Annotated in this window: 104 protein-coding genes and 2 pseudogenes (2 of these 106 cut by a window edge); 47 read left to right on the top strand and 59 right to left on the bottom strand. The window is 67.4% G+C overall.

Features of this window, described 5'->3' with window-relative positions:
• The 3 genes from ACQUSM_RS07215 to ACQUSM_RS07205 all read right to left on the bottom strand — a co-directional run.
• Positions 1–318, bottom strand: partial view of a hypothetical protein gene (locus tag ACQUSM_RS07215; protein ID WP_435117193.1) — the 5' end (the start) only. The gene continues 1,320 nt to the left of window position 1, outside the view; only the first 318 of its 1,638 coding nucleotides appear in the window; the start codon lies at positions 316–318; the stop codon falls past the left edge of the window.
• Positions 319–357: 39 nt separating this feature from the next.
• Positions 358–945 carry a DUF2150 family protein gene (locus tag ACQUSM_RS07210; RefSeq protein WP_435117191.1) on the bottom strand — a complete coding sequence of 196 codons (588 nt, stop codon included), beginning with the start codon at positions 943–945 and terminating at the stop codon, positions 358–360.
• 82 nt (positions 946–1,027) lie between these two features.
• Complete coding sequence (locus ACQUSM_RS07205; protein WP_435117189.1) at positions 1,028–1,879, bottom strand: TatD family hydrolase; 852 nt, start codon at positions 1,877–1,879, stop codon at positions 1,028–1,030.
• A gap of 112 nt (positions 1,880–1,991) precedes the next feature.
• On the opposite strand from ACQUSM_RS07205, the gene ACQUSM_RS07200 reads away from it, so the two are divergent.
• Entirely contained in the window at positions 1,992–2,630 is a 639-nt protein-coding gene (locus ACQUSM_RS07200) for a metal-dependent hydrolase (RefSeq protein ID WP_435117187.1), read from the top strand.
• Between the two features lie 62 nt (positions 2,631–2,692).
• Positions 2,693–3,178 carry a GNAT family N-acetyltransferase gene (locus ACQUSM_RS07195; RefSeq protein WP_435117185.1) on the top strand — a complete coding sequence of 162 codons (486 nt, stop codon included), beginning with the start codon at positions 2,693–2,695 and terminating at the stop codon, positions 3,176–3,178.
• A gap of 6 nt (positions 3,179–3,184) precedes the next feature.
• On the opposite strand, the gene ACQUSM_RS07190 is transcribed toward ACQUSM_RS07195, so the two are convergent.
• Together ACQUSM_RS07190 and ACQUSM_RS07185 are read right to left on the bottom strand one after the other, a co-directional pair.
• A complete protein-coding gene (locus ACQUSM_RS07190) occupies positions 3,185–3,805 on the bottom strand; it encodes a GNAT family N-acetyltransferase (protein ID WP_435118304.1) in 621 nt (206 codons plus the stop codon).
• A 5-nt stretch (positions 3,806–3,810) separates the two neighbouring features.
• Positions 3,811–4,449, bottom strand: a complete 639-nt coding sequence (locus ACQUSM_RS07185) for a GNAT family N-acetyltransferase (protein WP_435117182.1) — start codon at positions 4,447–4,449, stop codon at positions 3,811–3,813.
• A 138-nt stretch (positions 4,450–4,587) separates the two neighbouring features.
• Here ACQUSM_RS07185 and ACQUSM_RS07180 point away from each other — a divergent pair, with 138 nt between their 5' ends.
• Positions 4,588–6,036: a replication factor C large subunit gene (locus ACQUSM_RS07180; protein WP_435117180.1), complete on the top strand. Its 1,449-nt coding sequence runs from the start codon at positions 4,588–4,590 to the stop codon at positions 6,034–6,036.
• Here ACQUSM_RS07180 and ACQUSM_RS07175 read toward each other — a convergent pair.
• Both ACQUSM_RS07175 and ACQUSM_RS07170 read right to left on the bottom strand, forming a co-directional pair.
• Positions 6,033–6,515 carry a hypothetical protein gene (locus ACQUSM_RS07175; protein ID WP_435117178.1) on the bottom strand — a complete coding sequence of 161 codons (483 nt, stop codon included), beginning with the start codon at positions 6,513–6,515 and terminating at the stop codon, positions 6,033–6,035. The two genes, ACQUSM_RS07180 and ACQUSM_RS07175, sit on opposite strands and share 4 nt — an antisense overlap.
• Positions 6,516–6,635: 120 nt before the next feature.
• A complete protein-coding gene (locus ACQUSM_RS07170; RefSeq protein WP_435117176.1) occupies positions 6,636–7,478 on the bottom strand; it encodes a COX15/CtaA family protein in 843 nt (280 codons plus the stop codon).
• Positions 7,479–7,584: 106 nt separating this feature from the next.
• On the opposite strand from ACQUSM_RS07170, the gene ACQUSM_RS07165 reads away from it, so the two are divergent.
• From ACQUSM_RS07165 to ACQUSM_RS07120, 10 genes are all read left to right on the top strand, one after another.
• Positions 7,585–8,682 carry a M24 family metallopeptidase gene (locus tag ACQUSM_RS07165; protein WP_435117174.1) on the top strand — a complete coding sequence of 366 codons (1,098 nt, stop codon included), beginning with the start codon at positions 7,585–7,587 and terminating at the stop codon, positions 8,680–8,682.
• A gap of 89 nt (positions 8,683–8,771) precedes the next feature.
• Entirely contained in the window at positions 8,772–11,027 is a 2,256-nt protein-coding gene (locus ACQUSM_RS07160; RefSeq protein WP_435117172.1) for an NADP-dependent malic enzyme, read from the top strand.
• A 180-nt stretch (positions 11,028–11,207) separates the two neighbouring features.
• A complete protein-coding gene (locus ACQUSM_RS07155; protein WP_435117170.1) occupies positions 11,208–12,866 on the top strand; it encodes an ABC transporter substrate-binding protein in 1,659 nt (552 codons plus the stop codon).
• 6 nt (positions 12,867–12,872) lie between these two features.
• The gene (locus tag ACQUSM_RS07150; protein ID WP_435117168.1) at positions 12,873–13,865 is read left to right on the top strand and encodes an ABC transporter permease; all 993 of its coding nucleotides are present in this window, start codon (positions 12,873–12,875) and stop codon (positions 13,863–13,865) included.
• A complete protein-coding gene (locus ACQUSM_RS07145) occupies positions 13,862–14,935 on the top strand; it encodes an ABC transporter permease (protein WP_435117166.1) in 1,074 nt (357 codons plus the stop codon). The genes ACQUSM_RS07150 and ACQUSM_RS07145 overlap by 4 nt, the downstream gene beginning before the upstream one ends.
• Before the next feature lies 1 nt (position 14,936).
• On the top strand, positions 14,937–16,127 hold the full coding sequence (locus ACQUSM_RS07140) for an ABC transporter ATP-binding protein (RefSeq protein ID WP_435117164.1): 1,191 nt from the start codon (positions 14,937–14,939) through the stop codon (positions 16,125–16,127).
• The gene (locus ACQUSM_RS07135; protein ID WP_435117162.1) at positions 16,120–17,601 is read left to right on the top strand and encodes an ABC transporter ATP-binding protein; all 1,482 of its coding nucleotides are present in this window, start codon (positions 16,120–16,122) and stop codon (positions 17,599–17,601) included. The genes ACQUSM_RS07140 and ACQUSM_RS07135 overlap by 8 nt, the downstream gene beginning before the upstream one ends.
• A 78-nt stretch (positions 17,602–17,679) precedes the next feature.
• Positions 17,680–18,177 carry a CBS domain-containing protein gene (locus ACQUSM_RS07130; protein WP_435117160.1) on the top strand — a complete coding sequence of 166 codons (498 nt, stop codon included), beginning with the start codon at positions 17,680–17,682 and terminating at the stop codon, positions 18,175–18,177.
• 72 nt (positions 18,178–18,249) lie between these two features.
• Positions 18,250–19,170, top strand: a complete 921-nt coding sequence (locus ACQUSM_RS07125) for a DMT family transporter (protein ID WP_435117158.1) — start codon at positions 18,250–18,252, stop codon at positions 19,168–19,170.
• Between the two features lie 87 nt (positions 19,171–19,257).
• Positions 19,258–19,824 carry a DUF1684 domain-containing protein gene (locus ACQUSM_RS07120; RefSeq protein ID WP_435117156.1) on the top strand — a complete coding sequence of 189 codons (567 nt, stop codon included), beginning with the start codon at positions 19,258–19,260 and terminating at the stop codon, positions 19,822–19,824.
• Between the two features lie 4 nt (positions 19,825–19,828).
• Here ACQUSM_RS07120 and ACQUSM_RS07115 read toward each other — a convergent pair whose 3' ends face one another.
• The 3 genes from ACQUSM_RS07115 to ACQUSM_RS07105 form a co-directional block, all read right to left on the bottom strand.
• Complete coding sequence (locus ACQUSM_RS07115; RefSeq protein WP_435117154.1) at positions 19,829–21,310, bottom strand: small ribosomal subunit Rsm22 family protein; 1,482 nt, start codon at positions 21,308–21,310, stop codon at positions 19,829–19,831.
• Positions 21,307–22,092 (bottom strand): prephenate dehydrogenase, encoded by a 786-nt coding sequence (locus tag ACQUSM_RS07110; protein ID WP_435117152.1) that lies wholly within the window; start codon positions 22,090–22,092, stop codon positions 21,307–21,309. Before ACQUSM_RS07110 ends, ACQUSM_RS07115 begins: the two co-directional genes overlap by 4 nt.
• A 445-nt stretch (positions 22,093–22,537) precedes the next feature.
• Positions 22,538–23,707, bottom strand: a complete 1,170-nt coding sequence (locus tag ACQUSM_RS07105; protein ID WP_435117150.1) for a M24 family metallopeptidase — start codon at positions 23,705–23,707, stop codon at positions 22,538–22,540.
• 102 nt (positions 23,708–23,809) lie between these two features.
• Here ACQUSM_RS07105 and ACQUSM_RS07100 point away from each other — a divergent pair, with 102 nt between their 5' ends.
• Complete coding sequence (locus ACQUSM_RS07100) at positions 23,810–24,703, top strand: hypothetical protein (RefSeq protein ID WP_435117148.1); 894 nt, start codon at positions 23,810–23,812, stop codon at positions 24,701–24,703.
• A gap of 12 nt (positions 24,704–24,715) precedes the next feature.
• On the opposite strand, the gene dph2 is transcribed toward ACQUSM_RS07100, so the two are convergent.
• The 9 genes from dph2 to ACQUSM_RS07055 all read right to left on the bottom strand — a co-directional run bounded on the left by dph2 (position 24,716) and on the right by ACQUSM_RS07055 (position 34,902).
• Positions 24,716–25,762: a diphthamide biosynthesis enzyme Dph2 gene (gene dph2 / locus ACQUSM_RS07095; protein ID WP_379730814.1), complete on the bottom strand. Its 1,047-nt coding sequence runs from the start codon at positions 25,760–25,762 to the stop codon at positions 24,716–24,718.
• An 87-nt stretch (positions 25,763–25,849) separates the two neighbouring features.
• On the bottom strand, positions 25,850–26,539 hold the full coding sequence (locus ACQUSM_RS07090) for a bacterio-opsin activator domain-containing protein (RefSeq protein WP_435117145.1): 690 nt from the start codon (positions 26,537–26,539) through the stop codon (positions 25,850–25,852).
• Positions 26,540–26,766: 227 nt separating this feature from the next.
• Positions 26,767–27,351: a DUF7529 family protein gene (locus ACQUSM_RS07085; RefSeq protein WP_435117143.1), complete on the bottom strand. Its 585-nt coding sequence runs from the start codon at positions 27,349–27,351 to the stop codon at positions 26,767–26,769.
• Between the two features lie 45 nt (positions 27,352–27,396).
• On the bottom strand, positions 27,397–27,792 hold the full coding sequence (locus ACQUSM_RS07080; RefSeq protein ID WP_435117141.1) for a DUF7555 family protein: 396 nt from the start codon (positions 27,790–27,792) through the stop codon (positions 27,397–27,399).
• Positions 27,782–29,113 (bottom strand): ABC transporter ATP-binding protein, encoded by a 1,332-nt coding sequence (locus tag ACQUSM_RS07075; protein ID WP_435117139.1) that lies wholly within the window; start codon positions 29,111–29,113, stop codon positions 27,782–27,784. The genes ACQUSM_RS07080 and ACQUSM_RS07075 overlap by 11 nt, the downstream gene beginning before the upstream one ends.
• Positions 29,110–30,165, bottom strand: coding sequence for an ABC transporter ATP-binding protein (locus tag ACQUSM_RS07070; RefSeq protein ID WP_435117137.1), 1,056 nt, complete (start codon positions 30,163–30,165; stop codon positions 29,110–29,112). Before ACQUSM_RS07070 ends, ACQUSM_RS07075 begins: the two co-directional genes overlap by 4 nt.
• Positions 30,165–31,718: an ABC transporter permease gene (locus ACQUSM_RS07065; protein ID WP_435117135.1), complete on the bottom strand. Its 1,554-nt coding sequence runs from the start codon at positions 31,716–31,718 to the stop codon at positions 30,165–30,167. Before ACQUSM_RS07065 ends, ACQUSM_RS07070 begins: the two co-directional genes overlap by 1 nt.
• Entirely contained in the window at positions 31,715–32,806 is a 1,092-nt protein-coding gene (locus ACQUSM_RS07060; RefSeq protein WP_435117133.1) for an ABC transporter permease, read from the bottom strand. Before ACQUSM_RS07060 ends, ACQUSM_RS07065 begins: the two co-directional genes overlap by 4 nt.
• Before the next feature lie 224 nt (positions 32,807–33,030).
• Complete coding sequence (locus tag ACQUSM_RS07055) at positions 33,031–34,902, bottom strand: ABC transporter substrate-binding protein (protein WP_435117131.1); 1,872 nt, start codon at positions 34,900–34,902, stop codon at positions 33,031–33,033.
• 144 nt (positions 34,903–35,046) lie between these two features.
• Between ACQUSM_RS07055 and ACQUSM_RS07050 the strand changes: the two genes are divergently transcribed.
• Positions 35,047–36,084 (top strand): S1C family serine protease, encoded by a 1,038-nt coding sequence (locus tag ACQUSM_RS07050; RefSeq protein ID WP_435117129.1) that lies wholly within the window; start codon positions 35,047–35,049, stop codon positions 36,082–36,084.
• Between the two features lie 50 nt (positions 36,085–36,134).
• Here the strand turns inward: ACQUSM_RS07050 and ACQUSM_RS07045 are convergent, their stop codons facing one another.
• Both ACQUSM_RS07045 and ACQUSM_RS07040 read right to left on the bottom strand, forming a co-directional pair.
• The gene (locus tag ACQUSM_RS07045; RefSeq protein WP_435117127.1) at positions 36,135–36,617 is read right to left on the bottom strand and encodes an acyl-CoA thioesterase; all 483 of its coding nucleotides are present in this window, start codon (positions 36,615–36,617) and stop codon (positions 36,135–36,137) included.
• A gap of 56 nt (positions 36,618–36,673) precedes the next feature.
• Positions 36,674–37,126 (bottom strand): bifunctional nuclease family protein, encoded by a 453-nt coding sequence (locus ACQUSM_RS07040; protein WP_435117125.1) that lies wholly within the window; start codon positions 37,124–37,126, stop codon positions 36,674–36,676.
• Between the two features lie 80 nt (positions 37,127–37,206).
• Here ACQUSM_RS07040 and ACQUSM_RS07035 point away from each other — a divergent pair, with 80 nt between their 5' ends.
• Positions 37,207–37,659: a DUF555 domain-containing protein gene (locus tag ACQUSM_RS07035; protein ID WP_435117123.1), complete on the top strand. Its 453-nt coding sequence runs from the start codon at positions 37,207–37,209 to the stop codon at positions 37,657–37,659.
• Between the two features lie 103 nt (positions 37,660–37,762).
• Here ACQUSM_RS07035 and ACQUSM_RS07030 read toward each other — a convergent pair whose 3' ends face one another.
• Positions 37,763–37,993: a UPF0058 family protein gene (locus tag ACQUSM_RS07030; protein ID WP_435117121.1), complete on the bottom strand. Its 231-nt coding sequence runs from the start codon at positions 37,991–37,993 to the stop codon at positions 37,763–37,765.
• 255 nt (positions 37,994–38,248) lie between these two features.
• On the opposite strand from ACQUSM_RS07030, the gene cdd reads away from it, so the two are divergent.
• Together cdd and ACQUSM_RS07020 are read left to right on the top strand one after the other, a co-directional pair.
• Complete coding sequence (gene cdd / locus ACQUSM_RS07025) at positions 38,249–38,677, top strand: cytidine deaminase (protein WP_435117119.1); 429 nt, start codon at positions 38,249–38,251, stop codon at positions 38,675–38,677.
• Between the two features lie 48 nt (positions 38,678–38,725).
• Positions 38,726–39,307 (top strand): GNAT family N-acetyltransferase, encoded by a 582-nt coding sequence (locus tag ACQUSM_RS07020; RefSeq protein WP_435117117.1) that lies wholly within the window; start codon positions 38,726–38,728, stop codon positions 39,305–39,307.
• A 15-nt stretch (positions 39,308–39,322) separates the two neighbouring features.
• On the opposite strand, the gene ACQUSM_RS07015 is transcribed toward ACQUSM_RS07020, so the two are convergent.
• A complete protein-coding gene (locus ACQUSM_RS07015) occupies positions 39,323–40,849 on the bottom strand; it encodes a cryptochrome/photolyase family protein (protein ID WP_435117115.1) in 1,527 nt (508 codons plus the stop codon).
• A gap of 230 nt (positions 40,850–41,079) precedes the next feature.
• Here ACQUSM_RS07015 and ACQUSM_RS07010 point away from each other — a divergent pair, with 230 nt between their 5' ends.
• Positions 41,080–42,054 carry a PGF-CTERM sorting domain-containing protein gene (locus ACQUSM_RS07010; protein WP_435117113.1) on the top strand — a complete coding sequence of 325 codons (975 nt, stop codon included), beginning with the start codon at positions 41,080–41,082 and terminating at the stop codon, positions 42,052–42,054.
• Between the two features lie 58 nt (positions 42,055–42,112).
• The gene (locus ACQUSM_RS07005) at positions 42,113–43,429 is read left to right on the top strand and encodes an MFS transporter (protein ID WP_435117111.1); all 1,317 of its coding nucleotides are present in this window, start codon (positions 42,113–42,115) and stop codon (positions 43,427–43,429) included.
• On the opposite strand, the gene ACQUSM_RS07000 is transcribed toward ACQUSM_RS07005, so the two are convergent.
• On the bottom strand, positions 43,430–44,698 hold the full coding sequence (locus tag ACQUSM_RS07000) for an HAD family hydrolase (protein ID WP_435117109.1): 1,269 nt from the start codon (positions 44,696–44,698) through the stop codon (positions 43,430–43,432). It abuts the gene before it with no gap.
• A 61-nt stretch (positions 44,699–44,759) separates the two neighbouring features.
• On the opposite strand from ACQUSM_RS07000, the gene ACQUSM_RS06995 reads away from it, so the two are divergent.
• Positions 44,760–45,800 (top strand): glucose 1-dehydrogenase, encoded by a 1,041-nt coding sequence (locus tag ACQUSM_RS06995; RefSeq protein WP_435117107.1) that lies wholly within the window; start codon positions 44,760–44,762, stop codon positions 45,798–45,800.
• Complete coding sequence (gene gfcR, locus ACQUSM_RS06990) at positions 45,797–46,417, top strand: transcriptional regulator GfcR (protein ID WP_435117105.1); 621 nt, start codon at positions 45,797–45,799, stop codon at positions 46,415–46,417. The genes ACQUSM_RS06995 and gfcR overlap by 4 nt, the downstream gene beginning before the upstream one ends.
• Positions 46,418–46,419: 2 nt before the next feature.
• Here gfcR and kdgK1 read toward each other — a convergent pair whose 3' ends face one another.
• From kdgK1 to ACQUSM_RS06975, 3 genes are read right to left on the bottom strand one after another with little or no spacing between them, the layout of a single operon-like run.
• Positions 46,420–47,400: a bifunctional 2-dehydro-3-deoxygluconokinase/2-dehydro-3-deoxygalactonokinase gene (gene kdgK1, locus ACQUSM_RS06985; protein WP_435117103.1), complete on the bottom strand. Its 981-nt coding sequence runs from the start codon at positions 47,398–47,400 to the stop codon at positions 46,420–46,422.
• Entirely contained in the window at positions 47,397–48,632 is a 1,236-nt protein-coding gene (locus ACQUSM_RS06980) for a mandelate racemase/muconate lactonizing enzyme family protein (protein ID WP_435117101.1), read from the bottom strand. The genes kdgK1 and ACQUSM_RS06980 overlap by 4 nt, the downstream gene beginning before the upstream one ends.
• A gap of 30 nt (positions 48,633–48,662) precedes the next feature.
• Entirely contained in the window at positions 48,663–49,574 is a 912-nt protein-coding gene (locus ACQUSM_RS06975) for a dihydrodipicolinate synthase family protein (protein WP_435117099.1), read from the bottom strand.
• A 130-nt stretch (positions 49,575–49,704) separates the two neighbouring features.
• Here ACQUSM_RS06975 and trmB point away from each other — a divergent pair, with 130 nt between their 5' ends.
• Positions 49,705–50,739 carry an HTH-type sugar sensing transcriptional regulator TrmB gene (gene trmB / locus ACQUSM_RS06970; RefSeq protein ID WP_435117097.1) on the top strand — a complete coding sequence of 345 codons (1,035 nt, stop codon included), beginning with the start codon at positions 49,705–49,707 and terminating at the stop codon, positions 50,737–50,739.
• On the opposite strand, the gene ACQUSM_RS06965 is transcribed toward trmB, so the two are convergent.
• Positions 50,736–51,695 (bottom strand): ROK family protein, encoded by a 960-nt coding sequence (locus tag ACQUSM_RS06965; RefSeq protein WP_435117095.1) that lies wholly within the window; start codon positions 51,693–51,695, stop codon positions 50,736–50,738. The genes trmB and ACQUSM_RS06965 overlap by 4 nt on opposite strands.
• A gap of 233 nt (positions 51,696–51,928) precedes the next feature.
• Between ACQUSM_RS06965 and ACQUSM_RS06960 the strand changes: the two genes are divergently transcribed.
• Positions 51,929–53,011: a Gfo/Idh/MocA family protein gene (locus tag ACQUSM_RS06960; protein ID WP_435118302.1), complete on the top strand. Its 1,083-nt coding sequence runs from the start codon at positions 51,929–51,931 to the stop codon at positions 53,009–53,011.
• Complete coding sequence (locus tag ACQUSM_RS06955; RefSeq protein ID WP_435117093.1) at positions 53,008–53,454, top strand: universal stress protein; 447 nt, start codon at positions 53,008–53,010, stop codon at positions 53,452–53,454. The genes ACQUSM_RS06960 and ACQUSM_RS06955 overlap by 4 nt, the downstream gene beginning before the upstream one ends.
• Here the strand turns inward: ACQUSM_RS06955 and ACQUSM_RS06950 are convergent.
• Genes ACQUSM_RS06950 through ACQUSM_RS06935 form a run of 4 tightly spaced genes read right to left on the bottom strand, consistent with a single transcriptional unit; the run spans position 53,451 to position 57,866 of the window.
• Positions 53,451–54,599: an ABC transporter ATP-binding protein gene (locus tag ACQUSM_RS06950; RefSeq protein ID WP_435117091.1), complete on the bottom strand. Its 1,149-nt coding sequence runs from the start codon at positions 54,597–54,599 to the stop codon at positions 53,451–53,453. The two genes, ACQUSM_RS06955 and ACQUSM_RS06950, sit on opposite strands and share 4 nt — an antisense overlap.
• A 19-nt stretch (positions 54,600–54,618) precedes the next feature.
• Positions 54,619–55,521: a carbohydrate ABC transporter permease gene (locus ACQUSM_RS06945; RefSeq protein ID WP_435117089.1), complete on the bottom strand. Its 903-nt coding sequence runs from the start codon at positions 55,519–55,521 to the stop codon at positions 54,619–54,621.
• The gene (locus ACQUSM_RS06940; RefSeq protein ID WP_435117087.1) at positions 55,518–56,561 is read right to left on the bottom strand and encodes a carbohydrate ABC transporter permease; all 1,044 of its coding nucleotides are present in this window, start codon (positions 56,559–56,561) and stop codon (positions 55,518–55,520) included. The genes ACQUSM_RS06945 and ACQUSM_RS06940 overlap by 4 nt, the downstream gene beginning before the upstream one ends.
• Before the next feature lie 21 nt (positions 56,562–56,582).
• Positions 56,583–57,866 carry an ABC transporter substrate-binding protein gene (locus tag ACQUSM_RS06935; RefSeq protein ID WP_435117085.1) on the bottom strand — a complete coding sequence of 428 codons (1,284 nt, stop codon included), beginning with the start codon at positions 57,864–57,866 and terminating at the stop codon, positions 56,583–56,585.
• A 147-nt stretch (positions 57,867–58,013) separates the two neighbouring features.
• Here ACQUSM_RS06935 and ACQUSM_RS06930 point away from each other — a divergent pair, with 147 nt between their 5' ends.
• A complete protein-coding gene (locus ACQUSM_RS06930; RefSeq protein ID WP_435117083.1) occupies positions 58,014–58,841 on the top strand; it encodes a hypothetical protein in 828 nt (275 codons plus the stop codon).
• 122 nt (positions 58,842–58,963) lie between these two features.
• Here ACQUSM_RS06930 and thrS read toward each other — a convergent pair whose 3' ends face one another.
• From thrS to ACQUSM_RS06900, 6 genes are all read right to left on the bottom strand, one after another.
• Entirely contained in the window at positions 58,964–60,889 is a 1,926-nt protein-coding gene (gene thrS / locus ACQUSM_RS06925; RefSeq protein WP_435117081.1) for a threonine--tRNA ligase, read from the bottom strand.
• An 87-nt stretch (positions 60,890–60,976) separates the two neighbouring features.
• On the bottom strand, positions 60,977–61,915 hold the full coding sequence (locus ACQUSM_RS06920; RefSeq protein ID WP_435117079.1) for a DUF368 domain-containing protein: 939 nt from the start codon (positions 61,913–61,915) through the stop codon (positions 60,977–60,979).
• Positions 61,915–65,301 carry an oligosaccharyl transferase, archaeosortase A system-associated gene (locus tag ACQUSM_RS06915; RefSeq protein ID WP_435117077.1) on the bottom strand — a complete coding sequence of 1,129 codons (3,387 nt, stop codon included), beginning with the start codon at positions 65,299–65,301 and terminating at the stop codon, positions 61,915–61,917. The genes ACQUSM_RS06920 and ACQUSM_RS06915 overlap by 1 nt, the downstream gene beginning before the upstream one ends.
• A 127-nt stretch (positions 65,302–65,428) precedes the next feature.
• Positions 65,429–66,352, bottom strand: coding sequence for a hypothetical protein (locus tag ACQUSM_RS06910; protein ID WP_435117075.1), 924 nt, complete (start codon positions 66,350–66,352; stop codon positions 65,429–65,431).
• A gap of 39 nt (positions 66,353–66,391) precedes the next feature.
• The gene (locus ACQUSM_RS06905) at positions 66,392–67,981 is read right to left on the bottom strand and encodes an alkaline phosphatase family protein (RefSeq protein ID WP_435117073.1); all 1,590 of its coding nucleotides are present in this window, start codon (positions 67,979–67,981) and stop codon (positions 66,392–66,394) included.
• A 42-nt stretch (positions 67,982–68,023) separates the two neighbouring features.
• Positions 68,024–69,451 (bottom strand): sulfatase, encoded by a 1,428-nt coding sequence (locus ACQUSM_RS06900; protein WP_435117071.1) that lies wholly within the window; start codon positions 69,449–69,451, stop codon positions 68,024–68,026.
• An 87-nt stretch (positions 69,452–69,538) separates the two neighbouring features.
• On the opposite strand from ACQUSM_RS06900, the gene ACQUSM_RS06895 reads away from it, so the two are divergent.
• Positions 69,539–70,573 (top strand): glycosyltransferase family 4 protein, encoded by a 1,035-nt coding sequence (locus ACQUSM_RS06895; RefSeq protein ID WP_435117069.1) that lies wholly within the window; start codon positions 69,539–69,541, stop codon positions 70,571–70,573.
• 4 nt (positions 70,574–70,577) lie between these two features.
• On the opposite strand, the gene ACQUSM_RS06890 is transcribed toward ACQUSM_RS06895, so the two are convergent.
• Entirely contained in the window at positions 70,578–72,038 is a 1,461-nt protein-coding gene (locus ACQUSM_RS06890) for an oligosaccharide flippase family protein (protein ID WP_435117067.1), read from the bottom strand.
• Positions 72,039–72,137: 99 nt separating this feature from the next.
• Between ACQUSM_RS06890 and ACQUSM_RS06885 the strand changes: the two genes are divergently transcribed.
• A complete protein-coding gene (locus ACQUSM_RS06885) occupies positions 72,138–73,679 on the top strand; it encodes an alkaline phosphatase family protein (protein WP_435117065.1) in 1,542 nt (513 codons plus the stop codon).
• Positions 73,676–75,016, top strand: a complete 1,341-nt coding sequence (locus ACQUSM_RS06880; RefSeq protein WP_435117063.1) for a sulfatase — start codon at positions 73,676–73,678, stop codon at positions 75,014–75,016. Before ACQUSM_RS06885 ends, ACQUSM_RS06880 begins: the two co-directional genes overlap by 4 nt.
• An 88-nt stretch (positions 75,017–75,104) precedes the next feature.
• On the opposite strand, the gene ACQUSM_RS06875 is transcribed toward ACQUSM_RS06880, so the two are convergent.
• The 3 genes from ACQUSM_RS06875 to ACQUSM_RS06865 are packed head-to-tail and all read right to left on the bottom strand — an operon-like array spanning position 75,105 to position 78,666.
• Positions 75,105–76,457 (bottom strand): sulfatase-like hydrolase/transferase, encoded by a 1,353-nt coding sequence (locus ACQUSM_RS06875; protein WP_435117061.1) that lies wholly within the window; start codon positions 76,455–76,457, stop codon positions 75,105–75,107.
• Positions 76,458–76,480: 23 nt separating this feature from the next.
• The gene (locus ACQUSM_RS06870) at positions 76,481–77,524 is read right to left on the bottom strand and encodes a glycosyltransferase family 4 protein (protein ID WP_435117059.1); all 1,044 of its coding nucleotides are present in this window, start codon (positions 77,522–77,524) and stop codon (positions 76,481–76,483) included.
• Positions 77,524–78,666: a glycosyltransferase gene (locus ACQUSM_RS06865; RefSeq protein ID WP_435117057.1), complete on the bottom strand. Its 1,143-nt coding sequence runs from the start codon at positions 78,664–78,666 to the stop codon at positions 77,524–77,526. The genes ACQUSM_RS06870 and ACQUSM_RS06865 overlap by 1 nt, the downstream gene beginning before the upstream one ends.
• 95 nt (positions 78,667–78,761) lie before the next feature.
• Here ACQUSM_RS06865 and aglJ point away from each other — a divergent pair, with 95 nt between their 5' ends.
• The 3 genes from aglJ (at position 78,762) to ACQUSM_RS06850 (ending at position 80,236) form a co-directional block, all read left to right on the top strand.
• A complete protein-coding gene (aglJ, locus tag ACQUSM_RS06860) occupies positions 78,762–79,682 on the top strand; it encodes an S-layer glycoprotein N-glycosyltransferase AglJ (RefSeq protein WP_435117055.1) in 921 nt (306 codons plus the stop codon).
• Positions 79,683–79,764: 82 nt separating this feature from the next.
• Positions 79,765–79,974: a ribbon-helix-helix domain-containing protein gene (locus tag ACQUSM_RS06855; RefSeq protein ID WP_435117053.1), complete on the top strand. Its 210-nt coding sequence runs from the start codon at positions 79,765–79,767 to the stop codon at positions 79,972–79,974.
• Between the two features lie 133 nt (positions 79,975–80,107).
• Positions 80,108–80,236: a DUF7503 family protein gene (locus tag ACQUSM_RS06850; RefSeq protein ID WP_435117051.1), complete on the top strand. Its 129-nt coding sequence runs from the start codon at positions 80,108–80,110 to the stop codon at positions 80,234–80,236.
• 23 nt (positions 80,237–80,259) lie between these two features.
• Here ACQUSM_RS06850 and ACQUSM_RS06845 read toward each other — a convergent pair whose 3' ends face one another.
• The gene (locus ACQUSM_RS06845; RefSeq protein ID WP_435117049.1) at positions 80,260–82,356 is read right to left on the bottom strand and encodes a hypothetical protein; all 2,097 of its coding nucleotides are present in this window, start codon (positions 82,354–82,356) and stop codon (positions 80,260–80,262) included.
• A gap of 119 nt (positions 82,357–82,475) precedes the next feature.
• Positions 82,476–83,237, bottom strand: coding sequence for a DUF7409 domain-containing protein (locus ACQUSM_RS06840; RefSeq protein ID WP_435117047.1), 762 nt, complete (start codon positions 83,235–83,237; stop codon positions 82,476–82,478).
• Positions 83,238–83,401: 164 nt separating this feature from the next.
• On the opposite strand from ACQUSM_RS06840, the gene ACQUSM_RS06835 reads away from it, so the two are divergent.
• Together ACQUSM_RS06835 and ACQUSM_RS06830 are read left to right on the top strand one after the other, a co-directional pair.
• On the top strand, positions 83,402–84,268 hold the full coding sequence (locus ACQUSM_RS06835) for a 3-hydroxyacyl-CoA dehydrogenase family protein (RefSeq protein ID WP_435117045.1): 867 nt from the start codon (positions 83,402–83,404) through the stop codon (positions 84,266–84,268).
• A gap of 106 nt (positions 84,269–84,374) precedes the next feature.
• The gene (locus ACQUSM_RS06830; RefSeq protein ID WP_435117043.1) at positions 84,375–86,168 is read left to right on the top strand and encodes an acyl-CoA carboxylase subunit beta; all 1,794 of its coding nucleotides are present in this window, start codon (positions 84,375–84,377) and stop codon (positions 86,166–86,168) included.
• 120 nt (positions 86,169–86,288) lie between these two features.
• Here the strand turns inward: ACQUSM_RS06830 and ACQUSM_RS06825 are convergent, their stop codons facing one another.
• The 3 genes from ACQUSM_RS06825 to ACQUSM_RS06815 all read right to left on the bottom strand — a co-directional run bounded on the left by ACQUSM_RS06825 (position 86,289) and on the right by ACQUSM_RS06815 (position 88,496).
• On the bottom strand, positions 86,289–86,711 hold the full coding sequence (locus tag ACQUSM_RS06825) for a DoxX family membrane protein (RefSeq protein WP_435117041.1): 423 nt from the start codon (positions 86,709–86,711) through the stop codon (positions 86,289–86,291).
• A 7-nt stretch (positions 86,712–86,718) separates the two neighbouring features.
• Complete coding sequence (locus ACQUSM_RS06820) at positions 86,719–87,198, bottom strand: MaoC family dehydratase (RefSeq protein WP_435117039.1); 480 nt, start codon at positions 87,196–87,198, stop codon at positions 86,719–86,721.
• A gap of 68 nt (positions 87,199–87,266) precedes the next feature.
• A complete protein-coding gene (locus ACQUSM_RS06815) occupies positions 87,267–88,496 on the bottom strand; it encodes an RNA-guided endonuclease InsQ/TnpB family protein (RefSeq protein ID WP_435117037.1) in 1,230 nt (409 codons plus the stop codon).
• 325 nt (positions 88,497–88,821) lie between these two features.
• Between ACQUSM_RS06815 and ACQUSM_RS06810 the strand changes: the two genes are divergently transcribed.
• From ACQUSM_RS06810 to ACQUSM_RS06795, 4 genes are all read left to right on the top strand, one after another.
• Complete coding sequence (locus ACQUSM_RS06810; RefSeq protein WP_435117034.1) at positions 88,822–89,673, top strand: HpcH/HpaI aldolase/citrate lyase family protein; 852 nt, start codon at positions 88,822–88,824, stop codon at positions 89,671–89,673.
• Between the two features lie 67 nt (positions 89,674–89,740).
• The gene (locus ACQUSM_RS06805) at positions 89,741–90,994 is read left to right on the top strand and encodes a Glu/Leu/Phe/Val family dehydrogenase (RefSeq protein WP_435117031.1); all 1,254 of its coding nucleotides are present in this window, start codon (positions 89,741–89,743) and stop codon (positions 90,992–90,994) included.
• 123 nt (positions 90,995–91,117) lie between these two features.
• Positions 91,118–91,522 carry a 6,7-dimethyl-8-ribityllumazine synthase gene (ribH, locus tag ACQUSM_RS06800; protein ID WP_435117029.1) on the top strand — a complete coding sequence of 135 codons (405 nt, stop codon included), beginning with the start codon at positions 91,118–91,120 and terminating at the stop codon, positions 91,520–91,522.
• Positions 91,519–92,685, top strand: coding sequence for a pyridoxal phosphate-dependent aminotransferase (locus ACQUSM_RS06795; RefSeq protein WP_435117027.1), 1,167 nt, complete (start codon positions 91,519–91,521; stop codon positions 92,683–92,685). Before ribH ends, ACQUSM_RS06795 begins: the two co-directional genes overlap by 4 nt.
• 64 nt (positions 92,686–92,749) lie before the next feature.
• Here ACQUSM_RS06795 and ACQUSM_RS06790 read toward each other — a convergent pair whose 3' ends face one another.
• Both ACQUSM_RS06790 and ACQUSM_RS06785 read right to left on the bottom strand, forming a co-directional pair.
• Complete coding sequence (locus ACQUSM_RS06790) at positions 92,750–93,727, bottom strand: aldo/keto reductase (protein ID WP_435117025.1); 978 nt, start codon at positions 93,725–93,727, stop codon at positions 92,750–92,752.
• Between the two features lie 52 nt (positions 93,728–93,779).
• Positions 93,780–93,986, bottom strand: a complete 207-nt coding sequence (locus tag ACQUSM_RS06785; protein WP_053947447.1) for a hypothetical protein — start codon at positions 93,984–93,986, stop codon at positions 93,780–93,782.
• A 127-nt stretch (positions 93,987–94,113) separates the two neighbouring features.
• Between ACQUSM_RS06785 and ACQUSM_RS06780 the strand changes: the two genes are divergently transcribed.
• A complete protein-coding gene (locus ACQUSM_RS06780; RefSeq protein WP_435117022.1) occupies positions 94,114–95,631 on the top strand; it encodes a cryptochrome/photolyase family protein in 1,518 nt (505 codons plus the stop codon).
• A 180-nt stretch (positions 95,632–95,811) separates the two neighbouring features.
• Here the strand turns inward: ACQUSM_RS06780 and ACQUSM_RS06775 are convergent, their stop codons facing one another.
• Together ACQUSM_RS06775 and ACQUSM_RS06770 are read right to left on the bottom strand one after the other, a co-directional pair.
• The gene (locus ACQUSM_RS06775) at positions 95,812–96,096 is read right to left on the bottom strand and encodes a DUF7545 family protein (protein ID WP_435117020.1); all 285 of its coding nucleotides are present in this window, start codon (positions 96,094–96,096) and stop codon (positions 95,812–95,814) included.
• A 66-nt stretch (positions 96,097–96,162) separates the two neighbouring features.
• Positions 96,163–97,257 carry an NAD(P)/FAD-dependent oxidoreductase gene (locus ACQUSM_RS06770; protein ID WP_435117018.1) on the bottom strand — a complete coding sequence of 365 codons (1,095 nt, stop codon included), beginning with the start codon at positions 97,255–97,257 and terminating at the stop codon, positions 96,163–96,165.
• Between the two features lie 185 nt (positions 97,258–97,442).
• Here ACQUSM_RS06770 and ACQUSM_RS06765 point away from each other — a divergent pair, with 185 nt between their 5' ends.
• Positions 97,443–98,717 (top strand): RNA-guided endonuclease InsQ/TnpB family protein, encoded by a 1,275-nt coding sequence (locus tag ACQUSM_RS06765; protein ID WP_435117016.1) that lies wholly within the window; start codon positions 97,443–97,445, stop codon positions 98,715–98,717.
• 124 nt (positions 98,718–98,841) lie between these two features.
• Complete coding sequence (locus ACQUSM_RS06760) at positions 98,842–99,141, top strand: DUF357 domain-containing protein (RefSeq protein ID WP_435117014.1); 300 nt, start codon at positions 98,842–98,844, stop codon at positions 99,139–99,141.
• Between the two features lie 24 nt (positions 99,142–99,165).
• Here ACQUSM_RS06760 and cysS read toward each other — a convergent pair whose 3' ends face one another.
• The 3 genes from cysS to ACQUSM_RS06745 all read right to left on the bottom strand — a co-directional run bounded on the left by cysS (position 99,166) and on the right by ACQUSM_RS06745 (position 102,169).
• Positions 99,166–100,644, bottom strand: coding sequence for a cysteine--tRNA ligase (gene cysS, locus ACQUSM_RS06755; protein WP_435117012.1), 1,479 nt, complete (start codon positions 100,642–100,644; stop codon positions 99,166–99,168).
• A gap of 57 nt (positions 100,645–100,701) precedes the next feature.
• Positions 100,702–101,205 (bottom strand): DUF7523 family protein, encoded by a 504-nt coding sequence (locus ACQUSM_RS06750; protein WP_435117010.1) that lies wholly within the window; start codon positions 101,203–101,205, stop codon positions 100,702–100,704.
• A 418-nt stretch (positions 101,206–101,623) separates the two neighbouring features.
• Complete coding sequence (locus tag ACQUSM_RS06745) at positions 101,624–102,169, bottom strand: DUF7524 family protein (protein ID WP_435117008.1); 546 nt, start codon at positions 102,167–102,169, stop codon at positions 101,624–101,626.
• A gap of 129 nt (positions 102,170–102,298) precedes the next feature.
• Between ACQUSM_RS06745 and ACQUSM_RS06740 the strand changes: the two genes are divergently transcribed.
• Positions 102,299–102,502, top strand: coding sequence for a hypothetical protein (locus ACQUSM_RS06740; protein ID WP_435117006.1), 204 nt, complete (start codon positions 102,299–102,301; stop codon positions 102,500–102,502).
• 7 nt (positions 102,503–102,509) lie between these two features.
• On the opposite strand, the gene ACQUSM_RS06735 is transcribed toward ACQUSM_RS06740, so the two are convergent.
• The 4 genes and pseudogenes from ACQUSM_RS06735 to nirK all read right to left on the bottom strand — a co-directional run.
• A complete protein-coding gene (locus ACQUSM_RS06735) occupies positions 102,510–102,905 on the bottom strand; it encodes an OsmC family protein (protein WP_379730851.1) in 396 nt (131 codons plus the stop codon).
• 82 nt (positions 102,906–102,987) lie between these two features.
• A complete protein-coding gene (locus ACQUSM_RS06730) occupies positions 102,988–103,710 on the bottom strand; it encodes a metal-dependent hydrolase (protein ID WP_435117003.1) in 723 nt (240 codons plus the stop codon).
• Positions 103,711–103,841: 131 nt separating this feature from the next.
• Positions 103,842–104,225: pseudogene (locus tag ACQUSM_RS06725) on the bottom strand (halocyanin domain-containing protein); the annotation flags it as partial.
• Positions 104,217–105,296, bottom strand: a pseudogene (gene nirK, locus ACQUSM_RS06720) (copper-containing nitrite reductase); the annotation flags it as partial. The pseudogenes nirK and ACQUSM_RS06725, both read right to left, overlap by 9 nt.
• Between nirK and ACQUSM_RS06715 the strand changes: the two are divergent.
• Both ACQUSM_RS06715 and ACQUSM_RS06710 read left to right on the top strand, forming a co-directional pair.
• On the top strand, positions 105,280–105,435 hold the full coding sequence (locus ACQUSM_RS06715) for a hypothetical protein (protein WP_435118315.1): 156 nt from the start codon (positions 105,280–105,282) through the stop codon (positions 105,433–105,435). The pseudogene nirK and the gene ACQUSM_RS06715 sit on opposite strands and share 17 nt — an antisense overlap.
• Before the next feature lie 93 nt (positions 105,436–105,528).
• Positions 105,529–106,302 (top strand): XdhC family protein, encoded by a 774-nt coding sequence (locus ACQUSM_RS06710; RefSeq protein ID WP_435117001.1) that lies wholly within the window; start codon positions 105,529–105,531, stop codon positions 106,300–106,302.
• A gap of 6 nt (positions 106,303–106,308) precedes the next feature.
• Here ACQUSM_RS06710 and ACQUSM_RS06705 read toward each other — a convergent pair whose 3' ends face one another.
• On the bottom strand, positions 106,309–106,914 hold the full coding sequence (locus ACQUSM_RS06705) for a nucleotidyltransferase family protein (RefSeq protein ID WP_435116999.1): 606 nt from the start codon (positions 106,912–106,914) through the stop codon (positions 106,309–106,311).
• Between the two features lie 188 nt (positions 106,915–107,102).
• Between ACQUSM_RS06705 and ACQUSM_RS06700 the strand changes: the two genes are divergently transcribed.
• From ACQUSM_RS06700 to ACQUSM_RS06690, 3 genes are all read left to right on the top strand, one after another.
• Positions 107,103–109,007, top strand: a complete 1,905-nt coding sequence (locus tag ACQUSM_RS06700) for an ABC transporter substrate-binding protein (RefSeq protein WP_435116997.1) — start codon at positions 107,103–107,105, stop codon at positions 109,005–109,007.
• Between the two features lie 178 nt (positions 109,008–109,185).
• A complete protein-coding gene (locus tag ACQUSM_RS06695; RefSeq protein WP_435116995.1) occupies positions 109,186–110,160 on the top strand; it encodes an ABC transporter permease in 975 nt (324 codons plus the stop codon).
• Positions 110,160–110,616, top strand: the start of a protein-coding gene (locus ACQUSM_RS06690; protein WP_435116993.1) for an ABC transporter permease. 764 nt of this gene lie beyond the right edge of the window; the window shows 457 of its 1,221 coding nt (coding positions 1–457); it begins with the start codon at positions 110,160–110,162; its stop codon lies off the right edge, out of view. The genes ACQUSM_RS06695 and ACQUSM_RS06690 overlap by 1 nt, the downstream gene beginning before the upstream one ends.

Below are 110,616 nucleotides of genomic sequence, written 5' to 3'. Positions count from 1 at the left end.
CATCGACGGCTCCTCGTCGCCGACCGTCCGGAGCCGGCCGGTCGCCGGCGGTGGGTTGACGAAGAACAGCCGGTTCGGGTACGCCGTCCCGAGCTTCACCCGTGTCGGCACGGCGTCGCCGCTGCTGGCTCGTAACAGCCCGTTCCGGAGGTCCTGCATGTCCGACTGGACCGCCCGGCTGTGGTCGAACTCGACGGCGGCGTTCTGTCCCGGGATGACCGTCGCCTGCACCGTCGCGAGCAGGATAATCAGGATACCGAACAGCAGTATCGCCCCGACTTGGACGGACTGCCCCCGGTCGTCACCCCAGAACTCCATACACCTACCCAAACGCCCGGCACGCAAAAAGGTGCGCTGTCAGTCTTCCTCTTCGACGGTCTCCGGGGACGCCAGCGCGTTCTGCAGCGATTCGAGCCCGTTGACCCACTCCGCGACCAGCCCGTACTCCATCTCGTCGGCCAGCGCGGGGTCGATCTCGTCGCCGTCGATCACGCGCGTCCCGGCCTGGACGATGTAGCCGACCGCGGTGTCGATCTCCTCCTCGGCCTCGGCGTCGGCGGCGGCGTCGATGTACTCCTCGACGCTCGCCTCCTCGGCGGCACCGGCGGCGACGTACTCCTGGGCGGCGTAGAACACGACCTCGAGGCTCATCTGGACGCTCTCGATCAGCATCGCCTTCTCCTCGTTCTCGAGGGGGGCCTCGGCGAGCACGATCTCCTGCATCTCCGTGAGCTCCTCGTGGGCGCGCTCCTCGTCGATCTGCCCGTCATCGAAGGACTCGATCACCTTCGCGACCGCGATGGCGGTGTCCTCCTGCAGGTTCATCAGGAGGCGCGCGGAGTCCTCGTCCTCGAGGTCCAGATCCTCCTCCCGCAGGCGGTCGATCCAGTTCTGCCAGCGCTCCTCGGTGTAGAACGTCTCCACGGGCTCGTCTTCGTCGGTCATGCCCCCATGTGCTCCCCCACGACGCAAAGGGTTTTCCTATCGGCTACACCGAGCGAGACTCCCTGTAACACGGGAGAGCAGCCTACTTCTCTCGGTCGAGCGTCGCTTCGGTGTCGATCCCGTACACGCGTTCCGGCGTCTCGACGTGGGCGGTCGCGACCGCGTCGTCGTGGCCCTCTTCGAGCAGCCACCGAACGCGCCGGGGGACCGTCTTCGGCCCCAGCACTGCGCCGGGCCGATCCGGATCGTCGACGAAATCCGTTTCCATCAGGAACGGCTCGCCCGCTTCGGCGGCGGTCAGGAGCCGCTCTTTCTCGCTCATCACGCTCGGGGTCGGCCCCGCGAGCTCGCCGCCGGCGTAGTGTTTCACCACCTTCTCGCTCGGCAGCCCGCGCGCCTCGGCCCACTCGGCGACCTCGGTCAGGTCGTCGGTGCCCTCGGTGTGGAGCTGGACCGCGCAGTCGTGCTCGGCGCCCAGTTCGAGCCCGTGTTTCAGCACCGCGTTCGAGGCGTCCCACACCGCGTCGCTCACGTCGTAGTGGGGCCGTCCCGTCTTGAGCGCCAGCGCCGACCCGTCGGCGACGTACTCCGCGGCGAGATCGAGCCCCGCTTGCATCAGGTCCCGGGCCGCCTCGGGGCTGTGCCCGTCGTCGACGAGGTGGCTGATCAGCCCCGGATGCACGCCCAGCACGGGCCACGCCGTCCCGGGCAGGATATCGTTCGCGTCGGCGACGGCGTCGATCGTGGCCTCGAACGCCCGGCGGAAGTCGGACCGCTCGCTCGGCACCGGTCCGAGGTGCCACGACGGCTTGTTCACGACGAGCAGGTGGGTGCCGCCCAGCCGTTCGAAGTCCCGGACGGCGTCCATCCCCTGCCCGTGCTCGGGGTCGAGGTGGAGATGGTTGTCCAGTACGGGGGTGTCGAGTTCGTCCATACCCGTACGGGGGGCGAGCGACCCTTGAACGCTGTCCTGTCAGTCGGAGCGTCGCCCGGCAGCGGTCTCGGGTGGCACAAACGCTATACCTGTGTGTGGCTCACTCACACGCGTGCCCTCGACGCTGGTCCACGTCGCCGTCGGCGGCCTCGTCGGCGCCGCGCTGCTGGGCGATCGGTTCACGCCGAGAGCGATCGCGGTCGTGCTGGTCGCCGCCGCAGTCCCCGATCTGGACTCCTTCCTCGCGCCGCTGATCGCGGGCGCCCACCGCTCCGCGCTGCACACGTTCGTCCTTCCCGCACTGCTCGGCGCTGGCGTGTACGCCGATGCCCGTCGCGACCGTTCGTGGCTCCGGGAGCGCTGGGGCGCGAACGCGCCCTACGTCGCCGGCGTCGCGGTCGCCGCCCTGCTGGCCGGGGGGATCCTGCCCGACATGGTGACGAACGGGGTGAACGCGCTCTGGCCGCTCCACGACCAGTTCTACACGGTCGACGGCGAGCTCAAGCTCTCGACGACGGAGGGAGTCGTCCAGACGTTCGTGGACCTCTCGCCGACGCCCGAGGAGACCTCGCGACCGTCGACGACCGAGAACACGCGATACAGCACCGGTGCGGACCCGACGCCGTGGCAGGAAGACGACGGCCCGGTCGAGCGCGTGTTCCCGCTCGTGACCGCGGGCTGGCAGCTCATGCTCGTCGGACTCTCGGCGACGACGGTGAGCGTGCGCTCGTGGCAGACCCGCGGTCGGTGACCCCCGAGTCCCCGGACTCCCGGGAGCGATAGCCTCAACAGCGATCGGGCGCCACGACACCCATGGAGATCCGCCCGTACGAACCCGACGACGCGGAGGGGCTGTGGGACTGCAAGCGCGCGTTCGAACTCGGGCTCGGCAGCGGCACCGGCGGGGAGGAGAAGCAGGACAAGTACGAGGGGAAACTCGACGACGAGTACCGCCAACAGTGGTTCGAGTGGGTCGAGCGCTGCGTCGACGCGGATTCGCGGTGTGTCACGGTCGCAGTCGACGGGGGTGAGGTCGTCGGCTACGTGTTCGTCCTCCCGGAGTCCCATCGGTTCATCTGGGACGCGGCCGTGTTGAACGAGATTTTTGTCGACGCCGAGTACCGTGGGACCGGCGTTGCCGACGACCTGATGGACGCCGCCGTTTCGCTCGCTCGCGAGCAGAATCTCCCGCTGGACCGGCTCGTCCTCGACGTGGATCGCGAGAACGATCGAGCGGGGGCGTTCTACGAGCGTCACGGCTTCGAGCACTGGGGCGAGATGGTCGCCCGCGAGCTCTGAGGGCGTCTATCGGAACTCGACGGCGGTCTCGGCGCCGTCGGCCTCGCGCCACTCCCGTTGGCTCACGGAGTACTCGATCGTGTCGTGGACGGTGCCGTCGGCGTCGGTGAGCCGGTTCCGGAACAGGCCCGCACGCCGGCCCCCGTGCCGTTCGACGTACTTCGTGATCGCGCGCTCGGAGTTCTCGTTCTCGGGGAGGTGTGAGACCCGGACCAGTTCGAGGTCGAGGCGGTCGAACGCCAGCGCCAGCAGCGCGTCGGCGCGCTCGCCGGAGTAGCCGCGCCCCCAGAACGGCTTGCGGAGCCAGATCCCGAGCTCGCCCCGGTCCCGGTCCCAGTCCAGACCGAGCCCGGTCGTGCCGGCGAACGCCCCTGCTGCCGGCTCGCCCTCGCGGGGTCGGACGACGTACGTCGCGCCCTCCCCCGCCGCCCACGACTCCTCGGCGTTCTCGAGGAACCCGACGCCCGCGGCCGGGGTCCGGTTCGGGCTCCAGGAGACGTACTCCGTGGTCTCCTCGATGTCGGGCGCTTCCTTACGGGTGTGCTCGTAAAACGTCAACGGGTCGGGGTTCTCCGGGCCCAACTGCTCCAGTCGCAGTCGGTCTGTCAGCACCGTCTCGGGGAACAGGTCGCTCACGGCCACGGCTCCTCGTCCTCGTCGTAGAACGCGACCGCCTGTGCCGGATCGGCGTCGCGGTACTCCGACTGGGTGACGCTGTAGCGCACGGCGTCGACGGGCCCGTCGCCGTCGGCGTGGAAGTTCCGCAGGGTCCCCTCGCGGCGGCCGCCCATGCGCTCCATGTACTTCTCGATCGCCCGTTCCGACTGCTCGTTGTCGGCGTCGTGGGTCACCGTGACCACCTCCAGATCGAGATGCTCGAAGGCGAGTTCGGCCAGCGCCAGCGCGCGCTCGCCCGAGTAGCCCCGCCCCCAGAACGGCTTGCGGAGCCACGTCCCGAGTTCGGCGCTGTCGGTGTCCCAGTCGAGCGTGAGGCCGCCGAAGCCGGCGATCTCGCCGGCCCCGTCTTCGCCCTCGCGCGGGCGGATCACGTAGTCCGCGCCCTCGTGTTCCTCACGTATCGATACGCCGCGTTCGAGGAACTCCGCCGACTCTTTCGGGTGGGGGTGGGGCTCCCACGGCAGGTACTCGGTCACCTCGTCGATGTGGGGGTGGTCCGCCCTGCAGTGGTCGTACAGTTCGAACACGTCGACGTACTCCGGGGTCCGTGGCTCCAGTCTGAGCCGTTCGGTCTCGATGATCGCGGGGAACATACTCGGGAGGATGATGGGAGACTGAAAAAACCTACCTCGGCTGTGGGGTGAGCTTACATACACCGAACGATCCGTGCGTGTGCCGCCGAGGACTGTTGCTCCGGAACAACTAACCACCGCAGCCCCCTCCCTCCGGTAATGGCTGACTGGACCGAGTCCTACCGGCCCGACACGCTCTCGGCGGTCCGGGGGAACGACAAGGCCCGCGACGCCTTCGAGGAGTGGGGGCGGACGTGGGACGACCACCGGGAGGCGGTGATCCTCCACGGCAGCCCCGGCGTCGGGAAGACCTCCGCGGCCCACGCGCTGGCGGCGGACATGGGCTGGGAGACGGTCGAACTCAACGCCTCCGACCAGCGCACCGCGGACAAGATCGAGCGCTTCGCCGGCCGCGCGGCGCGCAACGAGACCCTCGGCGGCGACTCGACCGACGAGGGCGGCCGACAGCTCATCATCGTCGACGAGGCCGACAACATCCACGGCAACTACGACCGCGGCGGCGCGGGGGCGATCACGAAGCTGGTGAAGGAGGCGAACCAGCCGATCGTCCTGATCGCCAACGAGTTCTACGAGATGAGCCGCGGGCTCCGAAACGCCTGCCAAGATATCGAGTTCCGGGACGTGTCCGCGCGCTCGATCGTCCCCGTCCTCCGGGACATCTGCCGGAAGGAGGGGATCGAGTTCGACAGCGACGCACTCCAGCGCATCGCCGACGCCAACAGCGGCGACCTCCGCGGCGCGGTGAAGGACCTGCAAGCGACCGCCGAGGGGAAGGACCACCTCACTGTCGAGGACGTGGTGACCGGCGACCGCGACACCACGGCGGGCATATTCACCGTCCTCGACGCGATCCTGAAGGAGGAGGAGAGCGCGCAGGACGCGCTCCACGTGGCGTACGACGCCGACGAGACGCCGGACGACCTCACGGCGTGGGTCGAGGACAAGGTGATGAAGGTGTACGAGCCCGAGGAGACCGTCCGGGCCTACGAGTTCCTCGCGAACGCCGACCGCTGGCTGGGCCGCGTGCAGGCCACGCAGGACTACTCCTACTGGCGCTACGTCACCGACAACGTCGCCGCGGGCGTCGCGGCCTCCCGGGACGGGACCTCCGGCGGCTGGACGCAGTACGGCGGGCGACCGCAGATGTGGCCGTCCTCGGACGCGACGATCGACGAGATCTGCCGGAAGATCGCCGTCTCGGGCGGGCTGAGCATCGAGACCGCCCGGCGGGAGGTGCTCCCGTTCCTCTCGGCGATGATCCACCACTGCAAACCCCGCGAGCTCGCGGTCGCCGTGACGGCGTACTTCGAGTTCGACGAGGAAGATCTCGCGGCCGTCTCGGGCAGCGGCGAGTCCACCAACAAGGTGCAGGGGATCGTCGCGGACGCCGAGGAGCTCCGGGAGGACGAACTGGAGGAACACGCCGGCGGCGCGTTCGCGGGCGAACTCCCCGACCGCGAGGACGAGCCCGCCGAGACGGAGTCGGCCCCCGACGAGGAGCCGGAGCCGGAAGAGCCCGAACCGGCCGAAGAAGCACAGGAGGAGGAATCGGACGACTCGCAGGCGGGCCTCTCGGACTTCGTCTAGTCGACGGTCGTCGCCCGCGCGGTCACTCGTCGCTGTCTGACGGTGACCACGATCGTGTCGGCGCCCGTCGGCCCGGGCAGCGCGGCGTGGAGCACGATCCGCGTCCGGTCGCCGGCGCTCCCGTTCTCGGACTCGACGACGGCCTCGAACGCCCAGCGTCCCGCCCGCGGGAAGAACTCCGGGACCATCCGCTCGCCCTCGGCCCGGATTCGGTACTCGCCGGTCGCGCCGGGCTCCTCGAACGCCGCGTCCCGTGGCGTCTCGGGCGTCGCCGTCGGCGACTCCGTGATCCCGACGCCGCCGCCGCTGCCGCTCTCGCGTTCGGGCAGCAGCGCCGCGCGGACCGCGACGGTGACGGGCTCGCTCCGGCGGTTCCGGAGGTGGAGGCCGCCGGGGACAGCGTTCTCCCGGAACGACCGCCCGCAGCCGGCGAGCGCGACCGGGACCGCGGTGAGCACGGCGCGGCGTGACCGCTGCATAGGCAGTAGCTGTCGGGGTGAGGGGAAGAGGGTTGTGGGTGGAACGAGACCTCGGCGAGGGAGCGGCGCCGACGACGGTCGGCGCGTGGCTCCCCTGTTGCCGAGGTCGTGTGGCGTGTTTCAGGCCAGCGAGTGTCGTTCCTCGCCCGAGCCGTCGCGGGCCGCGTAGCCGACCGCGGCGACGGCGACGAACGCGACGAGGTAGAGCAGCCCGTTCACGAGCCGGGCCTCGTCGGTGTACACCACCAGATCGCGGCCGAGCAGCGTCACGAGGAACACCGCGGCGCCGGCGACGAACACGCCCGGCCGGTAGCGCGCGAGCGACGTGTCGGGCAGCCAGACGGCGGCGGCGACCAGCGCGGCGAACGCCGCCAGCGCGGTCAGCGCGAACGCGCCCTGGGCGGGCGGTCCGTAGTCGATCAGCGGGCTGACCCGACTGACGAGGTAGTTCGCGGGGATCAACAGCAGCGCCGCGCCGACGGCGAGCCGGCTCCGATCGAACAGCGAGCGCTCGTAGTGCCCGCGGTAGGCGGTGAGCGTCGACAGCGTCAGCATGGTGAAGATGCTCAGCGCGAACAGCAGGTGGGCGGCGTGGGTCGGCACCGAGTACCCCCACGGGATCGCGCCGTTGAGCGTCACCGTGATCGCGCCGACGGAGATCTGGAACGGCAGCAGCACCAGCGCCGCCGTCGCGAACAGCGCCGTCTTCCGGTCCTGGTCGCCGCGCCACGCGGCGCCGACGACACCGACGATCGCGAACCCGGTGATCATCGCGACGAGGCGGTGGAACCACTCGATGAAGCTCGGGACCGTCTGTGGCAGCACACCCCCGTCACACAGCGGCCACTGCTGGGAGCAGGCCAGCCCGGAGCCCGTCGCCGCCGTGTAGACGCCGAGCGCGACCAGAACTCCGGTGAGCGCCGTGGTGAACAGGGCGAACCGCCGGTAGCTGGGACGCTTCATTGGCCGCAACTCGGGCTCGCGGTCACTTGGGCGTTCCGTTGCAGGCGCGCTCGCGCGCGAGGCACGGAGTCGGCGCGTTCAAGTCGCCGCCGCCGCCAGCGCGGGTATGGTCGATCTCGACGCCCGCGCCGACCGACTCGACGCGTATCTGGCGGCGACGGGCCACGACGCCGTCTGGTTCGCTCGGCCGAACGCGTTCGCGTGGCTCACCGGCGGGCGGAACACGCCCGCCGACGAGGACGGCGTCGGCGTCGCCGCCGCGGGCTACGTCCACGGCGACGCGCCCGCGTTCCGCGCCGTCGCGCCCGCTGGCGAGGCCGAACGCGTCGCCGCCGAGGAGCTACCCGACGAGTTCGCCGTCGAGACGGTGCCGTGGCACGAATCACTGGGCGAAGCCGTCGCCGACGAGTCGCCCGGCGCCGGCGCAGCCGACTTCGCGGTACCCGGAACGGATCGCGTCGACGCCGGCTCGCTTCGGCAGCCGCTCGCCGCCGAGGACGTGGACCGCTACCGCTCGCTGGCGGAGGAGACCGCCGCCGCGGTCGAGCGCGTCTGTCGGGAACTGGAGTCCGAGGACGCCGAGTACGAGGCCGCGTCGGCGCTGCGGATCGCGCTCTCCTCGGGCGAGATGGCCGCGCCCGTAGTCCGCGTCGCGGGCAGCGAGCGCGCCGAGGCGTACCGCTCCCCGCCGGCGGGCGCCGACGAGCTCGGCGACTACGCGGTCGTGACCGTCACCGCCGAACGCCGGGGGCTGTACGCCTCACTCACGCGAACCGTCGCGTTCGACCCGCCGGATCGGTTCGAGGAACAGTTCCGCGCGGCGGCACGGGTCGAAGCGACCGCGCTCGCGGCGACTCACGAAGCTGTGGCCTCCGGCGGCACAGCGGAGGACGTGTTCGCGGCGATCCGGGAGGCGTACGACGAGCTCGGCTTCCCGGACGCGTGGGAGGCCGGCGAACAGGGCGGCGCGGCGGGGTTCGCGCGACGCGAGTGGCTCGCCGCGCCCGGCGCGACCCACGACGTGCGTGCGCCGATGGGGTACGCGTACAACCCCGTCGTCGGCGGCGCACGCAGCGAGGACACCTACCTCGTGACGCCCGACGAGTTCGAGTGTCTGACGGCGACGCCGAACTGGCCCACGTTCGACGCCGAGGCGGTCGGCTTCGACCTGACGCTCGAGCGCCACGCGCCGTACGCGCCCTGACCCCCGGCGACGGAACCGAGTTCGACGAACGTCGAACCGTGTTACGACGCGGTGGATAGCTTTTTGAGCACGCCGAATGAGTCGGGCGTATGGGACTCGAGGACGACGCACGGGAGTATCACCGATCCGATCCGCCCGGCAAGATCGAAATTTCGACGACGAAGTCGACGAACACGCAGCGTGACCTCTCGCTGGCGTACTCGCCCGGCGTCGCGGCGCCGTGTCTCGACATCGACGAGGACGAGGAGCGGGCGTTCGAGTACACCGCCAAGGGGAACATGGTCGGCGTCGTCTCGAACGGGACGGCCGTGCTCGGGCTCGGCGACATCGGCGCACAGGCGTCCAAACCCGTGATGGAGGGCAAGGGCGTGCTGTTCAAGCGCTTCGCCGACATCGACGTGTTCGACATCGAACTGGACGAGACCGACGTGGACGCGTTCTGCCGGTCGGTCGAGGCGATGGAGCCCACGTTCGGCGGGATCAACCTCGAAGACATCGCGGGGCCGGAGTGTTTCGAGATCGAACAGCGGCTCCGGGAGTCGATGGACATCCCCGTGTTCCACGACGACCAGCACGGGACCGCGATCATCAGCGGCGCGGGGCTGCTCAACGCGGTCGACATCCTCGACAAGGACATCTCCGAGATGGAGATCACGTTCTCCGGCGCCGGCGCGTCGGCGATCGCGACCGCGAAGTTCTACGTCGAGCTCGGCGCCGACCCCGACAACATCACGATGTGTGACTCCTCGGGGATCATCACCGAGCAGCGCGCCGCGAACGACGACGTGAACGAGTACAAGAAGGAGTTCGCCCGCGACCTGCCCGAGGGCGACCTCGCAGACGCGATGGCCGGCGCGGACATGTTCGTCGGGCTCTCCGTCGGCGGCATCGTCTCCGAGGAGATGGTGGCGTCGATGGCCGAGGACCCGATCGTGTTCGCGATGGCCAACCCCGAGCCCGAGATCGACTACGAGTCGGCCCGGGCGGCCCGCGACGACACCGTGATCATGGCCACCGGGCGCTCGGACTACCCGAACCAGGTGAACAACGTGCTCGGCTTCCCGTTCCTGTTCCGGGGCGCGCTCGACGTGCGCGCGACGAGCATCACCGAGAACATGAAGATGGCCGCCGCGGAGGCGCTCGCGGAGCTCGCCCGCAAGGACGTGCCCGACGCGGTCGTCAAGGCGTACGGCGACCAGCCGCTCCAGTACGGCCCCGAGTACGTCATCCCGAAGCCGGTCGACCCGCGCGTGCTGTTCGAGGTCGCGCCCGCCGTCGCCGAGGCCGCGATGGAGGAGGGCGTCGCCCGAACGGAGATCGACATCGAGGCGTACTCCGAGAAGCTCGAGGCCCGGCTGGGCAAGTCCCGCGAGATGATGCGGGTCGTGCTCAACAAGGCCAAAAGCACCGACCAGCGCATCGCGCTCGCGGAGGGCACCGACGAGAAGATGGTCCGCGCCGCCGCCCAGATCCAGGAGCAGGGGATCGGCGACCCCGTCCTACTCGGCAACAGCGACGAGATCGAGGGGATCGCCGACGACCTCGGGCTGGACTTCACCCCGGAGATCGTCGACCCGCGCGTCGACGAGACCGAGGGGTACGCCGACCGGCTGCACGAGCTCCGGCAGCGCAAGGGGATCACCCGGAGCGAGGCGAGCGAGCTGGTCCAGCGCGACACCAACTACCTCGGGAGCGCGATGGTCGAGGCCGGCGACGCCGACGCGCTGCTGACGGGACTGACCCACCACTACCCGTCGGCGCTCCGGCCGCCGCTGGAGGTGATCGGGACGGCCGAGGACGCCGACTACGCCGCCGGCGTCTACATGCTGACGTTCAAGAACCGGGTCGTGTTCATCGCGGACGCCACGGTGAACCAGGACCCCAACGAGGAGGTGCTGGAGGAGATCACCAGACACACCGCCGAGCTCGCCCGGCGGTTCAACGTCGAGCCGCGCGCGGCGCTGCTGTCGTACTCCAACTTCGGCTCCGTGGAGAACGAGGGCACCCGCAAGCCCCGCGCCGCGGCCGCCAGCCTGCGCGAGGACCCGAACGTCGACTTCCCGGTCGACGGCGAGATGCAGGCCGACACCGCGGTGGTCGAGGAGATCCTGACCGACACCTACGAGTTCTCCGAGCTCGACGAGCCCGCGAACGTGCTCGTCTTCCCGAACCTCGAGGCCGGCAACATCGCGTACAAGCTGCTCCAGCGCCTCGGCGGCGCGGAGGCGATCGGCCCGATGCTCGTGGGGATGGACAAGCCCGTCCACGTCATGCAGCGCGGCGACGAGGTGAAGGACATCGTCAACCTCGCCGGCGTCGCGGCCGTCGACGCACAGCAGGAGTAGGCGGCGCGATCGCCGCGTCGTACCGGCAATCCGCGCCGTTTTCGCCCTATTTACGACGAACAGCCGCTTCTATCTCCGGGTTTTCACACCGGTTTACTGACGTATTCCGCCGCCGGCGGGCGGTGAGAGGTGTGCGGTTCCGGCACAGGGTATAAGTTAATCCGCCCCATCCGACTGTCTATGGCTGACAAAGACAGTCCGGACGTGAGTCGGCGGAAGTTCCTCGGCTTCGCGGGCGCAGCGACGGCGACGGCCGTCGCCGGCTGCACCGACGGCGGGGGGACCGACACCGAACAGCCCGGCGGCGGCGACACCGACACGCCAACCGACGAGCCGACCGAGCCCGAGGGGACGCCGACCGAGCGGCCGGAGCCGGAGACCCGCGACGGCTACCTCCAGCGCGCGAACTGGCACGCACACGATCAGGCACCGTGGGTGTTCCTCCACCAGCAGTACTCCGTCTACGGCCAGTCCAACGACATCGAGTGGCAGCCCCGCTCGGACGAGCGCGTCGACGCCTACGCCATCGAACCGGCGACCGACAGCGGCGACGACGTGGTGATGACCCAGTCCCAGATGGACTCGGGGCTCGACCCGCAGGACCACCGTGAGACGCCGACGGACAACATCGTCCTCCAGGCCTACGAGGGGCTCTTGGAGCGCGACCGGGAGGGCGCCATCATCGAGATGCTGGCGACCGACTACCAGCGGCTGGACGAGACGACCGTGCAGTTCACCATCAGGGACAACGTCTCGTTCCACTCGGGCGACTCGCTGACCCCCGAGGACGTCGCCTACTCGATCAACCGTATCGTCGACGACTCGGTCGGGTTCACCTCGCCGCAGTCCGACCAGCTCGTCGGCGTCGAGGGCGCGGAGGTCGCCTCCAGCGGCGACCGGACGGTCAACGTCAACCTCTCGGGGCTCAACCCCATCGTGTTCCAGTCGTTCGCGACCTACTGCGACGTGATGAACAAGTCGTGGGTCCAGAACCACGACTCGGCGTACATCAACCAGAACATGGAGGGGACCGGCCCTTTCAAGCTCGCCAACTACGAGCAGGGCGTCGAAGTCGAGTTCACCCGCAACAACGACTACTGGCAGGACGAAGCGGCCATCTCGACGTTCACGATCACGTCCGCGAGCGAGTCGTCGACGAGGGTCAACCGCCTGCTCAGCGGCGAGGCGGACATCATCGTCAACATCCCGCCGCAGGAGGTCGGTCGCGTCAACGACAACGACGGCACGACCGTCTCGGCCGTTCCTTCCACGCGCGTCATCTTCAACGCGATGCGCTACGACGTGGAGCCGTTCGACTCGGCTGAGTTCCGCCGTGCGATAAACTACGCCATCGACATCGAGTCCATCGTCCAGAACGTCCTGCAGACGTTCGGCGACCCGTCCAGCCAGCCGACCCTGCCGAACTTCTTCGGCCACAACGAGGATCTGGACCCCTACCCGCAGGATCAGGCCCGCGCCGAGGAGCTGGTCGAGGCCTCCGGCTACGCCGGCGCCGAGATCGAGCTGGTGACGCCGATCGGCCGCTACCTCAAGGACGTGGAGGTCGCTCAGGCCGTCGCCGCACAGGTGGACGAGCTCTCGAACGTCTCCGCGACCGCCCGTCAGGTCGAGTTCTCGACCCTGGTCAGTCAGGTCACTACGGGCAACATCGAGGACAAGCCGCCGTGGTACCTGCTCGGCTGGGGGAACGCGACGTTCGACGCGATCCAGACGCTCCAGCCGCTGCTCGCGAGCGACGGGTCGCTGACCTCGTACAAGAACGACGAGTTCGACGCACTGCTCGACGAAGCCCAGAGCCTGCCGAGCGAGTCCTCGTAGGGCAGCATGGGCTACGGTCGTTTCCTCTTGAAACGCGGAGTGCAGGGTGTCGGCGTCGTCTGGGGCGTCGTGACTGTGGTGTTCCTGCTGCGGTTCATCACCCCGGGGTCGCCGATCGACACGGTCGCGCCGCTGGACGCGAGCCAGGAGACGCGCCAGCGCATCGCCGAGGAGCTCGGGCTAAACCGGCCGCTGTACATGCAGTACCTCGACTACCTCTGGGAGCTACTCCAGGGGAACATGGGCTACTCGTACATCTCGAACATCTCTGCCTCCCAGCAGGTGTTCACCAAACTCCCGGCGACGCTGGAGCTGGCGGTGGCCGCGAGCGTGGTCGCGATCGTGCTCTCGATCCCGCTGGGGGTCATCTCGGCGACCAGACGGCACCAGCCGGCCGACTACGCCGCGACGACGTTCTCGCTGCTGGGCATCTCGACCCCGAACTTCTGGCTCGGCATCATGCTCGTGCTGCTGTTCTCGGTCCAGCTGAACGTGTTCCCGACGAGCGGTCGCGCTCACGGGTTCGTGCAGGTGCTGGCGGCCTTCACGGGGCCAGCGCCGTTCTTCCAGGTGGCCATCGAGTGGCTTGCGTCGCTGTTCCTCCCGGCGATCACGCTGGGGACGTACTTCACGGCGCTCATCACGCGGCTGGTCCGCTCGGGCATGCTCGACGAGCTCTCGAAGCAGTACGTCCGGGCGACCCGCTCGAAGGGGCTGCCGGAGTCGCTGGTCAAGTACAAACACGTGCTCCGCAACACGCTGGTTCCGGTCGTGACCGTCCTCGGGCTCCAGCTCGGGACGCTCATCGGCGGGGCGGTCATCACGGAGGCCGTCTTCGCGTGGCCGGGGCTGGGCAGCGAGATCATCCGGGCCATCAACGGGCGTGACTGGCCCATCCTCCAGGGCAGCCTCATCGTCATCGGTGCAGGCTTCGTCCTGGTCAACATCGCCGTCGACGCGATATACGCCTACCTCGACCCACGGGTGATGGCAGAATGAAGATCGGACCAATCTCTATCTCCCCACGAACGATCCGGAACCTCCGCAAGGAGTTCCGGTCCTCGGGGCTGGCCCGCATCGGGGTGGTGCTGATCACCCTCATGGTGCTCGTGGCCGTCTTCGCCCCGTTCATCGCACCGCACAACCCCCGGACGCAGAACCTCGACGAGTCACAGCTGCCGCCGCTGGGGTTCACGAAGACCACCGAACAGACCTCCACCGAGATGGTCAACGGCTCGCTGCAGGTGGTCAACGAGACCGTCCAGGTCAACGCTACGGCCACCTACCCGCTGGGGACGAACTCCCTGGGACAGGGGATGCTCTCGCGGGCCATCTACGGGGCCCGCACCTCGATGCTGGTCGGGCTGTTCGGCACCGTCTTGGCCGCGGTACTAGGGGTGACCGTCGGCTTGGTCGCGGGCTACTACCGCGGGCGCACCGACGACGTGTTGATGCGCGTGGCCGACGTGTCGCTGGCGTTCCCGTCGCTGGTGCTGGCGATCGCGCTCATCGGGCTGTTCAGCCGGTTCCAGGCGGACGTGGCCGTCGGGGTGACCGACCCGTTCGTCACGACGGGCTTGGCGGGCGCGTTCCGGAACGCCGTCGGCTTGCCGACGCCGATGCCGGAGACGTTCGTCCTGCCGTCGGTCGTCATCCTGGTCGTCGGCTTCGTGAACTGGGTCTGGTTCGCCCGTATCGCCCGCGGCGAGGCGATGTCCATCCGCGAGGAGGAGTACGTCAAGGCCGCCAAGGCCTTGGGCGCCTCCGACACGCGGACGGTCGTCCGGCACGTCCTGCCCAACGCCATCACCCCGATCCTCGTGCTCGCGACCATTCAGGTCGCGGCGATCATCCTGCTCGAGTCTTCGCTGTCGTTCCTGGGGTTCTCCGGGACGACGCTCTCGTGGGGCTTCGACATCGCGCAGGGGCGGGGGTATCTCTCCTCGTCGTGGTGGATCGCCACCGTGCCGGGGATCGCCATCGTGCTGACGGTGATCGGCATCAACCTCGTCGGCGACTGGCTCCGGGACGCCCTCGACCCGGGAATCGAGGGCGAGGGGGGGATGTAAGATGGCCGACGAGATCCTCAGAGTCCGGGACCTCACGACCCGCTTCTTCACCGAGGAGGGGCAGGTCAACGCGGTCGAACACGTCGACTTCGACGTGCGCGACGGCGAGGTCTTCGGCATCGTCGGCGAGTCCGGCTCCGGCAAGTCGGTCACCGCGCTCTCGCTGATCGACCTGGTGGAGTCGCCGGGTCGGATCGTCGAGGGCGAGGTGTGGTACCGCGACGCCGATCTCGCGGACGAACACCGGGAGTCCCACCCCGACGCCGTCGACGGCGACTACGTCGACGTGCGCCAACTGCCCGAGGCCACCCGGCGGTGGCTCCGGGGTCCCGCGTTCGCGACGATCTTCCAGGACCCGATGAGCAGCCTCAACCCCTCGATCACCGTCGGCGAGCAGATCGCCGAGGCCGTCGAGGTCCAGCGCCGCGCCCGCGCGAACCCGCGGCGCACCCGTTCGCGGACCCAGGGCTACGGGCTGGGCCGGATGGTCGTCGACTCGCTGCTGCCCTCTCAGAGCTACGTCAGCGAGGAGAGCCACGAGCGTGCGATCGAACTGCTCGACCAGGTCGGCATCCCCGACCCCGAGCAGCGTGCAAAGGAGTACCCCCACGAGTTCTCGGGGGGGATGCTCCAGCGCGCCATGGTCGCACAGGCACTCGCCGGCGAGCCCGACGTTCTGATCGCCGACGAGCCGACGACCGCGCTCGACGTGACGATCCAAGCGCAGATCCTGAACCTCCTGCGGGACCTGCAGGAGGAGGAAGACATGAGCGTCGTCCTGATCACGCACAACCTCGGCGTGATCGCGCGGATGTGCCAGCGCGTCGGCGTGATGTACGCCGGCGAGGTGGTCGAACGCGGCGCGCTCGAAGACGTGTTCCAGAACCCCGTCCACCCCTACACGCAGGGGCTGCTGGGGTCGATCCCGGACATCGAGGACCCGGCGCCGCGGCTCTCGCCGATCGAGGGGAACGTCCCCAGCCTGTTGGACTCGGAGATGGGCGAGGAGTGCTACTTCGCCGATCGCTGTCCGAAGGCGATGCAGTCCTGTCTCAACCAGATCGACGAGCGCGAGGCGCCGTCGACGACCGGCGACGAACACCGGGTCCGGTGTGTGCTCGCCGACCGGGAGTACGACGAGTCCGAGGCGCTCGGTTCCGAGGCCAAACAGGAGGTGGTCTCCGATGACTGAGGACGCGCTGTTGGAGGTACGGAACCTCCGCAAGTACTACCAGGACGGCGGGGGGCTGCTCGATCGCCTGCTCCGCCGCGAGGCGACCAGCGTGAAAGCGGTCGACGGGGTCAGTTTCGAGGTGCTGGAGGGCGAAACGCTCGGACTCGTCGGCGAGTCCGGCTGCGGGAAGTCCACCACCGGCGAGACGCTCCTCCGCCTGCGCGAGGCGACCGGCGGCACGGTCGCGTTCGACGGCGAGGAGGTGTTCGACCTCGACGACGAGTCGCTGTCGGCGTTCCGCCGGCGGGCCCAGATCGTGTTCCAGGACCCGTTCTCCAGCCTCGACCCGCGGATGACCGTCGGCGCGATCGTCGCCGAGGGGATGCGGATCCACGGGCTGCCGGAGTCGGACCCGACAGTCGCGACCGACGCCGAACTCTCCGTCGCGGACGGGATCGATCGCACCGTCGACGTGACGGTCGCCGACGACCTCGACCGTGTGGTCGACACCGAGGACGGCGTCGCGCGCGTCCCGGTGACGGTTCGGATGGGTAGCGAGGGTCCCGAGGCGACCGTCGAGGAGTACGAGGACTTGCTCGACGCGACCGTCGAGGACGGGGGCGGCGAGCTCCACGTCGAGGTGGCGGTGACGGGATCCGACACCGAGATCCGCAACGCCAGAGCCGGCGCGCTGCTGGAGCGCGTGGGGCTCTCGGCCGATCAGGTCGACCGCTATCCCCACGAGTTCTCGGGCGGGCAGCGCCAGCGCGTGGGCATCGCCCGCGCGCTCGCGCTCGACCCCGAGTTCATCGTGCTCGACGAGCCCGTGAGCGCGCTCGACGTCTCCGTGCAGGCGCAGGTGCTGAACCTGCTCGACGATCTGCAGGACGACTTCGGGCTGACGTACCTGTTCATCGCGCACGACCTGAGCGTCGTCCGGCACATCTGCGACCGCGTCGCCGTGATGTACCTCGGGAAGATCGCGGAGCTCGGCCCGACCGACGAGATCTTCGAGAACCCCGACCACCCCTACACCGAGGCGCTGTTAGAGAGCGTCCCGCGCGCGGAGGTCGCCGAGCAGGGTCGCCGCGTGGCGACGCTCTCGGGCGACGTGCCGTCGCCGCGGAACCCGCCCTCGGGCTGTCGGTTCCGGACGCGGTGTCCGAAGGTGATCCCGCCGGAGGACGTCGACATCGAGCAGTCGGCGTTCCGCGACGTGATGGATCTCCGTGAGGACGTCGAGGCCGAGAGCCTCGACCCCGCGGAGATCCGGGAGGTCGAGCCCGCCGAGTACCGCAAGCGGGAGATTCCGGGGATCGCCGGCGAGAACGCCGCGGTCGTCGACGAGGCGCTGGAAGCCGTCGCCGACGGCGAGTTCGAGACCGCCGCGGAGACGCTCCGGGAGCGCTTCGAGACGGTGTGTGAGACGACGCCGCCGGACGACGAGCCCGGCGCCAACGGCGAGGTCGTGGCCTGTCACCTCCACGAGTAGCTCACCCCCGCGACCGCGCCCTTCTCGGTTCGGCTGCCGGCAGCAACGTTCACGTAGCCCCCGGCCCACGGTTCGGTTATGGACGCAGCCGACGTGATGACCGCCGACGTGGAGACTGTCGCGCCCGACGACGAGGTGGGCGAGGTGCTCGCCCGCCTCGCGGACGTGAACTTCAGCGGCTTCCCGGTCGTCGACGAGGGGCGCCTCGTCGGCGTGGTCACCGAGGGCGACCTCGTCGACCTGTTCGAGGTCGAGGACCGCGTGCTCTGGATCCCGATCGGCATCCCGCCGATCGTCGACACGCTGACGTACGCGTTCGACCTCCCGGGCGACGACGTGGACATCGCCGCCCACGCCGACGACCCGATCAGCTCCGTGATGACCGCCGACCCCGTGACCGTCGACGTCGACGCGAGCACCGACGCGCTGCTGGATCTGCTCGCCGACCCTGAACGCGACATCAACCGTCTACCGGTCCTCGATGGCGACGAACTCGTCGGCATCATCACCCGCCAGGACCTGCTGCGCGCGCTCCGCCGGGAGCGCGACGCGGCGGGCGCTGCGGGCGCGGCGTAACGCTCGGGCGGGGGGACGGCGAGTCGCCACCGAAACAGTACCCCTAAGCCGCCGCTGGTCCTCGCTCCGGTCGTGTCTCGCTACCGGAACCTCGCGCTCTTTCTGACGCTCGCTGCGATCTGGGGGTCGGCGTTCATGGCGATCAAAGCCGGACTGGCCGTGTTCCCGCCGGTGCTGTTCGCGGCGATTCGCTACGACATCGCCGGCGTGCTGATGCTCGGCTACGCGTGGTGGGTGCTCGACGACCCCATCCCGCGGGGCCGGGACCAGTGGGCGAGCGTCGCCGTCGGCGCGGTGCTGGTGATCGCGGCCTACCACGCGCTGCTGTTCGTGGGCGAGGCCGACGACGCCGTCACCAGCGCATCGGCGTCGGTGCTGGTCGGCTTGAGCCCGATCCTGACGACCGGGTTCGCCCGACTGTTCGTCCCGCAAGAACGGCTCGAACCCGCCGGGTTCGTCGGGCTGTTGCTCGGGCTCGCCGGCGCGGTCGTGATCGCGGACCCCGACCCGGCGAACCTGCTCGCCGGCGGGATGGGGGCGAAGCTGCTGATCGTCGCCGCGGCGGCGTCGTTCGCGCTGGGGAGCGTGCTCACCCGCTGGCTCGACACCGAGCTCCCCATCGAGGCGATGGAAGGGTGGTCGATGCTGCTCGGCGCGCTCCTGATGCACGTCGTGAGCGCGGGGCTGGGGGAGTCGTTCGCGGCCGTCGAGCTGAACCTTCTGGCCGTGCTGAGCATGGGCTACCTCTCGATCCTCGCCAGCGCGGTCGGCTTCCTGATCTACTTCGACCTGCTGGACCGACTGGGACCGATCGAGATCAACCTCGTCTCCTACGTGGCTCCGGTGTTCGCGGCGCTCTCGGGCTGGCTGGTGCTCGACGAGGTGGTCACCGTCGAGACGGTCGCCGGGTTCCTGCTGATCCTCGCGGGCTTTGCGCTGCTGAAACGCCGGCAGATCGCGGCGGAGCTCGACCGGGTCGGCGTCGGCAGCTAGCCCGGCTTCGACCGTCACACTGCGTCCGTCGGGGTCCAGTCCCGCAGGGAACGCCGGACTCATGCCCGCGCGGGCCCAACCGCGCCCATGAGCGACTCGACGCCCGGGGATTGGGAGACACAGCTCCGCCGGAACCGCGAGGAGAAAGACGACTTTTTCGCCGAACACCCGCAGTCGCCGGTGCCGCCGGAGCACCGCGAGGCGTTCGACGGCCTCGACTACTTCGACCCCGACCCCGCGTTCCGGGTCGACGCCGAGGTGACCGTCCACGACGAGCCCGAGCCCGTCGAGATGGAGACCACCAACGGTCCGCCGACGCGCTACCTCCGCGTCGCGACGTTCGCGTTCGACCTCCGGGGCGAGAACTGCGAGCTCCACGCCTACCGACAGGAGAACAGCGAGGACGACACGCTGTTCGTCCCGTTCCGAGACAAGACGACGGGCCAGCAGACGTACTCCGGGGGGCGGTACATGGAGTTCGAGCCGGAAGGGGAGTTGGAGACGGGCGACACGGTCACCCTCGACTTCAACCTCGCGTACTCGCCGTTCTGTGCGTTCAGCGAGACGTTCGCCTGTCCGTTGCCGCCCGAGGAGAACTGGCTGGAGGTCGTGGTGCCCGCCGGCGAGAAGAAACCCGAACTCGGCGAGGACTGAGCCGCTAGGGGACGACCAGATCCACGACCGTCTCGCCGTCGACGACGAGGTTGTACGCCTCTTCGTCGTCGTTCCACAGCACGAGCGCGTTCTCCATCGACAGCACTGCGCCGTAGTCGGCCTCCCCCAGCGCGCGATTGAGTCCGGTGTGCTGGGTGAGCACCGCGTACTGTTCGACGTCCTCGCTCCCGTCCCCGATCTTGAAGACGGGGTTGGGGTCGGCGCCGTACTCGCGAGCCTGTTCGCCCTGCCGGCTCAGGTCGGGGCTGAGCTTCACCGTCAACAGGTCGATACGGTTGCTGACGTGGCGCTCCATCTCCGCGGCCTTGGCGTGGCGGTCCTCTGAGGCGACGATCTGACTCCGGCGCTTCCCGTCCGGTCGCAACAGCGCGTACGCGAACTGGACCGACGTTTTCGTGAACGTCCCCGGTTCGTCGCGCTCGCTGCCGCGCTCCCCGCGGTCGCCGGCGTCCAACTGCTGTTGCATCCGCGGCGCCTCGACGTCGGGCCGAACGTCGAACGACCAGCCCCGGTCCGACGGCGACTCGTCGGGCCAGAGCCGGAGCGTCGGCGAGTACACCGACGCCCCCGAGCCGGGCCGGGCGAGCGCGCGCTCGACCTCGCGGAGCCCGGTCGCGGTCTCCAGATCCGCGGGCGCGATCGCGAGCATCGTGCCGTCGTCGGCGACGGAATCGAGATACTGTTCCGCCGTCGCCGCCGGATCCGAAAGCTCCGAGAGCACGTTACAGAACGTGAGCAGGTCCACCTCGCCCACCGACTCGGGGTCGAACGCCTCCGCACGCTCGCGGTGGACCGTGGTTCGGACGTTCCGCGGTGTCTCTTCGAGCAGGGCTTCGAGCAGGTCCGCGGCGGGGGAGGGCTCCAGCGCGTGGTACTCGATCAGTGGCGGCTCCCCGTCGTCGCTCGCCGCCTCGTGGAGGTAGTCGATCAGCGCCAGCGCGGGGCCGCCGACACCGGCGCCCACGTCGAGCACGCGGAGCGTCCGCGGGAGGTCGCCGTTCTCGGCGAGGTCGTCGAGCACGTACCCCATCGCGGCGTAGTAGTCGGGTAGGTGGTAGATCGCGTACCCCAGCGCCGCGGTCTCGTCGTACTCGACGGGGTTGCCGTGGTAGTAGTCGGCCTTGAGCCGGCGGACCGCTTCGCGGAGCTCGTCGCCGGACGCCCCGTCGGCCCAGTCGAGCCCGAACCGCTCGACGAGCCGGTCGACGACCACGCGCTCGTACTCGGCGGGGAGCGCGTCGGGCGCCCACCCCGGCGGCGATACCGGTGTGTCGTCGGCGGGCACGAACGTGCCGTCCTCCCGTTCCACGAGATCGAGGTCGAACGCTGCGGTCCGGAGCTCCTGCCGGATCACCGCGGGATGGGGAGTGTCGTCGAAGTACTCCCGGATCTCCTCGGGGTCGATCGGGCGGACCTCCCGGAGGTAGTTCACCGTGTCCCGGAGGCGGTCGCGATCGACGGTCATCGGTCACCTCCCGAGAGTTCGTCGGCGGCGTCGCCGGCCTCGTCGTACAGCGCCGCGAACGCCTCGCCGTCGGCGTTTGCGATCTCGCGTGCGGCGTCGGCGACGGCGTCGGCGCCGCCGAAGGCGTTCTGGATGTCGGCGTACACGCGCGCGTCGCCGTCGGTCACCGTCGCGGCGAGGTCGGCCAGCCCCGCCGAGACGGGCGTGTGGAACTCCTCGCGAACGTCGTCGCCGGCCAGCGCCCACGCGAGCACGGCGGCGTGGCTCTTGGCCTGAATCGTCGACATGGCGTCGTCGTGCTCCGCGGGCGTGGTCTCGAACAGCTCGTTACCCGCCGCCCGCAGCGCGTCGAGCAGGGGCGAGAGCGTCGGCCCGACCGCGTCGGCGACGAGTGCGACGTTGCCCGGCGCGCGCTCGGGGGCGAACAGCGGGTGGAGGCTCGCGCGCTCGCGGTCGGGCAGGTGTTCGTCCATCGCCGCCACGGGCGCGGCCATCACGCCCGAGAGGTCGAGCATCGCGGCCTCGGTGTGGGGTGCCCACTCCGCGACGGCGGCCTCGACGGCGGGGATGGGGACCGACAGCGCGACCGTCTCGAAGCTGCGGTCCGTCGCCGGTCCGCCGTCGGCGAGCGTGACTGTCTCGGCGTCGAACTCGGCGGCGGCGTCCTCGGCAGCGTCCGCGTCGGTGTCGGCGAACGCGAGATCGACCGCCGGCTCGCTGTCGGCGAGCGTCCCGGCCAGCCAGCGACCCATCGCGCCGGCGCCGACGATACAGAGCGTCATCTACCCGTAGCTGGTGGTCGTCGGGTGAAAAGGGGCGCGGATGTCGGTAGTTCGTTGGAGGGGCGATGGGGGGACGCTCGTGGAGTGGCGGTGCGGTGGCGCGAAGCGCTCGCGCCTCCGTGCGCGAGCCGAGCGCGAGGGACGAACGAGCGAACGGAGTGAGCGAGTGAGTCGGCTGGGGAGGCTCGTGGGCTGTGCAGTCGGGCGGGGCTGAAAGGGGCTGCTCGCTCGGCGAACCCGGAGGAAGCAAGGACCGCAGGGAGCGAAGCGACCGAGGACCGCAGCGACTCCCGGGAGCCGAGCGAGCAGGGGCTTTCTAGCGGTTGCTGCCGCAAATCTTCTTCCCGGCGTACGGAGTCGTAACTGAGCCGGCAGGGGCTTTCGCGGTGTTCGTGACGGCGATGTTCGTCGAACCGACAGCAGCAGTAAGCCAGTCTCTACCGCCTCATACCTCCAACACTTCGGGGTAGTCGGTGAAGTTCTCGTACCCGTCCTCCGTCACCACCGCGATGTCCTCGATCCGTACGCCGCCGTGTGCCGGGTCGTACAGCCCGGGCTCGATCGTCACGATCTGTCCGGCCTCGAGCTCCCCACCACGCGGCGACAGCGACGGCGCTTCGTGCACGTCCAGCCCGACCCCGTGGCCGGTGCTGTGGATGAACCCCGTCTCGGTCGAGGGGTCGTCCCGGAGCGTCGGGTAGCCGGCGTCCTCGTACACGTCACACACCGCCGCGTGCACGTCGGCGCCGGTCGCGCCGGCCTCCAACGCCTCGAACGCCGCGCGTTTGGCCTCCTGTGTGAGATCGTACCACTCCGCGACCGTCTCGCTGGCCTCCCCCTTGACGAACGTCCGGGTCATGTCCGAGTGGTACCCCGTCTCCTTGCTCCGCGGGAAGATGTCGACGATGATGGGCTGGCCCGCCTCCAGCGGCCCGCTGCCGCGGTTGTGCGGGTCCGCGGCGTCGACGCCGCAGGCGACGATCGTCTCGTCCAGCGCACAGCCCTGCTCCAGCAGCGTGACCTCGATCTCGGTCTTCACGCGCTCGCTGGTCAGCGGTTCGTCCTCGTAGTACAGGGTACCGTTCCGAACGTCGGCGGCGTCGAGCAGGTCCTCGCAGGCCTGCATCGACTTCTCGTTCGCGACGGTGGCCTCGCGGACGTGCTCGATCTCCTCCTCCGTCTTCACCGCGCGGATGTCGTCGACGACGCCCTCGGAATCGACTGCGAGCGCGACGCCCTCCTCGCGCAGGCCGTCCGCCGCGCCGACGGGGAACGTCTCCGGCACCGCGATCGAGTCGACGCCGTGAGCGTCGAGAAATGCGGCCTGTAGCTTCGCCCGGGCGACGCCGGACTCGTGCGCCTCGCGGAGCGACTGGTAGTCGTACTCCGAGGTGCGGTCGACGGTGCCGCGGGCCTCCTTCGTCGCGCGGCCGTACTCCAGCCCCGAGGTGAGGAGCGCGGTCTCATCGGGCGTGTAGACGGTGAAGAAGGGGTCCGGCGCGTCGAAGCCGGAGAGGTAGCGCTGCGTCGAGTCGTCGCTGTCGGCGTAGACGGCGTAGCCGTCGAGTCCCTGCTCGGCGAGATACTCGTCGAGGCTCGTGGTGTCGATCTCCATGTCCGCGTTGGCGGGCGGCGCGGGCAAAGGCGTTGCCGTCGCGGCCACGCTGGCAGCGAGCGGCGACACAAGGGATTTCCCGGCACCGGCCGGACGACGGGTGTGCGACGACGTGCCCTCCTCTCGCTGTCCGCGCTCGCGCTCGCCGGCTGTACGGCGCCTCGTTCCGACGGGATCGGCGTTCCGACCGCCGCGTCCGACTGCCCGCCAGTCGGCGAGCGGATCGTCTGTGTCCCCGAGACCGATCCGGAACGCGCACCGATCGCGCTGACTGCCGACTCGCGGTCGATCTCGCTGCCCGAGACGGTGACGTTCACGCTCGAGAACGGCGCGGGCCGAACGCTGTCGACCAACTTCTACGCCTGGAAACTCTGGAAGCGGGTCGACGGCGACTGGTACCGGATCGTCCTGGACATCTGGCCGGAGCCGCTGATGACGCTCGACCACGGCGAACGCCACGAGTGGGTGCTCACCGCCGAGCACGACCTCCCGGCGGACCCCGGCCGGTACTACGACGCGTGGCTCGAGGCGGGCACCGTCTCGGGCCTCGGCGGCGGCGAGTACGCGTTCACGACCGACGGCTGGTTCGGCGAGTCGACGGACCCACAGCTCGGGTTCGCCGTGCTGTTCGCCGTCGACGCCCCCGATCTGACGCTCGAACCCACGGCGAAAGTCAGCGACGCCTCCCGTGACGGTGCGGTCGTGACCGTCCGTGGTGACGGGGAGGGCGACGGGGACGGCCGCGCGGAACTGGTGGTCAGGCGGGTCGAGGCCGCTGCTGGCGCCGATCGAGTCATCCCCGAGCAGGCGGCCCACGACTACCGCCTGCGGAACACGCTGCCGTACTTCGAGGATGGCGTCGAACGAGTTCGCTACGTCGAACGGAGCCCCGGCTACCCGGCGTTCGGCGTCGACGAGCCGTACGCGATCCGCTACGAAGGAGAGCTGTACGAACTGCGCGCGGCAGAACCGGAGACCGAGACGGCGACGGACTGACGGTCCGGCGCCCTACCAGGTGCCGTGGAACGTGTCGAAAGAGAGCTCGTCCAGCGGCTTGTTCCCGACGGCGATCTCGTACTCGCCGGGGGTGAGCATCGGCTTGTGGAACTGCGGGCCGTCGTCGGTGGTGATCCGGGGACAGCCCGTGTTGACGAACGCGTCCATGTCGAAGTTGCGCAGGCGGTCCGGCGTCACCTCGTCCATCGTGATCAGGTAGGCGTTCTCGTTCTCGTCGACGATCTTCTCCGCCATCTCCCAGCGCCCCTGCCCGATCTTGGTACAGAAGATAACGCCCCACTTCTCGGCGTCCATCGCGCGGTGGACGGCGCCGTAGCGCTGCTTCATGAACTTCTCCGTGTCCGCGACGGTGACGACGTTGTTCACCGGGTCACAGATCACGACCTTCTTGTCGGGGTGCTCCATCGCGAGCCCGAGGGGGTGGAACTTCCCGCCGCCGACGTACAGCACCTGATCGGCGTCGATGTCGGCGGAAGCGTAGTTGCAGCCGAGCACCTGCCCCTCGTGGGTCAGGCGGTCGTCACCCTTCCGGGTGTGGACGTCGTACCCCTCGCCCTCCAGCCACTCCTTCATGTCGTCGAAGAGGTTCATGTGCTGGGCGGTCGTGACGAGGCCGACGTCGTCCTCGGGGAGTTCCTCCAGCGCCTCCTCCATCATCGGGAACGGGTCGACGTTGGAGAACAGCGGCACGTAGATGATCTTGTCCGAGTTCTTCATCGGCGAGTGACCGAAGTGGACGAACACGTCCGTCCGGCGCATCAGGAACGTGTCGAGGTCGCAGGCGCCGTAGCAGGGCTGGCCCGACAGCATGAACGTCACGTCGTCGGGCGCCAGCGCGCGCAGGTCGTCGGCGACCGCGGGACCGCGGCGCTTCAGCCCCTCGGGGAACTGCAGGCCGACCTTCTTGGCGTCTTTCTCCTCGATTTCCTCGATGATGCGCTCCAGCTCGTAGTCCCACTCCCGGTCGTGGCGCAGGGACATCCCCGTGTTCCGGAGGTCCCCCTCGCTCGTGGCGTCGCCGGCGGCGTCCTGACTCATTAGCGTCGTTACCGGGTACGGACGGATAATCCCCGCGTTTCCGTCAGTCACGTGCTCCCGCGACCCACGATCGCGGCGGCGGGCGACTCAGCGCTCGAACACGAGCGAGAGCAGCTTCCGCTCGGCGGCCGTCAGATGCTCCGACAGCGTCGGCTGGCTGATCCCCAGCCGCTCGGCCAGCGCCTCGCCGCTGACCTGCCGCGGCCAGTCGTAGTAGCCCGCCTCGAAGGCGACTTCGAGCACCTCGCGTTGGCGATCGGTCAGCCGGCGCTCCAGCTCGTGTTCCAGCTCGCGGTGGCTGAAAAGCGGCGTGAACGCGTCCTGCTCCCGTTTCGCGACGAGGTCTCCCCCATATTCGGCCTGAAACGTCGAGATCACGTCGCCGGCGTCGTACTCGCCGGGGAGCTCCGCGACGATCCGCCCCTCGCCGTGGTCGCCGACGACCGAACGCGGGAGCGCACCCAGCTCCGCCAGCCGCACCGCCGGACAGTTCTCCTCGACCAGGAACTCCAGCAACCCTCCGTCGTCGTAGCGCTCGATAGCCGTGACCGCGACCGACGGGTGTTCCCCCGACAGCGTCTCGACGACCGACAGGTCGGTGCCGTGCACGCTGTAGAACTCCGCGTACGCCCCGTCGCCGCGGGGGACCATCTCCTCGAGTTCGAGCCGGCAGGACGCCGCTGCCGACGCGCCGACGAACGGGTACGCCGGGTCGTCGAACGCGAACTCCAGTTCGACGACGGGGTCGTCGTTGGACTGTCCCGACCGAACGGACATGTCAACAGTTACCGCACGTACGAACAAAAACCTCGGGGTGAGCCTTCAACACGTCTCGGGGGTCGCCTTCCCGCGGCGATCGCCGCCGCTCGACCCCACCGTGGACACCGATGTCGTTCCGCCGCGCCTTCGCGCTCCGGCTCTCGCCCGCTCGGAGGATCCCACCCCTCCGACTGTCAGTACCGGCTCGTCCCGCGTAAACTGTCAGCCTATGCTGTTAGGCGCAGTTACTCGTCGTCGTCGTCCGGGACTCCGGTGTCCGCGGTGAACTGCCCGCCGTAGGAGTAGTACTCCTGCGGGTCGGGGAAGAACGCGGACACGTCGTCGTGCTCGACCGACGCGATCACGGTGCCGTCAAGCGTCCGGAAGTGGGTGTGCATCTCCCCGCGCTCGGTCGCGGCGCGGACGAGCCCGCCCGCCTCGCGCTTCCGGAACGCCCCGGCGACGAACACCACGAACTCCTCGTCGTGGTCGAGACACTCGGTGACGATGAACGTCGTCGGGCCGGCGCCGGCCTGATACACCGCGGTCTCGTCGAACTCGGCACGCTCGCGCGCGTCCTCGACGGTCTCCGCCGTGTCGTTGTCGACCAGATACGTCAGTCCCCAGTGCTCGGCGCCCTCGGCGTCGGGAGCGACGGGTGAGGTGTCCTGTGAGAACACGACGAGCGTCTCGTAGCCGGCGTCCTCTCGGTCGGCGGCCATCGCTCGCGTGTCCTCGACCGTCCGTTGCCAGCCGTCGCGGATCACGTCGGCGTCGTCGGCGATCCGGTCGAGCTCGTCCGGCACGCCCTCGCCGTCGGGGTTGACCATACCGATACAGGGGTGGCGTCGCTGATAAAAGGTGTGCGTTCCTGCTCAGCCGGGAACGCCGAACACGAGTTCGAGCGCCGCCGACACCGCGAGCACGGCGACCGCGGTGGTGAACAGCTTCACGTTGCGGTCCACCCGGTCCGAGAACGGGAGCCGCTCCCCCCGCAGCGGCGGGAGCTCTTGGATCCGGTCTTCGAACCGGTTCGGCTCCCCGCTCTCGAGGTCGACGATCTGCCCGTCCCGTTTGGGGCGCTCGGGCTGGATGCCGAAGCTCCCGACCCCGAACAGCAGCGTCCCGATCACGAACAGCAGCAGCTTCAGGGTGGGGAGCCCCTCCCCGAGCAGGAACGCCGGCACCGCGGCGCCGGCGACGATCAGCGTCGTCGCTGCGACGACCCAGAGGGCGAACTCCGCGTAGCGGAGGAAGCGTCTACTCGCCACGGGTCTCTCGACCCAGCCGGGCGTCCACGTCGGCGTACTCGTCGCTGTGCCGGTGGCAGTAGCTCTTCCGTCCCGTGTCGCTGACCGTGTAGTGTTCGGGGCGTTCGTTGTCACACACGCCGCCGAACTCCTCGCGGAGCAGGTCGCGTGCCTCGCTGGGGTGGCCGGCTTTCACCCGTTCGAGCGCCCGCTCGACCGGCTCCTCGACCGACGCGGGCCTGTCGACGCCGTCGAACAGGTCGCCGACCGCTTCCTCGATGTCGTCGTGTTTCGAGAAGCTGCCGGTCCGGCGCTTCACGCGGTCGGTGATCGAGAGCTCGACCCGGGTCCGTTCCCGGACGATCTCTCGGAACCGCTCGATGGCTTCCCACACGTCGTCGTCGAGGTCGCGGTACTGCTCGGGCCGGATCTTGGCGGGACAGCGCGTCGAGAACTGACAGCCCTGCGGCGGGTCTCGCGGGCTCGGCGGCGTTCCGGGGAGCGTGATCCGGTCGATCGTCGCCGTCGGGTCCGGCCGCGGGATCGCCGACAGCAGCGACTTCGTGTACGGGTTCGACGGGTCGTTGAACAGCTCCTCCGTCTCGCCGAGCTCCATGATCTTCCCGAGGTACATCACCGCGACGCGGTCGCAGATGTGCCGGACGACGCTCAGGTCGTGCGCGATGAACAGGTAGGTGAGATCGAGCTCGTCTTGGAGGTCTTCGAGCAGCGTGATGATCTTCGCCTGCACGGAGACGTCGAGCGCGCTCACGGGCTCGTCGAGCACGACGAACTCGGGGTTGAGCGCGAGCGCACGGGCGATGCCCACGCGCTGGCGCTGCCCGCCCGAGAACTGGTGGGGGTAGCGGAAGTAGTGCTCCTCCTGTAGCCCGACTTTCTCCAGCAGCTCACGCACGCGCTGCCGGCGGTCGCGATCGGTCTTCCAGTCGTGGGCGTCCAGCGGCTCCCGAACGATCTCGCCGACGGTCATTCGGTCGTTCAGGCTGGACTCGGGGTCCTGGAACACCATCTGCGCGTTCCGTCGCCAGTGTTTCAGGTCCTTCCCGGAGAGCTCGGTGATGTCCGTGCCGTCGAAGGAGACGGTCCCTTCGGTGGCCTGTTCGAGTCGGATCAGCGTCCGACCGAGCGTACTCTTCCCCGAGCCGGACTCGCCGACGAGCCCGAACGTCTCACCGCGTTTGACCTCGAAGTCGACGCCGTCGACGGCTTTCACCGGTGGCGGCGCCAGCACGCCGTCGCCGCCGTAGTACTTCTTGAGGCCCTCTACCTCGATGAGCGTCTCCTCCTCGGTCGGATCGTCCCGCTGAAGCTGTTGACTCATTCGTTCTCACCTCCGTCGGCCGCGGCGAGCTCCCGGTGGCGCTCGACGCGGCGGTCCTCGGGTTCGTCGTCCGGGTACAGCAGACAGGCGGCGGTGTGGTCGTCGCTCTCGCCGACCTGAACGTGCTGCGGGGCGACGGCGTCGCAGGCGTCGAACGCCTCCGGACACCGCGGGGCGAACCGACAGTGGGTCGCCTTCTCGTTCGGCGTCGGCACGTCGCCCTCGATCGTCCGGAGCTGGTCGCCGGCGGTCTGTTCGCCGGGGATCGCGCCGAGCAGCCCCTCGGTGTAGGGGTGGCGCGGGTTCGCGAACAGCTCCTCGACCGGCGCCTTCTCGACGAACTCGCCGGCGTACATCACGTTCACGCGATCGGCGATCTCCGCGATCACGCCCATGTCGTGGGTGATGAACAGGATGGAGAGTCCGCGCTCCTCTTGCAGGTCCTGGAGCAGTTCGAGGATCTGCGCCTGAATCGTCACGTCCAGCGCCGTCGTCGGCTCGTCGCAGATCAGGAACTCCGGATCGCAGGCGAGCATCATCGCGATCACCGCACGCTGGCGCATCCCGCCGGAGAACTCGTGGGGGTACTCGTTCAGCCGGCGCGGCGCGTCGGGGATGGCGACCCGTTCGAGCAGCCTGATCGCCTCCTTGCGAGCGTCCTCGCCGGTGAGCCCCTGGTTCACTTCCAGCGCCTCCTTGATCTGGTTCCCGACGGTGTAGACGGGGTTGAGCGACTTCTGGGGGTCCTGGAACACCATCCCGATGCCGCTGCCCCGCACCTGCTGGTACTGCTTCTCGTTGTACTCGGTCAGCTCCTCGCCGTTGAGCTTGATCGACGAGCCCGACAGCACCTCGCCGGGGCTCTCGATGAGCCCCATGATCGAGCGGGCGGTCACCGACTTGCCGGAGCCGGACTCGCCCACGATGCCGACGGTCTCGCCCTTGCGGACGTCGAAGTCGACCCCGTCGACGGCCCTGATCGTCTCGCGGTCGGTGTGGAACACGGTCTGGAGGTTCCGGACCGAGAGCACCACGTCCTCTTCGGCGGCCATCAGGCACCACCCCCTGCGGCGGCTTCCTCACCTTCGTCGCTCTCGGTCTCGGGGTCGATCGCGTCGCGGATCCCGTCACCGAACGCGTTCAGCCCCGTGACGAGCACCACGATCATCGCGCCGGGGATGAACGAGATGTGCCACGAGGGCCCGGAGACGTACGACTGTCCGAGCGACACCGCACGCCCCCACGCGGGGGTCGGCGGTGTGATCCCCAGCCCGTTGCCGAGGAAGGAGAGCGCGGCGAGACCGACGATGATCCCGCCGGTGGACATCGAGGCGTACACGAGTAGATAGCCAGTGATGTAGGGGAACATGTGTTTGCGCATGATCGTCCGCGACCCCTGTCCGAAGCTCTCGGCGGCGTCGATCCACTCCTCTTGGGCGACTTGGAGCGCCGGGCCACGGACCGCCCGCCAGAGGAACGGCCAGCCGGTGAACCCGAAGATCAGTGCCAACAGGAACCCGCCGTCGAGCACGTTCGCGATCCAGTGGTTCGCGAACACCGCGCTGATCATGATCAGCAGGAGCAGCCGCGGGACGGAGACGATCCCGTCGGCGGTCGTGAGGATACCGAGGTCGATCACCCCCGTGTAGTACGCCGACACCATCGCGAGCCCGCCGGCGATCACCGCGCTCAGCCCGATCGCGAGCCCGGCGACGATCAGCGTGATCCGGGCCCCGCCCATCATGAACGTGAACAGGTCACGACCGTTCGGGAGCGTGCCGAAGGGATGGAACCGCTCGAAGTTGTCGTACGTCATCGGGCCGACGTTCTGACTGCCGGCGCCTTTCGACTTGGAGTCGAAGTTGGCGGCGCCGGCGGTGATCGTCACGACCTCGCCGGCCTCCTCGTCGAAGTGTTGGATCTCGTTGCTGTACGGCGACTGGATGTTCCCGGCGACCGTCGTCGGACCCAGCGCCGGGCCGAACAGCGCCATGATCAGGAACAGCGCCAGCACGATGATGCCGAACTGGCCCCAGCGGTGGTCACGGAGCCGGTCGACGATGTCGTCGGAGGGCGTCCAGTCGGCCTGTCGGTAGTGCTCGCGGAACACGAGCCAGCCGCGGAACACCCAGTAGAACGCGAACAGCGCGTATGCGACGATGAGCAGGACGCGGAACGCCCACGCCAGCGCCGGCTCCAGCCCGAGGAACGTGTCCACCCAGGGGCCGTCGGCGCTTGCCATGTGCCCCTGGTTCGGGATCGTGTGCCGGCTCAGCAGCGTCGGGAGGCTCTCGGCGGTGTCGCGGACGCCCGTTATCGCGCCGGAGACGTTCGACTGGAAGTCGACGACGCCGGCGGAGATTCCGCCGAGCCCGAGCAGACCGAACAGCACGTCGAAGATCGCGGTCACGCCGATGAACGCCGCGTCGAGCACCGTCAGGATCCCCCCCACGAACGCGCCGAACTCGACGGCGATCAGGGCGGCCGTCACTGCGAGCCAGCGCAGCGCGGGCGCGGGGTCGTCGACGACGCGCGACCACAGCGGCCTGTCGTCGTACTCGAACTTCGGCCCGGTGTCGGTTTCCGAGGCGGTGTTCGTGCTCATTGTTGGGTGTCCCCCAGTGTGATACGCGGGTCGATCAGTGTGTAGAGTACGTCCTGAAGGATGTTCATCAGTACTTGGATGAGAACGAAGATGAACACGAGCGCCATCACGACGGGGATGTCCGGCCCGAGGATCGCCCGGAAGAAGAGGTTCCCGAGCCCGTTGATGCTGAACACGCTCTCGACGAGCACCGAGCCACCGATGAGCAGGTAGAACTCGCCCATGATGACGGGCAGCAGCGGGACGATCGCGTTCCGGCCCACGTGTTTGACGACGATCCGCCGCGGGGAGAGCCCCTTGGCCTTGGCCGTCTCCACGTACTTCGAGTTGATGCTCTCCAGAACCGCCGTGCGGCCGATGCGGATCTCGTTCCCCATCGACGCCGAGCCGAGCACGAGCGCCGCGGGCAGGATCCACTTGAACGCGATCAGCATGTTCTGGAGGTTGGGGATCGGAATGAACAGCAGTTCGAGCACCGGTATCCCGTTGAACAGTTCGATCACCGTGAACAGGTTCGACACCACGTCGGGCGTCCCGATCACGTCTGTCCTGATACCGAGGCCGCGGTACCACGAGAGCGCGCCGCCGGCACTGAGGCTCCCGGCGATCATCACGGCGAGCCAGAAGTTCGGCATCGCACGCCAGATGATGCCGCCGCCGGAGGCGAGGTAGTCACCCCAAGTGTTGGCGCGGAGGCCGGCGTACAGGCCGAGCGGGATCCCGAAGATGAGCGCGATCACGACGGACCAGAACCCGAGCCACAGCGTCGCAGGCATCCGGTTCGCGATGACCTCGGTGACGGGAACCCCACGCTGGAGGACCCACGACTGCCCGAACTGCAGCGTGAACAGGTCGTACATGATGTTGCCGTACTGGCGCCAGACCGGGACGGGGGTCCCGTCGGGCTGGATGTAGCCGAGGGCGATCCGGAGCTGCCGGATGTCGCTGGAGGTGGCGTCACGGCCGAGAATCGCCAGCACCGGATCGAGCGGGCCGAGGTACATGATCAGGAACGACATCGTCAGCCCGAACAGTATCACGGGGATGCCCAGCCCGAGCCGTTTCAGGATGTACAGTGATCGATTCATGTGTGAGTCTCTTCAGCATGGCTCGGTCGACGAGCGAAGCGGGACGATACGTCAGTGTCGGTACGGACCGGGTACCGACGTGATTGGCGACGAGAGGATGGAAGTCTAATCATACCGAACAATGATATCGTGGCTGTGTCACACCGGCACGACTATGACGAACATCGGCCGGCGAGGTTTTCACCCTGTCGATGCGCTCGAGCGGGGCGAGCGCGGGTCGGGAGTTACTCGCCCTGCCAGTGGCTCTCGTAAGCCGAGGCGCCGCCGGGGAACACCTGCGTCGGGGTCAGGTGGTAGGCGGGCGCACCGCGGCCCTTGAACACGCTCTGGACGAACTGCGGCCGGTTGACGACGTACGCCATCGCCTCACGCACCGGCTTGGGCACCTCCTGCATGTTGAACGCCACGTAGTAGGTGTTGATCGTCGCAGACTGGGCCATGTTGACCGTCTTGTCGTTCTCCATCGGCCCGTAGGTCCCGCGGTCGATCCCGTCGACCGTCTCCTCGATGCTGACCTTCCCGGGGTCGTACTTCGAGGTCGGGATGCCGGACACGTCGGCGTTCTCGTTCAGGAAGTAGTTGTACGAGGCGGTGGTGTCCGTGATGATCGCGGCGTCGATCCCCTCGATCGCGGCCTCCTGGCCGTGGTAGTCGTCGAACTTGTCGGCGTTGAACTCGCCGCCGTTGCCGGACTCCCAGTTGGCGAACTGGAACGGACCACAGCCGACCGGGTTGGTGGAGAACTCCTCCCAGCTCATGTCGCCCTCGTACCCCTCGATGTCGCCCACGATGCCCTCGGGGACGACCGAGAAGGCGGAGTAGGCGAGCACCGACAGCGCGAACGGGAACGAGTTCTGGAGCGTGACCGTGAACGTGTAGTCGCCCGTAGCCTCGACGCCGGTCGAGCCGGGGACGACGTTGCCGTCGTCGTCGGTCTCGCGCTCGATGTTGAGCACCGAGTTCGGGAAGTAGGTGTTCGTGGAGTTGGAGGACTCGACGAGGCGGCGGATCGAGTACACCATGTCGTCGGCGGTGACCTCGCCGTAGTCACCGTGGAACTGGATCCCCTCCTTGAGCGTGAACTCGTACTCCGTCAGGTCGTCGCTGACACTGTAGTCGTCGACGAGGAGGTTCCGGACCTCGGTGGTCCCGTTGTGGTAGTTCATCGGCGCGTCGAACAGGTTCATCACCTTCCCGCCCGAGGCCGTGTTCCCCGAGGCGATCGGGTCGAGTGCGCTGAACGTCGCCGAGATCTTGTCGAGGCGGTCCTTGCCTTCCAGACCCTGAACCGAGATGTTCTCCTTCGAGCGCGAGCCGCCCATCCCGCCCGGCGGGCTGTAGTCGAGGCGGTCGTACCAGAAGCTCTGGGACACCTGGTGGTACATCGGCAGCAGCGCGGCCGACTCCCACAGGCCCTCCTCCATCTTGACGGCAGCCTCGTCACGAGCCTGCTGGGCCTCCTCGGACTGCTGGGGGTTGTTCTGGATCTGGTCGAACTGCTCGGTCATGAAGTTCCGGACGTCGGTCTCCGTCTCGGAGTCCTCGGTCCAGAACAGGCGTGCGCCGTTGGGCGCGGGGCCCTCACCGTCGTAGATGGTGTTCTCGGGGTCGACCAGCTGGAGGAAGTTCTGGGGCGCGGGGTAGTCCGCGATCCAGCCCAGCGTGAACGCCTGCATGTCGCCCTTCTCGGTTCGGCTGAGGAGGCCGCTGAAGTCGGCCTCGGCGATGCTCATGTCGATGTAGGCGCTCTCGAGGCGGGAACGGATGGTGTTGGCCATCTCCTTCCACGCCGGGCTCGTGTACTGGAGCCAGTCGAGCTCGAAGCGGTTGTCGGGGCCGTAGCCGGCCTCCTCCATCACCTGACGGGCGCTCTCCACGTCCGTCTCGCCCGGCGAGTACGGGTAGGAGTCGAGGCCGGTGAACTCCTCGTCACCGCCCTGGCCATCGGTCCCGGTGGGGGTACCGTCCCCGCCGCTGGGGCTGTCGGTCGGTGACCCCTCGCCACCGTCGGTACAGCCGGCGACGCTGGCAGTCAGCGCGGCCGCACCAGTCGCCTGGAGGAACTTACGACGATCGAAATCACTATCTTCGGACATCCTGACAACGTATCCCACCGTGGTGAACTTAAACGTTATGTAGTGATAATTACGTGGTGAACGTTACCAAGGCACATGAATGTGGCGGATGCGGAGAGAATCCCCGACCCCAACCCGTTTATTCGTCGCTTCCCCAAAGCCGGCATGGACTACTCCCGCCGCCGATTTCTCACTGTCGCCGGTGCCGGGATCGCCGCGTTCGCGGGCTGTGCCGCCCCCGACGGCGACGCCGGACTCGACGGCGACCGACCGTTCGTCGACCTCTACGAGGCAGTCTCCCCGTCGGTCGTCCGCCTGCGCGTGTACGATTCTCGCGGTCCGCTCGGCGAGGGCTCGGGCTGGCTCTCCGACGACGGCGTGTTGGTCACCAACGCCCACGTCGTCGCGGGCGCGGACACGGTGCGCGCCCAGTTCGCGAACGGCGACTGGACCGAGGCCGAGATACTGGGCAGCGACCCTTACAGCGACCTCGCCGCGCTCTCGGTCGATCCGCCCGTCGACGCCGACCCACTCCCGCTGCTCGACGAGCAGCCGCCGGTCGGCACTCGCGTCGCCGCCGTCGGCGCGCCGCTGGGGCTGGCGGGGTCGCTCACCTCCGGGGTGGTCTCGGGCGTGAACCGGACGATCTCCTCGATCCAGAACTTCACCATCTCCGGCGCGGTCCAGACCGACGCCGCCGTCAACCCCGGCAACAGCGGCGGCCCGCTGCTCACGCTCGACGGCGACGTGGCGGGCGTGGTCACGCAGGCCGGCGCCGAGAACGTCGGCTTCGCGATCAGTGCCGCGCTGACCGAACGGGTGGTCCCCGAACTGGTCGAGACGGGCAGCTACGAGCACTCCTACCTCGGCGTGCGCATCCTCCCAGTCACGCCGCTGCTCGCCGCAGCCAACGATCTCGAGGCGGCACGCGGGGTCTACGTCTCCGCAGTTCCCGAGGGGAGCCCCGCCGACGGCGTCCTGCAGGGCGGCAGCGGAACGGAGACCGTCGAGGGGTCGCCCCAGCCGACCGGCGGCGACGTGATCGTCGCGCTCGACGGGACGCGGGTCGAGACGACGGGCCAGCTCGGCACGTATCTCGCGCTGGAGACGAGCCCGGGCGACACGATCGCGGTGACGGTGCGCCGCGACGGGGAGCGCCGGACCGTGGACGTGACGCTCGGAACGCGGCCGGCCCCCCGATAACGGGAAAAGACACGCCGCGGGGGTGAGCCAGAGACAACCGGGGGAGCCGGTCAGTCCTCCATCCGCGCGACGAGATCCTCGAACTGCTGCTTTCGCTCCTCGACGGCCTCCTCGCGTAGCGTCTCCTCGTCCGCCGTCGGGCACTCCAGGGACGGCACTTCCGTCGGCGTTCCGTCGTCGTCGAGCGCGACGAACGTGAAGAACGAGGCGGTGGTCTTCCGCTCCTCGCCCTCCCGGGGGTCCTCCGCGCGCACGTCGACTTTCACGTCGACGCTGGTGCGGCCGGTGTTGAACACGTACGCCTGCACGACCGCCACCTCGCCGAGATCGATCGGCGAGATGAAGTCGACGTGGTCCATCGACGCCGTCACGACCTGTCTGTTCGCGAAGCGCATCCCCGCGATGGCGCCGCAGATGTCCATCCAGTGGAGGACGGCGCCCCCGAGCGCCCGGCCGAGGTTGTTCGTGTCGTTCGGGAGCAGGAGCTCGGTCATCTCGGTGTACGACTCCGCGAGCGTCGCCGTCTCGGTCATGGGCATCGCTCCGAGCGCGGCGTACTCAAACCCGCCGGTCCGGTCGACGGCCCGGGCTACTCGTCGCCGTCGGGGTCGTCGACGCCGAGCTCCTCGCGGCTGCGCCCCGCGGCGTCGAGCACGTCGTCGGCGATCTCGATCGGGCAGTCCGCCCGGACCGCGATCGCGACGGCGTCGCTGGGTCGCGCGTCGAACGTGCGCGATTCGGCCTCGCCGTCCTCGTAGCGCTGGGCGTCGATCTTCGCGTAGAACGTCCCCTCTCGGAGCTCGTCGATCCGCACGCGGTCGAACGCGCCGCCGAACTCCGTGACCATCTCGACCAGCAGGTCGTGGGTCAGCGGCCGATCGAACGGCTCGCCCGCGAGCCCGCGTCGGATCGCGTCGGCCTGATCGTCGGTGACGAAGATAGGGAGGTACTCCCCTCTCGCGTGTAGCAACGCGGCCGGGACCGCCTCCCCCGACGGCGTGTTCCCCGTCGCGATACCCGTGAGTTCGGCGACGTGGCTCATACCGGATCGGTCGACTCGAACCCGCAAATAGCTGTCGCGGGACCGAACGTTCATGCTGCCGGCTCGCGAACACGCGACCGATGGACTGCCGAGTCGTACTGGAGGCGCCGGTGCCGGTCTACGACGTGGTGACACCCGAGGCAGCCGTCGGCGCGGCCATCTCCAAGGTCGGGAAAAAGCTCAACCCCGATCTCTCCTACGTGGATATCGAGCCCCGCAGCCGTCGCTCGCCTCGGGGTGCCGAGCTCCCGCCGGCCACCGTCGCCGCCGGCGAAGGGTTGGTCGCGCTCGAACTCGAAATGACGGTGTACGACGTGGAGAGCGAGGACCACGCCGTCCGGATCGCGCGCTCGGAGATCGGCAGCCGGCTGGAAGGCATCCCGCTCGAACGCCTCTCCTGTGAGCCGGCCGACGAGGAGGAGACCGAGACTGCGGCGGCCGACGCCACCGAGGACGCCGAGGCGGAAGCGGACAGCGACGAGGAGACGCTGCTCCCGGAGTTCGAGGAGATGGTCGAACAGCATCGGGAGTGAAACCGATCACGGCGCGTGACCTGCCGCGCGCTCCGTCCCGGACTTCCTCGTGAACGGCGCCGCCGCTATCGAGCGTGGGATCGCAGGAGGTCGAGTCGGCGCGTCAGTCGGCCGTCGCGGGGACCGCTTCTTTCTCGTCGAGCGAGTCTGTCAGCCCGTGAATCAGCTCGAAGACGGCGCGCTTGTGGTCGGTTTTCGAGCGGTGAATCGACGTGGGCTGGACCCCGAACTCCTCGTATCCGGTGAGGTCGAGTTCCGGCTCCGGCGCGTCCTCGTACTCGGCCCGTACCTCCGAGAGAAGACCGTGGAGGTGAATGAGCTCCTGTTTCTTCATGTCCACAGTCGTCTACCGTCCGGAGGGTTATATGGTTACTTTGAGTATTGTTAACACACAATGCCTACAGAGCGTCTGGTTCGCCGGAAATCGCCGGAATCGATGATTTTCTCGACATGATGCGGGGGGACGGGCGACGGCGTTCGCGCTCGACGACGGACCGACACCGGCGCTTTCGTGCGGATTGTTCTCGTGGTCGCGCGGCCGAGCGTGAGCTTTCAGACGTTTCAAGTCAGTCCGTACGCAGGTTCGGGTATGGAGTCCACCGACGCGGCGTCGCTGATCCAGCGGGCCCGCGACGCCCTCGACGCCGCCTACGTCCCCTACTCGGAGTACACCGTCGGCGCCGCCGTGCTGACCGACGACGGCGAGGTGTTCACCGGCTGTAACATCGAGAACGCCAACTACAGCAACGCGCTCCACGCCGAGGAGGTCGCGGTCGGCGCGGCGGTCAGCGCGGGGCATCGATCGATCGCGGCGGTCGCGGTCACCTCCGGGGAGCGTGACGGCGTCACGCCGTGTGGGATGTGCCGGCAGACCCTCGCGGAGTTCGGCGACGAGGACGTCCCGGTGTACTGCGACACCGGCGACGGCGAGTGGACAGAGTACTCGTTGGGCGAACTCATCCCCGACACGATCACGCCGGGAATGCTGGGTATCGACCCCGAGGCCGACGACGACTGACCTCGAACCCGCGGAAGCCATTTGCCCCCCGGGGCCATACGGCCGCACATGTACGTCCGCGACGCACGGAACCGGGACGAGGCGTGGTTGCTCGACCGGATCGAGGAGATGGGGCTCGACAGCACCGCCTTCCGCTCGCGGGACTACGTGATCGCGGTCGACGAGCGAACGAACGAGCGCGCCGGCTTCGGTCGCTACCGCATCCACAAAACCGACGAGGGGGAGGTCTGTGAACTCACCGGGATCGGCGTCGTGGACGGCTGGCGCGGGCAGGGCGTCGGCGCCCACGTCGTCGAGCGACTGATCGATCTCGCGGCCGACAACGAGTTCGACACGGTGTACTCGATCACCGACAGCGACGACTACCTCCGGCAGTTCGGCTTCGAGCCGGTCGACGCCGAGGAACGCCCGCCGGTGATCGAGGACCGCCTCGAACAGAAACGCGAGGAGGTCGACGAGGACGTGACCGCGCTGGCGATCGACACCGGCGCGTTCGAGATGCCCGCCGAACTCCGCGATCGGTTCAAGAACGCCGAGAAGGGCGGCAGCGAGCCGGAGGAGCCCGAGGAGAGCGCCGAGGACTTCGGGATCGACGCGGAGGAAGCGACGTACAAGTACGACACCGGGTAGTCCGTTCCGCCGGCGCTACTCGTCGGGCTCCTCCCCGCGAGCCCGTTTGTACATCGCGAGCGCCTGCTCCCGGCGTTCCCCGTGGTCGACGATCGGATCCGGGTAGTCGACGCCCACCTCCGCGCGCTCGGCGTCGCTCATCTCGACCCAGCCGTGGATCTCCTCGGCGTCGAGCCCCCGGAGCTCCGGGACGTACTCCGTGATGTACTCGGCGTCGGGGTCGTAGCGCTCGCCCTGCGTGGCGGGGTTGAAGATCCGGAAATACGGCTGGGCGTCGGTGCCGGTCGACGCCGCCCACTGCCAGCCGCCGTTGTCGTTCGCGGTGTCGTGGTCGACGAGCCGGTCCCGGAAGTGGTCGTAGCCCGCCCGCCAGTCCCACAGCAGGTCCTTCGTGAGAAACGAGGCGACGATCATTCGGACGCGGTTGTGCATCCACGCCTCCTCGCGGAGCTGGCGCATCCCGGCGTCGACGATCGGGTAGCCCGTCTCCCCGGCTTTCCACGCGGCGAGCTCGTCGTCGTCGTTGCGCCAGTCGATCGGCGCCTCGTAGGATTTGTAGTTCGCCGTCACGATCTCGGGGTTGAAGTAGAGCACCTGCGTGTAGAACTCCCGCCACGCCAGCTGTGACTGGAACGTCCGGACGCTCTCCTGTGCCGGCCCGAGTTCGTCGTCGTCGGCTTCGGGGTCGTACTCCTCGTCGCGTTCGTCGCGCTCGGCGGCCTCCTCCATCGCCGCCTCGGTCGCTTCGTACACTTCCCGGAGACCGATCGTCCCGAACCGAAGGTGGGGAGAGAGCCGCGAACTCCCGTCCCGAGCGGGGTACTCTCGCTGCTTTTCGTACTCGAAGATCGGTCCCTCGCAGAACTCGGCGAGCCGGTCGCGCGCGGCCGCAGTCCCGGCGGCCTGCACGTCGGCGTCCGGCTCCTCGAAGCCCAGTTGCTCGATCGACGGGAGCTCCCCCCGGAGCGCGCCGTCGAGGTCGAACTCGCCGTCGAACGACGCCGCGAGTTCGTCCCTCGCGAGCCCGTCGGCGTCCGCGAGATCGCTCCCGTCGGGCGTCTCGAACGGGTCGGGCTTCTCGCGGTCGCGCCACTTCTTCCAGAAGTACGTGTACACCGAGTACGGTTCGCCGGCGTTCGTCCGGATCGTCCCCGGCTCGTGGAACACCGCGTCGTGGTGGGTCTCCGTGTCGACGCCGCTGGCGTCGAGCGCGTCTGCCACTCGCTCGTCGCGCTCCTGTGCGAGTCCGGAGTAGTCGGCGTTCCAGTGAACCGTCCCGGCGTCGACGGCCGCGGCGAGCGCGGGCAGCACCGCGGCGGGGTCGCCGCGGGCCAGCACGAGATCACTCCCCCGCTCGCGGTAGGCGTCCCGCAGTTCCGCGATCGAGTCGAGCATGAACCGCACCCGGGCATCGCTCCCGTGTTCGAGCACGGTCGGATCGAAGACGAACACGGGAACGACCCCGCCGGCGTCGTCGGCCGCTGCCGCGAGCCCGCGGTTGTCGCTCGCCCGCAGATCCCGCCGGTGCCAGAAAACCGTCATGGGCGTTGCTGGGCCGGCGGCGCCGTGAAACCATCGGAGCGGCAAAAATTTCCGATACAGATTCGGCAACAACTACCAGACAGCAACCGGAAGCGAACGGTTTAGTTCGTTCAGAGAAACGGGGAGACACCGGTCCGATCCCGCCCGAACGCCCTCCACGTCGAGTCACCGTCCGAGCGTCGGCCGACGGTGAGCGATCCACGACGGCGAACGGGCGGCCGTCACTGCTCATGAACCCACGACACACCGCACTCGCACTCGCAGTCGTACTGCTCGTCGCCGCCGTCGCACCCGCGACCGCGGCCGCACCCGTCGACGAGGACGCCGTCGGCGACCTGACCGTGACAACGGCGCCGGCGACCGCCTCGGCCGCCGCCGCCGCGGAGGCCGCTACGGCCTCGGACGCGACCGACAGCCTCGTCGCGGAGAGCGACGTGGCCGTCTTTCGACTCAACGCCTCCGGCGTGCCCGCCGAAGCCGACGACGACGGCACCCTGCTCGGCGACGAACTGACGCTGACCCTCCGACAGACCGCGAGCAGCGTCGGCGTGAACGAAACGGCGAAGACGCTCGACGCCAGCGCCGACACCGAGGGCGTCGCGGTCCGCACCACCGAGAGCGCCGTCTACGTCGCCGTCGATATCGCGACAACGGCGTTCCAACAGGCCAACGGCACCGGAACCGCCGATGCGGGCGATAGCTTCACCGCGACTGCGACCGTCACGGACGCGGTCACCGACGGCGAGAACGTCACCCGGACGGCCAACTTCGGCGTCGTCGAGCCGTCGGTCAACTTCGTCGGCGGCGTCGACGAGGCGACCGCCGGCGGGACCGTCGAGTTCACCGCCGCGACGCTGCTCGCGCCCGGCACCTCGCTGACGATCGCGCTCGCACCCGGCGAGGGCGAGAGTCGAACCACGACGGCGACCGTCGGCACGGACGGCCGCGCGACGGGTGAACTCTCCGTCGACGGGTTCGACGCCGGCGAGGAGTACACGGTTCGCGCCACCGCCGAGGGAACCGACCTGAACGCGACCGTGACGGGCACGATCCAGGCCGCCGCGACCGAGACGCCGGCATCGACCCCGACGGCGACTGAAACGGCGGAGCCGACCGGGACGAGCACCTCCGGACCCGGCTTCGGCGTCGTCGCCGCGCTCCTCGCGCTGCTCGGCGCCGCTGCCGTCGCCGGCCGTCGCGCGTAGTCCCGCCGACCGAGTATCGAAGCGAAACCCCTTTTCGAGGCTCCCTCACAGTCGGCGTGTGAACGAGGAACGTCTGCAGTTCTGGTCGCTCTATCTCGCCCGGTTCGCGACGGGCTTTGGCTACGTGACGCTGGTGACGCTGATCCCGTTCTACATCGAGATCCTGAACGCCTCGGACTTCATGGCGGGGCTGTTCATCACCGGCTTCACGCTGGCACAGACGATCGCGGTGATTCCGCTGGCGTGGGCCGGCGACAGCCGAGACAAGAAGCGGGTGCTGCTCGGCGTGTTGCTCGCCAGCACCGTCGCCTACGTCGCGTTCGCGAACGTGCAGGCCATCGGTGACGCGGTGGCGGCCGCCGCGGCCGTCTTCGGCGTCGGCCTCTCGACGGCGTTCGCCGACAGTTCGGGGTTCATCGGCGTTCGCGCGCTGCAGGGTGCCGCCGTCACCGGCTCCGGGCTGATGACGCTCGCGCTGGTGGGCGAACTCGCCGACCACGGCGAGCGGGCCAACAGCATCGGGAAAGCCAACGCCGTCCGGTTTCTCGCCTCCATCGTCGGCTCGCTCTCCGCCGGCGGCCTCTACCAGACGCTCGGGTTCACCCCGATCTACGCCGTCACGATCGTCACGTTCGCGCTCGGGATCGCCGCCGTCTGGCTCTACCTCCCCAACGACGAGACGCGATCCCACGGCAACCCCTTCGCGGGGCTGGCGCTCAACAAGCGCATCATCACGCTCACCTCCTTCCGGGCGCAGTACGCGGTCGCCGTGACGCTCGTGCGCTCGTGGGCCAGCATCTACGCGGGCGTCTCGGTCGCCCGCGGCGGGCTGGGGTACACCGAGGCGGGGCTCGCGATCTCCTGTGTGATCGTCGCCGAGAAGCTGACGAACATGCTCTGTCAGCCGTTCACCGGCCGGCTCTCGGACGACTACGGCCGCTCGCTGTTCGTGTTCGCGGGCGGCGGCGCCTACGGGCTGATCGCGGTCGCGATCCCGTTCTCGCCCGCGATCGGCGAGGCGCTCGCGCTCCCGGCGACGTTCCCGCTGCTCGGCACTCTCTCCTCGGCGTTCATCCCGCTACTCGTCATCAACGGCCTGCTCGGCGTCGTCGACGCGTTCCGCGAGCCCGCGAGCATGGCGCTGTTCGCGGACGAGGGCGCCGACGAGGGCGGCATCGCCGCGAGCTTCGGCATCCGCGAGCTCGTCTGGCGACCCGGCAGCGTCCTGGGCCCGGTGCTCGCGGGGTGGCTCTGGAGCCAGTACGGCATCGAGACGGTGTTCTACGCCGGCGGCGCGTTCGCGGTGGCGGGCGCGCTCACGTTCGCGGTCGTGCTCACGCGGTTCCACGGCCGCGACGCGCTGACCGAGTGGTGATCAGCGACCGTCTCCGGCCTCGAACGCGGCCAGTCGGTTCAGCGCGATCGTCGTCCGCAGCGGCGTGCCCGCGTCGCCGCGGTCGAACAACAGCCCGTCGGTGTCGCGGACGTGCTCCAGCACCACGTCGGAGGCGTGCCGCGGTGCGCCCGCGATCCCCGACTCGGTCCGGTCGACCCACTCCATCACGCGCAGGTCCGACTTCGAGTCGCCGAGCACCAGCGCGAACGGGTCCTCGATGCCGAGCACGTCGAACGCGGCCTCGACGCCGGCCACTTTGTCGAGTTCGAGCGACGTGATCTCCGCGGCGTCGGCCTCGTAGTACCCCACGTCGACGCGTTCGAACAGCTCCCGGACCGGCTCCGGGATCTCGACGTCGGCCACCGTCGCGTCGACGCGTTCGAGGACGGCGGCGATCTCGTCGTCCGCGGCCGCGTAGTACGCCCGCGCCCAGCCTTCCGCGTCGCCCTCGATCCCGGTCTCCGTCGCGACCGCCCGGCCCAGTGAGTCGATCTGGTGGCGCAGCGCCTCGTCGATCACCGCCCGCGCCTCGTCGCTCCCGGTCTCGTGGTTGGGTTTGAGCGTGACGTTGAACTCGTTGCCCTGGAGGTGACAGCCCCGGGCGACCGATTGGGGGGCGTCCCCGAGCGCGCTCGACCGCACCTGCTCGAACACCCGACGGACCGACGGCGCCAGCTCCTCGTACAGCAGCTGTTTGGTGTCAGAGCCGTGGCCGGGGGTGAACACGCCGTTGCCGGCCTCGTACACCACCGAGAGATCGCCCGAGTGGACGAGTTCGCTGCCGAGCCCCTGCACGAGAAACCCTTTGACGTTCTCCAGCGTCTGCCCGGTACAGATCACGATCGGCACGCCGTCGTCGTGCAGCTCCGTCAGCAGGTGGAGCGTCTCCCGGGGGATCTCGTTGTCCGTGCTCCCCGCCGAGCGAAGCGTCTCGTCCACGTCGAGCACGAGTACGTTGATCGGTCGCCGCTCGCGCGCCCAGAGCTCGGCGGCCGTCCTCGCGGTCTCTCGGGTCGCCCGGCTCGCGATGTCGGCGTACGCGGCCCCGAACGCGTCGACGATCCGGCCGTTCCGGCTCTCGAAGTCCGCGCGCGCGGTCTCCCACCGCTCCAGCGCGGCCGTCGAGTCGACCGGCGGGAACAGCTCCACGAAATCGCGCAGGGAACGGATCGACGCGGTGTCGAACTCGTCGTACAGCCGGTCGAGCCGTTCCCGGTGGTCGACGCCCGAGCGGTCGGGGTTTCGCATGTCTCAAATCTTTACTCACTATAGGATAAACGTTTTGTGCGGCTGTGTGATACGGTGTTCCATGGATGCAGTTGTGTTGAGCGAGGACGGCTCGCCGCGGCTCGTCGACCGGCCGCGGCCGGAGCCGGGCCCCGGCGAGGCGCTGATTCGGGTCGATCGGGTCGGCATCGACGGCACCGACCGCGAGGTGCTCGACGGCGTACACGGCGGCGTCGAGGCGTCGATGGTGCTCGGCCACGAGGCCGTCGGCACTGTCGCGGAACCGAACGGCACGGGGCTCGACGCGGGCGAGACGGTCGTCCCGACGGTCCGGCGGCCGCCGGGGGCGTACAACGAGTACTTCCGGCGGGGCGAGCCCGACATGGCGCCGATGGACGAGACCGTCGAGTGCGGGATCGACGGCGCCGACGGGTTCATGGCCGAGTACGTCGCCGTCCCGAGCGAGTACCTCGTCCCGCTGCCCGAGCGGCTGGCGCCGTACGGCTTCCTCGTCGAGCCGCTGTCGATCACCGCGAAGGCGCTGGAGCTGGCCGAAGCCTCCCGCGAGCCGTTCGCGTGGGACCGCGATCGGGCGCTGGTGCTCGGGACGGGCTCGCTGGGGCTGCTGACGCTGCCCGTGCTCGCCGAGCGGTTCGACGAGGTGTACTGCCTCGGCCGTCGCGACCGCGACGATCCCGCCGTCGAACTCGCGATCGAGGCCGGCGCGACGTACGTCGACTCCCGCGAGACGCCGGTCGCCGAGGTGTCCGAGGCGTACGCGCCGATGGATCTCGTGTACGAAGCGACCGGTCACGCGCCGCACGCGGTCCAGTCGGTGTCGGCGCTCGCACCGAACGGCGTGGCGGCGCTGCTCGGCGTGCCCGAACCCCACACCGCGGAGGTGGACCTCGCCGACTTCCACCGCGAACTGGTGCTGGGCAACCGCGCGGTGGTGGGGTCGGTCAACGCCGGCTACACCCACTTCGAACGCGCGATCGAGTGGCTCGACGCGATGCCCGAGTCGGTGCGCTCGGCGTTCGTCGAGCACGTCTACCCCATCGAGGCGTTCGAGGCGGCGCTGGACAGCGACGTTATCAAGGCGGCAGTCGAACTCGACCCATGAAGAACGTCGACGACCTGATCGAGGAGGCACGCTCGCTCGCCGACCGCGGGTTCTCGAAGGGGGAGATCGCCGACGAGCTCAACGTCTCCCGGGAGACCGCCTCGTGGCTGGTCGACCGGGCCGGCGCCACGCCCGCACAGGGCGGCGGGCCGGGCGACATCCACGTCGACTGGTCGGCGGTCGGCCGGGACTCCTCGCGGCTGGGCCACGTCGCGGCCGCGCTGGCCGACCTGCTCTCGAAGAAGGGCGAGGACGTGGATCTGACCGTCGGCGTCGAGAAGGCAGGCGGCCCGCTCGCGACGACGGTCGCGACCGAACTCGACACGGATCTCGCGACGTACACGCCCCGGAAACACCAGTGGGAGGAGGGGAGCATCGAGAACCTCGAAGGCGGCTTCTCCCGGAACTTCGCGGAGGTCCGCGAGCGGGAGTGTTACATCGTCGACGACACGATCACTTCCGGCACCACGATGCAGGAGACGATCGACGCCGTGCGCGCCCGCGGGGGCGAGCCCGTCGCCTGCGGCGTGCTCGCGGACAAGCGCGGCGTCGACGAGGTCGACGGCGTACCGGTGTACTCGCTGCTGCAGGTGATCCGCGTCGGCAACGGCGCCTGAGTTCAGCGATCGATCGCGTCGGTGCCGCCGTCGATCACTGCCGCCACGTCCTCGGGCGTCACGACCGCGGCGTCGCCCGCGACAGTCCGTTTCAGCGCGGCGGTCGCGGTCGCGGCGTCGAGCGCGTCGGGGACCGAACTGCCGGTCAACAGGCTCGCGAGCAGCCCGCCGACGAACGCGTCGCCCGTCCCGACCGGATCGACGGTGTCGGTCTCCAACGCCTCTGCCTCGTGGATCTCGCCGCCGTGGGCGGCGACCGCGCCCGCGTCGCCGCGGGTGACGACCACCGCCTCGCAGTCGTGTTCGACCGCGAGGCTGTGTGCGACCTGCCCAGCCTCGCCCTCGCGGTCCAGCACGGCCTCGGCGTCGCGTTCGGCGACGACCAGCACGTCGACGTGTTCGAACAGCGGGCGGAGTCGCGCGGCCGCCTCCGCGGGCGTCCAGAGCTTCGATCGGTAGTTGAGGTCGAACGCGCGCGTGACGCCGGCGTCGCCCGCCGCTTTCAGCAGCGCCGCGGTCGTCTCGTGCAGCGTCTCCGAGAGCGCGGGCGTGATCCCGCTGGTGTAGAACGCGTCCGCGGCGCGAACGCGGTCGACTGCCAGCTCGTCGGGGGTCGCCGTCCGGATCGCGGCGTCCTCGCGGTCGTAGACGACGGTGGTTCCACGTGGCTTCCCGCCCGGTTCGAGGTAGTACGTCCCGACCCGCCCCTCGCCGGTCGCGACGAAGGGGTCGACGCCGTGTTCGCGGATCCCGCGCTCGACTCGGCGGGCCAGCGGCGAGTCGGGCAGCTTCGACAGCCACGCCGCCTCACAGCCGAGTTGGGCCGCGGCGACGGCGACGTTGCTCTCAGCGCCGCCGACGTGGACCGCGAGCTCGTCGGCCGTCTCGAGCCGGTCGCCGGCCGGGGGGCTGTACCGCAGCATGCTCTCGCCGAAGGTGGCGAGCGTCGGTTCCGGGCCGTCGCCGCCGGCGGGTAGGCTCATACCGGGTCGAACAGTTCCTCGCCATCGACTAAGTGTTTCGCCACGGCGTCGCGGTCGAGGGTGACGCCGAGCCCCGGCTCCTCGGGCACCTCGATCGAGCCGTCGACGATCACGTCCTCCTCGACCAGATCCTCCCACCAGCCGAGTTCGTAGGAGTGGTACTCGACTGCCAGCGAGTTCGGCACCGCGGCGCCGACGTGGGCCGCCGCGACCGTCGCGATCGGCGACGCGACGTTGTGCATCGCGACCGGGACGTAGTACTGGTTCGCCACGTCGGCGATCTTTCGCGTCTCGCGCATGCCGCCGACCTTGGGAAGGTCGGGGGCGACGATGTCGACCGCCTGATCCTCGATCAGCCGGCGGAGTTCGGTCACGCGGTAGCGGTTCTCGCCGACCGTGATCGGCGTCGTCGTCGACTTCGTGACTTCCGCCTGTACGTCGAGGTTCTCGGGCGGAACGGGGTCTTCGAGCCACCACACGTCGTACGGTTCGAGCTTCTCGGCGAGCCGCTTGGCGCTGCCGCCGGAGAACGTCCAGTGGCAGTCGAAGGCCACGTCCGCGCGGTCTTTCACGCGCTCGGTGACCGCCTCGACGATCTCGACCTTGTGTCGGATCTCCCCCGGCCGGAGGTGGCGGTTCGCGCGGTCCTTCTCCAGCCCGCTCGGCACGTCGAGGTCGAACTTCAGCGCGTCGTACCCCAGTTCCTCGACGACGCGCTCGGCCTCGTCCGCGCAGGCCTCGGGGTCGGCCTCCTCCTCGGTGTGGCAGTCACAGTACACCCGCACCTCGTCGCGGTACTTCCCGCCGAGCAGTTGGTAGGCCGGCAGGTCGAGGATCTTCCCCGCGAGGTCGTGGAGCGCGACCTCGATCCCCGATATGGCGGTGACCGTCACCCCCTCGACGGAGCCCTCGCCGGACATCTTCTGGATCAGGTGCTCGTACAGGCGGTCGATGTCGAGCGGGTTCTCGCCGATCAGGAACGGTTTCATTCGCTCGATCAGTTCCGGGACGCCGGCGCCCCAGTACGCCTCGCCCGTGCCCGCGACGCCGGCGTCGGTGTAGATTCGGACCAGCGTCCACGGGAAGTTCCCGTCGACCATCGTCGTCTGCACGTCGGTGATCTCCACGTCCCGGCCGCCGCCGCGTTCGCCCGTGACACCCATCGTCTCGGCGGAGAGCTCCCGCATCGTGTACTCCGCGTTCGGATCGTGGAGCTCCGAGTAGTCGACCATAGCGACGATTACTACACGAGTAGTAAAAAATTACTCCACCAGCCCGAGCTCCTCGAGATCCGCCCGCAGCGCCTCGCCCTCCTCAGCGTCCATCCGTCGCAGCGGCGAGCGCAGCGGCCCGGCGTCGAACCCGCGGATCGAGAGCGCCTCCTTCACGCCGGCCATGTACGGCCCGCGCTTGATCGCCGACCGAACCTCGTACACGCGTTCCTGTAGCTCCGCGGCGCGCTCACGGTCGCCGGCGTCGTACGCCTCGTACAGCTCGACGACCAGTTCGGGGAACGCGTTCGCGACCGCCGACACCATTCCGGTACAGCCGAGGTCCAGCCCCGGTTTCAGCAGCGAGTCTGACCCCGCGAGGAAGGTGAGCTCGTCGTGGGCCGCGACGGCCTGCCCGAGCCACGGCACGTCCTTCGAGGAGTCCTTCAGGCCGGCGAGGTTGTCGATCGCCGCGAGCTCGTCGAGCGTCCCGAGGCTCAGGTCGTTCCCCGTCTTCGAGGGGATGTGGTAGACGTACACCGGGCAGTCGACCGCGGCACAGACCGTCCGGTAGTGCTCGACCGCGGCGTCGCCGTCGAGCGGGTAGTAGTACGGCGTGACGACGACCACGCCGTCGGCGCCCGCCGCCTCTGCTGCCTCCGCACGCTCGACGGTCCGGCGGGTCGCGGGCTCGCCCACGCCGGCGATCACCGGCACCTCCTCGCCCACCTCGTCGACGACCACTCGGACGACTTCGTCGCGTTCCTCGGGGCCGAGCAGCGCGAACTCGCCGTTCGTTCCGAGGGGGAACACGCCGTGGACGCCGCGGTCGACGACGAAGCGAGCGTGGGCGGCGGTGGTTTCGGCGTCCAGTTCGCCGTCGGCGTCGAACGCGGTCACGGTCGGCGGGACGACGCCGTGGAGCGAGAGCGGGTCGGCCGCGCCGGGGGCGGGTGCGGGCATGCCCGGCGACAGGAGCCGGCACCCCTTGGACCTACCGGGACGAGTATTCGGACGCGAGTGAACGTTTTCCGGCGTCGCCGTGCGGGATCGACTGGCGGTGTTTATGTGAGCGGCGTAACTCGGGGGGAGTATGCACGACGACGACCTGCGCACGGCGCTTGAGCGGGTCGGGGAGACGTTCGACTTCGGCGAGTACGAGATCGAGGCGTATCTGGCCGTGCTCGAACACGGCCGGCTCACCGCGACCGAGATCGCCGAGCGGACCGACATTCCCCAGCCCCGCGTGTACGACACGGTGCGGAGCCTCGCCGATCACGGGTTCGTGGAGCTCCAAGAGTCCCGGCCGATGCAGGTGCTCGCGATCGAGCCGGAGGAGGCGTTCGGCGGCGTTCGCTCGTCGCTCGACGAACTCGTGAGCGGCCTCGAACAGCGCTACACCGCGCCGGCGCGGGACGCCGAGGCCGTCACGCTGATCAAGTCGCCCGCGACGATCGAGCGCTACCTGCGGGAGGTGATCGACTCCGCGGAGTTCGAACTGCTGCTGTCGCTGACCCCCGACCTGCTGGCCGAGTTCGAAGACGCGCTCCGTGCCAAACGCGAGGCCGGCGTCACGATCGAGCTGCTGGTCTCCCCGGCCGCCGAGGTGCCAGACCCCGAGACGTACGACTACACCGCGGTCGCGACGACGGCGCGCTCGCGCCGCGGGGTCACCACGCCGGTCGCGGCGGTCGGCGACGGGCAGTTCTCGCTGTACGCGACCCGCGAGGCTGTCAGCCGGGGGGAGGAGCGCTACGGCGTGGTGTTCAACCGCTCGGAACTGGGCTTCCTCGTCTCGGGGTTCACCTCGACGGTGCTGTGGGCCTCCGGCGAGACGCTGGCGACCACGCCCGACCGAAGCCTCCCCCGCCGGTACGCGTCGCTCCGGCGCTGCGTCGAGGAGGTCGAGGCGCTCGACGGGCCGCTCCGGGCGACCGTCGAGGGGCGTGACGTGCTCACGGGCGAACCGAGGGAGGTGGCGGGCGAGGTCGTCGACACGACGCGCAACGACGAGGAGTCGATCGCGTCGCTCACGCTCGACACCGGCGACGGACTGGTCCGCGTCGGCGGCCGCGTCGCGGCGCTGGAGGACGTCGAGGCCCACGAGATCACGATCGAGCGCGCCTAGGGGCGGAGCTGCGAGCGGTCGGTCGCGGTGATCGCGGCCGCGAGCGCGCCGCGGACGACCGCCTCGTCGCCCAGCGACGTGAGCCGGAGCTCCGGCACGTTCGTCATCACCAGCTCCGGGAGGCGTTCACGGACCGGATCGACGACCAGTTCGGGGTTGTTCCGCGCGACGGCGCCGCCGACGTACACCACCAGCGGGGCGTACGCGTGGACCAGATCGGCGATCCCGGCGGCGTTGAACGCCTGCACGCGCTCGATCACTCGCTCGGCGAGGGGGTCCTCGTCGGCGGCGTCGAACACGTCCTTGGCGTCGATCTCGTCCAGCGGAAGCTCGGTCGGGACGCCCTCGGTCTCGTGGACGTACCGCGCGTGCCGGGGGATGTTCTTCCCCGAGCAGTACGCCTCCCAGTGGCCCTCGGCGCCGCAGCCGCAGGTGATCCCGCCGACTTCGAGCGTGTCGTGACCGACCTCCGCGGCGTTGCCGTCCCAGCCCGAGAGCACGCGGCCGTCGACGGCGACGCCGGCGCCGATCCCCGAGGAGATCGTGAGGTAGGCCATGTCGTCGGGGCTCCGATCGGCGTAGAAGCGTTCGCCGATCACCCCCGCGTTGGCGTCGTTGATCACGGTCACTTCCGCGTCGAGCAGCTCGCCGAGCGGGTCGGCGAGCGGGACGCGGTCGACGTTCGGCCCGAGGTTGGCCGAGCGGCCGAGTTCGCCGGCGGCCTTGTCCAGCGGACCGATCGAGCCGACGCCACAGCGGCGGATCTCCGTCGGCGCGACGCCGGCGTCGTCGAGCGCTGCCCGGGTCGCGGCGACCATCGCGTCGACGACCGCGTCACCGTCCGGGCCGCGAGGGGTCCGCCGCCGCGCCCGGCTGACGACGGTGCCGTCCCCGTCGCCGACGACCGCCTTGATGTTGCTCGCACCGAGATCGACCGCGGCGTACCACGCGGTCATCCGTCCACCGCCCGCGGCGTGACCGTCCGGACTCGGTGCCAGCGCATCCTGTGAACTATTGATTCGAAGGTAAGTAAATTTCTTACGCGTCGGTCGTGACCGTGTGGTGTGACAGTCATAGCCACTAACGGGGCGGATCCCGGACGGCTTCCGGTCGCCGACGGGCGGTCGGAGGGAGCGCAGCGCGGGGCGGCCCGGGGGGGACGACCGTGAGCGAACCGCTCTCGGTCGGGATGCTGGGGTACGGCTTCATGGGGAAGGCCCACGCGAACGCGCTCGCGCGGCTGCCGATGTTCGCCCCGGACGCGCCGGCAGTCGAGCGCGACGTACTGATCGGCCGCGACGAGGCCGCACTCGGCGAGGCGGCCGACAGGCTCGGATTCGCCCGAACGGCGACGGACTGGCGCGAGGTGGTCGACGAGGTGGACGCCTTCTACAACCTCGGGCCGAACCACGTCCACCCCGAGCCGACGATCGCGGCGCTGGAAGCGGGGACGGCGGTGCTCTGTGAGAAACCCATGGCGCCGGCGCTCGAAGACGCCGAACGCATGGCGGCGGCCGCGAGCGACGCGGACGCCCGCGCGGCGGTCGGCTTCAACTACCGCTACGTCCCGGCGATCCAGTACGCCAAACGGCTGATCGACGCGGGCGAACTCGGGGAGATCAGGCAGCTCCGTGGGCGCTACCTGCAGGACTGGCTGGTCGATCCCGAGGCGCCGGCGAGCTGGCGGACCGACGCCGAGCGGGCCGGCAGCGGCGCGCTGGGCGACCTCGGCGCGCACACGGTCGATCTCGCGCGCTTCCTCGTCGGCGATATCGAGCGCGTGAGCGGGCAGACGACCACGTTCGTCGACGAGCGCCCCGCGGCCGACGGCGAGGGGACCGAGCCGGTGACCGTCGACGACGCCTACAGCGCGCAGGTGCGGTTCGCGAACGGCGCCGCCGGCACGCTGGAAGCCTCCCGCGTCGCCGTCGGGCGGAAGAACGACCACACGATCGAGATCGAGGGGACCGAGGGCGCGATCCGCTTCTCGCTCGAACGCCTCAACGAGCTCGAACTGTTCCGGCCGGGCAACCGCGGCTTCGAGACCGTGCTCGTCACCGAGGAAGACGACCCCTATCTCGACCACTGGTGGCCGCCCGGCCACGTGCTCGGCTGGGAGCACACGTTCGTCCACGAGAATCAGGCGTTTCTCTCGGCTGTCGCTGACGGCGGGGAGTACGCCCCCGACTTCGACGACGGCCTCGCGGTTCAGCGAGTGTTGGACGCCGTTCAGACGAGCGCCGAAATCGGCGAGGAGGTGACGGTCGCGTGAGCCTCGACACGGTGGTCGTCGCGGTCAGCGACGAGGCCGAGCGGACGGAGTCGGTCGCACAGACAGCGATCGACGTGGCGGGCCCCGCCGGCGCGACCGTCCGGCTCGTCCATGTCTTCTCCGAGGCGGGGTACGAGCGGGTGAAAGACCAACTCGAGTTCGGCCCCGACGCCGAGGTGACGCCCGACGCCGTGGCGACGCGGCACGTGACGATCCGCGAGGTCGGCGCGATGCTCGCCGAGGCGGGCATCGAGTACGAGTCCCACGGCGCCGTCGGCGACACGAGCGACGAAGTGCTCGAACTCGCGGAGCGAGTCGACGCCGACATGCTGATCGTCGGCGGGCGCGGGCGCTCGGCGGCGGGGAAGGCGGTGTTCGGCTCGACGGCCCAGAAGATCCTCTCGAACGCGCCCTGTCCGGTGACGTACGTCAGGGCGCCTTAGGTCGGCGTCACGCCCTCGACGTCGTCGAGCGAGCGGTTCTTGAGCGCCTCGCCGGTCCGGTCGTCGAACAGGTGGATCGCTTCCGGCGGGATGGTCGCGACCACGCGGTCGCCCGAGGCGACGGTGCGCATCCCGCTGATCGTCGCGATGAACGTCTCCCCGTCCGGGGCGTCCGCGAAGCGGAGGTAGACGTTGTTCGACTCCCCGACGGGCTCGACCACGTCGACGACGCACTCGAAGTCGTGCGGGCCGAGCGTGTCGGTACCGTCCGCGAACTCGACGTCCTCCGGGCGCACGCCGAGGGTCACGTTCGTCGCGTCGCCAAGCGTCTCACCCACGGCGTCCGGGAGCGGGTAGGTGAACCGCTCGTTCTCGAGCGCGTCGCCCTCGCGGGTCGTCGGGAAGAAGTTCATCGACGGCTCGCCGATGAACCCCGCGACGAAGCGGTTGGCGGGCGTGTGGTAGCACTCCAGCGGCGTCCCCACCTGCTGGAGCACGCCGTCGTCGAGCACGGCGATGCGGTCGCCCATCGTCATCGCCTCGGTCTGGTCGTGGGTGACGTACACCGTCGTCACGCCGAGATCGTCCTGAATGCGCTGGAGTTCGGTACGCATCGTCGCCCGAAGCTTGGCGTCGAGGTTCGACAGCGGCTCGTCCATCAGGAACGCCGCCGGGTCGCGCACGATCGCGCGGCCGAGCGCGACGCGCTGCTGCTGGCCGCCGGAGAGCTCCGAGGGTTTGCGGTCGAGCAGCTCCTCGATGCCCATCATCGAGGCCGCGTCCTCGACCGTCGCGCGGATCTCGTCGTCGGGCATGTCGGTCGACTCCTCCAGCCCGAAGCTCATGTTCTCCCGGACGGTCATGTGGGGGTACAGCGCGTAGGACTGGAACACCATCGCGATGTCCCGATCCGCGGGCGCCGTGTCGTTGATCGCGCGCCCGCCCAGCCGGATCTCGCCGTCGGTGACGGTCTCCAGCCCGGCGATCATGCGCAGGGTCGTCGACTTCCCGCAGCCCGACGGGCCGACGAGCACGAGGAACTCCCCGTCCTCGATCCCCATCGTCACGTCGTCGACGGCGACGATCTCGTCGCTTCCCCCCTCGTTGAACACCTTCGTTACCGAGTCGAGCGTTAGTTCTGCCATCGTAGATCACCTCTGAACCTCATGTGGTCACCCCCTCGGCGAACTTGTCGCCGAACAGGACGTACACCACGAGCGTCGGCAGCGCCGCCAAAAGCGCCGCGGCCATCCGCAGCGGGAAGTTCGTCCCCGCCTGCGACACCCCGATCCCGACCAGCTCCTGTGTGACCACCGACGCGTCGCCGAACTGGACGATCGTCAGGGCAAAGAGGAGGTCGTTCCAGATCTGGGTGAACTGGTAGATGAACACCACCGCGAACATCGGCACCGACAGCGGCAGCACGATCCGCCGGTAGATCGTCGACACCGAGGCGCCGTCGAGCCGGGCCGCCTCGATCATCTCCGTGGAGAGCTTCTTGTAGTGGGCCCGGAACAGCAGCGTACAGATCGGGATGCCGTACGCCGTGTGGGTGACGATCAGCGCCACCAGCTTCCAGTGGTACTCCTGTACCAGCGGCAGCACCGTGAACGGCGCGAACAGCGACTGCAGCGGCACGACGTTGTACCAGAACTGCGTCAGCGGCACCAGCACCGCCTGGTACGGGATGAAGATCCCCGCCACGAACAGCGCGTATATCCCGACCTGCCCGCGCCAGTCGACGTTGGTCAGCCCGTAGGCGGCCATGCTGCCGAACAGCCCCGAGAGGATCGTCGCGGGAATCACGAGGATGAAGCTGTTCGCCAGCCCGCGGGCGAGCCCGTCGAACGCGTTCCCCCACGGCGCCAGCGAGAACGACCCCGTCTCCGGAATCAGCGGCTCCAGCGGCGGGAGGAACGGCGCCTGCCCGGTGTAGCTCTCGGGGCTGGTGATCGAGGTGAACAGCCCCGTCAGGATCGGGAGCAGGTAGAACCCGGCCATCCCAACGAGAACCGCGTAGAGGGCGGTCCGCTTCAGCCGCGCCCGGCCCTCCTCGCTGGTGCTCATAGCTCACCCCGTCGGTACTGCGAGTAGACGTACGGCGCGACGATACAGAGCGCCATCACGAACAGGATCACCGCGATCGTCGACCCGTACGCCCAGTTCTGGTTGGCGTACGCCTCCCTGACCATCCGCGTCGCGAGGATGTCCGCCGACGGGCCGGGCTGGTAGCCGCCGTACATCGAGAACAGGAAGTCGAACGCCTTCAGCGCGAACACGGTGATGACCACGAGCGCGCTCACGGTCGCGGTCCGGAGCTGGGGGATGATCACCCGCCAGTACATCTTCACCGTGCTCGCGCCGTCGACGCGGGCGGCCTCGAAGTGGCTCGACGGGATCCCCCGCAGCGCGGCGAGGTAGACGATCATCGCGTAGCCGCTGAACTGCCAGATCAACGCGAACGCGACCGCCGCGAGCTTGAGGTCCGGGTTCTGGACGATCTGCACCGGGCCGATTCCGAACACGCCGAGGGCGATGTTGATCACTCCGGTATCCGGGTTGTACATGTAGAGCCAGAACTTCGCCGTGACGACGAACGAGAGGCTCATCGGCAGCAGGTAGATCGTCCGGAACGTGTTCTCGAAGCGGATCCCGCGGTCGACCAGGATCGCGAGCAGCAGGCCGAGCGCGAGACAGACCGCCGCGAACCCGACCATCAGGGCGACCGTGTTGCCCAGCGAGTTCCAGACGGGTTCGACGGTGAGCTCCGACCACGCCGGCGTGGCTCCGTTCACCTCGCCGCCGAGCCCGACCGTCGACAGCAGGCCGTCGATCGGGTCGGCGAACGCGACGAGGTAGTTCTCGACGTCCAGATCCGTGTAGTCGGGCTCGCCGATGCCGGAGAAGTCGGTCAGCGAGAGCAGGAAGTTCCAGACGACGGCGCCGTACACGAACAGTCCGACGAGCAGGAACGGCGGCAGCCAGAACGGCGCCGACCGCACCGAGTCCCGCGCGAGCAGCGAGCGCTCCGAGCGAGTCTCGCCGCCGTCGGTTCGCGCGTCGCTGTCGGACGAGCGGTTACGAAGTGTGGCTATCGGGTCACGCATACCTGTGCTCCCAGGGGGCCGTTACTCGAACGCGCCGACGAGCGCCTCGGCGGTGGCGTCGGCGTCGTAGTCTTCGAGGAAGCCGCTGAAAGCACTGGTGATGTTCGTCTTGATCTGGGGCGACACCGCCAGCCCGTGCTGGATCGACGGCGGCTGGCTGTCCGCGCCCGTGAAGTCCTCGTACTGGTCCTGCTGGAACGTGTTGAGCTCGGACACGTCGGCGTCCTTCCGCGGCGGGATCGACCCCTTCTCGCGGTTGAACAGCACCTGCCCCTCCGTGCTGGCACAGTAGCTGAGGAACGTCTTCGTCGCCTCCGGCGAGGGGTTGTTGTCGAAGTACGGGAACGAGTCCATGTTGAGCAGGTAGCTCCCCTCGGAGCCGGGGTAGGTGACCTGCCCCCAGTCCTCACCGTAGTTGAACTCGTCGTCGCCGCTGTAAGCCCCCGCGGCCCAGTCGCCCTGGTGGATGAAGGCGGCGTCGCCCTCCATCACCATCGTGTTCGCCTCCGTGAAGCTGATCGAGGAGGCGTCGCTGGGGTAGTACTCGCTGAGTTCGACCACGTGTTCGAGCGCCGCACGGACCTGCTCCACGTCGCCGTCACCCTCGGTGAACGCGGTGTAGCCGTCGACGCCGGCCTGCGCGAGCAGTGCCGTCTCCCAGAGCTGGATCGTCGACCACGGGCCGCTGGTCTGCTGGGCGAACGGCACCGCGTCGGTGTTCTCGGAAACGGCCGCACACGCCTCGACCACGTCCGCGGGCGAGGAGAGCGACTCGGGGTCGACGCCGGCCTCCTCGAGCACCGCCGTGTTGTAGAACAGGTTGTTGATGCGGTGGATGTTGAGCGGCACCGTCACGTACGTGCCGTCGAGCTGGGCCTGCTGTTTGGGCCCCTCGAGGTAGTTCTCCTCCACCTCGTCGGTCCAGACGTCCTCCTCGATGCTTGCGTAGGCGTCGCCGAACTTCGTGAGCGTCGCCCCCGGCCACGTCTGGAACGTGCTCGGCGGGTCGTTGGCCTGCAGCCGGTTGGAGACAACCTGGTCGAGGTTGCCCCGCGCGGCGCCGTTGACCGGCTCCTCGGCGAACTCCACGTCGGGGTGGGCCTCCTGGAACCCCTCGATCAGCGCCGCGATCGCGGCGTTGCCGTCGCCCGAGGACCACGCGTGGAGCAGTTCGATCGGGTTCTCCCCGCCACCGCCGCTGCCGGTGAGGCTGCTACAGCCAGCCAGTCCGGTCGCGCCCACCGCAGCCGCGGACGCGAGCACTGTACGCCGGGAAAACCCCTCTCCGTTCGTGTCCGAGGACATATGTGACGAACGTATACACACTTACGAGTAAATCTTGTGGTCGGCCCTCACGGACCGACTGTCGACGTTGGCCGTGAGTGAGCGTCGCCGAACGCAGTCCTCGGTTCGACCGCACGTATTAGTTCCCGGAGCGTCTCTGTCGATCCCATGCGCGTCGACTCCGAGACGCTGTTCAACGCCGCCGCCGCGGCGATCAGCACCATCGCCGTCGTCATCTTCGTCGTCGACACCCAGTTCCCGTACTCACCGGTGTCGAAGCTGGCGCTGGTCGTCGCCTTCCTGGCGGGCGTCTTCGCCGTCACGCAGGTGACGAACGACGATCAGCTCACCCTGCTCGGCTATGCCGTCGTCGTGATCTCGGCGGTCGCGTTGCTGCTGTATCTCACGAGCACGTTCCGCGCCGGGACGGCGGTGCTCGTGCTCTCGTTGCTCGGACTGGCGTTGGCCCTGTTCGGGCTCCGGACCCGGATCGACGACCGCAGTCGGTTCGTCTCCCCGTCGCGCGCAAAGCAGCTGTTCGCGGTCGTCGCCGTCCTCGCCGTGATCGTTCTGGCGGTCGACGTCGTCGCCGGCGGGCTCGCGTACGAAATCCGGACCCAGCAGGCCGTCGAGATCACCAGCACCGGTGAGCGACAAGCCAGCGCACAGGTCGGCGAGGTCGTCGTCAGCAACCCCGGCCCGTTCCCACAGCGCGTCGACATACCGAGCTACGAGGCGTGTGCTGCCGGGAACTGGAGCGCGTACCGAATCGAGCGGCCCGAGGCGGAGCCCCACCCAGTCCGCGCCTACCTCAGGGTCGATAACCAGTACGGCGAGCACGTGTTCGGGTTCGGGGAGCGAACGTACGGGGCGGCGATCAACCTCAACACCGAGAACGCCGACGGCGAGCGCTTCCCGGTCGAACGGACCGATCGATGTCCGGACGATGACGAGGCCGACCCGTACGTCGCGGTGTACGAGCGGGCGGACCAGTAGCTGGCGTCGAACGGACTCACGTCGTCACGCGCTCGGGGCGGTCGGAACTGGGTCGCGATCCTCCTCGCCACCCTCCTGCTCCGCGGCACGCTCGCGGGGTTCGTGACTTCCTCCCGGGGTAACTACTCGTCGAGGAAGTCCGGCTCGATGCGCTTCTCGTCGCGCTCGCTCTCGAGGTGCTCGCGGAACGCCGCGGGATCGACGCCGTCGGCCTCGCGCTCGAAGCGGTCCCGGACCGAGATGGTGCCGGCCTCCTCCTCGTCGCTGCCGACGATGATCATGTACGGCAGCCGGTCGTCGTGGGCCTGCCGGATCTTCCGGCCCACCGTCCAGTCGCGGTCCTCCACCTCGACGCGGAACCCGTCGAGCTCGTTTTTCACGCGGTGGGCGTACCCCAGCGCGTCGTCGGAGACGGGCAGGATGCGCACCTGCTCGGGCGCGAGCCACAGCGGGAACTGGCCGTCGAAGTGCTCGATCAGCACCATGAAGATGCGCTCGTAGGAGCCGTACAGCGCGCGGTGGATCATCACGGGGCGGTGCTCCTCGTTGTCCTCGCCCGTGTAGGTGAGGTCGAACCGCTCGGGCATGTTGAAGTCGAGTTGGACCGTCGGGCCGTCCCACGATCGCCCGAGCGCGTCGCGGAAGGAGAAGTCGATCTTCGGGCCGTAGAACGCGCCGTCGCCGGCCTCGATCCCGTAGTCGTAGCCGCCGGACTCGAGCACCTCCCGGAGCTGTTCCTCGGCGCTTTCCCAGATCTCGTCGCCGCCGACGGACTTCTCGGGCCGAGTCGCGAGGTCGACCTCGACTTCGAGGTCGAAGTGGCCGATGAGCTCGAAGATGAGCTCCATGATCTCCCGGACCTCCCGCTCGATGTCTTCCGGTTTGACGAACAGGTGGCCGTCGTCGATGGTGAACGCCCACGTCCGGGAGAGCCCCGAGAGCTCGCCGCGCTGCTCCTTGCGGTACACCTTCCCGTTCTCGAAGTAGCGGATGGGCAGGTCCCGGTAGGACCACGAGGACTGGTCGAAGATGGTGGCGTGGCCCGGGCAGTTCATCGGCTTCAGCCCGTACTCCTCGTCGTTCACGTCGAGGAGGAACATGTCGTCGCGGTAGTTGTCGTAGTGGCCCGACTGCTTCCAGAGCTCCGTCCGGAACAGGTGGGGCGTCTCGACCTGCTCGTAGCCCGCGTCGCGGTTGAGCTCGTTGACGTAGTTCTCGAGCTCCTGCAGGATCGTCTTCCCCGCAGGGTGGTACAGCGGCAGCCCCGGCCCCGTCACGTCGGGCACGGAGAACAGGTCCATCTCCTGTCCGATGCGGCGGTGGTCGCGCTCCTTGGCCTCCTCGCGCATCTGGAGGAACTCCTCCAGATCGGACTCGGACTCGAACGCCGTCCCGTACACGCGGGTCAGCGTCTCGTTGTTCTCGTCGCCGCGCCAGTACGCCGAGGAGATGTTGAGCAGTTCGACGGCGCCGATCTCCCCGGTGGAGTCGACGTGGGGGCCCTGACAGAGATCCTCCCAGTCGTCCTGCCGGTAGAAGCTGACCGAATCCTGTCCGGCGGCCTCCTCCTCGAGGATCTCGCGCTTGAAGCGGTTGTCCGCGTACTGCTCGAACGCGTCCTCGCGGGAGCGTTCGAGGCGCTCGATCTCGTAGTCCGCCTCGACGATATCCGTCATCTCGGCCTCGATGGCGTCGAGGTCGGCCTCATCGAGGTCGACGTTCGCGACGTCGTAGTAGAACCCGTCCTCCGTCGGCGGGCCGATGGTGAGTTTCGCCTCGGGGTGGATGCGCTGGAGCGCCTGTGCGAACACGTGGGCCGCGGAGTGGCGCAACACGTCGAGGTACTCGTCGGACTGGTCGGTGACGATCTCGAGCTGTGCGCCGTCGTGGAGCCCGTCCTCCTTCGCGACGAGTTCGCCGTCGACGACGCCCGCGACGGTGTCCTCGCCCAGTCCCGGGCCGATCTCGTAGGCGGCGTCCTCCACCGTGGCGTCCTCCGGCACGGAGAGCTCCGAGCCGTCCGGCAGCACGACCGTGATCTCGCTCATACGCCACGCAACTGGGCGCGGGGATTAAGTGTTGTTGAGACGCGTTGGCGGAGCCCCGGAACGGTTTTCACCGCGCTCGCCCGCCCCTCAGATCTCGATCGCCTCGCCGCCCGCGGCCCGCTCGAGGCCGACCACGACGGCACCGCCGACGACCGCCGCGCCACTGAAGAGGCCGATCGCAGTCGTCGTCCACCCGGCGTCGAGCCGCGTCGCGGTCTGGACGACCGGCGCCCGGAGCGCGCCGACGACCAGCGCGACGAGGAACGTCATCGTCGCCGCTTTCCGGCGCTTCAGCGCCCACCGGACCCCGTGGGCGACGGTGAACAGGCCGACGACGCCGCCCGCGAGGAACGTGAGGATCGTGGCCGTCCCCGGGGGGATCGTCGCCGACTCGCCCGTGAGGATCGCGAACACGGCGTCGACGAACGCGCTCAGGTGGTCGATCATGTACTCGTACTGCCCGAGCAACAGTAGCAGCAGCGACCCCGACACGCCGGGCAGGATCATCGCGGTCACCGCGACCGAGCCCGCGAGGAACGTCACCGGGAGGCCGTGACCCAGCGCGCCCTCGGCCTGTCCGGAGAGCAGGAAGGCGACCGCGAAGCCGGCGACTGCGGCGGCCTGCCGGCCCCGGGTGTCGAACGCCATCTCCCGGCGCAGCAGCCACGCCGAGGCGCCGATGAGGCCGAAAAAGCCGCCGAACGTCGCCGCGGGGTAGGCGGCCATCGCGTGTTCGAGCACGCGCGAGACGGTCACGATCGCGGTCGCGATCCCCAGCCCCAGTGCGGCGAGGAAGATCCCGTCGATCTCACGGAACGCCGCGACGGCGTCGGCACGACGGTCGGGCAGCGGCGCGGCGAGAACGGCGAGCAGTCGGTCGGGCTCGACGGCGGTGATCGCGGCGATCAGCCGGGGGTAGATGCCGGTCAGCAGCGCGATGGTCCCCCCCGAGACGCCGGGCACCGCGTCGGCGGCGCCCATCGCGACCCCGCGGAGGTAGACGCCCAGGGAGTCCCGTCCGCGCATCAGTTCGTCGCCCGCGCCGCCGGACCGAGCGCGTCGGTCTCGCCGATCACGCTCGGTGACTCGATCGTGGAGTCGGTCGACGACTGCCCGTCACCGTCGGCCGTCGCCGACAGCTCGGTCCCCACGAGGCTGCTGGTGTTCTCGCTCGTGTTCGTCTCGTTCCCGCTTTCGTTCTCGGCGCCCTCGGGCGGCTGGGTGCGGCGCTCGAGCGTGATCTGCTTGGGCTCCTCGTCGACGCCCAGCACCTTGCCCTCCGAGACGTCGAACTGCTGGCCGTACTGGATCGAGTAGCCGCTCTCGTTGGTCGTCGCCGGCGTCCTGACGGTGTAGTTCGAGGTTGCGCGGACGCTCACGTTGGTGTAGCCGTCCTCCGGCCCGAACTCGTCGTACCCCGTCGTCGAGTACGGCAGCGTCAGCGTGAACTCACCCTCGTCGTTCGTCTGGGCGTGTTGGGTGTAGGTGAACGTCTGGTTCGAAGCGGGCATCCGCATCTGGACGGAGGCGGTCACCTCCGTGTTGGCGGGGGCGTTCGACCCCTCGATCGTCGCGCCGGGCACCTTCTCGAACGTCTTCACCCACGACGGGGTCGTGGTCGACTGCTGGTAGATCAGCCCGTACAGCTGATCGCCGGCCATCGCGGCCTGTCGCCGGTCGTTCAGCTGGAAGTTCCGGTTCTGGGCCTGGCTGGCCTTCACCAGTCGGTAGTGCTCGAGGGCGGGGACGTCCTCCTGCGGGAACGGCCCGATTCCGCCGATCTGAGCGCTGCCGTCCTCCTCGACGTACGCCTCGGCTGCGCTCATGTTGGGGAAGCGCCGCAGCATCGAGTCGTTAGCCATCGTGGTTCGGGCGTCGAACGACTCGCCGTCGGCGGCGGTCAGTTCTCGAGTCTCCCAGTCGACCACGAACGGTGCGGCGTCCTGCGCGGAGCCGTGGTAGCGGTACAGCCGGACCATCAGGCTCTCGTAGTACCGCTGGTCGTAGATCTGGGCCGAGCGAGTGACGAACGTGCCGCGCTCGGTCTCCTCGAGCTGGTAGATGCCCTGCGCGAAGTCGCTGTAGGAGACGTTCTGGTCGTCGTAGAACGTCACCGGCGCGCTGAACTTTGAGGTGACCGAGGCCATCTGGTAGTCGACCATCACGTACCGGGTCTCCTCGCCCGGCTGGGCGCGGCGATCGAGCACGTTCTGCGCCTGACTCTCGTTCGGTGCGAGCAGGTAGTTCGCGGCGTTGGTCGCGCCCTGCTGGAACGGGTTCGCGTTCGGGATCCGTTCGCTCTGGGTCGTGATCCAGTGGCCGTAGTCCCACCACGACATCACGCCGTAGGCGCCCTCGGGGTACTCGAAGTCGTCCGTCTTCTCGTAGGCGCCGTAGTACTCCATCTCCTCGGCGTTGCCGGCGCCGCCGAGGTTCCCCTCCTCGGGGGTGTTGTTCTGCATCCAGTCGAACGTCCCCTCCCAGGCCAGTATGGCGCCCGGGCCGGTACTGTTGCCGGTCTGGACCGAGGTGGCAGTCTGCGTGCCGGCGCTCTGGGCGGTGCCGCCGAGCGTGACCGGCATCGCGAGCACGGGCGCGGCGACGAGCAGGAGGACGGCGGCGACGGTGAGCACCTGGTGGCCCTCCAGCTCCTCGACGAACATGATCGCGCCCACGAGCGTCGCGGCCGCGATCGTCACTGCCGCGAGCGTCTGGTCGAGCAGCAACAGCCCGAACACGACGGGAACCGCCGCGAGGCCGACGGTGCGGACCTCGAGATCGGCCGCCGCGAGCGCGCTGTCGACGTCGATGTAGTCGAGTACCTGTCCGAACAGGTACGCGTTCGCGACCACGACGACGACGGCGAGGTAGTAGTTGAACCGAAGCTGGGTGAACGCCATCGAGGTGATGAACGCCGCCCAGACAACGAACAGCAGGTCGGTCGACTCGTACTCCGCGATCAGGGGTGCGCCCGCGAGCAGGGCGGCGACGATCACGAGACCGAGCACCTGCTGATCGACGCCGATCAGGTCACCGACGACGCTCGGCAGCGGCGTCAGGAAGATCAGTGCGGCGGTCAGGAGGCTGCCGCCGAGGTAGGTGTACGCGCGTTGCGTGCCCTTGCGGATCAGCGGGCGCGCGTGGAGGAGAACGGTCGCGAGGATCGCGGTGAACAGGGTGATTCCGTACTCCAGGATGATGCGTTCGGTGCCGCTGTTGAGGCCGTACTGCTGGATGGAGTTCTGGCTGATGAACGGCTGGGCCTCGGAGATGGTTCGCATCTGTGCGCCGGCACTGAACCCGACGATGCGGAGGAGGTTCCCGGCGATGGTGTCGAACAGCGTCGAAGAGACGACCGCGATCGCGGCAGTCCCGACGACGCCCAGCCCGAGTACCGCTACCGGGTAGTACGTCGCCTCGAGGTCTTCACGCTCCCAGTACCGTGCGAGTGCACAGAAGAACACGCCGGCAACGGCGACCGAGAATGCGGCTAGCGGCTGGAGCAACGAAACCGTGGTCGTCGAAATGTCGAACGTGTCGATCGCGAGCAGACTCATCAGTCCGGCCACGAGCATCGACACCGTCACGGCGAACGCGATGGGTTCCGGCGTGTCACCGTGGACGACGTCAGTGACCACGTTCAGGACGAGGAACAGCCCGACGATACCGATCAGGAAGACGGCGGGGGGCCACGCCCAGATGAACAGCCCGACGAGTACACCCGCAGCGAGCGACCACACGAGTGGCTCCCTGAGAGTGTCGAGTTCACGACTCTCGTAGAGCTCCTCTCGGATCACTTCCCAGACGGGCATGGTCCGGTCGGCTGCGGCGACGGCGCCGAACAGGCCGACCATCGCCATTCCCATGAAGAACGGTTCGGCGGCGTTGTGGTCGGCGGCGCCGACGAGCGTCCGCTGGAGGAACAGCCCCGGGAGGAGCGCGAGCAGGAACACGCCGAACAGGCCACCGATGCGGTTGCTGAACCGCTTGCCGATGAAGTAGACGGGGACGACGGCGAGCGTCCCGAACACGGCGGGGGCCACGAGGAGAACTTTGGCAACGAGCGTTTCGGAGGGTCCTCCCAGCCCGATGATCAATGCGACGAGGGCGATCAGTTGGTCGTAGAGCGTCCCGAACTGTCCTTGGAACGTTCCGACGGGGAACCCAGTCCAGATGTCGTAGGGGATCGCGGAGGGGAAGTTCCGGACGATGTAGCTCGTCTCACGGAGGTGATACCAGGCGTCGTTCCCGGAGAAGAACACCTCTCCGTCCTGGACGAACCGGGAGTAGCTCTGCATCCGGACCCAGAACATCCACGCCATCGCGAGGAGGAGCGCGGGGACGTGGTACCAGTCAGCTGCCGTACGCCGGAGTGACTGGAGTAAGTCGTCGCTTTCGCTGCGCGAACTCATTAGCGTGAATCGTAGCAAAACGGGGATAAGGTTTGTGAAAGAGCGGGCAGCTCAGTTATTGAAAGAACACCTACCGAAGACTAAAATGATGAAACAGATGGCTGATGTCGCACGTCGACTAACACACCTACTCCATGTAACCGAGGTCACGGAGGCGTTCAGTGACCGTACCGTCCGACGCCGAGTCGTCCATAGACTCGCCGTCCTCGATATCGATCTCGGGGCGATCGTCGCTCTCACGGATGTGCCACGGGATCTTTGTTAGCTCGTCGACGTGAACGCCGATTCGGTGGCTGTAGTACCGGACCGGAAGCGGTGCCGCCCGCTCGCCCAGCATTTCGCCGTGGTCGGCGGTGACGACAAAGCGCCCCTCGACGTTTTCGAGCAACTCCGCTGCCGCCTCCAGCGCGAGATCAGCGTTCTCCGCGTATGCTTCGCGGAATTCCTCGCGAGAGGTGAACTCGTGAAAGACGTCGTTGAGCAGTTCGGAGACAAGCCCCCGACGCTCGTCAGGGCTGGTCCCCATATCGAGTTCACACCCTGTCGGTCCGATAAACGGGGGATGGGGTTGGTTGTAGTGGAAGAGGAGCCGTTTGTTCGGGTACTCTGCCGCGGCCTCGAGACACGCGTTGGTCATTTTTTCCGGGTGAACGGTGTGGAGGTCGTCGTCCCACCGGTCCTGCCAGACGTTCCGGACTGCGTGGAACCCCGTGTTCAACTCGTCGCGGTAGCGGTAGAACTGAGGGTTCGCAGTGACGTAGACGGTGTCATGGAGATCGCGGTCCTGGAAGTTGCCGAAGAGGAACTCGACGGTACCCCCGCCACGGGAAGTGCGCGTCTCCAATCGGCCGGGCAGCTCCGATCGATCGGCGAACGTGTCGTAGCGAAACGAGTCGAGGATGGCCAAGGCATCCCAGTCCTCCTCGAAGATATCCACGCCGTCGGGGTTGTAGTAGCCTCCATGCTTCCGGCGGTTGTAGACCGCGTTGATCTCCATCAATGCTTCGCGCGGGCGGCGTATCCCTCGCCGAATCTCTTCGAGACCGTACATGCGTGAAACGATTCGGGACGTGGGCTTGCCTCTTGTGGTCTACTCCAAGTACCCCAGATCCGCGAGGCGCTCTTCTACGTCCTCGTCGTTCGTCCCGGCCCGCTCCCCTGCTTCGAACGCCGGGTACGCCTCCGGGCCCGGTCCCGAAACGAACGACCGCCCGTCCATGGTCTCGTCGGGAGCGACGTCCATCGACGCCAACACCGTCGGGGTCACGTCGAATATCGTCGCGTCCCGGAGCTCGGCTTCGTCCGCTCCCGTACCGCTCACGGCGACGATTCCGTCGCGCTTGTGGTTGTACGGCTCGGGCTCCCCCCACATCTCCCCGATCAACGATGACAGGGAGTGTTCGAAGTTCCGAGGGACACAGAGGATGTCGACCGCTTCCTCGGCGTAGGGTCCGTGGATGTGCTCCTCCCGTGGGAGGACAGACTCGAACACCGGCTCGCCCTCGGGCGTCTCGACGTCACGGAGCCGCTCCATCAACGCCTCCCGAGCCGTGTCGTACTCCGCGGAAGGGATCTCACCCTCCGGTTCGCGGCCGGCGACGTTCATCCGGATGCCGAGTTCGGACGGCGAACGGAGGTAGGCACGCGAGTTCGCTCGGTCGACACGCTCGCTCGCCGCGAAGACGGCCGACACGGGGACGTGTCGCCCGACGAAGTCGGCCAGCCCGAGCGTTTCGAGGATGGATTTCCCCCGTTGATAGGTCAGCCCGAACTTCGCGGCGAGCGCGCCGGCCCGGGCGAGGGTGGGGTGTTCGGTCTGCTCGTCGCCGACGAGTTTCTGATCTTTCAGTTGGAACCACGACGGGACGGAGTCACCCTCCCGTGTCGTCACGACGTCGCCCGTCCCTTTCAGATAGTCGTTGACCCGGAACTCGTGTCCGTCGTACGGACCCATCCCATGGTCACTGGCAACGATGACGGTCTCGGGGTCGCACTCATCGAGCATCGCTCCGATCTGGTCGTCGACGACCTCGTAGATCGCACGGACCTTCGCCTCGTCGCCCGGGAAGTCGTGGAAGACGGCGTCGGTCTTCTGGAACTGGACGAACCCGAAATCGGGATCGAATCGCTTGTCGAGGTAGCGAAGCGCCTCGCCCCGGGATCGGGTGAGGTCGAGGTAGGACTGGAACTTCGCGTCGTCGGACTGACTCTCGTCGGTCTCGCGTGGCGCGTAGACTCGGTAGCCATCCAACTCCTCACGCACGTCGTCCAGGAGTCCGGCAGGGTGGCACTCCGGGTGTTCCGGGGCGAGGTAGCCCGGGATGAGCGCACCGTCGAACGACCGGGGTGGCGCGGTCACGGGGGCGTTGACGACTGCGCTGGTGTACCCCGCCTCGTCGAGGTACTCCCAGACGGTACGCCGACGGACGTGGCTCGCGTTGACGAGGTCCCACTCGTAGCCGACGAACGAGAGGAAGTCGAAGACGCCGTGTTTCCCCGGGTTCGCCCCGGTGTACAGAGACGGCCACGCGCTCGCGGTCCACGGCGGGATCTGCGACGCGAGCGGACCAGACTTGCCTCGGTCGAATACGGCTTCGAGGTTCGGTAGTGCGCCGTCCTCGAAGAGAGGGTCGAGGACCCGTTCGCAGGCCGCATCGAGACCGATGAGGAGCGTCTGCATATCCCGTTCCAAAAGGCAAAGGGAGATAACCCCTGTGCACTCTCAACGGTATCCCAATTCGCGGAGATTCCGCTTGACGCCCTCACTCACTTCGCTGCTTGCCCGGGTTCCGGGATGAAAGTCGTCACCGAGTGTCTCGCTCAGAAGTTCTCGGAGATTGGTGAGAACAGCCTCGTCGGGGGATTCGACTCGCTCTCCCGACGGGACACGATAGAGGCGTTCCGTTCCATCAGAGCTGCGCTCTAATCGCAGTGAATCGGTTCGGACGCTCTTACGTCCCGCTTCGTACCGGTCTCGAACTGCACGAGAGACGTCCGGCGCGGTTCCTGACTCGTCGCTCGTCGCCTCCTCCGCGAAAACGGCATCCCGAGTCCCGTCGCCGAAGAGTGGTTGGCCCTCGGTTCCAGGGGTATCGATGCCAGTGAGGGTCCCGAGCGTCGGAAGGAGATCCACGAGCGAGACGAGATCGCACCTCGACTCGCCTTCAGGGACGCCCGGGCCTGTGATGATGAGGGGGACGTGGAGTACCTCGTCGTGTAGGAAGTTTCCGTGGTAGAGCGCACCGTGCTCCCCGAAGAACTCACCGTGGTCAGCAGTAGCGACGATGACAGTATCATCGACCTCGTTAGTAGACTCAAGCCAATCCAGAAAGTCTGCAAGGCGATCGTTAAGATAGCGTGCGCAGGCTCGATACCACGCCCGGAGTACGTTCAGTTCGACACTGTTGAGGCCGTCACCATCCGTCTGTCGCATAGCGATGGTAGTCGCGTCGGCACCATCCGCCGCCGGGAACAGTCGATCAGAGCGGACGTCTTCGCAGTCAAGGGTTGGTGTCCGGCCGAAATCTTCCAATACCGGCGGCCACGGCCGGGAAAGGCCCGGCGTCTCCTCTCGGAGGTACGGTTCAGGAACGGAGTACGGCGCGTGGACGGTGGTTAGGTTGGCCATCCCGAACCACGGGGCGTCAGCCTCTCCGAGTAGTGAGCGGAGTTTCTCAAACCGCAATCCGGTGTAGTAGTCGTTACCGCGGAAAACAGTGCGAAGGAAATCTCGCCGTACAGATCTGTCAGTTAACACTTGCTTCGCGTACCCGATCGATGGCCGCTCCGCGATATCCTCATACACCTCGTAGTAATCAGTAAATCCTCGGTCGAGACCGACGGGCGACCCCATCTTCGAGGGGCCCGGCACACCGAGAGTGTCGTATCCGGCGTTTTCGAACAGTTCGGCTACTAGAGGGACACTCTCGGGCATCGAAGGCCAAGCCCCGTTGAAGCCGGTTGTCGACGGATAACGTCCGGAGAAGATCGCCCCGTGGGAAGGAGGTGTCCACGGACCGGCTGCGAAAGCGGATTCGAAATCGGTGCCTCGCTCACGCAGTCGGTCGAGGGTCGGCATCACATCGCTCGCGGCAGTGTCCGCGCGGAGGGAGTCGAATATCAGGAGAAGAACGTTGGGGGACTGACTCATACGGGGTAGTTTGGTGGTGTCCCAGGCTGGTAATTCCATCGCTCTGTGGCGACGCGTCTATATGCGACCCCCGACCATGGGCGGATAATGGACCCCGACGCGGCGCGTGTAGCAATGCTTTACCAAGACCCACACCCGGCCCACAAGGGCTTCGCCGAGGCGGTCGGTGCCGATCTCGTGAACTACCGAGGTCGTGAGCCGGATCGGTTGGGAGATGGGTTGCCGGCGGATGTGGCAAACGGGTTATCGCTCCCGGACTACGACGTGTTCATCGTCGAGGGGTCACGACCGCTCTACACGGCCGTCATCAACCGTCTCGTGAACGGCGGACAGCTCGTCTATCTGTGCGCCGATCACGGCCTCTACGCGCTCGGGGCTGGCGATTTTGAAGGGGACTCTCTAGTCAAGTCACTCATCGGCCGCTTCGGTACCCCCGCGGTACGGGCGGTTGGAAGCCACAGTATCGACGGTGTGATTGCGGTGTCCGAGTTCGCTGCCGAGTTCACACGCCCGGTCGTCGGCGAGGATACGCCAATCGAAATCGCTCATCCGTATATTGAACCGGACCTGTACGACGACTTGGGAGAGATCAACCCGGATATAGGAGGAAAAACAGCTGTAACCGTCGGACGTGCTTCACGATACAAGGGTATCGACCTCCTCGTGGATGCGTGGTCGACGGTTCGTCAGACACACCCGGATGCCGAACTACACGTGATCGGTAGTGGACACGCCGACTCCTACGCGGACACGGATGGGGTGATTCTGGAAGGCTATGTAGAGGATCTGCCCGAAGCATTGGCTCAAGCCTCGTTGTTCGTTCAGCCTTCTCGGATGGATACGTTTCCGGTAAGCGCTCTCGAAGCACTACGTGCCGGTCTCCCAGCGGTAGTGACGACTGGGACGGGAACACGATCGGTCGCACGACGGCTAGACGAACGGCTGGTCACCGAGCCGGATCCCCCATCGCTCGCAGCGACGATATCGTGGTACTTCGGGTGTACGAGTTCGGAGAGACGGGCAATGGGCGATCAGGCACGGAAGATCGGAGAGAGTTTCAACGCTCGAGAACGAAAGGCTGCGTTCCGAGACGCGTTTCGTAGAGTCGTTCGGTCGATCTGAACGCCTATAACTCGTCGAGCAGATCGCGGGAGACCCAGTACGCGTCCCGTCTCGCACGTGCGCTCAGCGAGATGAACAGTACAAAGTACGTAACTGCGCCGACGATCAAGAGAGTCGATAACCGGAGAACGCCACTCGAACCCCCGATCACTCCCGATAGCACTGCTACAAGACTGGCCATTCCGAGTGCCGCGACACTCTGGGCACCGACCTGGTATAGTGCTTGCTTCGGAATCGGGTGGTCAAGACTGGTTACCAGTAAAACAACTGAGCAGCCGAACGAGAGACTAGTGGCTAATGCCAATCCGACGGAGTCGAACGCATTGAGCAACGGAAGAGCGACCAGTCCGTAGACGACGATCAGGAGCATACCACTAATAGCGCCCAGTCGGGGACGACTGGTGCCGAAATAGTAGTTTTCGAGGGGACCACGATAACCATTGAGGAGGTTTGCGACCCCGAGAACGACGATGAGAACGTTTCCGAGGCCGACTGTTCCGACCAGTGGAAGTGTAGTAAATTGAGGCTCGACATCGAAGACGGTCAGTAAAAGCCCATTACCAACGACCGCACCTCCGGCGATGATCGGCACCGAGAACAGACTGGTGTAAGCGAACACCTGTTCAAGCAGTTCACGGGTTGCTTCAGCCATCTCTTCGACGTCCAATCGGGAGAACTCGGGGAACGACACGTCGGATAGAGCAGCCGAGAAGAGCATCGACACCTCCGCGGTAGTGAACGACACTTTGTAGATACCCGCTGCAACAGGTGTACCGGCCAATCCGAGGATGATGTAATCAGCTTGTTTGAATATTTGTGCCGAGAGCGATTTCATGTATGTATATTTAGAGAACCGGAGAAACTCGGTGAACAGCTCCCACGATGGACGAGCGGGTACAACTCGGGCAACAGCTACGTACGCAAGCACTGCAGTCATAGCCTGTCCGAGAACAACCCCCCAAAGAAGTGCAAACACTTCCAGGCCCATACTGTAGAGCGCGAGTTGCGCAACGAGGATCAGTATGTAACGACCGTTCTCCAGTAGACCAGCCAGCGCGACCCGTCCCTGCCCCTCGAGAAACGAGCCGACGAGGCGAAATGCCATCCACGATCCGACGCCGAGCGGTACGAGTATCGCGGCGTCGGCCCCTATCGCTGCGTTGATTCGCTGCTCAAGTACGACGAAGGGAACGGTGGACACGGTGGTCCCGAGGGCGACCAGAATCAGGCCACTGGTGAACTGTCTGGCTTCGTCGTTACCCGCGCTGACGAACTTAGTAATCGTTTGGAACAGCCCGAAACTCACGACAGCCGCCGTGACCATCTGGAAGGAAAGGAAAACCGCGTAAGAACCGATCCCGCCGATGCCGACGAACCGCGTGAAGAGAAGCGTGCTCAGAAAGCCCGACACTGTACCGAGGACGTTCGTAACGAACCGTTTGGAGACCTCGGTTCCGACATTCATTCGATTCGCCTCTGGAAGCGATATCGACTCGTTGTTGCTAAAAACTATGCGAAACGTCTACTCGAAGGGTTTTAGCCCCGGCCCGCGCACACCAGAACCATGACTCTCTACGTCGTCGGACTCGACGGAGCGGAACCCTCTCTCCTCCGACGATGGGCCGACGAGGGCCACCTCCCCTCGTTCGCTCGGCTCTTCGAATCCGGTGTGAGTGGTGGGCTCGAAACCACGCTTCCACCGATCACCTTCCCCGCATGGAAGTGCTACTCGACCGGCAAGAGCCCTGGAAAACTCGGCGTCTACGAGTGGTTCGCCTTCGACGCCGCGGGCCCGTCGATCGAGACGAACGATTCGGCCGACTTCCGGTCGCGGGAGTACTGGGACGTACTTGCCGACACGGGGTACGAGCCGGCGACGGTCAACATGCCGACGACACATCCCCCGAACACCGACGATGGCGTGCTCTGTGTCGCCGGCAGCCCGGCATCCGAACGCGAGACGTTCACCAAACCCGAATCGCTGAAGGACGAACTCCTCGACGTCGTCCCCGACTACCACGTGAAGCCCGAACTCGTCGTCGGCGAAGCGAGCGCCGACGAACTTGTCAGTGAGGCGAAGGAACTGATCGATCAACGGTTCGACACCGCCGAGTGGCTGGCCGAAGAGAAAGGGGCGGATCCGGTCCACTTCACTGTGTTCGTCACCGACACTGTCCAACACCGTGTTTGGGACCGCCCCGAGCGCCTGCGGGAGATGTACGAACGCGTCGACGAACGCCTCGGTACGCTCCTCGACGATCCCGAGGCAACCGTCGTCTGCATGTCCGATCACGGTTTCACCGGTATCGAGACGGGGTTCTACCCGAACCAGTGGCTCGTCGAGCGGGGTGACCTCGTCGTCGGGAGTGACACGACACAGGGCGCGCTCGCACAACTCGGGCTGACTCGGGAGCGGCTGAAGCGCCTGGTCGACAGACTTGGACTTGTGAACGTGGCCCAGGCACTCGTGCCGGAGTCCACACAACAGTTCTTCCCGTCAGAGAGCGGCCGAACCGCGGTGCAGGACGCCCCGATTGACTGGGCCGAGACGAAGGCGATTTCGCTCGGTCGAGGACCAGTCTACCTAAACGACAGGGCGTTCTCCGGCGAGAGCGAGCAGGAGTCCTACCGCAGCGAGCTCCGATCGGCGCTCGAATCGCTCGAAACCCCAAACGGGACGCCCGTAGCGGAAGCCGTCCACGACCCGGAGACGTTCTACTCAGGAAGCTGTCCCCGCGGGCCCGACCTTCTCGTGGAGTACACCGAGGGCGTCGACGCGCCGGAGAGCGTCGGTGGCGACGTATTCGGCAACAATTCGGACTGGCTGGCGACGCACCGACGTATCGGCCTGTTCGCCGCGGCGGGAGAGGGGATCGCGAGCGGCGAAGTGGATCCATCAATCTATGACGTGGCACCGACACTCCTGCACTTGCTCGGTGAGGCGGTCCCGGAAGACGTCGACGGCGAGGTTCGCTTCGACGTGCTCGACGGGGAGGCCGCGGAGCGTACAGTCGAGGTCGGTCCCCCCTCCGCTACGGACGCAGGTGGGGAGCGAGCGGGAGAAGAAGTGGAAGAGACATTGCGGAATCTGGGGTACGTTGAATGAGCATCCTGCAGCGCTTTCCACGGCTGAACAACCTCTGGATGGACGCGAAACACCGGGTCTCGCACCGATTGGTACGGCGGGAGCAGTCCTTCACGCGGGAGTTTTCGGTCGAGGACCCGCGGCCCGTCGTCGTCGTCGTGATCGACAGCCTCCGTGTGGATCACGTGAGCGGCTTCGGTTACGAGCATCCAACGACGCCGACGCTGGACGGGTTCGATGCCGCCGCCTTCCCGAACGCCAAGGCGCCCGCACCGTGGACCTTCCCGTCGGTCCCGTCGCTCCTCTCCGGGCGCTACCCTCACAACCACGGCGGCTGCTTCGACACCGACCCGCGTGACCTCTCCTCGGAACAGTTTCCGAATAAGCCTGCCCCGGAGGTACCGATGCTTCCCGACCTCCTCTCCGCGGCGGGCTACGAGACAGCGATGGTGACCGCGATCCCGATGGCCGAACGGACCGTCGGCGATCGATTCGATACGGTGAGCGTGAAGTACACCGATGCGGAGGAGCGCGTCGAGACGGCGATCGACTGGCTCAACGGGCAGGATCGACCCTTCCTCCACTTACAACTGGGGGACCCGCATGCACCGCTCGATATCCCGGATCGGCACCGAAAAACATTCGACGTTCCCGATGTCGAAGGAATAGAGGACTGGTGTTTCCGAGAGACGACCGACGGTGAGGGATTTGAGGCCTACCGCGACGCGCGTACCCGTGCCTACGACGCTTCGATAAGAGGGGCGGACGATGCGTTGGGGCCCCTATTTGAGGAACTCCACGACGACGCGATTGTGGTCGTCTGTAGCGACCACGGTGAAGCGCTCTGGGACCATCCGGAACTCGAACGAGAACTGAACGACGATCCGCGGGGCTACTACGCGACGGACCACGGACACAGTGTCTTCGGGGAACTGACCGACGTTCCGCTCTGGATTCGCGCACCGGGTGTGAGTGGAAGTACTGAGAACGTCTCCCTTACAGACGTTGTGCCGACAGTTCTCAGTTTGATTGGCGCAAAAGAAGTAGACGAGTTCGACGGGGATGCTATACAGGGAGAAGTAGAGCGGTCTACCCCAATTCTTTGTGAAGAGACCGGCTATGGATACAATCAGCGCGCCGTATGGCTAGAGGGAGAGAAAGGAATCTCTGTCCCTGAAACCGGGGAGGAAGTGAGCTTTGAGACCACATCCGACGAATCCGCTCCACGAGACGGGTTAACTGACACGCTCGAAAAAGCGTTCTCCCGGTTTGTATTCTCTCAAGAGAATGGCGGTGAGAAGATGGAGGTCGACAACGAGACCAAAGATCGTCTTGAAGATTTAGGATATTTGGAATAGACAAGCGTTCACTTTGTGTCCATGCGCGACCTTCTCAAGACAATAGTCTCCGTAGTCGTGTACGGCTAGACCCGACGTACATGTTCGATTACTTGTAACCCAGCGCCTCCAAGTGATCTTCGACCATCTCACTCTCCTCGCCGACGGCGCGTGCGCCGGAACGCATCGCAGCCATCTCCTCTGAGTGTCGATCGAGAGCGGCGCCGAGGTCACTCTCCTCGGCCAACTCCTCGCCCAAGCGATCGTCTTCCACTCTCTCCGCCGGCGTCTCGTGCACGTCGAAGAGGTGCTCACCGTTATCGGCGTGTCTGAGGAGTTTCCAACCGTCCGCCCTCCGTACGTAGCAACGCCCGTAATCCACGTCCCGACCGACATCGCCGAAAGCGACCTCACGTCCCTCTCCGTCGTCGAGTTCGAGCGCCGACTCCCCTTGCCACTCGGGCGGGGCATCGACCTCGACGGCGTCGGTGAGGGTTGGGGCGGTGTCCAGTAGGCGAATCTGTCCGTCGTGTTCGCCAGTATTCCCGGTCCCCTCCAAAACGAACGGAACACGGATCGTTCCTTCCCAGAACTCGGGTGGGTGGCCCCCCTTCCCGTGCTCGCCGAGCAGTTCGCCGTGATCCGCAGTAAACAGCGTCACGGTCTCCTCCCGGACCCCCATATCGGAGAGCGAGTCGAGTAGCGTACGGAACTGCGCGTCGGTGTAGGCACACTCCGCGTCGTAGAGGCCTGTCAAAACGGTCCACTCCTCGTCGGTCATCTCCGACGGGTGGTGGGTAGCCTTCCGGGAGAGCGCCCGGCATTCGGAAACCGAACGTGTGGTATCGAGGAACGCCTCCTGGTAGGCGTCGGGTGCTTCGTAGGGGTGGTGGACATCCATGTAGTGCAGCCAGACGAACCACGGGCCGTCGCGGTCGTCGATCCACTCGATAGCGCGCCGATTCAGCGAGGCGGCGCGTTCGTACTCGCTCTCGTTCCCCGTCGCAGTGGAAAGGAGGCCGTCCACACGGGTGTAGACGGACTCGATCGTCCGGAACAGCGACCCCTCCTTGTCCAAGTTCGACTGGACGAACTGTTTCAGTCGGCCCGCTTCCGTCGATCCGGAAGCGTCGTGGAGCGTGTCGAACCCTCGCCCGAAGTGGTAGTCACCCGAGGCGAAGTGGTTGTCGGTGAAGCCCGCGGTGTCGTACCCCGCCTCGGATAGCTGCTCGGCGAGCGTGACGATTCCGCCCCCCGACTCGGGGATTCCGAGTCCCTCGATGCTGGCGAAGTGTCGGGAAGCGTGGATCGCCGGGAACGACGCCGGCGTCGACGGACCGTTTGCGACAGCGTCGGTGAACGAGACCGTCCCGTCCTCGAAAGCGGCTGTTTCAGGCATTACCCGATCGGTCACCCGATCAGCACGGAGGGAGTCCACTGTGACGAGGAGGACGTTCTGCATAGAGGGGATCCGCGCGATGGGGACTAAACGCTGTTGTAGTTCGCTTCCACGCGACCAGTGACATCGTCCCACGTCGGAAGTTTCGACGAATTCGGGACGATATCGACGACGGTACGAACAGCGTCGACAACTGAAGGCCGATCCTCGGCGGATACACCGATGCAGCCGTCGTGGCTGGCCCAGTCGACTAGCGCCCCTGACTTCCGCACCACACACGGCGTCCCTGCTGCTAACGCCTCAGCAACAGTCATCCCGTACGCCTCGAACTCCGACAACGTCACGTACACGTTCGCGCCCGAGTACAGTTCCGGCAACCGTTCGTCGTCGACATAGCCCAGAAACTCCACTCGATTCTCAACGCCCTCCTCGGAAGCTACTCGCTCCAGTTCCTCTCGATACGGTCCAGAACCCGCCACCAACAGGTCGAACTCTTCCAACTCCGTCATTGCCAGGATCACGTGCTGCACTCCCTTGTACTCCTCCAGCCGGCCGACTGTCAACAGATACGGCCGATCACGGACCTCGGGCTCTGCCGACGCGAACCGCTCCACATCGACGCCATTCGGTATCACTGTCGCGCCGACGACGAAGTCCTCCTGAAGTTGATCCCGTTCCCACTCACTCACCGCGATAACCTCGTCGGCCTGTTCGATCGCCCATTTGCCGAACGGCTGGTACAGCGACAGCAGGCAGTCACGGAATCCGCTCGCGCTTTCGCCGTGATAGTGAGTCGTTACGACGAACCGCTCGTCGGCCACGCCCAGCGCAGCGAAGAAGACCGGCAACGAGTGGTAGTTGTGCGCGTGAACGACGTCCGCGTTACTCCGACGAACCGACGAGACGATCCCTGGTGCAACGTGAAATGCGCCGCCGGGTGAGAACCCCGGATGTCGATGAACTTCGACACCGTTCCGAAGCTCCCATCCCTTGACCTCGGAGCCGAGATCTGCCGTATGGACGACGACCTCGTGACCGCGCTCGACGAGTTGCTCACTGATCTCCTTTACGTGCGTCTCGACGCCACCAGTTCGTGGCGGGTACCGTGGTGTGACCTGCAGGATCTTCATCAGTACATCTCCCGCAGCTCCTCGTCGATCTCCCACGTCCCATCACCCTCTCCACTTAGCAACTTCAGACTCGCCCGGAACAGCGACACCTGCGTGTCGAACAGCGAGTAGGCTGCCTGCAGCGACCCGAGCTTCTCACGTGAGCCAAGCGCCACGAACCCAGCAACCGTCCCTGGAACCAACAGCCCCAGCGGCCCACCAACAGCCAGCCCGCCGAGCGTTGCCAGTCCGATCGACGCCATCACGAGCCACGGCGAGACAATCATGAACCACCAGTTGAACGGAAGTACCGCCCCCCCGTACGCGCCGTACCCGCCAAGCATCTCGCGCTGGCGCCAGAGCAGCCGGATCAGCCCCATCGCGCGCCGATCTTTCTGCTGGCGGCGCTTCCGGAACGTCGAGTGTGCCGCCTCCTTGTACTCGATCTCGGGATCGAACACCACGCGATCACCGCCTTTCCGAATCTTCAGCGCCAACTCCGTGTCGTCGGCGATGGAGTCCTCGTCGATGGGGGCGATCGCGTCGTTCTCGAACGCCGAGAACGGCCCGTGAAAAATGAGCGTCGAGTCGAGATGCGACTCAAGCGTCTGAATGTGTGCCTGCACGTCGCGGTACCCCTCCTCGACCTCGCTCCCGCCGAGCGCCTCGGCGTTCCGTCCCGTGACGGCGCTGACGTCCGGGTCAGCGAGGTTCGCGGCAGCCTCCCGGAGGGCGTCGTCGGCGATCCGGGAGTCGCAGTCGGTCTTGACGACCATCTCGTTCGACGCGGCGGCGTAGGCTTCGTTCAGCGCGACCGCGAGCCCGCGGCGCTCCTCCTCGCGGATGAGCGTCAGTTCGGGCGCCTCTCGATCGGCGAAGTACGACTCCACCAGCTCTGGCGTCTCGTCGTCGCTGGAGTCGACGACAACGATCTCCACCTTCTCTAGGGGGTAGTCGAGCGAGACCAGCTCCTCGATTTTCGCCTCGACGATCCCTTCCTCGTTGTACGTCGGAAGGACGATACTCACGGTCGGCTCCGCGTCGTAATCCTTCTCGGCAGGCGAACCCTCCGGCCCGAGGAGCCAGTACAGCCCCACGTAGGCCAGATAGGGAAACCCGGTCAGCGCGAGGAGGCTACCGAGAGCCTTGACCAAACGTCGCATACCCCACCATGCGACACGAGCGGCAAAAACCTCCCCGGTGTCGTCGCCCCAAGTAGAAGCCTTTTCAGTCCACCCACCACCACACCAGAAACGACATGCCCGACTTCGAGCGCGTCACCGTCCTCCTGCCCACCTACGACGAGGCCGCCACCATCGGCGACTGCGTCGACGGCTTCCGCGCGCAGGGGTTCGACGACGTGCTCGTGATGGACGGTGGCTCCGACGACGACACCCGCGGAATAGCCCGCGAGCACGGCGCCAGAGTCGAGATCCAGTCAGCCTCCGGCAAGGGACAAGCCATCCGGGAGGCCGTCCGCGAACACATCGACCGCGAGTACGTCCTGATGGCCGACGGTGACGGCACGTACAAGCCCGAAGACGCCGACCGCATGCTCGCCCCGCTCGACGAGGGGTACGAGCACGTCATCGGCGACCGCTTCGCCGACATGGAGGACGGCGCAATGACCCGACTGAACAAGGTCGGCAACAAGCTCACCAACCGACTGTTCAGTCTCATCCATGGCGAGAGCTTCGACGACATCCTCAGCGGCTACCGGGCGTTCAGCCGCGACTCCTTCGGCCGCTTGCGGCTCTCGGCGGACGGGTTCGGCATCGAGACCGAGATGGCCGTCGAGTGCGCGATGCAGGGGATCCCCACCGCGGTCGTCCCGATCACGTATCTCGAACGTCCCGCGGGCTCGAACACGAACCTCCACCCGATCCGGGACGGCGGGATCATCTTCCTCGAACTGTTCCGGCGGGCGAAGACGAGCAATCCGCTGTTCTACTTCGGCAGCGTCGGCGTCGCCTCCGGGCTCGCGGGTACCGTGATCGCCGCCTTCGTCGCGATCGAGTGGTTCGTCTACGGCGTCCCCCACCAGATCTGGGCGCTCGCCGGCGCTGCCGGCATCCTGCTCGGCGTTCAGCTGCTGATGTTCGGCGTGCTCTCGGACCTGATCCTCACCCTCCACCGTGAACAGCTCGACCGGATCGACTCCATCGCCGATGAGGAGTGACGCACTCGACGGCGCGAACGGGCTTTCAGAACGCCACCCGCAGCCGGCGCGCTTTTCCCCGCCCGCGCCCGACCGAGGCGTAATGGCCGACTACACCACCGTCTCGATCCCCACCGAACTCGCCGAGCGCGTCGACGAGACGATCGAGGGGACGAGCTTCTCCAGCACGAGCGACCTCGTTCGCTTCCTGCTGCGCAGCATCGTCATCAAACACCAGGAGCGCGGGGAGCTCACGGAGGCGGAGTTCGAGGAGATCGCCCAGCAGCTCGAGGATCTGGGCTATCTCGAATGAAAGGTCGCGGACCGTGGCGGAGCTGAACCCAATCATGTCCCGTGGTTTTCCGGTCTCGTAGATTTATCAGACCCTAATATCAAACCCGGGAATATCTATCCACAAGTATAGTGACGGAGTGGCATAGAGTGTAATGTCCGAACTCAAGTCGTTCCTGGCCGACAACCCGAAGATGATGGGCGTCCTGTTCACGATGATGCTGTTCCTCTCGCAGGCAGGCAGTGCCGTCGCTGGCAATGCGAACCCCGTTGCCGGGCCCTGAGTAATTGATTCGCGTACCGTGCTTCACGTTGAGAAGTCCGATAACCACTTGATCTCCCCGTTGTAACGGGCTAGATCTTCTTCGGTGTCATCTAGGAGACTCTCTAGGTCGGAATAGCGAACCTCGCCAATAATGCCTGGTGCGAGATGGTGTCGGTTGTCCCCCCCGATGTTTATCGAGGCCATCCCCCCCGTACCCAAGTCACCGTCAGGGTACACTTGGACACGCGCGACGTACTCGTCGCCGCTCTGTTCGATATCCGTAATGGTCGCACCGATGCTCTCCCCCTGGACGACGTCCACGTCGCCGTCCCCCACCACGGAGTACTGACCGCCGACGAACGACTGCTGGCTCGCCACCGAGAGCGCCGAGTGAAGCGGGAACCCGTGGTTCAGCAGCTTCACCATCGCTTCCCCGACGCGCGTCGCACCACTGTTGACGACCTCGGTGAGCGTGACAACGCCGCCGACGGCGCCGTTCTCCAGCAGCGCCATCCCCTGATCGTAGGACGCACAGCCGTTCAGGAAGAACGCGTCGACGCCCACGAAGTCGAGTTCGCGCGCGTCGAGGCGCCCGTCCGAGCACTGGAACCCGTCAGATTCGACGTGGCCGATGTAGTGGAGGAACTCCCGCTCGGTTTCGAGCACGGCGGAGAGCCGGTCGGTCGTGAGGTTGCGGTACACGCGCAGGTCGAACGGGAACTCCGTATCGTCGCCGTACACTTCCTCGGCGACGTCGCCCTCCTCGGTCATCCCTTCGTCGTTGACGACGACGGTGACGCCGATCTCCTGAGAGGGCGTGTGTTCGAGACCGTTGCGGTAGCCGTCGATCGACGCCTTGATTCCGCCGACGGGGACGCCGTCGTCGGCCCAGACCGTCTCGAACGCGCCGGTCGGCTCCGGCTTCACCAGGTCCGGCAGCGACCCCTGGGGGGTCTGTGCTCGCTCGTCGCCCATGCTTCGCGTGCTGCTGCGCGTCGCCCCCGTAAGCGCGGTCACGTCGGGTCCGGAGCCGGCACGCGCGAAGTCGAACAGTGAGTCGGTCTGAACCTGCTCGGCGGTCGTGGCCTCACCGGCTGGCGTCTTGATCGTCGCGAGGTCTTCGAGCAGGTACGGCAGCAGTTCGGCGTTCTCCGGCTCCGGTGCGACGTAGCCCGCGGTTTTCCACTTGGGCACGCAGTCGGCGATCCGCTCGAAGGGGACCGTGAGGTACGCGTCCAGCTGTTCCGAGAGCGATCGATCGTAGAGGTCGGCCCAGTCGAGGTCGACCAGCGCGTCGACGTCGTCGCGTTCGGCGAGCTCGATCCGGTAGAACCCCTCCGTCCGGGCGACACAGTCGAACAGCAGCGTCTGTTTGAGCGTTTGGGCAACCGTCTCCTCGAACCCGCCCGGGCCGTCGAGCCGATGGGTGAACCCGTCCTTGCCGACGAGTCGGGGGACGGTTCCGGGCACCACCTCGGCGCCGAGGTAGAACGCCAGCGGCGCGACCGCGTAGACGAACCGCAGCCGCGGCGGCACTTCGATGCGGACGCCGGCGTCGGCCGGCGCCATCGACTCCGGAACGTCCAGTTCGTCGCCGAGTTCGATCTCCGGCGGGTGCCCACGCAGCGTCGGGTAGGACCGCTCGACGGAGGTGGTTTTCAGCGAGGAGGACATCGCCGACACGGCGCGCATCATATCGCGGGGCTCCCCGGTCGTCGTGATCGTCCCTGCAGGGTGGTTGTGCCGGGAGCGCCCGGCGACGAACAGGTCGCCGTCGGTGCTGACCGTCGTCGTCATCCCGTTGGTATCGACGTGCAGCGACCCCTCGATCCGGACGTACAGCTTCACCGGCTGTTCGAGCTCGATCAGGTACTCGCCGGGGTCGAGGTTGACCTCGTCAGTCCGGTCCAACTGGGCGACCACGTCGCCGTCGCCGTTCCGGATGAACGTCGCGACGTAGCTCCCGAGCGTGATGCTCCCGGTGTCGATCCGCGCGGCGGCGTCGACGGGGAAGTAGAACCGATCGCCGTCGATCGTCTCGACGTCGGCAGGCTCCGGCATTCGCACGACGCACTGGCGCTGCTCGATACTGTCCGTGACGTGGAGGGACGTCCCGCGGGTGGCGATGTCGATACTCACCGGGAAACCACCCCCGACGGAACCGCCTGCCCGGATCTCGCCATCTACGTCTCAGTGTTGATGCTTCGAATATAAAGGCTTCGTCACCCCGAGTGAAACACCGCCCCGGCCGCGCCGGCTCAGTCCGCGCGCTCGCTCGCCTCTCGGTGCCAGCGCTGGAGCCGTTCGCGGGAGATACCGGTCACGTCGGACAGTAGCTCGGGGCTGGCGGTCGCGAGCGACCGGACCGAGGTAACGCCCGCCTCCGCCAGCCGCTCGGCGTAGCTCTCGCCGATCCCCGAGATGTCGGTCAGCGGCGTCGGTTTCGACCGCTCGCGCCAGGCCGCCTCGGCCGCCAGCGGGTCGCCGCTCCCGTCGGCCGTCGCCGAGTCGCCGCCGCCCGTGGCGTTGGCGACCCACGCTGCCTCGTCGTCGGTGTCGTCGCCGTCGTCGACGGTTTCCACCTCGTCGAGCGCCTCGGACTCGCCGGCCGCCCCGTCGATCCACGCCGCCTCTTCGTCGAGTTCGCCGTCGTCCGTCTCTCCTTCATCGTCGCTCGTCTCCCCTTCACCGTCGCCGAGGCTGGAGGCAACCCACGCGGCCTCCTCGTCCCCGAGCCCGCGGACCTGCTCGGAGCGTCGGTCCAGATCCCCGTCGTTGTCGAACGACCACGACAGGGAGTGGTGGCGGCGGATCTTCGCGGCGACGCCGGGGTTGACCCCCGCTTCGAGCAGCATCCGGTAGGACACGTCCTTCTCGACGATGTCCTGTGCGGAGAACCCGGCCGACTCGACGGCGTCGGCGGTCGCCGGGCCGACGAACTTCAGGTCGGTCGGCGCGTCGACCGAGCGCCGCTCCTCCCCGTCGACGTCGGCCATCAGATGCTCCAGCAGGCGGGTCACGTTGGCTCGCAATCGTTCCCAAAGGCACTTGAAGCTTTGTGTGATTCGACTGCGGGTTCCCGGACGTAGAGCGCTTCTACGGCACGATCAGTGGCAGAGCGCGGGGACGGTGCAGTCCGGCGGTTGTCGCTACTCTTACGGTGCTGCCGAGCCCACCGCCGACTATGTACGGACTGGACGACGTGGAGACGGTCGGAGTCGTTGGCGCCGGGACGATGGGCGCCGGGATCGCACAGGTCGCCGCCACCGCGGGGTACGACGTGGTGATGCGGGACATCGAGCAGTCGTTTGTCGACCGCGGCTTCGAGACGATCGACGACTCGCTCTCGCGGCTGGTCGGCCGCGACGCGCTGAGCGAGCAGGAGGCCGAGGACGCGAAGGCGCGCATCACGGGAACGACGGAGCTCGACGACCTCGCGGGTGCGGAGATCGTCGTCGAGGCCGCGCCCGAGGAGATGGAGCTCAAGCAGTCGATCTTCGGCGATCTGGACGACGTGCTGGACGACGGGACGTTGCTGGCGACCAACACGTCCACGCTGTCGATCACGACGATCGCGAGCGCGACCGAGCGTGCGGACGCGGTCGTCGGCCTCCACTTCATGAACCCCGTCCCGATCATGGACGGCGTCGAGGTCGTCACCGGCGAGCGCACCGCCGACGAAGCCACGGATCTCGCACACGCGTTCGCGGAAGATCTCGGAAAGGAGACGTGGGAGTCCGACGACAAGCCGGGGTTCGTCACCAACCGCATCCTGATGCCCTGGATCAACGAGGGAATCCGCGCGTTCGACGAGGGCGTCGCCGAGAAGGAGGATATCGACCGCGGGATGACGCTCGGGACGAACGTCCCCATGGGCCCGCTCGAACTCGCCGACCACATCGGCCTCGACGTCTGCCTCCACGCCAGCGAGACGCTCCACGAGGAGCTCGGCGACCGCTACACGCCCGCGTACCTGCTGAAGCGGAAGGTCGAGGCCGGCGACCTCGGGAAGAAGACCGGCCGCGGGTTCTACGAGTACGGCGACGAGTAGCCGACAGAATCGCGACGAATAGCCGACAGAACCGCGACGAGTAGTCGGTTCAGCCGACCGACTGCGTTTTCGGACCCTTTTTGCCCCGTTCGGCCGACGACCCCGTATGCACGTCCGCATCGGCGACGGTGCCACCGACGAGGAGGCGTCGGCGGTCGCCGCCGCGCTGGCCGAACATCTCGGCGCCGACATCGAGGTGCTGGTCGGCGACGCCGACGAACCGGCGGCCACCGCCACGGCCCCCGAGACGGAGTACCCGCTCGACGACGACCTCGGACCGACCGAGCGCGAACGGAAACTCCGCGAGGAGATCGAGGAGATCCTCGGGGGCGGCCCCGAGAAGTACAAGGAACGACTGCCCGAGCAGGGCAAACTGTTCGTCCGCGACCGACTGGACCTCTGGTTCGGCGAGGGCGGCGACGGCGGCCCCGGCGACGCCGACCGCGAGGGTGCCGCCGACGGGGTCCAGTTCGAGGACGGGAAGTTCGCCGCGTTCGACGAGTGGCACCCCGACTCCCCCGAGGTCGAGGAGTACGACGAGAACACCCGACTCCCCGGCGACGGACTCCTGACCGGGGCGGCGACGTTCGAGAACCGCGACGTCCACTGGATGGCCAACGACTTCACCGTCAAGGCGGGGTCGATGGCCGGCCGCGGCGTCGAGAAGTTCCTCCGGATGCAGCAGCGCGCGCTGAAGTCCGGCAACCCCGTGCTCTACCTGATGGACTCCTCGGGCGGCCGGATCGACCAGCAGACCGGCTTCTTCGCCAACCGCGAGGGGATCGGGAAGTACTACTACAACCACTCGATGCTCTCGGGGTACGTCCCGCAGATCTGCGTGCTGTACGGCCCCTGCATCGCCGGCGCGGCCTACACGCCGGTGTTCGCCGACTTCACGATCATGGTCGAGGGGATGTCCGCGATGGCGATCGCCTCGCCGCGGATGGTGAAGATGGTGACCGGCGAGGAGATCGACATGCAGGACCTCGGCGGCCCCGCCGTCCACGCCAAACACTCCGGGAGCGCCGACCTCGTCGCGAAAGACGAGCGGGAGGCCCGCGCGATGGCCGCGAAGCTGATGAGCTACCTCCCAGACAAGGCCGGCGAGAAGCCGCCCCGATCCGAGCCGGAGAACCCCACGTTCTCCCCGGAGGGGATCGACGAGGTCGTCCCCGACAACCCGAACAAGGCGTACGACGTCCACGACCTGCTCGACCGGATCTGCGACGCCGAGTCGGTCATGGAGATGAAGCCGGAGTACGGACAGGAGATCGTCACCGCCTTTGCCCGGATCGACGGCCGGCCAGTCGGCGTCGTCGCGAACCAGCCCAACCACCGCTCGGGCGCGATCTTCCCCGACGCCGCCGAGAAAGCCGCGGAGTTCATCTGGACCTGCGACGCCTACGAGATCCCGCTGCTGTACCTCTGTGACACGCCGGGGTTCATGGCGGGCTCGGAGGTCGAGAAGGACGCGATCCTCGAGAAGGGGAAGAAGTTCATCTACGCCACCTCCTCGGCGACGGTGCCGAAACAGACCGTCGTCGTGCGGAAGGCGTACGGCGCCGGCATCTACGCGATGGGTGGCCCCGCCTACGACCCCGAGAGCGTGCTCGGGCTCCCCTCCGGCGAGATCGCGATCATGGGGCCCGAGGCGGCGATCAACGCGGTTTACGCCAACAAGCTCGACGCGATCGACGACCCCGAGGAGCGCAAACAGCGCGAGCAGGAACTCCGCGAGGAGTACCGACAGGACATCGACGCCCACCGGATGGCCAGCGAGGTCGTGATCGACGACGTGGTGCCGCCGTCGACGCTCCGGCAGGAGCTCGTCAACCGGTTCGCGTTCTACGAGGACGTCGAGAAGGACCTGCCCGACAAGAAACACGGCACCGTTCTTTAAACCGGATCACGGGAGCACGCCTCCCGTGCCCTGACGCTCCGACCGCGGTGGCACTGGGCGGGAGCGCGATCCCCCACCGCGGCGCCGTTCGATCGCCTGTTCGCCAGCGTCGCCGCCGCGTCACTCCGCCCCGAGCGCGTCGAGCAACACCACCCACGCGAGCGCGGCCAGCCCCACGTCCCGGATCAACACGTCGACGAAGCGCCCGTCCATGGCGGCGACGACCGCGAGGTAGAGGACCGTTACCGGAAGCGACACGGCGGCGACGGCCGTCGCGGGCGCCACGTAGCGGTCCGCGAGTAGCAGGCTGCCGACGAGCACCTCCGGCGGCCCGTTCGCGAGCATGAACAGCCGCGGGCTCACGACGAGCCACGGCGCCAGCCAGTCGGTCACGTAGACGCTCCACGCTGCCGGCGCCAGCAGCTTGTGCACCCCGGCGAACACCAGCATCACCCCGAGTCCGAGCCGTGCGACCGTCGCGGTGTCGACCGCCGCGATCAGGGGGGCGAGCAACGCCCGGAGCCGTGCGGTGACAGGGTCCATCCGCGGCCTACTCGGCGTTCTCGCGTTTCAGACTCAGCGCGGTCCGATCGAACTCGCAGACGAGGGTGTCACCGTTCGGTCCTCCGCCGTCCTCGTCGACTTTGAACGCCTTGACGTGCATCTCCACGATCCCGCGCTCGCCGTCGCTGGTCTCGTGTTTGTCCGTGACGGTCGTCCGCGCGTAGATCGTGTCGCCGTGGAAGACGGGGTTCGGGTGCTCGACGTTGTCGTAGGAGAGGTTCGCGACGATCGTCCCGTCGGTGGTGTCGGGGATCGTGAGTCCGACCGCGAGCGACATCGTGTACAGCCCGTTGACCAGCCGTTCGCCGAACTGCGTCTCCCCGGCGAAGTCGGCGTCGAGGTGGAGCGGCTGCTGGTTCATCGTCATGTCACAGAACGCCTGATTGTCCGACTCCGAGACGGTGCGGCGCTTCTCGTGCTCGATCGTCTCGCCGACCTCGAACTCCTCGTAGTAGCGTCCCGTCATACCCACGGGCTCGGCCGGTCGGCGCAAAACGCTGCCGACTCGATCCCGACCAGGTGAACTACCCCACCCTAGTCCCTCACCGCTGACGTGTTTCGCTCCTTGAGGGTGGGGCTTCCTGTTTCCACGACGCGCTTTGCAGATACAGGTGTATCCGCAGGGAGCGCAGTCTCCACAGGCGTTGATTCGGAGTGCCCCACTCCTACTTTTTCGAGACCGCGAGAACGGATATTCCACGACGCATTTGCGTCTCTATCCGCCTCAAACCCACATGACGGGCACGAGTGTTCACGGACCCATAGGGGTTTGTCCGTTTCCGTTCCACACGACGCACACTCTTTAGTCGTTCCTCGGGGGTCTACAGCAACGAAGTGCGTCCCTTCCCGCTCGCACTTGTATTCGAGCATTCGAAGAAACATTCCCCACGAGGCCCCGGCACGGTTCCGAGAGTTGCCGGGGAGTTCGACTAGTCCTTTCGCGTCCAAACCCTCGACCGCTACAAGGTCGTACTCGCGGGCGTAGTAGTTCGACAACTTGTGGAGGAAGTCCCTGCGCTTGCGCTTCAGGTCGGCGTAACGCTGAGCGACGGTCTTGCGCTGTTTTTCCCAGTTGTTCGAGCCGTGTTCCTTCCGCGAGAGGTTACGTTGAGCGCGTTCTAACCGCTCACGCTCGTCGGAGAAGTCTGGTGACTCGACAGCTGTTCCATCAGTATCTTGTGCGTACTTCAGGATACCAACGTCAACACCGACGACTCGTTCTGGATTCTCTGGCTTCTCAGGAGTGTCTTCGTTCACGTCGATGCCGAATGTAGCGAACCACTCGCCCGTGGGTTCGCGTTTGACCGTGACTTGTTTGATGGTCGCGTTCTCGGGAATGTCGCGGTGGAGGTAAATCGGAATCTCACCGATTTTGCTCAACCACAGGACGGGCCGACCACTCGTATTCTTGAGTTCGAAGCCGGACTGGTTGTAGGTGAGCGACCGATACTCTCGAGGCGGTTTCCACTTGAGCATTCCCACGGCGCATCCGTTCTCCTTCTGCGCTTTGAGCGTGGAGAGGTTGTCGTAGACCCGCTTGACGACCATCTGCAACACTTTCGAGTGAATGTCCCCGAGGCCATCCCACCACGTTTTGAGATCGGGGAGTTGTCCCTGTACCTTGTAGCGTGCTGGAATATCGTCTGCCTCGTTGAGTTTGTGGAGGACGTGGTTGTAGAGTTGTCTACAAGTATCGACGTGGTGCAGAAGCGTCTCGGTGAGGGCTTCCGGTGGGTCGAGCCGATACTTGTAGTTGTAGTACATCTATGACTCTCGTTCCTCAATGAGTTCGTCCAATTTCTCTTGGACGAACGAGGAAAGGTTCAGGTGATTATCCTGAATCCACTCCTCTTGGTCGTCACGGATGGAGATGTTCTTACGCGTTGCCACAACACACTTTACGTAACTTGTGTAAATAGGGTTTGGGGTTGACGTTGGCCAGTTGTTTCGGAGTGTTTGTGAGACGATGACGGCGCTGTATCCCCTCTTTACTGCGCTACTCGGCCGCTTCGCTCCCTGCGTTGCTTCTTAAGGAAGAGAGATTAGCACCTGAAAAACAGTTAACTCCGCGCCGGCTGAGTCGGTAGGTATGGCACGTAGAAGCCTCCTGTTCTCGCCGGGCGACCGCCCGGAGCTGATGCGCAAGGCACCGGAATCCGGCGCGGACACGGTCTGTTTCGACCTCGAAGACGCCGTCGCGCCGAGCCAACGCGCCGCCGCGAGGGAGTCGGTTCGCGAGGTGCTCGCCGATCCGGCGTTCGACCCCGACTGCGAGGTGACCGTCCGGGTGAGCGTCGACGCTGCCGCGGACCTCGACGCGCTGCTGGACGGCGCGCCCGACTCGATGCGACTCGACGGCGTGATGGTGCCCAAAGTCGCCGAGCCCGAGGACGTGCAGTGGGTGGCCGACCTGCTCGACGAGCACGACGTCGACCCCGCGCTGCTCGCGCTCGTGGAGACCGCCCGCGGCGTGCTGCGCGCCGAGGACATCGCCGACGCGCGGGCGACAGACGCGCTGGTGTTCGGCGCCGAAGATCTCGCCGCCGACGTTGGGGCGACGCGGACCGACGAGGGGACCGAAGTGCTGCACGCTCGCCAACAGGTGGTGCTGGCCGCGAGCGCGGCGGGGATCGACGCCATCGACACCGTGTTCACCGACTTCGAGGACGAGACGGGGCTTCGCGAGACGACCGAGTTCGCGCTCCAGTTGGGGTACGACGGGAAGATGGCGATCCACCCCGCACAGGTGGGCGTGATCAACGACGCGTTCACACCCTCGCCCGAGCGCGTCGAGTGGGCCGAGCGCGTGCTGGACGCACGCGACGAGGCCGAACGAGAGGGGCGTGCGGTGTTCAGCGTCGACGGCGAGATGATCGACGCGCCGCTGATTGCGCAGGCCGAGCGCGTGCTCGAACGGGCGGCCGCGGGCGAGAAGCGGTAATCCTTCACAAACTTTCCGTCGGGACTTCGGCAGGCTTATTCGAGCTACGGGCGAATTTCGCGCCGGAATGTCAGACGAAGCAAACCCGTTCGAGAGTCTGCAGGAGCAGATCGACGACGCGGCCGCGTACCTCGACGTCGACGACGACGTCATCCACCGGCTCAAGTACCCCGAGCGCGTGCTCGAGACGAACCTCTCTGTGGACATGGACGACGGGTCGATCGAGCGCTTCAAGGCGTTCCGATCGGAGTTCAACGGCGACCGAGGCCCCTACAAAGGGGGGATTCGCTACCACCCCGGCGTCACCCGCGACGAGGTCAAGGCGCTGTCGGGGTGGATGGTGTACAAGTGTGCCGTCGTCGACATCCCCTACGGCGGCGGGAAAGGGGGGATCGTGATCGACCCCTCCGAGTACTCCGCGACCGAGATCGAGAACATCACCCGATCGTTCGCCGAAGAACTGCGCCCGTTCATCGGCGAGGACAAGGACGTGCCCGCGCCCGACGTGAACACGGGCCAGCGGGAGATGAACTGGATCAAGGACACGTACGAAACGCTGGAGAACACCACCGAGCCCGGCGTCGTGACCGGGAAGTCCATCGAGGCCGGCGGGAGCGCGGGCCGCGTCGAGGCGACGGGGCGCTCGACCGCGATCACCGCCCGCGAGGCGTTCGACTACCTCGGTCGGGACATCGTCGGCGCCGACGTGGCCGTACAGGGGTACGGCAACGCGGGCTGGATCGCCACGAAGCTCATCGACGAGCTGGGCGCCAATATCGTCGCCGTCTCCGACTCCTCCGGCGGCATCTACGACCCCACCGGGCTCGACCCCGTTGAGGTCAAGGAGTTCAAACGTGACACCGGCTCCGTCTCCGGCTACGAGGACACCGAGGCACTGACCAACGAGGAGCTGCTCACGATGGACGTCGACCTGCTGGTGCCCGCGGCGCTGGAGAACGCCATCGACGGGGACCTCGCCGAGGACGTCTCCGCCGACGTGATCGTCGAGGCCGCCAACGGCCCGCTCACCCCCGACGCCGACGACGTGCTGACCGAGAAGGACGTCCACGTGTTCCCGGACATCCTCGCCAACGCCGGCGGCGTGACCGTCTCCTACTTCGAGTGGGTCCAGAACCGCCAGCGCTTCTACTGGGACGAAGAGCGCGTCAACGAGGAGTTGGAGGCAGTCATCACCGACGCGTTCGACGACCTCACGGACGCGTACGCGAGCTTCGACCTGCCGAACTTCCGAACCGCGGCGTACGTCGTCGCGATCCAGCGCGTCGTCGACGCGTTCACCGACAACGGCAACTGGCCGTAGAGGCTCCTGTCGCACTGACCTGGCCGCCCGCTGTGTGTTTCTCCGGGTCGCCCGTCCCCGAGCCTCGGCTGTCGCGACCGCCCGCTTCGGTAGTTCTTTCTTCGCCGGCGTCGAGGATCGCGTATGGTGAATCTCGGACTCGTAGTAGCGCAGTTCAACGCTTCCGTCACCGAGCGGATGGCGGAGGCGGCGGAAGACGCCGCCGCGGATCGAGGCGTCGAGATCGACGAAACTGTACACGTGCCCGGCGTGTACGACAGCCCGCTGGCCGCAGACCGCCTCGCCCGGCGCGAGGAGATCGACGCCGTCGCGGTCGTCGGCGCGGTCGTCACGGGCGATACGGACCACGACCAGGTGATCAGCGACGCGACCGCGGAGTCGCTCCAGTCGGTCGGACTGGACCGAGACACGCCGGTCACGTTCGGCATCACCGGCCCGGGGCAGAGCGGCGCGGAGGCACGCGAGCGTGTCGAGAAGGGTGCAGCCGCCGTCGACGCTGCGGTCGACATGGTGGAGGTCCTGCCATGAGCGAGCGCGAGTGGAACTTCGCCGAACGCGTCGGTCGCGTCGAGCCGTCGGCGACCGTCGCGGTCGGCAACAAGGCCAGCGAACTCCAGGAGCAGGGGATCGACGTGGTCGACCTCTCCGTGGGCGAGCCTGATTTCCCGACGCCCGAGCGCATCCGCGAGGCGGGCCAGCAGGCGATCGCGGACGGGCACACGGGCTACACGGCCTCCAGCGGGATTCCGGAGCTCCGGGAGGCGATCTCGACCGACCTGAAGGGGAAAGGCGTCGCCTGCGAGCCCGGCAACGTCGTCGTCACTCCCGGCGCGAAGCAGGCCCTGTTCGAGACGGTGCAGGCGCTGGTCGACGAGGGCGACGAGGTGATCCTGCTCGACCCCGCGTGGGTCTCCTACGAGGCGATGGTGAAACTCGCCGGCGGCGACCTCACGCGGGTCGATCTGGGTCAGCACGACTTCGACCTCGAACCCGCACTGGACGATCTGGCGGCCGCGGTCTCCGACGAGACCCAGCTGCTGCTCGTGAACTCGCCCTCCAACCCCACCGGTGCGGTGTTCTCCGACGCCGCGCTCGAAGGGGTGCGCGATCTCGCGGTCGAGCACGACGTGACCGTCGTCGCCGACGAGATCTACGACCGGATCACGTACGACGCCGACCCCACCTCGCTCGCGTCGTTCGACGGGATGGCCGAGCGGACGGTGACGGTCAACGGGTTCTCGAAGGCGTACTCGATGACCGGCTGGCGGCTGGGCTACCTCGCCGCGCCCGAGCCACTGATCGATCAGGTGTCGAAGGTCCACGGCCACTCGGTGACGTGTGCGCCCAACTTCGTCCAGCACGCCGGCGTCGAGGCGATCCGGAGCGTCGAGAGCGACGTCGCGACGATGGTCGAGGCGTTCGAACGCCGGCGCGATCTCGTGGTCGATCTGCTCGCGGATCACGGGAAAGTGATCCCGAAGCCCGAGGGGGCGTTCTACGCGATGATCCCGACTGAATCGGGCCCGAGCGACGACGTGGCCTGGGCCGACGCGGCCATCGAGGACGCCCACGTCGCGACCGTCCCCGGCAGCGCGTTCAACGCCCCGGGCTACGCCCGAATCTCCTACGCCGCCAGCGAGGAGCGACTGAAGGAAGGGTTCGAACGGCTGGCCGCGGAAGGGCTGATCTGACTCCTCGCGCGAATCGGTTTTTGTCGAACGAAGAGACCGCGATCGAGCAGCCCCGCCGGCTCGCTTACTCGTGGCCCGAGACCGCGACCGGCTGGTACGGCTCCTCGAGGTACTCGATCTCCGAAGTGCTCAGCGACACCGAGAGCGCCTCGACCGCGTCTTCCAGATGCTCGACGCTCGTGGTGCCGACGATGGGAGCGTCGACGGCGTCCTTGTGTAGCAGCCACGCCAGCGCGATCTGGGCCATCTTCAGATCCTTCTCGGCGGCGAGCTCCTCGACGCGTTCGTTCACTTCGCGCCCCCCGTTTTCGAGGTACGGGTGGCGGTCGGCCTCGGCCTCGCTCCGTCCCCGCGTGGTGGTTTCCAGCTCCTCGTGTGGGCGCGCGAGGAAGCCACGGGCCAGCGGCGACCACGGGAGCACGCCGACGTTTTCCCGTTCACACAGCGGCAGCATCTCCCGCTCCTCCTCGCGGTAGAGGAGGTTGTAGTGGTTCTGCATCGTGACGTAGCGCTCCAGCCCCTCGCGGTCGCTGGTGTGGAGCGCGTCGGCGAACTGGTGGGCCCACATCGACGAGGTGCCGACGTGGCGGGCTTTCCCCCGCCGGACGGCGTCGTCGAGCGCCCGCATCGTCGTCTCGATCGGCGTGTCGTCGTCCCAGCGGTGGGTCTGGTAGAGATCGACGGTGTCCATCCCGAGGCGGTCGAGCGAGTCGTCGAGCTCCTGCTCGATCGCCTTCCGGGAGAGGCCGCCCGAGTTCGGGTCGCCCTCGCGCATCTGGAAGTACCCCTTCGTCGCGACTACCATCTCGTTTCGGTCGTACTCCGCCAGCGCGTTTCCGAGGATGTGCTCGGACTCGCCCTTCGAGTACATGTTCGCGGTGTCGAAGAAGTTGATCCCGAGCTCGACCGCACGGTCGATCAGCTCGCGGCTCTCCTCCTCTTCGAGCACCCAGTCGCGCCACGATGGGTCGCCGAAACTCATGCAGCCGAGCGCGATGCGGGAGACCTCGATACCGGTGTCACCGAGCGTGGTGTACTCCATGGCGGAGTCGTTGTTCCGGTGTGACAAAAACCCACGTACGCCGGCGAACGGCTCAGTCCCGGAAGCTGGCGGTGTAGACGAGGAACGCGCCGGTGATCAGGACGAACGCGAGGAACGTCACGAGCGCGAGCACGACCACTAACGGCTCCAGTATTCCGAGATACGATTCGCCGGCGGGCGTCGTCGACAGCGCGATCGCCGCCAGTAGCGCGGCGATCAGCCCCAGCAGCCAGTCTCGAAGGACGTTTTCGTACTCCATACGGGGCGTTCCCGGTCCAGCAGGGAAACTCCACCGACCGGCGGCGGGCCGGTCGAACTTTACGTCGAGCGGCCATCGCCGCGCGCATGGAACCGTTCAGCGTCCCAGACCACCGGCCAGTTCCACGATGACGCTGTGGCTGCTCGGCACCCATCTCGACCGGACCGCCGCCTCCCTCGACGAGCACGACCGCGTCCTCCTGATCGAGGCGACCGAGTTCGCGGAGCGACGCCCGTACCACCCGCACAAGCTGACGCTGGTGTTCGCCGCGATGCGTCGGTTCCGCGACGACCTCAGAGCGCGCGGACTGACCGTCGACTACCGCCGAGTCGAGACGTTCGCCGAGGCTCTCGACGATCACTTCGACGAGCATCCGGGGGACGACCTGACGATGCCACGCCCCGCCGCAGACGCTGCCGAGGACCGACTCCGAGAGCTCGTCGACGATCGTGGCGGCAGCCTCTCGTTCGTCCCGAACCCCACCTTCCTCCTCACCCCCGAGGAGTTCGACGAGTGGGCCGAGGGCCGAAACACGAACGACCCCGACACTTACCGGATGGAGGGGTTCTACCGATGGATGCGCCGCCGGTCGGGCGTGTTGATGGACGGCGACTCGCCCGTAGGGGGCGAGTGGAACTACGACGAGCAGAACCGCGAGACGCCGCCGGCGGACTGGGAACCGCCGGACCCTCCAGAGTTCGAGCCCGACGAGACCACACGCGAGGTGGCGTCGTGGGTCGACTCGACGTTCGAGACGTTCGTCGACGGGGCGGAGACCGCCCCGTTCCGCTGGCCGGTCACGCGGGAGGAGGCGCTGTCGGCACTGGAACGGTTCGTCGACGCCCGGTTTGCCGAGTTCGGGCCCTACCAAGACGCGATGATCGAGGGCGAGTGGGCGATGACTCACTCGCTGCTGTCGGCGTCGATCAACCTCGGGCTGCTCCGCCCGATGGAGGTGATCGAACGGGCCGAACGCGCGTACGAGGACGGGGACGCGCCGATCAACAGCGTCGAGGGGTTCGTCCGCCAGGTGCTGGGCTGGCGGGAGTTCGTGCGCCACGTCTACCGGCGCTCGATGCCCGCGATGGCCGACGCGAACCAGCTCGGGCAGGCGGAGGATCTCCCGCCCGCGTACTGGACCGGCGAGACGGAGATGACTTGTCTCTCGGAGGCCGTCGAGGGCGTCCGGAAGCGGGGCTACGCCCACCACATCGAGCGCCTGATGGTGCTCTCGAACTTCGCGCTGGTGTACGGCGCCGACCCGCAGGAACTCAACGAGTGGTTCCACCAGGGGTTCGTCGACGCGTTCCACTGGGTCACGACCCCCAACGTCGTCGGGATGGGCTCGTTCGCGACCGACGCGCTCTCCTCGAAACCGTACGCCTCGTCGGGGAGCTACGTGAACCGCATGAGCGACTACTGCTCGTCGTGTCCCTACGCGGTCTCTCGGGACACCGGCGAGGGGGCGTGTCCGTTCAACAGCCTCTACTGGACGTTCCTCCGGGAGCACGAGGAGACGCTCCGCGGGACGGGGAGAATGGGGCTGATGTACTCTCACGTCGACGACAAGGGCGAGGACGAGTGGGCAGCGCTGGAGGAGCGGGCGGAGACGGTCCGGGAGATGGCACGGGAGGGAGAGCTCTGACTACGCCCGGATAGCGAACAGGCGACCCGACGGCTCCGCGAGCCGGTGGGTCGCGCTCCCGCCTCGTTCGGCTCGCGGTGACTGTCACCGCACGGCGAGCCTGGTCGCGTTCTCGGTGATAAACGTTCGCCGGGGCTGGGGCTGTCGGACGGTGAAAAGCGGCGAGAACTGCGGGCGTCGTTAGTGCTGGTGACCCATCGCGTCGGCCAGCGAGAGGCCGAAGCGCTCCTCGAACAGCTCCTCGAGCGTCTCGTTCGCGTCCTCGATCTCGTTCGCGACGCCGCCTTCCGCGTGGTGGACGCGGGCGTGTGCCTGTTGGGCGAACGCCTGCAGCACGATGTCCGCGAGGATCTCGGCGTCGGGCTCGTCGCCGTCGCGCATCAGTTCGAGCATGACGGGCGGCACGTCGACAGTGTCGGTTTCGCCGTCGGGGCCTTCGACCGTGAACGTCTTCGTATCGGTCATACGGGAGAATCGGGGGTCGGACGTAAGGCTCTGTGGGTCTCGGCTCGCGGGTGAGGATTTGGTCGGCTAGTCGTCGCCCGCCGCCGGCTCGGGCGTCGTGTCGACGCCGAGCTCGCCGGCACGTTCGCGCTGCTCCAGCCAGTCGTCGGCGTCGAGTGCGGCCTCGCTCCCCATCCCCGCGGCGGTGACCGCCTGCTGGTAGTGGTGGTCGACGACGTCGCCGGCGCCGAACAGCCCCGGCACGCCGGTCGCGGTCTGCCCGCCGCCGCGACCGCCCTCCGTGATGATGTACCCCTCGTCGTCGAGGTCGACGCCCGTGTCGTCGAGGTAGTCGGTGTTCGGCGTGTGGCCGATGGCGTAGAACACCGCACCGACGTCCATCTCGAACGACTCGACGCTCTCGTCGCCCGCTTCGAACTTCTCCTTGGGGTGGCCGTCGGGGTGGCGGACGAGGCTGGCGTGGTCGATCCCCTCGTCGGGATCGCCGTGGATCTCGGTGAGCTCGGTGTTCCAGAGGATCTCCACGTCGCCGTCGTCGACCTTGTCCATGATGCGGTCGATCCAGTAGTCCTCCGCGCGGAACTCGTCGCGGCGGTGGGCGATGTAGACGGTGTCGGCGAACTTCGTGAGGAAGTTCGCCTCCTCCATCGCGGCGTCGCCGCCGCCGACGACGAGCATGTCCTCGCCGCGGAAGAACGCGCCGTCGCAGGTGGCACACGTCGAGAGCCCGTACCCCATCAGTTCGTCCTCGCCGGGGACGCCCAGCGTGCGCGCGGAGGCGCCCGAGGCGGCGACGAACGCGTCGCAGGTGTACACGTCGCCGTCGCGCATCTCCACGCGGAACGGCGAGCCGTCGGCGCCCTCCGCCTCGCCGAGCGGGGTCACGTCCACGACGATCCCGTGATCGAGTTCGGCGCCGAAGCGCTCGGCCTGCTCTTTCATGTTGTTCACCAGCTCGGGCCCGGAGATCCCCTCGGGGAAGCCGGGGTAGTTGTCGACCTCGGTGGTCAGCGTGAGCTGGCCGCCCGGCTCGTCGCCCTCGAACACCAGCGGCTCGTTGTTCGACCGGCCGGCGTAGATCGCTGTGGTGAGCCCCGCGATCCCCGTGCCGGCGATAATTAGGCGACGGTGTTCGACCGCCCCCTCGACGTTCTCGCTCATGGATCGGGGTAGGCGGCTGTGGGGTATGTACGTTATGGAAGTTACAAGGCTAAAACCTCGTCCTTCAGGGCGGGGATACAGCCGAAAACTCCTCCACAATCCACCGTCGGCGGCAAGGCCGGATATTCCACGTCACCCGACACTATTAATAAAATACCACTCATAACCAGTTATGAAGCCAATAAATGAGTCGAACCATCCGAACCTTCGAGGCTACGATACAGAACCAGCGACAGGTTCGTGACGCCCTCGACCAACTCGGATGGGCGGCTTCAAAACTCTGGAACGTCGGTCGCTACTATGCACAAGAACTGTGGGACGAAACGGGCGACATCCCCGATGACGGGGAACTCAAAGCCGAACTCAAAACCCACGAACGCTACACGGACTTACATTCTCAATCCAGTCAGCGCGTTCTCGAAGAACTCGCTGAAGCGTTCAACGGCTGGTTCGGCAAGCGTCGGAACGGCGACGACCGTGCCCGGCCACCCGGCTACCGCAAAAACGGAGACTCCCATCCACGTTCAACTGTGTCATTCAAAGCGGCTGGCTTCAAGCACGACACACAGTTCACCCGTGTTCGCCTCTCGAAAGGCCGCAACCTCAAAGAACACCGTTCAGACTTCATCCTGTGTGAGTACCACACTCGCCCTGATGTTGACCTGACCGAGTGGGACATTCAACAGGTTCGCGCCGTCTACAAGCGTGACGAGTGGCGACTGCAATTCGTCTGCCGCACCACTATCGACCCGGACCCGCCGGGTGAAGACGTAGCTGGTGTTGACCTCGGGATCTGCAACTTCGCCACCGTCTCGTTCGGCGGTGAATCCTTGTTATATCCGGGTGGCGCACTCAAAGAGGACGAATACTACTTCACGAAGAAGAAAGCCAAGTGCGACGATTCTTCATCTCGTGAAGCCACCCGTCTTGACCGGAAGCGAACGGGTCGCCGGACGCACTTCTTGCACGTACTCTCGAAATCAATTGTGGAGGAGTGTGTCGAACGAGGTGTTGGGACGCTTGTCGTTGGCGACCTCGGCGGCATCCGAGACGACGACGAGAACGGTGGGTCTCGGAATCGGGGCGACCACGGGAATCTGGATCTGCATGGGTGGGCGTTCGACCGTTTCACGACACTCCTTGACTACAAGGCCGAAGCCGAGGGCATCGACGTGGAGCTGGTGTCGGAACGAGATACGTCGAAGTCGTGTTCGGCGTGCGGCCACACAGACGACAATCAGCGTGTTGAACGTGGACTGTACGTGTGTAAGATGTGCGAGACGGTTGCGAACGCGGACGTGAACGGCGCGGAGAACATTCGACAAAAGGTACTCCCGAGTCTCGCCACGGATGGCGGCGATAGGGATAACGGCTGGTTGGCACAGCCAGCGGTTCACCTGTTCGACCGGAGTGAGGGCGCTTTTGCCCCACGAGAACAGGTCGTGAACCGCGAACCGTAATATCCCAATGCGGTCGGGAACCCTCGCCCTTCAGCGCGAGGAGGATGTCAAGCTGTCGGTAGCTCCGTTCGCGCGCGATGGCTCGCTCCGACAGCCTTACCGCCGGCGCGCCGGAGCATCGACCATGGCCGCCGACCTCGAGGAGAAGACCGACCGCTACGGCGAGATGCTCGCGGACGCGCTGGACGCCGCCGAGCCCGCCGCGCCGCCGGGGACGCCGCTGGGGGAGGCCGCCGCCGAGACGTACGAGATGGCCGACTCCTACCTCGACGACGGACGGCACTTCCGGGAGGCCGACGACCCCGTGAACGCGCTGGCGTCGTTCTCCTACGGCTACGGCTGGCTCGATGCAGGGGTGCGGTTCGGCCTGTTCGAGATCCCCGAGGAGACGGAACTGTTCACCACCGACGCTGCCGGCGAGTAGCCGACCCGTCGCAGTCGATGGGTGTCAATCGAAGCGGTACGCCGGCCCGTCGTCGCCGTCCTCGACTTCGACGCCGAGCGCCTCCAGTCGGTCCCGGAGGTCGTCGGCGCGCTCGTAGTTGCCCGCGTCGCGCTCCTCCTCGCGCACGTCGAGCACCAGTTCCACGAGGTCCTCCGCGATCTCGGCCTCGCCCTCGGTCACGTCGCCGAACTGGAGGCCGAACACGCCCTCGCCGTACTCCTCGAAGAACGCGATCGCGTCCCGGAGCGCGCGGTAGTCGTACGGGGCACCCGCCTCGACGTGGCGGTTCACCGCCGTCGCGACTTCGAGCAGTTCCGCCATCGCTTCGCGGGCGTTGAGGTCGTCGTTCATGGCCGCCTCGAAGCCGGCCCGGGCCGCCGCGAGCTCGTCACGGAACTCGCCGTCCTCCGTCTTGGTGAGCGCGTCGGCGCTGTCGGCGTGCTCGACCGCGGTCTCGTAGGCGCGTTCGAGGCGCTCCCAGCGCCGGCGGGCCTCCTCGATCGTCTCCTCGGTGTAGGCCTGCTGGGAGCGGTACTCCGCGGAGGCGTAGAACGTCCGGAGCACGTTGGTGCCGAACTCCCGGACGGCGTCGCCGACGGTGAAGTAGTTGCCCAGCGAGGAGGACATCTTCTCGCTGCCGGCCTGCATGAAGCCGACGTGGAGCCAGTAGTTCGCGAAGCGCTGGCCCGTCGCGGCCTCGCTCTGGGCGATCTCGTTCTCGTGGTGCGGGAAGACGAGGTCCTGCCCGCCCATGTGGATGTCCAGCGTGTCGCCGAGGTGGGTCATCGACATCGCGGAGCACTCGATGTGCCAGCCCGGTCGACCTTCGCCCCACGGCGACTCCCACGTCTGCCCGTCCGGGAGGTCGCCCTCGTGTTCGTGTTTGCGGTGCTCCTCGACGGCGTCGTCACCGACGCCGCCGGCTTTCCACAGCGCGAAGTCGGCGGGGTTGCGTTTCTCGGACCGCTCGTCGGGGTCGCCCTGCTCCTCGAGCTCGTCGACGCTCTGGTTCGAGAGCTTCCCGTACCCCTCGAACTCGCTCACGTCGAAGTAGACGGAGCCGTTGGACTCGTAGGCGTACCCCTGCTCGATCAGCGTCTCCACCAGTTCGACGATCTCGGGGACGTGCTCGGAGACGCGGGGGTACACCTCCGCGCGCTTGAGGTTCAGGTCCCGCATCCGGGAGAGCACCTCGTCGGTGTAGTGGCGGGCAACGTCGGCCTCGCTCTCCCACTCCTCCCGCTCGCCGACGCGGGCGGTGATCTTCTCGTTCACGTCGGTGACGTTCTCGACGTGGCGCACGTCGTACCCCTCGTGGGCCAGCCAGCGGTGGAGGATGTCCGCCTGCGCCCAGAGACGCGCGTGGCCGAGGTGGGGGTCGTCGGAGACCGTCAGCCCGCAGACGTACAGCAGAACCGCGTCGCCGCTCGGCTCGAACTCCTCGCGATCGCCCGACAGGGTGTCGGTCAGCGACAGGGTCATGGGAGAGCGTTCTCCAGCCGGCGGTTTGAAGCCGTCGGAACCGGGACTCGCGCCGGTTCAGGCGGGCACCCCCCCGAGCGCGTCCTCGACGGCTCGGAGCGCCGCCACCCCGTCCCGTCGGTCGACGACGACCAGCAGCGTCCCGTCGGCGACTGCCGCCGCCGCGGCGTCGATCTCCTCGGCGTCGAGGCGGGCACAGACCGCCCCGAGCGCGGTCGTGCCGACCTCGCCCGTCGCGACGACGGCCGTCATCGACCCCGCGTCCGGGCTGACGGCGACGCCGCCGACCGAGAGCAGCGGATCGGTGGTCTCCTCGTCAGTCGAGTCCACGACGCCGACGCCGCTCTCCATCCGAACGCGGGCGTCGCTGTCGGCCGTTTCGAAGTCGGGGAGCTCCTCGGCGAACCGCCGGAGCGCGGTCGCGACGGCGTCGGTGTCGTCGGCCTCGTCCACGTCGAGGAACTCGGCGGCAGCGGCGTAGTTGAGCACGCCGGCACGGAGCGAGAGCAGGAGGAACGGCTGCTCGCGGACCGCGTCGCGGGTGGCGGCTGCGGTGGACATGGCCGGAACTGACGACGGCGACGGCAAAAGTCCATCCACCCGGAGTGGCGGGGCCGTCTGGTGGCGTCGTCGAGTCGGTTGGGAACCCGGCGTCGCGGTTGCGCCGGTCCGGTGACGGCTGCGGTGCGTCGCGGTTGCGGTGCGGTCGCGGTGGACGCCGCGGCCTCGCGACCGTTGCGAGGCCGCGGGGGAGGGTGGGGATCGGGGCTGCGCCGTTCACGGGAGCCGCAGGCTCTCGTTTGCCAATCAGAAATCTTCGATTTCTGATGACGGGCCTCGTGCCCGGCACACTGCGGTCGCAAGTGGTCAACGAACGAGATGCTGTCGCGGTTGCTGTCCAGCTGGCAACGATAGAGTTGCCGTCGCGGTCGCTGTCGAAGTCACCAACGATCCAAGAGAACACATACCCGACAACTAATCACGTCAACGCCACGACGACCCCGACGACGGTGACGAGCGCGACGACCGCCGCGGCGGCGACGACGATCGGACTCTCGATCAGCACCGCGACGCCGACCGCTGCGAGCAGCGCGCCCCCGGCGAGCACCAGCAGGCCAACTGACTCGGCGTCGAGCGCCTCCCGGATCGACGGCTCCGACTGCGGCTGCCCGAGGTCCTCGTCGACGTCGATCCCGTACCCCTCGGCGCGGGACGGCTCGACGCGAAGGTCGATGCGCTCGCTCTCGGTCCCGTAGCCGGTCGAGACCGTGAGCGTCCCCGTGACCGGTTGGTCGAGGTCGGCGACCTCCACCCCCACGCTGGCCGTCGTCTCCCGATCGACGTACTCCGTCTCGGCCCGGAGCCGCGCCGCCCGCGCCAACGGCTCGTCGAGCGCGAGGTGGACGTGCGCCCCGCCGCCGTGGTTCACGAGCGTCACGTCGAACGGGCCGTCGGCCACGAACGACGCCGGCGCGTCGATGACCCGGGGACGATCCCGGTTGAGGTGGATTTCGAGTGCCGACACACCCTTGGGTGGGACCCCGGAGAGCAAAAGCCTTCACCCCAAACCGCGGAAGTACGAAAGCCAGCGTACACGCCCGCTACGGGAAGTTTTCGGGAAAGATTTATCTCTGCTCCGTCGCACTCTCTATGCATGGGTACCAGTAGCACACCGCCCGTCGTTCGCGACGACGCGTCGCGCGACCCGGGGCCGGACCTGTCGCGGATCGGCACCGACCTCGTCATCGCCGACGGCGAAGTCATGACGTACGCCGAGTACCGGCGACGGGACGTGGACGCCCGCGAGCGGACGACGACGGTCGACCGTCGCGAGACGACGCTCGTCGTCGAACGCTAACCCAGCCTCAGAACGCGTCGCCTTCGAACGTCGTCTCGGCGTGGAGATCGCTCTTGAGCGCGTCGTGGACCTTACAGAGGTCGAACGCGCGGTCGATCGCTTCTTCGCCCTCCGCTTCGGTCACGTCGGCGCCGACGGCGATGTCGAAGTGGATGCTTTCGAGCTTGTCGTCGTCGTTGAGTTCGCCCGTGATCGAGAGCTCGATCTCGCCGAGCTCGCCCACGTCGCGCTGCTTGGCGCCGACACGCAGCGCCGGGACGTAGCAGGCGCCGTAGGAGGCGAGCAGCGACTCCAGCGTGTCGGGCGCGGACTCGCCGCCGGGGTCGATGTCGACGGAGAAGTCGCGGATCTCGGTCGTCGAAGCGTAGCCGTCCTCGGAGACAGTAGTGACCTGTTTGCTCATCGCGGCCGACGGTTGGACCGTTCGGGGCCTAAACCTTACTGCCCCGGCCGGCCGTCGACCCGCGGACGCCCCTCGATCGTCGTCACTCGGACAGCGTGTAGCTCTCGTCGCCGCCGAGGACGACCACCTCGGCGTCGCTACCCGTCGCCTTCACCTCGCGGATGAACTCGTCGGTGTCGATCTCGATCGGCGGGAACGAGTCGTAGTGCATCGGGAACGCCACGTCGGCGTCCACCCAGTCGACCGCGACGGCGGCCTGTGCCGGCCCCATCGTGAAGTGGTCGCCCGCCGGCACCGCGGCCGCGTCGGGTTCGAGGAACGTGCCGATCACGTCCTTCATCTCGGAGTGGAGCGACGTGTCGCCGGCGTGGTAGAACGTCGTGGCGTCGGCGTCCGCCTCCTGGGTCGGCTTCTTGTCGCTGATCACGAAACCGGCGGGCATCCCGCCGCTGGCGCCGTAGCCCGTATCCAGCCCGTTGGTGTGGTCGGCCCGGACCATCGTGACGAACGCGTCGCCGAGTTCGACGGTGCCGCCGAGGTTCATCCCCGTCGACTCCTCGATGCCGTAGTTGTCCGCGAGATACCCCGTGATCTCGGGCGTGCTCAGGAAGTGTGTGCCCTCGAAGCGGTCGGCGTCGCCGATGTGGTCGGCGTGGCCGTGCGTGATGAGGACGTGATCCGGGTCGAGCTCTTCCGGATCGGTGTCGGTCTTGGGGTTATCGAAGAACGGATCGATCAGGAGTTCGGTGTCGTCGACGGTGACTGCCCAGGTGGAGTGGCCGTACCAGGTGAGTTCGAAGGTCATGCGGGCGATTGTTGGGGCGGGCGCCCCCTGAATGTTACTGCCGCCCGGATAATTCCCGCCGAGTGAGACGAACTCCCGGCCCGTCGATCGCGGTGTCGCGACGGCCCGAAAGAACGAGCGGCGTCAGGCGGTCACTTCACGACCACCGCGCCCTTCATGCCCAGCGTCTTGTGGGGCGTACAGGCGTACTTCGTCGTCCCGGTCTCCTCGAAGGTGTGGCTGAACGTGTACCCCGCCTCGTCGGTCAGGTCGCTCGCGAAGCTCCCGTCGTCGGCCTTCACGTCGTGGCTGCCGCCCTCGCCGGTCCACTCCCAGGTGACCGTCGTCCCGGACGAGACGGCGACTGCCGGGGGAGCGAACCCGAACGCGCCGCCGTTGGCTTGGGCGCCGACTTGGACGGTCACCTCGTCCTCGCCGGTCCGGTCGACGACGCCGTCGTAGTTCTCGACGCCGTCGAACCAGCCGTCGAAGTCGGCGGTGCCGGAGGAGCCGCCGCCCCCGCTCTCGGCGCCGGGGTCGAACACGTCGGGGTTGGGGTCGCCCGTGCGGTTGATCACGGCGAGCATCCCCTTGCGTGCGACCCGGGAGAGCGCGTGGTCGACCAGCTTGATCGGCCCGGGCACCTCCGCGTGCAGCGTCGCGATGGCACAGGAGCCGGGCTTGACCGGCGTCGTCTGGACGTACTTGTTGGGCGGGCCCGCGATGGCGCCCTGCTGCCAGACTTCGTCCCAGACGCTCCCGATCGGGTGGAAGCTACTGTCGAGGTTCGGGCCGCCGGTGACGAAGAACACCCGTGCGGTCTCGCCGACCTCGAGGCTCGGGACCCCGTAGCGGTCCGGCGTGATGGCGTACTTCTCGCCGTTCATCAGGACGTACGTCGGGTCCTCGGCCTTCATGGCCTCGAAGTCGAAGTCGTGGTGGCCCTCCTCGCCGGCGTCGCCGGTGGTGTAGAGCTCGTGCTGGCCGAAGTAGAACTCCTTGTCCACCTCCGGAAGCCCCTCCTCGGGTTCGACGAGGATCGCCCCGAACATGCCGCTGGAGATGTGGTAGTCCATGTTCGGGACCGCACAGTGGTAGATGAACAGGCCGGGGTAGGTCGCCTGGAACGTGAACGTCTCCGTCTCGCCGGGGGCGACCATCGACGCCTCCGCGCCGCCGCCCGGGCCGCGGACGGCGTGGAGGTCGATGTTGTGGGGCATCGAGTTCCCCTCGTCGTTGGTGATCGTCATCTCCACCTGGTCGCCGACGCGAGCCCGGATCATCGGCCCGGGGATCCGCCCGTCGAACGTCATGTACGTGTAGGTGACGCCGGGTTCGACCTCGGCCACCTGTTCGAGCGTGGTCATCTCCACGCTGACGGTCTCCGGGCTGTCGCGGTCGATCGGATCCGGGATCGCGGTCGGGTTCGCGGCGACGCGCTCGGTGTCGAGAGATTGCTGTCCGTTCATCGTCGGGGATTGGGGGGTCGTCTCCGTCGTTTCTTCCTCAGCCGCCGGGGCCGAGATACAGCCGGCAGCGGCCGTCGCGCCGGCCGCGCCGAGACTCTGCAACACGCGCCGTCGAGTAGCGGTGGGAACGGAGGTCATCGTCGATCACATCTGGAACGTGGCACCGGAGGGATATAGGGGGGTTGCAGATTCTCAATTTCTTAGAAAACGGGTGGTAGAGGCGCCACAGGAGGAGATTAGTGATAAACCCCCCACGGTATGTGGGGTCGAGAAATAGGTGGTGTCGATACCCCCACGGCCGACCGCCCCGTCCGACCGATCGATCGCCGCGTACGACACGCCTAAGTCCCGAGGCCGGTCAGTGCGCCCAATGGGAGTCCACCGACGGGCGGCCGACCTCACCGACGAGGGGGAGACGGTGGCGATCGCCACGGTGACCGAGGTCGAGGGGAGCGCTCCCCGGGACCCCGGCGCGACGATGCTCGTCCGGGAGAACGGCGAGATCGAGGGCACCATCGGCGGCGGTACCGTCGAGGCGCTCACGAAGGAGGCCGCGCTGGAGGCCATCGAGGAGCGCGAACCACGGACCGAACGCTGGGAGCTCACCCGCGACGGCAACACGGGGATGGTCTGTGGCGGCGAGATGGCCGTGTTCATCAACGTCCTCGTCGGCGCACCCGAGCTCGTCGTCGCGGGCGCGGGCCACATCGCGGTGCCGCTCTCGCGGATGGCCGACGAGATGGGGTACGACGTGTTCGTCGTCGACGACCGCGAGGGGTACGCCGACCCCGAGCGCTTCCCCCACGCGGAGACGTTCACCGGCGACTACGACGAGGGGATCGCGACGTTCGGCGTCGGCTCGAACACCGCGGTCGCGATCGCCAGCCGCAGCGGCACGTTCGACCGAGCTGCCGCAGCGGAGGCGCTCGAACGCGGCGCCTACTACGTCGGGCTCGTGGCCTCCGAAGAGAAAGCCGAGCACGTCCGCGAGGGGCTCCGCGATGAGGGGATCGACGACGACACGCTGGAGCGACTCCACGCGCCCGTCGGGATCGAGGTGGGCGGCGGCGCCCCCGAAGACGTGGCGCTGTCGATCCTCGCACAGCTCAACCGCGTCCGGCACGGGCTCTCCGCCGATCTCTGAGTCGAGCTACGTGTACGTCTTGACCGCCGCCCAGTACTCCGCGGGCGTGTCGACGTCGACGAAGATCCGCTCGTCGTCCACGTCCACCTCCCGCGTGTCGGTGTCGTCGGCGTAGACGACCGCCCGCGCCCCTCGATCCTCGGTCGCCGGATCGTTCAGTAGCGCGTCGAACGTCGACGCGGCGAACAGCGGCGGGTGCCCGGGCTCGCCGTCGGTGGTCGGCTGGATCACGTCCGTCTCGCGGTCGGCGGCGAACGCCTCGGCGACGGACCGGACGACCTCGGCCGGAATGAGGGGGTAGTCGACCGGAGCGAGCAGCAGGCCGTCGGCGTCGCGCGACCGCGCTTCGCGGACGCCGGCACGGACGGAGGTGAGCATTCCCTCCTCGTACCGGTCGTTCTCGATCACCGTCGCGGCCGAGAGCTCCGCGCGGGCTCGCACTTCGTCGGCCTCGTACCCCACGACGACGACCGGTTCGACACCCGCCCGCTCGTACTGTTCGATCAGTCGCTCGACGAACCGCTGGCCGTCGACCGTGAGCAGCGGCTTGGGGAACCCGCCCATCCGGGTCGACGCCCCCGCCGCGGTGATCAGCCCGAGCAGATTCGGCACACTGTCTCCCCGCCCCGTCGAGAGGCCCGTCATCACGACGACACACGCGTCGGGCGGGGGTAAAACGCTCGCCCGTCCGCCCGTCGTATCGGGCGCCGGCTGTCGATATGCTGGTGGTACCCATGAGTAAAGCAACCATGGTACCGAACGACAGTTTTATATTAAGTATCCAGCAATACGCAGAGCACATGTCTGACCTTACCAAGCAAGGGGACGACGGCCACCCGAAGATGAACCGACGACGGTGGCTTCAGGGACTCGGAATTGCGGGTGCTGCCGGTCTCGCCGGCTGTACGGGCGGTGACGACACCGATACGCCGACCTCCAGCGCGACCGAGGTCGACCCCGGTGCGACGGAGCCTGACACGCCGACGGCGACCGCGCGTCAGGAGCTCCCCGAGCGGACCGGCCCGTACCGCCGAACGATCGCCAACGCGGCGTCGACGCTCAACCCCCTCTACAACAACGTGGACGGGGTCGGCACCCTGATCGGCTACACGATGGACATGGGCTATACGTTCATGCCCGGCACGGAGTTCCTCCCGCAGCTCTACGATCTCTCCTCGGACAACGGCGAGGTCTGGGTCGCGGAGGTCCGTGACAACCTCATGTTCGGCGGCGACTACGAGCGGCAGGTGACCGCCGAGGACTTCGTCTACCAGGTGCAGGAGATCCACCAGGGCGGCTGGGCCGGCACCCCCGACGCCCCCAACTGGCCCACTGGCGAGGGCGGGTACAACATCGAACAGACCGGCGAGCTGGAGTTCCAGATCGAGCTCCCCGACGCGAACGTGCTCTACCCCGAGTCGTACGAGCCGCTCCTCTACGCGATCCCGAAGGAGATCATGGAGCCGTACGTCGCCGAGGAGGACGCCGAAGGGCTCCAGCAGGACGAAGACCTACTGAACCTCTCGTTCACGGGGAACCTCGGCGCCTACCAGCTCGACGAGTGGGACCGCGGCAGCGCGCAGATCTTCTCGCGCAACGACGAGTACTACCTCCGTGAGGCGACCGACGTGGACCCGCTGTTCGAGGAGGCACCGTACTTCGAGGGGATCGAGTCCGAAGTCGTCCAGGAGGAGGCCTCCCGCCTCGGCGCGCTCGAGACGGGTGAGTCCGACGTGGCCGGCCTCCCGCCGAACCGCGTCTCGGAGTTCCAGCAGATGGAGAGCGTCGACGTGAACATCACGCCGACGCCGTTCCAGAGCCTCATCACCTGGAACATGCGTGACAACGGCTGGAACACCGGCCCGGGCAACCTCTTCCGCGACCGGTCGTTCCGCCAGGGGCTGGCCTGTGCCGTCAGCAAGAACCAGGTGGTCGAGGGTATCTACCGCGGGTTCGCCGATCCGGCGTACACGTTCCAGCCCGAGTGGTCCACGTTCTACCCCGAGGACGACTCCGCGATCGAGCAGTTCGGGACGGGCGACCTCTACGGCCCCGAGCCCGCACGGAGCCGAATCCGCGACGCGATCGAGGACACCGACTACAGCTACGACGGGCAGGGCCGCCTGCTCAACCCCGACGGCGACCAGTGTACGATCACGCTGCACCACTCGGCGTCGTCGAACACCAACCAGTCCCTCGCGGAGTTCATCGCTCAGGAGTACGAGGAGAACGCGGGGATCGTCGTCGAGACGACCGCGACCCAGTCCTCGCAGTTCCTGACCAACTACTTCCAGCAGGAGTCACCCGAGGGCGAGACCGAGTGGAACGCCGGCCCGTTCAACCGTGGCCCGCGTGACGTGACGAGCGCCGAAGCCTGGGACATGAGCGTCATCTACGGCTACAACACCTACCCGCTCAACCCCACCGTCAGCGACGTGTTCTTCCTGCAGGACGGGAGCACGAACCCGCAGGGGTACTACCCGCAGTGGGACGCGGACGGCCTGTACCAGCAGGCCAACAACGCGACCAGCCGGGAGGAGCTGGCCGAGGCGATGAAGGAGATCTTCATCAACCTCAACCAGGCCCAGCCGATCGGCATGCTGACGTTCAGCGCGAACACCGTCGGCTACGCCGCGGACATCGAGGGGCCGATCGAGGACTTCTTCAGCGGCTGGGACTTCCCGATCTGGTACCGAGAGAACTGACCCTCCACGCGGTGAATTTTTCGGGAGTCACGGATCGACTACCGAAACACACATTGTTCGAGATGCGGTACACAGACACACCCAGTGTGACAACCGACACCAGTGCTCGGCGGACGGTGGCGGTTGACACCAGCGGATACCGAGATTTCGGAGACAGACACACATGAGGCTCTAACATATGGGAATGGAATGGTACATCGTCCGACGGGTCGCGTGGGCGGCCATCGTGACGTTCATCATCGTCTCGATCACCTGGGGGTTGATGATGGCGGCGCCGAACCCCAACGTCCAGCAGGCAGTGACACAAGCGGCGATGGCCGGCGACGACCCGGAGGAGGCGGCGGAGCGTGCTGAGGAACGGTTGGGACTCGATCGTCCGCCCCACGTGCGCTACATGGACTACGTCGTCGGCATCTACACGTTCCACTGGGGGTGGTCGGACAGCCGCAACCAACCGGTGACGGAGGCGCTGCTCGAGTCACTGTACTACACCGCCCAGTACTCGGTCCCGTGGACGATACTGACGATCTTGATCGGCCCGATCGTGGGGCTGTACTCGGCGGCGAACCAGTACAGCTGGAAGGACCACGTCGCGACAGGCTTCGCCTTCTTCGGCTACGCGATCCCGAACTTCTTCTTCGGGATCATCCTGTTGCTGATATTCGGGGTGACGTTGGAGTGGATCCCCGTGATATACAACACCGACGTGGGGGTGTTCAGCGTCGAGAACGCGATCCAGCTGTCGGTGCCGGTGTTCGTGCTGGTGACGGGCTCGATCGGCGGGATCATGCGCGTCTCGCGTAACGAGTCCGCCGAGTACGTCAACGCCGACTTCGTCAAGACCGCACGGGCGAAGGGGGTCTCGACGTACAAGATCTACTTCCAGCACATCCTCCGCCCGACGATGGTACCGCTGTCGACGACGATGGTGAGCCAGCTGCTGGCGCTGTTCACCGGCGCCTCGCTGCTGGTCGAGGTGGTGTTCAGCATCCCCGGGCTCGGGACGACGCTGTTCCGGGCGATCACCTCACAGGACACGAGCCTCGTGCTCGGCTCGACCCTGTTCTTCACCTTCGTCGCGACCATCGGGAACCTGCTACAGGACCTGGTGTACACGATGCTCGACCCGCGGATCAGCTTCGAGGACCGATAATGGCGACGGACAGAGCTACCTTCGATCAAGTCGACTGGGACCAGATCACCGAGGAGTCCGACCGCGAACTGTCGGTGAACTTCCTCGGCACCGTCGTGTCGATGGGCGTGCTCGTGCTGTTGATGCTGTACGACCACTTCCTCGTCACCGGCAGCTACGACAGCATGCTCGGTCTCGATCTCGGCGGGCAGTACACGCCGACGTTCGCGCCGATCGGCTGGGAGTACGACGTGACCCAGCTCGACTGGCTGTTCGCGGTGTCGCTGATCCTGTTCGGGTTCTACGTGGTGCTGCCGCTGTACCAGAACGCGCGGATGACGAAGTACTACTGGCGGGAGATGAAGCGCAACCGCCCGGCGATGGTGAGCCTCGGCTGGCTGATCTTCATCTTCGTCATCGGCGTGCTGGGGCCGATCGTGATCCCGGCGCCGGAGTCGGAGCTGTTCCTGAAGTACC

The organism is Halolamina sp. C58 (assembly GCF_051195095.1).
Taxonomy (GTDB): Archaea; Halobacteriota; Halobacteria; order Halobacteriales; family Haloferacaceae; genus Halolamina.
Note: the sequence above shows the minus strand (reverse complement) of the source record. Positions and strands in the feature narration are given on the sequence as shown.

What these genes read in the sequence shown, in the direction of transcription:
- aglJ (WP_435117055.1), top strand. Translation starts at nt 78,762, where the DNA reads ATGCCCGACTTCGAGCGCGTCACCGTCCTCCTGCCCACCTACGACGAG.
- ACQUSM_RS07070 (WP_435117137.1), bottom strand. Translation starts at nt 30,165, where the DNA reads ATGGCCGCCGAAGAGGACGTGGTGCTCTCGGTCCGGAACCTCCAGACC.
- ACQUSM_RS06865 (WP_435117057.1), bottom strand. Translation starts at nt 78,666, where the DNA reads ATGCGACGTTTGGTCAAGGCTCTCGGTAGCCTCCTCGCGCTGACCGGG.
- ACQUSM_RS07075 (WP_435117139.1), bottom strand. Translation starts at nt 29,113, where the DNA reads ATGAGTCAACAGCTTCAGCGGGACGATCCGACCGAGGAGGAGACGCTC.
- ACQUSM_RS06980 (WP_435117101.1), bottom strand. Translation starts at nt 48,632, where the DNA reads ATGGTCGACTACTCGGAGCTCCACGATCCGAACGCGGAGTACACGATG.
- ACQUSM_RS07180 (WP_435117180.1), top strand. Translation starts at nt 4,588, where the DNA reads ATGGCTGACTGGACCGAGTCCTACCGGCCCGACACGCTCTCGGCGGTC.
- ACQUSM_RS06775 (WP_435117020.1), bottom strand. Translation starts at nt 96,096, where the DNA reads ATGACCGATACGAAGACGTTCACGGTCGAAGGCCCCGACGGCGAAACC.
- ACQUSM_RS07060 (WP_435117133.1), bottom strand. Translation starts at nt 32,806, where the DNA reads ATGAATCGATCACTGTACATCCTGAAACGGCTCGGGCTGGGCATCCCC.
- ACQUSM_RS07015 (WP_435117115.1), bottom strand. Translation starts at nt 40,849, where the DNA reads ATGACGGTTTTCTGGCACCGGCGGGATCTGCGGGCGAGCGACAACCGC.
- ACQUSM_RS06750 (WP_435117010.1), bottom strand. Translation starts at nt 101,205, where the DNA reads ATGTCCACCGCAGCCGCCACCCGCGACGCGGTCCGCGAGCAGCCGTTC.
- ACQUSM_RS07090 (WP_435117145.1), bottom strand. Translation starts at nt 26,539, where the DNA reads ATGTCCGTTCGGTCGGGACAGTCCAACGACGACCCCGTCGTCGAACTG.
- ACQUSM_RS07140 (WP_435117164.1), top strand. Translation starts at nt 14,937, where the DNA reads ATGGCCGACGAGATCCTCAGAGTCCGGGACCTCACGACCCGCTTCTTC.
- ACQUSM_RS06850 (WP_435117051.1), top strand. Translation starts at nt 80,108, where the DNA reads ATGTCCGAACTCAAGTCGTTCCTGGCCGACAACCCGAAGATGATGGGC.
- ACQUSM_RS07205 (WP_435117189.1), bottom strand. Translation starts at nt 1,879, where the DNA reads ATGGACGAACTCGACACCCCCGTACTGGACAACCATCTCCACCTCGAC.
- ACQUSM_RS07010 (WP_435117113.1), top strand. Translation starts at nt 41,080, where the DNA reads ATGAACCCACGACACACCGCACTCGCACTCGCAGTCGTACTGCTCGTC.
- ACQUSM_RS07135 (WP_435117162.1), top strand. Translation starts at nt 16,120, where the DNA reads ATGACTGAGGACGCGCTGTTGGAGGTACGGAACCTCCGCAAGTACTAC.
- ACQUSM_RS07050 (WP_435117129.1), top strand. Translation starts at nt 35,047, where the DNA reads ATGGACTACTCCCGCCGCCGATTTCTCACTGTCGCCGGTGCCGGGATC.
- ACQUSM_RS06730 (WP_435117003.1), bottom strand. Translation starts at nt 103,710, where the DNA reads ATGACCTTCGAACTCACCTGGTACGGCCACTCCACCTGGGCAGTCACC.
- ACQUSM_RS06870 (WP_435117059.1), bottom strand. Translation starts at nt 77,524, where the DNA reads ATGAAGATCCTGCAGGTCACACCACGGTACCCGCCACGAACTGGTGGC.
- ACQUSM_RS06930 (WP_435117083.1), top strand. Translation starts at nt 58,014, where the DNA reads ATGCGCGTCGACTCCGAGACGCTGTTCAACGCCGCCGCCGCGGCGATC.
- ACQUSM_RS07110 (WP_435117152.1), bottom strand. Translation starts at nt 22,092, where the DNA reads ATGACGCTCTGTATCGTCGGCGCCGGCGCGATGGGTCGCTGGCTGGCC.
- ACQUSM_RS07115 (WP_435117154.1), bottom strand. Translation starts at nt 21,310, where the DNA reads ATGACCGTCGATCGCGACCGCCTCCGGGACACGGTGAACTACCTCCGG.
- ACQUSM_RS06770 (WP_435117018.1), bottom strand. Translation starts at nt 97,257, where the DNA reads ATGAGCGAGAACGTCGAGGGGGCGGTCGAACACCGTCGCCTAATTATC.
- ACQUSM_RS07065 (WP_435117135.1), bottom strand. Translation starts at nt 31,718, where the DNA reads ATGAGCACGAACACCGCCTCGGAAACCGACACCGGGCCGAAGTTCGAG.
- ACQUSM_RS07155 (WP_435117170.1), top strand. Translation starts at nt 11,208, where the DNA reads ATGGCTGACAAAGACAGTCCGGACGTGAGTCGGCGGAAGTTCCTCGGC.
- ACQUSM_RS06855 (WP_435117053.1), top strand. Translation starts at nt 79,765, where the DNA reads ATGGCCGACTACACCACCGTCTCGATCCCCACCGAACTCGCCGAGCGC.
- ACQUSM_RS06835 (WP_435117045.1), top strand. Translation starts at nt 83,402, where the DNA reads ATGTACGGACTGGACGACGTGGAGACGGTCGGAGTCGTTGGCGCCGGG.
- ACQUSM_RS07195 (WP_435117185.1), top strand. Translation starts at nt 2,693, where the DNA reads ATGGAGATCCGCCCGTACGAACCCGACGACGCGGAGGGGCTGTGGGAC.
- ACQUSM_RS06695 (WP_435116995.1), top strand. Translation starts at nt 109,186, where the DNA reads ATGGGAATGGAATGGTACATCGTCCGACGGGTCGCGTGGGCGGCCATC.
- ACQUSM_RS06740 (WP_435117006.1), top strand. Translation starts at nt 102,299, where the DNA reads ATGGGTACCAGTAGCACACCGCCCGTCGTTCGCGACGACGCGTCGCGC.
- ACQUSM_RS06825 (WP_435117041.1), bottom strand. Translation starts at nt 86,711, where the DNA reads ATGGACCCTGTCACCGCACGGCTCCGGGCGTTGCTCGCCCCCCTGATC.
- kdgK1 (WP_435117103.1), bottom strand. Translation starts at nt 47,400, where the DNA reads ATGAGCCTACCCGCCGGCGGCGACGGCCCGGAACCGACGCTCGCCACC.
- ACQUSM_RS07175 (WP_435117178.1), bottom strand. Translation starts at nt 6,515, where the DNA reads ATGCAGCGGTCACGCCGCGCCGTGCTCACCGCGGTCCCGGTCGCGCTC.
- ACQUSM_RS06830 (WP_435117043.1), top strand. Translation starts at nt 84,375, where the DNA reads ATGCACGTCCGCATCGGCGACGGTGCCACCGACGAGGAGGCGTCGGCG.
- ACQUSM_RS06700 (WP_435116997.1), top strand. Translation starts at nt 107,103, where the DNA reads ATGTCTGACCTTACCAAGCAAGGGGACGACGGCCACCCGAAGATGAAC.
- ACQUSM_RS06975 (WP_435117099.1), bottom strand. Translation starts at nt 49,574, where the DNA reads ATGCCCGCACCCGCCCCCGGCGCGGCCGACCCGCTCTCGCTCCACGGC.
- ACQUSM_RS06710 (WP_435117001.1), top strand. Translation starts at nt 105,529, where the DNA reads ATGGGAGTCCACCGACGGGCGGCCGACCTCACCGACGAGGGGGAGACG.
- ACQUSM_RS06790 (WP_435117025.1), bottom strand. Translation starts at nt 93,727, where the DNA reads ATGGAGTACACCACGCTCGGTGACACCGGTATCGAGGTCTCCCGCATC.
- ACQUSM_RS06885 (WP_435117065.1), top strand. Translation starts at nt 72,138, where the DNA reads ATGACTCTCTACGTCGTCGGACTCGACGGAGCGGAACCCTCTCTCCTC.
- ACQUSM_RS06810 (WP_435117034.1), top strand. Translation starts at nt 88,822, where the DNA reads ATGGCACGTAGAAGCCTCCTGTTCTCGCCGGGCGACCGCCCGGAGCTG.
- ACQUSM_RS06890 (WP_435117067.1), bottom strand. Translation starts at nt 72,038, where the DNA reads ATGAATGTCGGAACCGAGGTCTCCAAACGGTTCGTTACGAACGTCCTC.
- ACQUSM_RS06805 (WP_435117031.1), top strand. Translation starts at nt 89,741, where the DNA reads ATGTCAGACGAAGCAAACCCGTTCGAGAGTCTGCAGGAGCAGATCGAC.
- thrS (WP_435117081.1), bottom strand. Translation starts at nt 60,889, where the DNA reads ATGAGCGAGATCACGGTCGTGCTGCCGGACGGCTCGGAGCTCTCCGTG.
- ACQUSM_RS06900 (WP_435117071.1), bottom strand. Translation starts at nt 69,451, where the DNA reads ATGAGTCAGTCCCCCAACGTTCTTCTCCTGATATTCGACTCCCTCCGC.
- ACQUSM_RS06875 (WP_435117061.1), bottom strand. Translation starts at nt 76,457, where the DNA reads ATGCAGAACGTCCTCCTCGTCACAGTGGACTCCCTCCGTGCTGATCGG.
- ACQUSM_RS06995 (WP_435117107.1), top strand. Translation starts at nt 44,760, where the DNA reads ATGGATGCAGTTGTGTTGAGCGAGGACGGCTCGCCGCGGCTCGTCGAC.
- ACQUSM_RS07145 (WP_435117166.1), top strand. Translation starts at nt 13,862, where the DNA reads ATGAAGATCGGACCAATCTCTATCTCCCCACGAACGATCCGGAACCTC.
- ACQUSM_RS07085 (WP_435117143.1), bottom strand. Translation starts at nt 27,351, where the DNA reads ATGGTCAACCCCGACGGCGAGGGCGTGCCGGACGAGCTCGACCGGATC.
- ACQUSM_RS07185 (WP_435117182.1), bottom strand. Translation starts at nt 4,449, where the DNA reads ATGTTCCCCGCGATCATCGAGACCGAACGGCTCAGACTGGAGCCACGG.
- ACQUSM_RS06945 (WP_435117089.1), bottom strand. Translation starts at nt 55,521, where the DNA reads ATGAGCACCAGCGAGGAGGGCCGGGCGCGGCTGAAGCGGACCGCCCTC.
- ACQUSM_RS06905 (WP_435117073.1), bottom strand. Translation starts at nt 67,981, where the DNA reads ATGCAGACGCTCCTCATCGGTCTCGATGCGGCCTGCGAACGGGTCCTC.
- ACQUSM_RS06940 (WP_435117087.1), bottom strand. Translation starts at nt 56,561, where the DNA reads ATGCGTGACCCGATAGCCACACTTCGTAACCGCTCGTCCGACAGCGAC.
- ACQUSM_RS07120 (WP_435117156.1), top strand. Translation starts at nt 19,258, where the DNA reads ATGAGCGACTCGACGCCCGGGGATTGGGAGACACAGCTCCGCCGGAAC.
- ACQUSM_RS07170 (WP_435117176.1), bottom strand. Translation starts at nt 7,478, where the DNA reads ATGAAGCGTCCCAGCTACCGGCGGTTCGCCCTGTTCACCACGGCGCTC.
- trmB (WP_435117097.1), top strand. Translation starts at nt 49,705, where the DNA reads ATGCACGACGACGACCTGCGCACGGCGCTTGAGCGGGTCGGGGAGACG.
- ACQUSM_RS07055 (WP_435117131.1), bottom strand. Translation starts at nt 34,902, where the DNA reads ATGTCCGAAGATAGTGATTTCGATCGTCGTAAGTTCCTCCAGGCGACT.
- ACQUSM_RS06965 (WP_435117095.1), bottom strand. Translation starts at nt 51,695, where the DNA reads ATGACCGCGTGGTACGCCGCGGTCGATCTCGGTGCGAGCAACATCAAG.
- ACQUSM_RS06915 (WP_435117077.1), bottom strand. Translation starts at nt 65,301, where the DNA reads ATGAGTTCGCGCAGCGAAAGCGACGACTTACTCCAGTCACTCCGGCGT.
- ACQUSM_RS07105 (WP_435117150.1), bottom strand. Translation starts at nt 23,707, where the DNA reads ATGGAGATCGACACCACGAGCCTCGACGAGTATCTCGCCGAGCAGGGA.
- ACQUSM_RS07030 (WP_435117121.1), bottom strand. Translation starts at nt 37,993, where the DNA reads ATGAAGAAACAGGAGCTCATTCACCTCCACGGTCTTCTCTCGGAGGTA.
- ACQUSM_RS06820 (WP_435117039.1), bottom strand. Translation starts at nt 87,198, where the DNA reads ATGACGGGACGCTACTACGAGGAGTTCGAGGTCGGCGAGACGATCGAG.
- ACQUSM_RS06735 (WP_379730851.1), bottom strand. Translation starts at nt 102,905, where the DNA reads ATGAGCAAACAGGTCACTACTGTCTCCGAGGACGGCTACGCTTCGACG.
- ACQUSM_RS07000 (WP_435117109.1), bottom strand. Translation starts at nt 44,698, where the DNA reads ATGCGAAACCCCGACCGCTCGGGCGTCGACCACCGGGAACGGCTCGAC.
- ACQUSM_RS07130 (WP_435117160.1), top strand. Translation starts at nt 17,680, where the DNA reads ATGGACGCAGCCGACGTGATGACCGCCGACGTGGAGACTGTCGCGCCC.
- dph2 (WP_379730814.1), bottom strand. Translation starts at nt 25,762, where the DNA reads ATGAGTCAGGACGCCGCCGGCGACGCCACGAGCGAGGGGGACCTCCGG.
- cdd (WP_435117119.1), top strand. Translation starts at nt 38,249, where the DNA reads ATGGAGTCCACCGACGCGGCGTCGCTGATCCAGCGGGCCCGCGACGCC.
- ACQUSM_RS07045 (WP_435117127.1), bottom strand. Translation starts at nt 36,617, where the DNA reads ATGACCGAGACGGCGACGCTCGCGGAGTCGTACACCGAGATGACCGAG.
- ACQUSM_RS06780 (WP_435117022.1), top strand. Translation starts at nt 94,114, where the DNA reads ATGACGCTGTGGCTGCTCGGCACCCATCTCGACCGGACCGCCGCCTCC.
- ACQUSM_RS06920 (WP_435117079.1), bottom strand. Translation starts at nt 61,915, where the DNA reads ATGCGCGGACGGGACTCCCTGGGCGTCTACCTCCGCGGGGTCGCGATG.
- gfcR (WP_435117105.1), top strand. Translation starts at nt 45,797, where the DNA reads ATGAAGAACGTCGACGACCTGATCGAGGAGGCACGCTCGCTCGCCGAC.
- ACQUSM_RS07020 (WP_435117117.1), top strand. Translation starts at nt 38,726, where the DNA reads ATGTACGTCCGCGACGCACGGAACCGGGACGAGGCGTGGTTGCTCGAC.
- ACQUSM_RS06895 (WP_435117069.1), top strand. Translation starts at nt 69,539, where the DNA reads ATGGACCCCGACGCGGCGCGTGTAGCAATGCTTTACCAAGACCCACAC.
- ribH (WP_435117029.1), top strand. Translation starts at nt 91,118, where the DNA reads ATGGTGAATCTCGGACTCGTAGTAGCGCAGTTCAACGCTTCCGTCACC.
- ACQUSM_RS06765 (WP_435117016.1), top strand. Translation starts at nt 97,443, where the DNA reads ATGAGTCGAACCATCCGAACCTTCGAGGCTACGATACAGAACCAGCGA.
- ACQUSM_RS06935 (WP_435117085.1), bottom strand. Translation starts at nt 57,866, where the DNA reads ATGTCCTCGGACACGAACGGAGAGGGGTTTTCCCGGCGTACAGTGCTC.
- cysS (WP_435117012.1), bottom strand. Translation starts at nt 100,644, where the DNA reads ATGACCCTGTCGCTGACCGACACCCTGTCGGGCGATCGCGAGGAGTTC.
- ACQUSM_RS07165 (WP_435117174.1), top strand. Translation starts at nt 7,585, where the DNA reads ATGGTCGATCTCGACGCCCGCGCCGACCGACTCGACGCGTATCTGGCG.
- ACQUSM_RS06785 (WP_053947447.1), bottom strand. Translation starts at nt 93,986, where the DNA reads ATGGAGTACGAAAACGTCCTTCGAGACTGGCTGCTGGGGCTGATCGCC.
- ACQUSM_RS07035 (WP_435117123.1), top strand. Translation starts at nt 37,207, where the DNA reads ATGGACTGCCGAGTCGTACTGGAGGCGCCGGTGCCGGTCTACGACGTG.
- ACQUSM_RS06880 (WP_435117063.1), top strand. Translation starts at nt 73,676, where the DNA reads ATGAGCATCCTGCAGCGCTTTCCACGGCTGAACAACCTCTGGATGGAC.
- ACQUSM_RS06960 (WP_435118302.1), top strand. Translation starts at nt 51,929, where the DNA reads ATGCTGGGGTACGGCTTCATGGGGAAGGCCCACGCGAACGCGCTCGCG.
- ACQUSM_RS07160 (WP_435117172.1), top strand. Translation starts at nt 8,772, where the DNA reads ATGGGACTCGAGGACGACGCACGGGAGTATCACCGATCCGATCCGCCC.
- ACQUSM_RS06950 (WP_435117091.1), bottom strand. Translation starts at nt 54,599, where the DNA reads ATGGCAGAACTAACGCTCGACTCGGTAACGAAGGTGTTCAACGAGGGG.
- ACQUSM_RS06910 (WP_435117075.1), bottom strand. Translation starts at nt 66,352, where the DNA reads ATGTACGGTCTCGAAGAGATTCGGCGAGGGATACGCCGCCCGCGCGAA.
- ACQUSM_RS07150 (WP_435117168.1), top strand. Translation starts at nt 12,873, where the DNA reads ATGGGCTACGGTCGTTTCCTCTTGAAACGCGGAGTGCAGGGTGTCGGC.
- ACQUSM_RS07040 (WP_435117125.1), bottom strand. Translation starts at nt 37,126, where the DNA reads ATGAGCCACGTCGCCGAACTCACGGGTATCGCGACGGGGAACACGCCG.
- ACQUSM_RS07210 (WP_435117191.1), bottom strand. Translation starts at nt 945, where the DNA reads ATGACCGACGAAGACGAGCCCGTGGAGACGTTCTACACCGAGGAGCGC.
- ACQUSM_RS06795 (WP_435117027.1), top strand. Translation starts at nt 91,519, where the DNA reads ATGAGCGAGCGCGAGTGGAACTTCGCCGAACGCGTCGGTCGCGTCGAG.
- ACQUSM_RS06815 (WP_435117037.1), bottom strand. Translation starts at nt 88,496, where the DNA reads ATGTACTACAACTACAAGTATCGGCTCGACCCACCGGAAGCCCTCACC.
- ACQUSM_RS06760 (WP_435117014.1), top strand. Translation starts at nt 98,842, where the DNA reads ATGGCCGCCGACCTCGAGGAGAAGACCGACCGCTACGGCGAGATGCTC.